The 102,844-nt window shown below is 49.0% G+C and carries 99 protein-coding genes and 2 tRNA genes (1 of these 101 only partly in view); 44 read left to right on the forward strand and 57 right to left on the reverse strand.

What is annotated here, in order from left to right:
• From ubiU to M979_RS14995, 3 genes are all read left to right on the forward strand, one after another.
• Nucleotides 1-689, forward strand: the 3' portion of a protein-coding gene (gene ubiU, locus M979_RS14985; RefSeq protein ID WP_034459665.1) for a ubiquinone anaerobic biosynthesis protein UbiU. 307 nt of this gene lie to the left of the window's left edge; 689 of the gene's 996 nt are visible here — the last part of the coding sequence; its start codon lies off the left edge, out of view; the stop codon is at nucleotides 687-689.
• A gap of 8 nt (nucleotides 690-697) precedes the next feature.
• Nucleotides 698-1,582 carry a U32 family peptidase gene (locus M979_RS14990; protein WP_034460127.1) on the forward strand — a complete coding sequence of 295 codons (885 nt, stop codon included), beginning with the start codon at nucleotides 698-700 and terminating at the stop codon, nucleotides 1,580-1,582.
• Between the two features lie 82 nt (nucleotides 1,583-1,664).
• Nucleotides 1,665-2,660, forward strand: coding sequence for a luciferase-like monooxygenase (locus M979_RS14995; RefSeq protein ID WP_034459668.1), 996 nt, complete (start codon nucleotides 1,665-1,667; stop codon nucleotides 2,658-2,660).
• Between the two features lie 33 nt (nucleotides 2,661-2,693).
• Here M979_RS14995 and mtr read toward each other — a convergent pair whose 3' ends face one another.
• The 18 genes from mtr to rlmE all read right to left on the reverse strand — a co-directional run bounded on the left by mtr (nucleotide 2,694) and on the right by rlmE (nucleotide 22,203).
• Complete coding sequence (mtr, locus tag M979_RS15000) at nucleotides 2,694-3,938, reverse strand: tryptophan permease (protein ID WP_034459671.1); 1,245 nt, start codon at nucleotides 3,936-3,938, stop codon at nucleotides 2,694-2,696.
• A 159-nt stretch (nucleotides 3,939-4,097) separates the two neighbouring features.
• A complete protein-coding gene (locus tag M979_RS15005) occupies nucleotides 4,098-6,080 on the reverse strand; it encodes a DEAD/DEAH family ATP-dependent RNA helicase (RefSeq protein ID WP_064555426.1) in 1,983 nt (660 codons plus the stop codon).
• Complete coding sequence (yrbN, locus tag M979_RS23385; protein WP_110510645.1) at nucleotides 6,073-6,150, reverse strand: protein YrbN; 78 nt, start codon at nucleotides 6,148-6,150, stop codon at nucleotides 6,073-6,075. The genes M979_RS15005 and yrbN overlap by 8 nt, the downstream gene beginning before the upstream one ends.
• 110 nt (nucleotides 6,151-6,260) lie before the next feature.
• Nucleotides 6,261-7,145, reverse strand: coding sequence for a lipoprotein NlpI (nlpI, locus tag M979_RS15010; RefSeq protein ID WP_034459675.1), 885 nt, complete (start codon nucleotides 7,143-7,145; stop codon nucleotides 6,261-6,263).
• A gap of 117 nt (nucleotides 7,146-7,262) precedes the next feature.
• The gene (gene pnp / locus M979_RS15015; RefSeq protein WP_034459677.1) at nucleotides 7,263-9,392 is read right to left on the reverse strand and encodes a polyribonucleotide nucleotidyltransferase; all 2,130 of its coding nucleotides are present in this window, start codon (nucleotides 9,390-9,392) and stop codon (nucleotides 7,263-7,265) included.
• Nucleotides 9,393-9,637: 245 nt separating this feature from the next.
• Nucleotides 9,638-9,907, reverse strand: a complete 270-nt coding sequence (gene rpsO, locus M979_RS15025) for a 30S ribosomal protein S15 (protein WP_064514052.1) — start codon at nucleotides 9,905-9,907, stop codon at nucleotides 9,638-9,640.
• Between the two features lie 153 nt (nucleotides 9,908-10,060).
• Nucleotides 10,061-11,005 carry a tRNA pseudouridine(55) synthase TruB gene (gene truB / locus M979_RS15030; protein WP_034459682.1) on the reverse strand — a complete coding sequence of 315 codons (945 nt, stop codon included), beginning with the start codon at nucleotides 11,003-11,005 and terminating at the stop codon, nucleotides 10,061-10,063.
• Nucleotides 11,005-11,409: a 30S ribosome-binding factor RbfA gene (gene rbfA, locus M979_RS15035; RefSeq protein WP_034459684.1), complete on the reverse strand. Its 405-nt coding sequence runs from the start codon at nucleotides 11,407-11,409 to the stop codon at nucleotides 11,005-11,007. Before rbfA ends, truB begins: the two co-directional genes overlap by 1 nt.
• 68 nt (nucleotides 11,410-11,477) lie before the next feature.
• Nucleotides 11,478-14,159, reverse strand: coding sequence for a translation initiation factor IF-2 (infB, locus tag M979_RS15040; RefSeq protein WP_034459686.1), 2,682 nt, complete (start codon nucleotides 14,157-14,159; stop codon nucleotides 11,478-11,480).
• A 24-nt stretch (nucleotides 14,160-14,183) separates the two neighbouring features.
• Nucleotides 14,184-15,671, reverse strand: a complete 1,488-nt coding sequence (nusA, locus tag M979_RS15045) for a transcription termination factor NusA (RefSeq protein WP_064555429.1) — start codon at nucleotides 15,669-15,671, stop codon at nucleotides 14,184-14,186.
• Nucleotides 15,672-15,698: 27 nt separating this feature from the next.
• A complete protein-coding gene (gene rimP, locus M979_RS15050) occupies nucleotides 15,699-16,151 on the reverse strand; it encodes a ribosome maturation factor RimP (RefSeq protein WP_072009469.1) in 453 nt (150 codons plus the stop codon).
• A 210-nt stretch (nucleotides 16,152-16,361) separates the two neighbouring features.
• Nucleotides 16,362-16,438: transfer RNA gene (locus M979_RS15055), tRNA-Met, on the reverse strand.
• Nucleotides 16,439-16,498: 60 nt separating this feature from the next.
• Nucleotides 16,499-16,585, reverse strand: a tRNA-Leu gene (locus tag M979_RS15060).
• Nucleotides 16,586-16,630: 45 nt separating this feature from the next.
• Nucleotides 16,631-16,960, reverse strand: coding sequence for a preprotein translocase subunit SecG (gene secG, locus M979_RS15065; protein WP_034459692.1), 330 nt, complete (start codon nucleotides 16,958-16,960; stop codon nucleotides 16,631-16,633).
• A 232-nt stretch (nucleotides 16,961-17,192) separates the two neighbouring features.
• Nucleotides 17,193-18,530 (reverse strand): phosphoglucosamine mutase, encoded by a 1,338-nt coding sequence (glmM, locus tag M979_RS15070; protein ID WP_034459694.1) that lies wholly within the window; start codon nucleotides 18,528-18,530, stop codon nucleotides 17,193-17,195.
• Nucleotides 18,523-19,371: a dihydropteroate synthase gene (gene folP, locus M979_RS15075; RefSeq protein WP_064555431.1), complete on the reverse strand. Its 849-nt coding sequence runs from the start codon at nucleotides 19,369-19,371 to the stop codon at nucleotides 18,523-18,525. Before folP ends, glmM begins: the two co-directional genes overlap by 8 nt.
• 208 nt (nucleotides 19,372-19,579) lie before the next feature.
• Nucleotides 19,580-21,517: an ATP-dependent zinc metalloprotease FtsH gene (ftsH, locus tag M979_RS15080; RefSeq protein ID WP_034459698.1), complete on the reverse strand. Its 1,938-nt coding sequence runs from the start codon at nucleotides 21,515-21,517 to the stop codon at nucleotides 19,580-19,582.
• A gap of 56 nt (nucleotides 21,518-21,573) precedes the next feature.
• Nucleotides 21,574-22,203, reverse strand: coding sequence for a 23S rRNA (uridine(2552)-2'-O)-methyltransferase RlmE (gene rlmE / locus M979_RS15085; RefSeq protein WP_034459701.1), 630 nt, complete (start codon nucleotides 22,201-22,203; stop codon nucleotides 21,574-21,576).
• Nucleotides 22,204-22,329: 126 nt separating this feature from the next.
• Here rlmE and yhbY point away from each other — a divergent pair, with 126 nt between their 5' ends.
• On the forward strand, nucleotides 22,330-22,623 hold the full coding sequence (gene yhbY / locus M979_RS15090; RefSeq protein WP_034459704.1) for a ribosome assembly RNA-binding protein YhbY: 294 nt from the start codon (nucleotides 22,330-22,332) through the stop codon (nucleotides 22,621-22,623).
• A gap of 106 nt (nucleotides 22,624-22,729) precedes the next feature.
• On the opposite strand, the gene greA is transcribed toward yhbY, so the two are convergent.
• Entirely contained in the window at nucleotides 22,730-23,206 is a 477-nt protein-coding gene (gene greA, locus M979_RS15095) for a transcription elongation factor GreA (protein ID WP_034459707.1), read from the reverse strand.
• Nucleotides 23,207-23,460: 254 nt separating this feature from the next.
• Here greA and dacB point away from each other — a divergent pair, with 254 nt between their 5' ends.
• From dacB to pmrB, 3 genes are read left to right on the forward strand one after another with little or no spacing between them, the layout of a single operon-like run.
• Entirely contained in the window at nucleotides 23,461-24,894 is a 1,434-nt protein-coding gene (gene dacB, locus M979_RS15100; protein WP_034459709.1) for a serine-type D-Ala-D-Ala carboxypeptidase, read from the forward strand.
• Nucleotides 24,895-24,897: 3 nt separating this feature from the next.
• Nucleotides 24,898-25,560 (forward strand): two-component system response regulator PmrA, encoded by a 663-nt coding sequence (gene pmrA / locus M979_RS15105; RefSeq protein WP_064555433.1) that lies wholly within the window; start codon nucleotides 24,898-24,900, stop codon nucleotides 25,558-25,560.
• The gene (gene pmrB / locus M979_RS15110) at nucleotides 25,557-26,615 is read left to right on the forward strand and encodes a two-component system sensor histidine kinase PmrB (RefSeq protein WP_064555434.1); all 1,059 of its coding nucleotides are present in this window, start codon (nucleotides 25,557-25,559) and stop codon (nucleotides 26,613-26,615) included. The genes pmrA and pmrB overlap by 4 nt, the downstream gene beginning before the upstream one ends.
• 39 nt (nucleotides 26,616-26,654) lie before the next feature.
• Here pmrB and cgtA read toward each other — a convergent pair whose 3' ends face one another.
• The 4 genes from cgtA to rplU form a co-directional block, all read right to left on the reverse strand.
• Nucleotides 26,655-27,827 (reverse strand): Obg family GTPase CgtA, encoded by a 1,173-nt coding sequence (gene cgtA / locus M979_RS15115; RefSeq protein WP_034459715.1) that lies wholly within the window; start codon nucleotides 27,825-27,827, stop codon nucleotides 26,655-26,657.
• A gap of 16 nt (nucleotides 27,828-27,843) precedes the next feature.
• Nucleotides 27,844-28,809, reverse strand: coding sequence for a DMT family transporter (locus tag M979_RS15120; RefSeq protein WP_034459718.1), 966 nt, complete (start codon nucleotides 28,807-28,809; stop codon nucleotides 27,844-27,846).
• 158 nt (nucleotides 28,810-28,967) lie between these two features.
• Nucleotides 28,968-29,225, reverse strand: coding sequence for a 50S ribosomal protein L27 (gene rpmA, locus M979_RS15125; protein ID WP_024549632.1), 258 nt, complete (start codon nucleotides 29,223-29,225; stop codon nucleotides 28,968-28,970).
• Nucleotides 29,226-29,243: 18 nt separating this feature from the next.
• Nucleotides 29,244-29,555, reverse strand: a complete 312-nt coding sequence (gene rplU, locus M979_RS15130; protein WP_034459723.1) for a 50S ribosomal protein L21 — start codon at nucleotides 29,553-29,555, stop codon at nucleotides 29,244-29,246.
• Nucleotides 29,556-29,816: 261 nt separating this feature from the next.
• Between rplU and ispB the strand changes: the two genes are divergently transcribed.
• Nucleotides 29,817-30,788 carry an octaprenyl diphosphate synthase gene (ispB, locus tag M979_RS15135; protein ID WP_034459725.1) on the forward strand — a complete coding sequence of 324 codons (972 nt, stop codon included), beginning with the start codon at nucleotides 29,817-29,819 and terminating at the stop codon, nucleotides 30,786-30,788.
• 224 nt (nucleotides 30,789-31,012) lie between these two features.
• On the forward strand, nucleotides 31,013-31,276 hold the full coding sequence (sfsB, locus tag M979_RS15140) for a DNA-binding transcriptional regulator SfsB (RefSeq protein WP_034459727.1): 264 nt from the start codon (nucleotides 31,013-31,015) through the stop codon (nucleotides 31,274-31,276).
• A gap of 39 nt (nucleotides 31,277-31,315) precedes the next feature.
• Here the strand turns inward: sfsB and murA are convergent, their stop codons facing one another.
• The 7 genes from murA to mlaF form a co-directional block, all read right to left on the reverse strand.
• Complete coding sequence (murA, locus tag M979_RS15145) at nucleotides 31,316-32,584, reverse strand: UDP-N-acetylglucosamine 1-carboxyvinyltransferase (RefSeq protein ID WP_034459732.1); 1,269 nt, start codon at nucleotides 32,582-32,584, stop codon at nucleotides 31,316-31,318.
• 53 nt (nucleotides 32,585-32,637) lie between these two features.
• Nucleotides 32,638-32,892, reverse strand: coding sequence for a BolA family iron metabolism protein IbaG (ibaG, locus tag M979_RS15150; protein WP_034459734.1), 255 nt, complete (start codon nucleotides 32,890-32,892; stop codon nucleotides 32,638-32,640).
• A gap of 125 nt (nucleotides 32,893-33,017) precedes the next feature.
• Entirely contained in the window at nucleotides 33,018-33,320 is a 303-nt protein-coding gene (gene mlaB / locus M979_RS15155) for a lipid asymmetry maintenance protein MlaB (protein WP_034459737.1), read from the reverse strand.
• Nucleotides 33,320-33,949, reverse strand: coding sequence for a phospholipid-binding protein MlaC (mlaC, locus tag M979_RS15160; protein ID WP_034459740.1), 630 nt, complete (start codon nucleotides 33,947-33,949; stop codon nucleotides 33,320-33,322). Before mlaC ends, mlaB begins: the two co-directional genes overlap by 1 nt.
• An 18-nt stretch (nucleotides 33,950-33,967) precedes the next feature.
• Nucleotides 33,968-34,519: an outer membrane lipid asymmetry maintenance protein MlaD gene (gene mlaD / locus M979_RS15165; RefSeq protein WP_034459743.1), complete on the reverse strand. Its 552-nt coding sequence runs from the start codon at nucleotides 34,517-34,519 to the stop codon at nucleotides 33,968-33,970.
• 4 nt (nucleotides 34,520-34,523) lie between these two features.
• The gene (gene mlaE, locus M979_RS15170) at nucleotides 34,524-35,306 is read right to left on the reverse strand and encodes a lipid asymmetry maintenance ABC transporter permease subunit MlaE (RefSeq protein ID WP_034460130.1); all 783 of its coding nucleotides are present in this window, start codon (nucleotides 35,304-35,306) and stop codon (nucleotides 34,524-34,526) included.
• 7 nt (nucleotides 35,307-35,313) lie between these two features.
• Entirely contained in the window at nucleotides 35,314-36,129 is an 816-nt protein-coding gene (gene mlaF / locus M979_RS15175) for a phospholipid ABC transporter ATP-binding protein MlaF (RefSeq protein WP_034459745.1), read from the reverse strand.
• Nucleotides 36,130-36,360: 231 nt separating this feature from the next.
• Between mlaF and M979_RS15180 the strand changes: the two genes are divergently transcribed.
• From M979_RS15180 to npr, 11 genes are all read left to right on the forward strand, one after another.
• Nucleotides 36,361-37,338, forward strand: coding sequence for a calcium/sodium antiporter (locus M979_RS15180; protein WP_064555436.1), 978 nt, complete (start codon nucleotides 36,361-36,363; stop codon nucleotides 37,336-37,338).
• A 15-nt stretch (nucleotides 37,339-37,353) separates the two neighbouring features.
• The gene (kdsD, locus tag M979_RS15185) at nucleotides 37,354-38,340 is read left to right on the forward strand and encodes an arabinose-5-phosphate isomerase KdsD (RefSeq protein WP_034459749.1); all 987 of its coding nucleotides are present in this window, start codon (nucleotides 37,354-37,356) and stop codon (nucleotides 38,338-38,340) included.
• A 16-nt stretch (nucleotides 38,341-38,356) separates the two neighbouring features.
• Nucleotides 38,357-38,923 (forward strand): 3-deoxy-manno-octulosonate-8-phosphatase KdsC, encoded by a 567-nt coding sequence (gene kdsC, locus M979_RS15190; protein ID WP_064555439.1) that lies wholly within the window; start codon nucleotides 38,357-38,359, stop codon nucleotides 38,921-38,923.
• Entirely contained in the window at nucleotides 38,920-39,495 is a 576-nt protein-coding gene (gene lptC, locus M979_RS15195; RefSeq protein ID WP_034459753.1) for an LPS export ABC transporter periplasmic protein LptC, read from the forward strand. Before kdsC ends, lptC begins: the two co-directional genes overlap by 4 nt.
• Nucleotides 39,464-40,021, forward strand: a complete 558-nt coding sequence (gene lptA / locus M979_RS15200) for a lipopolysaccharide ABC transporter substrate-binding protein LptA (RefSeq protein WP_064555441.1) — start codon at nucleotides 39,464-39,466, stop codon at nucleotides 40,019-40,021. The genes lptC and lptA overlap by 32 nt, the downstream gene beginning before the upstream one ends.
• Nucleotides 40,022-40,027: 6 nt before the next feature.
• Entirely contained in the window at nucleotides 40,028-40,753 is a 726-nt protein-coding gene (gene lptB / locus M979_RS15205) for an LPS export ABC transporter ATP-binding protein (RefSeq protein ID WP_034459758.1), read from the forward strand.
• 104 nt (nucleotides 40,754-40,857) lie between these two features.
• The gene (rpoN, locus tag M979_RS15210; RefSeq protein WP_034459760.1) at nucleotides 40,858-42,291 is read left to right on the forward strand and encodes an RNA polymerase factor sigma-54; all 1,434 of its coding nucleotides are present in this window, start codon (nucleotides 40,858-40,860) and stop codon (nucleotides 42,289-42,291) included.
• Nucleotides 42,292-42,313: 22 nt separating this feature from the next.
• Nucleotides 42,314-42,601, forward strand: coding sequence for a ribosome hibernation promoting factor (gene hpf, locus M979_RS15215; protein ID WP_034459762.1), 288 nt, complete (start codon nucleotides 42,314-42,316; stop codon nucleotides 42,599-42,601).
• Between the two features lie 203 nt (nucleotides 42,602-42,804).
• Entirely contained in the window at nucleotides 42,805-43,296 is a 492-nt protein-coding gene (ptsN, locus tag M979_RS15220) for a PTS IIA-like nitrogen regulatory protein PtsN (protein WP_034459764.1), read from the forward strand.
• Between the two features lie 54 nt (nucleotides 43,297-43,350).
• The gene (gene rapZ / locus M979_RS15225; RefSeq protein WP_034459766.1) at nucleotides 43,351-44,205 is read left to right on the forward strand and encodes an RNase adapter RapZ; all 855 of its coding nucleotides are present in this window, start codon (nucleotides 43,351-43,353) and stop codon (nucleotides 44,203-44,205) included.
• Complete coding sequence (gene npr / locus M979_RS15230; RefSeq protein WP_034459769.1) at nucleotides 44,202-44,474, forward strand: PTS phosphocarrier protein NPr; 273 nt, start codon at nucleotides 44,202-44,204, stop codon at nucleotides 44,472-44,474. Before rapZ ends, npr begins: the two co-directional genes overlap by 4 nt.
• Nucleotide 44,475: 1 nt before the next feature.
• Here npr and mtgA read toward each other — a convergent pair whose 3' ends face one another.
• The 4 genes from mtgA to mnmL all read right to left on the reverse strand — a co-directional run bounded on the left by mtgA (nucleotide 44,476) and on the right by mnmL (nucleotide 49,420).
• Nucleotides 44,476-45,204, reverse strand: a complete 729-nt coding sequence (gene mtgA / locus M979_RS15235; RefSeq protein WP_064555443.1) for a monofunctional biosynthetic peptidoglycan transglycosylase — start codon at nucleotides 45,202-45,204, stop codon at nucleotides 44,476-44,478.
• A complete protein-coding gene (elbB, locus tag M979_RS15240; protein WP_064555445.1) occupies nucleotides 45,201-45,854 on the reverse strand; it encodes an isoprenoid biosynthesis glyoxalase ElbB in 654 nt (217 codons plus the stop codon). Before elbB ends, mtgA begins: the two co-directional genes overlap by 4 nt.
• A 234-nt stretch (nucleotides 45,855-46,088) precedes the next feature.
• Nucleotides 46,089-48,437, reverse strand: coding sequence for an aerobic respiration two-component sensor histidine kinase ArcB (gene arcB / locus M979_RS15245; protein WP_064555447.1), 2,349 nt, complete (start codon nucleotides 48,435-48,437; stop codon nucleotides 46,089-46,091).
• A 50-nt stretch (nucleotides 48,438-48,487) separates the two neighbouring features.
• A complete protein-coding gene (gene mnmL, locus M979_RS15250; RefSeq protein ID WP_064555449.1) occupies nucleotides 48,488-49,420 on the reverse strand; it encodes a tRNA modification radical SAM protein MnmL/YtqA in 933 nt (310 codons plus the stop codon).
• 680 nt (nucleotides 49,421-50,100) lie between these two features.
• Here mnmL and gltB point away from each other — a divergent pair.
• Nucleotides 50,101-54,558, forward strand: coding sequence for a glutamate synthase large subunit (gene gltB / locus M979_RS15255; RefSeq protein ID WP_074388669.1), 4,458 nt, complete (start codon nucleotides 50,101-50,103; stop codon nucleotides 54,556-54,558).
• Nucleotides 54,559-54,567: 9 nt separating this feature from the next.
• Nucleotides 54,568-55,986 (forward strand): glutamate synthase small subunit, encoded by a 1,419-nt coding sequence (locus M979_RS15260; protein WP_034459782.1) that lies wholly within the window; start codon nucleotides 54,568-54,570, stop codon nucleotides 55,984-55,986.
• A 97-nt stretch (nucleotides 55,987-56,083) separates the two neighbouring features.
• Here M979_RS15260 and M979_RS15265 read toward each other — a convergent pair whose 3' ends face one another.
• The 8 genes from M979_RS15265 to zapE form a co-directional block, all read right to left on the reverse strand.
• Entirely contained in the window at nucleotides 56,084-57,583 is a 1,500-nt protein-coding gene (locus M979_RS15265; RefSeq protein ID WP_034459785.1) for an MFS transporter, read from the reverse strand.
• Between the two features lie 90 nt (nucleotides 57,584-57,673).
• A complete protein-coding gene (nanA, locus tag M979_RS15270) occupies nucleotides 57,674-58,573 on the reverse strand; it encodes an N-acetylneuraminate lyase (RefSeq protein WP_064555491.1) in 900 nt (299 codons plus the stop codon).
• A gap of 180 nt (nucleotides 58,574-58,753) precedes the next feature.
• Entirely contained in the window at nucleotides 58,754-59,536 is a 783-nt protein-coding gene (locus M979_RS15275) for a transcriptional regulator NanR (RefSeq protein ID WP_064555451.1), read from the reverse strand.
• Nucleotides 59,537-59,708: 172 nt separating this feature from the next.
• Nucleotides 59,709-60,206 carry a ClpXP protease specificity-enhancing factor gene (gene sspB / locus M979_RS15280; protein ID WP_034459794.1) on the reverse strand — a complete coding sequence of 166 codons (498 nt, stop codon included), beginning with the start codon at nucleotides 60,204-60,206 and terminating at the stop codon, nucleotides 59,709-59,711.
• Nucleotides 60,207-60,209: 3 nt separating this feature from the next.
• On the reverse strand, nucleotides 60,210-60,851 hold the full coding sequence (sspA, locus tag M979_RS15285) for a stringent starvation protein SspA (protein ID WP_034498882.1): 642 nt from the start codon (nucleotides 60,849-60,851) through the stop codon (nucleotides 60,210-60,212).
• Between the two features lie 320 nt (nucleotides 60,852-61,171).
• Complete coding sequence (gene rpsI, locus M979_RS15290; protein ID WP_034459799.1) at nucleotides 61,172-61,564, reverse strand: 30S ribosomal protein S9; 393 nt, start codon at nucleotides 61,562-61,564, stop codon at nucleotides 61,172-61,174.
• A gap of 14 nt (nucleotides 61,565-61,578) precedes the next feature.
• A complete protein-coding gene (gene rplM / locus M979_RS15295; RefSeq protein WP_034459800.1) occupies nucleotides 61,579-62,007 on the reverse strand; it encodes a 50S ribosomal protein L13 in 429 nt (142 codons plus the stop codon).
• Nucleotides 62,008-62,255: 248 nt separating this feature from the next.
• A complete protein-coding gene (zapE, locus tag M979_RS15300) occupies nucleotides 62,256-63,374 on the reverse strand; it encodes a cell division protein ZapE (RefSeq protein WP_064555454.1) in 1,119 nt (372 codons plus the stop codon).
• Between the two features lie 180 nt (nucleotides 63,375-63,554).
• On the opposite strand from zapE, the gene zapG reads away from it, so the two are divergent.
• From zapG to degS, 3 genes are all read left to right on the forward strand, one after another.
• Nucleotides 63,555-63,956, forward strand: a complete 402-nt coding sequence (zapG, locus tag M979_RS15305; RefSeq protein WP_034459804.1) for a Z-ring associated protein ZapG — start codon at nucleotides 63,555-63,557, stop codon at nucleotides 63,954-63,956.
• Between the two features lie 208 nt (nucleotides 63,957-64,164).
• Nucleotides 64,165-65,535, forward strand: coding sequence for a serine endoprotease DegQ (degQ, locus tag M979_RS15310; RefSeq protein WP_064555456.1), 1,371 nt, complete (start codon nucleotides 64,165-64,167; stop codon nucleotides 65,533-65,535).
• An 86-nt stretch (nucleotides 65,536-65,621) separates the two neighbouring features.
• Nucleotides 65,622-66,689, forward strand: coding sequence for an outer membrane-stress sensor serine endopeptidase DegS (gene degS, locus M979_RS15315; protein WP_034459808.1), 1,068 nt, complete (start codon nucleotides 65,622-65,624; stop codon nucleotides 66,687-66,689).
• Nucleotides 66,690-66,759: 70 nt separating this feature from the next.
• On the opposite strand, the gene mdh is transcribed toward degS, so the two are convergent.
• Nucleotides 66,760-67,698 carry a malate dehydrogenase gene (gene mdh / locus M979_RS15320; protein WP_034459810.1) on the reverse strand — a complete coding sequence of 313 codons (939 nt, stop codon included), beginning with the start codon at nucleotides 67,696-67,698 and terminating at the stop codon, nucleotides 66,760-66,762.
• Between the two features lie 562 nt (nucleotides 67,699-68,260).
• Between mdh and argR the strand changes: the two genes are divergently transcribed.
• From argR to yhcN (M979_RS15335), 3 genes are all read left to right on the forward strand, one after another.
• Nucleotides 68,261-68,731, forward strand: a complete 471-nt coding sequence (gene argR / locus M979_RS15325; protein WP_034459812.1) for a transcriptional regulator ArgR — start codon at nucleotides 68,261-68,263, stop codon at nucleotides 68,729-68,731.
• A 385-nt stretch (nucleotides 68,732-69,116) separates the two neighbouring features.
• Complete coding sequence (gene yhcN, locus M979_RS15330; RefSeq protein WP_034459813.1) at nucleotides 69,117-69,380, forward strand: peroxide/acid stress response protein YhcN; 264 nt, start codon at nucleotides 69,117-69,119, stop codon at nucleotides 69,378-69,380.
• Between the two features lie 107 nt (nucleotides 69,381-69,487).
• Nucleotides 69,488-69,754 (forward strand): peroxide/acid stress response protein YhcN, encoded by a 267-nt coding sequence (yhcN, locus tag M979_RS15335; protein ID WP_064555458.1) that lies wholly within the window; start codon nucleotides 69,488-69,490, stop codon nucleotides 69,752-69,754.
• Nucleotides 69,755-69,822: 68 nt separating this feature from the next.
• Here the strand turns inward: yhcN (M979_RS15335) and M979_RS15340 are convergent, their stop codons facing one another.
• From M979_RS15340 to aaeX, 5 genes are all read right to left on the reverse strand, one after another.
• Nucleotides 69,823-70,095: a barstar family protein gene (locus M979_RS15340; RefSeq protein ID WP_064555460.1), complete on the reverse strand. Its 273-nt coding sequence runs from the start codon at nucleotides 70,093-70,095 to the stop codon at nucleotides 69,823-69,825.
• Nucleotides 70,096-70,125: 30 nt separating this feature from the next.
• Nucleotides 70,126-71,580 carry an NAD-dependent succinate-semialdehyde dehydrogenase gene (locus M979_RS15345; protein WP_064555462.1) on the reverse strand — a complete coding sequence of 485 codons (1,455 nt, stop codon included), beginning with the start codon at nucleotides 71,578-71,580 and terminating at the stop codon, nucleotides 70,126-70,128.
• A 93-nt stretch (nucleotides 71,581-71,673) separates the two neighbouring features.
• Nucleotides 71,674-73,635, reverse strand: a complete 1,962-nt coding sequence (aaeB, locus tag M979_RS15350) for a p-hydroxybenzoic acid efflux pump subunit AaeB (protein WP_064555464.1) — start codon at nucleotides 73,633-73,635, stop codon at nucleotides 71,674-71,676.
• Nucleotides 73,636-73,647: 12 nt separating this feature from the next.
• A complete protein-coding gene (gene aaeA, locus M979_RS15355; RefSeq protein ID WP_064555466.1) occupies nucleotides 73,648-74,580 on the reverse strand; it encodes a p-hydroxybenzoic acid efflux pump subunit AaeA in 933 nt (310 codons plus the stop codon).
• 7 nt (nucleotides 74,581-74,587) lie between these two features.
• Nucleotides 74,588-74,791: a p-hydroxybenzoic acid efflux pump operon protein AaeX gene (gene aaeX / locus M979_RS15360; RefSeq protein ID WP_034459825.1), complete on the reverse strand. Its 204-nt coding sequence runs from the start codon at nucleotides 74,789-74,791 to the stop codon at nucleotides 74,588-74,590.
• 159 nt (nucleotides 74,792-74,950) lie between these two features.
• Between aaeX and aaeR the strand changes: the two genes are divergently transcribed.
• On the forward strand, nucleotides 74,951-75,883 hold the full coding sequence (gene aaeR, locus M979_RS15365; protein ID WP_034459827.1) for an HTH-type transcriptional activator AaeR: 933 nt from the start codon (nucleotides 74,951-74,953) through the stop codon (nucleotides 75,881-75,883).
• 33 nt (nucleotides 75,884-75,916) lie between these two features.
• Here the strand turns inward: aaeR and tldD are convergent, their stop codons facing one another.
• The 8 genes from tldD to csrD form a co-directional block, all read right to left on the reverse strand.
• A complete protein-coding gene (gene tldD, locus M979_RS15370) occupies nucleotides 75,917-77,362 on the reverse strand; it encodes a metalloprotease TldD (RefSeq protein WP_034459830.1) in 1,446 nt (481 codons plus the stop codon).
• A 74-nt stretch (nucleotides 77,363-77,436) separates the two neighbouring features.
• Nucleotides 77,437-81,237 (reverse strand): AsmA2 domain-containing protein YhdP, encoded by a 3,801-nt coding sequence (gene yhdP / locus M979_RS15375; protein ID WP_064555468.1) that lies wholly within the window; start codon nucleotides 81,235-81,237, stop codon nucleotides 77,437-77,439.
• 59 nt (nucleotides 81,238-81,296) lie between these two features.
• Entirely contained in the window at nucleotides 81,297-82,766 is a 1,470-nt protein-coding gene (gene rng, locus M979_RS15380) for a ribonuclease G (protein ID WP_034459834.1), read from the reverse strand.
• Complete coding sequence (locus tag M979_RS15385) at nucleotides 82,756-83,349, reverse strand: Maf family protein (RefSeq protein ID WP_034459836.1); 594 nt, start codon at nucleotides 83,347-83,349, stop codon at nucleotides 82,756-82,758. The genes rng and M979_RS15385 overlap by 11 nt, the downstream gene beginning before the upstream one ends.
• Nucleotides 83,350-83,357: 8 nt before the next feature.
• Nucleotides 83,358-83,846, reverse strand: a complete 489-nt coding sequence (mreD, locus tag M979_RS15390) for a rod shape-determining protein MreD (RefSeq protein WP_034459838.1) — start codon at nucleotides 83,844-83,846, stop codon at nucleotides 83,358-83,360.
• Nucleotides 83,846-84,871 carry a rod shape-determining protein MreC gene (gene mreC / locus M979_RS15395; protein ID WP_064555470.1) on the reverse strand — a complete coding sequence of 342 codons (1,026 nt, stop codon included), beginning with the start codon at nucleotides 84,869-84,871 and terminating at the stop codon, nucleotides 83,846-83,848. The genes mreD and mreC overlap by 1 nt, the downstream gene beginning before the upstream one ends.
• Before the next feature lie 68 nt (nucleotides 84,872-84,939).
• Nucleotides 84,940-85,983, reverse strand: a complete 1,044-nt coding sequence (gene mreB, locus M979_RS15400; RefSeq protein ID WP_000913396.1) for a rod shape-determining protein MreB — start codon at nucleotides 85,981-85,983, stop codon at nucleotides 84,940-84,942.
• 307 nt (nucleotides 85,984-86,290) lie between these two features.
• The gene (gene csrD, locus M979_RS15405) at nucleotides 86,291-88,231 is read right to left on the reverse strand and encodes an RNase E specificity factor CsrD (RefSeq protein WP_034459846.1); all 1,941 of its coding nucleotides are present in this window, start codon (nucleotides 88,229-88,231) and stop codon (nucleotides 86,291-86,293) included.
• 285 nt (nucleotides 88,232-88,516) lie between these two features.
• Between csrD and msrP the strand changes: the two genes are divergently transcribed.
• The 10 genes from msrP (at nucleotide 88,517) to fis (ending at nucleotide 97,045) form a co-directional block, all read left to right on the forward strand.
• Nucleotides 88,517-89,521, forward strand: coding sequence for a protein-methionine-sulfoxide reductase catalytic subunit MsrP (msrP, locus tag M979_RS15410; RefSeq protein ID WP_064555473.1), 1,005 nt, complete (start codon nucleotides 88,517-88,519; stop codon nucleotides 89,519-89,521).
• 1 nt (nucleotide 89,522) lies between these two features.
• Nucleotides 89,523-90,122 carry a protein-methionine-sulfoxide reductase heme-binding subunit MsrQ gene (gene msrQ, locus M979_RS15415; RefSeq protein ID WP_064555475.1) on the forward strand — a complete coding sequence of 200 codons (600 nt, stop codon included), beginning with the start codon at nucleotides 89,523-89,525 and terminating at the stop codon, nucleotides 90,120-90,122.
• Between the two features lie 232 nt (nucleotides 90,123-90,354).
• A complete protein-coding gene (gene aroQ, locus M979_RS15420) occupies nucleotides 90,355-90,807 on the forward strand; it encodes a type II 3-dehydroquinate dehydratase (protein ID WP_034459855.1) in 453 nt (150 codons plus the stop codon).
• A 21-nt stretch (nucleotides 90,808-90,828) separates the two neighbouring features.
• Nucleotides 90,829-91,302, forward strand: a complete 474-nt coding sequence (gene accB, locus M979_RS15425; protein ID WP_034459857.1) for an acetyl-CoA carboxylase biotin carboxyl carrier protein — start codon at nucleotides 90,829-90,831, stop codon at nucleotides 91,300-91,302.
• 10 nt (nucleotides 91,303-91,312) lie between these two features.
• Nucleotides 91,313-92,659 carry an acetyl-CoA carboxylase biotin carboxylase subunit gene (gene accC, locus M979_RS15430; protein ID WP_034459860.1) on the forward strand — a complete coding sequence of 449 codons (1,347 nt, stop codon included), beginning with the start codon at nucleotides 91,313-91,315 and terminating at the stop codon, nucleotides 92,657-92,659.
• A gap of 116 nt (nucleotides 92,660-92,775) precedes the next feature.
• Nucleotides 92,776-93,018 (forward strand): YhdT family protein, encoded by a 243-nt coding sequence (locus M979_RS15435; RefSeq protein ID WP_034459862.1) that lies wholly within the window; start codon nucleotides 92,776-92,778, stop codon nucleotides 93,016-93,018.
• The gene (gene panF, locus M979_RS15440) at nucleotides 93,008-94,462 is read left to right on the forward strand and encodes a sodium/pantothenate symporter (RefSeq protein ID WP_034459865.1); all 1,455 of its coding nucleotides are present in this window, start codon (nucleotides 93,008-93,010) and stop codon (nucleotides 94,460-94,462) included. Before M979_RS15435 ends, panF begins: the two co-directional genes overlap by 11 nt.
• Before the next feature lie 11 nt (nucleotides 94,463-94,473).
• Nucleotides 94,474-95,355, forward strand: coding sequence for a 50S ribosomal protein L11 methyltransferase (gene prmA, locus M979_RS15445; protein WP_034459867.1), 882 nt, complete (start codon nucleotides 94,474-94,476; stop codon nucleotides 95,353-95,355).
• Between the two features lie 402 nt (nucleotides 95,356-95,757).
• The gene (gene dusB / locus M979_RS15450; RefSeq protein ID WP_034459869.1) at nucleotides 95,758-96,723 is read left to right on the forward strand and encodes a tRNA dihydrouridine synthase DusB; all 966 of its coding nucleotides are present in this window, start codon (nucleotides 95,758-95,760) and stop codon (nucleotides 96,721-96,723) included.
• Between the two features lie 25 nt (nucleotides 96,724-96,748).
• Nucleotides 96,749-97,045: a DNA-binding transcriptional regulator Fis gene (gene fis, locus M979_RS15455; RefSeq protein WP_000462905.1), complete on the forward strand. Its 297-nt coding sequence runs from the start codon at nucleotides 96,749-96,751 to the stop codon at nucleotides 97,043-97,045.
• A 127-nt stretch (nucleotides 97,046-97,172) separates the two neighbouring features.
• Here fis and M979_RS15460 read toward each other — a convergent pair whose 3' ends face one another.
• Nucleotides 97,173-97,520 carry a DUF1889 family protein gene (locus M979_RS15460; RefSeq protein WP_074388670.1) on the reverse strand — a complete coding sequence of 116 codons (348 nt, stop codon included), beginning with the start codon at nucleotides 97,518-97,520 and terminating at the stop codon, nucleotides 97,173-97,175.
• A gap of 332 nt (nucleotides 97,521-97,852) precedes the next feature.
• Here M979_RS15460 and M979_RS15465 point away from each other — a divergent pair, with 332 nt between their 5' ends.
• The 5 genes from M979_RS15465 to M979_RS15485 all read left to right on the forward strand — a co-directional run bounded on the left by M979_RS15465 (nucleotide 97,853) and on the right by M979_RS15485 (nucleotide 102,755).
• Entirely contained in the window at nucleotides 97,853-98,074 is a 222-nt protein-coding gene (locus M979_RS15465; RefSeq protein ID WP_034459881.1) for a hypothetical protein, read from the forward strand.
• A 524-nt stretch (nucleotides 98,075-98,598) separates the two neighbouring features.
• Entirely contained in the window at nucleotides 98,599-99,624 is a 1,026-nt protein-coding gene (locus M979_RS15470) for an amino acid ABC transporter substrate-binding protein (RefSeq protein ID WP_034459884.1), read from the forward strand.
• Nucleotides 99,625-99,694: 70 nt separating this feature from the next.
• Nucleotides 99,695-100,876, forward strand: coding sequence for an amino acid ABC transporter permease (locus M979_RS15475; protein WP_064555479.1), 1,182 nt, complete (start codon nucleotides 99,695-99,697; stop codon nucleotides 100,874-100,876).
• A 9-nt stretch (nucleotides 100,877-100,885) separates the two neighbouring features.
• On the forward strand, nucleotides 100,886-101,986 hold the full coding sequence (locus M979_RS15480) for an amino acid ABC transporter permease (RefSeq protein ID WP_064555481.1): 1,101 nt from the start codon (nucleotides 100,886-100,888) through the stop codon (nucleotides 101,984-101,986).
• A 10-nt stretch (nucleotides 101,987-101,996) separates the two neighbouring features.
• Nucleotides 101,997-102,755 carry an amino acid ABC transporter ATP-binding protein gene (locus M979_RS15485; protein ID WP_034459891.1) on the forward strand — a complete coding sequence of 253 codons (759 nt, stop codon included), beginning with the start codon at nucleotides 101,997-101,999 and terminating at the stop codon, nucleotides 102,753-102,755.
• Nucleotides 102,756-102,844: the final 89 nt, after the last annotated feature.

Here is a 102,844-nt window from a genome sequence, read left to right on the forward strand (position 1 = left end):
CGGCTGAACGTTACCCGCATATTGAGCGCCACGTATCGGTACAAGCCTCCGCCACCAATGAAGAAGCTGTCCGCTTTTATCATCGCAACTTCGACGTTGCGCGCGTTGTTTTACCGCGCGTGTTATCCATTCATCAGGTAAAACAGTTGGCTCGAGTGACCCCCGTGCCGCTGGAAGTTTTTGCGTTTGGTAGCTTGTGCATCATGGCCGAAGGGCGTTGCTATCTTTCTTCCTACCTGACCGGCGAATCACCAAATACCGTAGGTGCATGTTCTCCTGCGCGTTTCGTGCGTTGGCAACAAACTCCACAAGGCCTCGAATCACGCCTCAACGATGTTCTTATCGACAGGTATCAGGATGGTGAAAATGCAGGTTACCCAACGCTGTGTAAAGGCCGCTATCTGGTTGACGATCAGAAATATCACGCTCTCGAAGAACCAACTAGCCTGAACACACTTGAGCTGCTGCCTGAATTATTAGCCGCGAATATTGCATCAGTGAAAATCGAAGGCCGCCAGCGTAGCCCGGCCTATGTCAGTCAAGTGGCGAAAGTCTGGCGTCAGGCAATCGATCTGTGTATGGCTGATCCGGAAAACTACCGTGCGAAACCTGCGTGGATGGAAGATCTGGGGGCAATGGCCGAAGGTACGCAAACTACTCTCGGTGCCTATCACCGTAAATGGCAGTAGGGATGACCATGAAATATTCATTAGGGCCAGTTCTGTACTACTGGCCAAAAGAGACGTTGGAAAAATTTTACCAGGCTGCGGCAAACAGCAGTGCCGAGACGATTTATCTTGGTGAATCGGTATGTAGCAAACGTCGTGCAACCAAAACCGGCGACTGGCTGGATATGGCGAAGAGCCTTGCAGGCCAGGGCAAGCAAGTTGTGCTTTCAACTTTGGCGTTGGTTCAGGCTCCTTCCGAGTTAAACGAGCTCAAGCGCTATGTTGAAAACGGTGATTTCCTGATTGAAGCCAATGACCTCGGTGCTGTGAATATGGCGGCAGAACGCAAACTGCCGTTTGTCGCAGGCCATGCGCTCAACTGCTATAACGCGGTGACGCTACGGTTGCTGCACAAACAAGGCATGGTTCGTTGGTGTATGCCCGTTGAGCTTTCGCGTGACTGGTTGGCTAACATGCTCACTCAGTGTGATGAGTTGGGTATTCGCAATAAGTTTGAAGTCGAAGTGCTCAGCTATGGTCATTTGCCTTTGGCGTATTCCGCACGCTGTTTCACCGCGCGTTCCGAAGACAAGCCAAAAGATGAATGCGAAACCTGCTGCATTAAATATCCTGTCGGCCGCAATATGTTGTCTCAGGAAAACCAGCAAGTGTTTGTGCTAAACGGTATTCAGACCATGAGCGGTTATGTGTACAACCTCGGAAATGAACTGGCGTCGATGAAAGGCTTAGTCGATATGGTGCGTTTATCACCGATGGGCATGGAAACACTTCGTGTTCTGGAAGCCTTCCGCAAAAATGAGAACGGTAATGCGCCGTTGTCTCTGGCACAGCAAAACGATTGTAATGGTTACTGGCGACGCGTCGCTGGCTTAGAACTGGTTACTCATAGCTGAGAAAAGGCTCACTTTGTTACTTAATTGTTGATGGTTTTCGGCAATACTGAAAGGCAATCATCAATAAACAGAGTGAGCCGCTATGTCTCAGACTCCTTTCTCATTACTCGATCTGGCCCCAATCCCACAAGGCTCTCAGCCGCGTGACGCGTTTCATCGCTCTCTGGATTTAGCTCGCCTTGCCGAAAAGCGTGGCTATCACCGCTACTGGCTGGCTGAGCACCACAATATGACCGGTATCGCCAGTGCGGCAACATCCGTGCTGATTGGTTATCTGGCGGCAAATACTGAAACTTTGCGCCTCGGTTCCGGTGGCGTAATGTTGCCGAATCACTCACCTTTAGTGATTGCCGAGCAGTTTGGTACGCTGGAAACGCTTTATCCTGGGCGTATTGACCTGGGATTAGGGCGCGCGCCAGGCAGCGATCAGCGCACAATGATGGCATTACGCCGCCATATGAGTGGCGATATCGATAACTTCCCGCGGGATGTCAGTGAGCTGGTTTCGTGGTTTGACGCAACCGATCCAAACCCGGCAGTGCGCCCGGTTCCTGGCTACAACACTAAAATTCCTGTCTGGCTGCTGGGTTCAAGCTTGTATAGCGCTCAACTGGCGGCACAACTTGGGCTGCCGTTTGCCTTTGCTTCACACTTTGCACCCGACATGTTGTTCCAGGCGCTGCAACTTTATCGTGCCCAGTTCAAACCATCTGCCCGACTGGAAAAACCGTACGCCATGGTGTGTATTAACATTATTGCCGCTGACAGCAACCGCGATGCTGAATTCCTGTTCACTTCGATGCAGCAAGCTTTCGCTAAATTACGTCGTGGTGAAACTGGCCAGTTGCCACCGCCGATTGAAAACATGGATAGCTTCTGGAGCCCGGCTGAGAAATATGGCGTGCAGCAGGCATTGAGCATGTCTCTGGTGGGAGATATTGCGAAAGTACGCCACGGTCTGATCTCATTGCTGCGTGAAACGCAGGCTGATGAAATTATGGTTAACGGCCAAATTTTTGATACCGAAGCTCGTCTGCATTCCTTTGACCTGGCGATGGATGTGTACGAAAGCCTGTAAAGTTTTCGCCCCTCACAGATGAGGGGCGAAATTTTAGTGATAAACCGGCAGTAAATCGAAGCTTGAAAGGATATGGATGGCGGCGTTAGTCACACCGAAGATAAGAATCAGCACAATCATTTTATTGCCGCCCCATACCCGGTAAATAGGGCTGCCGAATTTCTTGCGAGAAGCTTTTGCCAGAAGAGCAGGAACAATTGCCGCCCAGATAGTTGCCGCCAACCCCGCAAATCCAATCGCGTAGATAAACCCGTCAGGCCAGATAACACCGCCTAGCATTGGCGGAATAAAGGTCACCAGTGCGGTTTTCAAACGTCCCATTGGCGAGTCGTCGAATTTAAACAGGTCGGCCAGATAATCAAATAAGCCCAGGGTCACGCCCAGGAAGGAGCTGGCTACGGCGAAGTTAGAAAATACGATCAGCAGCAAATCCAACGCACGACTTTTCAGGACGCCACTCAATGCCCCGACCAGCACATCAATGTTCCCGCCTTTGTCAGCAATGGCAATGAAATCACTGCGCGGAATATTTCCCATGCTACCCACCAACCAAATAATGTACAGCACCAGCGCCATCAGCGTTCCCCAGACAAGGCAGCGCTTAATAGTCTGTGGATCTTTGCCGTAATACTTCATCAGGCTAGGCACATTACCGTGGTAGCCAAATGAGGCGAGGCAAAATGGCAGCGTCATCAGCAGATAGGGGAAGTAGCTCGGATTTATCGCTTTGCTATCCAGCAGCGTTGCAGGTTCGACATGCCACATCAGGCCGCCAAACGTCATAAAGAAAGTCAGGATTTTCGCGCCAAGCACGATGGTTGTCATACGGCTAACAGCGCGCGTACTGAGCCATACAATAAACGCCACAATCAAAGCAAAAATCAGCCCGGCGAATCGCGCGGGGAAATCGACAGACATTTTACCAAGCGTATGGTGAATCACCGAGCCGCTTGCCGAAATGTAGGCATAGGTCAGGATATACAACACAAATGCGATGGAAAGACCATTGATCAGGTTCCACCCCTTACCCAGCAAATCTTTGGTGACGGTGTCAAAACTTGAACCTACGCGGTAATTCAAGTTGGCTTCCAGAATCATCAAACCGGAATGCAGCATACAAAACCAGGTTACGACCAGTGCAGCTAAAGACCAGAAGAACCACGCCCCGGACATCACCACCGGCAGAGAAAACATGCCTGCACCAATTATTGTGCCGCCAATAATCATGATACCGCCGAAGATAGACGGCGAGGCCTGGGTGGTCGATAAGGTTGCCATACGAATTCCTGAAACGATGAACGGCTGTCGAAGCGACAGGTTTACTGCGCAACATTGTACCAGTACATGAGTACAATTTGGATAAAAAAAATCCCGGTTGCATTAACCAGGATTTTTATCACTGCCTGCTGATGAACAGCAGGCATAAACTTCTGTCAATTAAGCTTCAGTTGTACGACGACGAGCTGGCGCTGCGCCATCTTCACGACGAGGGCCACGACCACCTTCACGGCGTTCGCCGCTGAAGCTGCGTGGTGCACCAGCACCTGCTGGGCCATCACGACGTGGACCGCGACCGCCTTCACGACGCTCACCGCCACCGAAACCACGGCCAGCACCTGCACCAGCACCGCCGCCACGACGTTCGCCGCCACGGTCAGAACGCGGTTGTGCATCACCCATCAACTGCATATTCATTGGTTTGTTCAGAATACGAGTACGGGTAAAGTGCTGCAGGATTTCGCCCGGCATGCCTTTTGGCAGTTCGATAGTAGAGTGAGTACCGAACAGCTTGATGTTACCGATGTAACGGCTGCTGATATCACCTTCGTTAGCGATAGCGCCAACGATATGACGAACTTCAACACCATCATCACGGCCAACTTCAATACGGTACAGTTCCATATCGCCAACATCACGACGTTCGCGACGTGGTGCATCGCCATCACGCTGTGGACGATCGCCACGCTCTGGACGGTCACCGCGTGGGGCACGATCGCCACGTGGAGCACGATCTGAACGTTCGAAACGCTCATCACGTTCACGGAATTCACGACGTGGACGCATTGGTGCATCTGGTGGCAGGATCAGAGGACGTTCGCCCTGTGCCATTTTCAGCAGTGCTGCAGCCAATGTCTCCATATCCAGCGCTTCTTCAGATTCAGCAGAAGGTTGGATTTTTGCCAGCAGACCACGGTACAGATCCAAATCGCTGCTTTCCAGTTGCTGCTGAACTTTAGCTGCGAACTTAGCCAGACGACGCTCACTCAGCAGATCACGGTTTGGCAGTTCAACTTCAGGAATAGTCAGCTTCATGGTGCGTTCGATGTTACGCAGCAGACGACGCTCACGGTTCTCAACGAACAGCAGAGCACGGCCAGCACGACCCGCACGACCAGTACGACCGATACGGTGAACGTAAGACTCGGAGTCCATCGGGATGTCGTAGTTAACAACCAGGCTGATACGCTCAACGTCCAGACCACGAGCAGCAACGTCGGTTGCAATCAGGATGTCCAGACGACCGTCTTTCAGACGCTCCAGAGTTTGCTCACGCAGCGCCTGGTTCATGTCGCCGTTCAGTGCAGCGCTGTTATAACCGCTTTGTTCCAGCGCTTCTGCCACTTCCAGAGTTGCGTTTTTGGTACGTACGAAAATGATCGCCGCGTCAAAATCTTCAGACTCAAGGAAACGAACCAGTGCTTCGTTCTTACGCATACCGTGCACAGTCCAGTAGCTCTGGCTGATGTCCGGGCGAGTAGTCACGCTAGATTGAATGCGTACTTCCTGCGGATCTTTCATGAAACGACGGGTAATACGACGAATCGCTTCTGGCATAGTTGCAGAGAACAGAGCGGTCTGATGACCTTCCGGGATCTGCGCCATGATAGTTTCAACGTCTTCAATGAAGCCCATACGCAACATTTCATCAGCTTCGTCCAGTACCAGACCTTTCAGGTTGGACAAATTCAGCGTACCGCGTTTTAAGTGGTCAAGCAGACGACCTGGGGTACCAACAACAATTTGTGGTCCCTGACGCAGGGCGCGCAGTTGCACGTCATAACGCTGGCCACCGTAAAGGGCTACAACGTTTACGCCGTGCATATGTTTAGAGAAATCCGTCATGGCTTCAGCAACCTGAACCGCCAGTTCGCGGGTCGGTGCCAGCACCAGGATTTGTGGTGCTTTCAGCTCTGGATCAAGGTTGTGCAGCAGCGGCAAAGAGAACGCTGCAGTTTTGCCGCTACCAGTCTGGGCCATACCCAGTACATCGCGGCCAGCCAGCAGCTGTGGAATACACTCTGCCTGGATTGGAGAAGGTTTTTCATAACCCAGATCGTTCAGGGCTTTAAGAATGGAGTCGTTAAGACCCAGATCAGAAAAAGTAGTTTCGATAGTAGTAGTCTCGATGATATCAGTCATGTAGTACACGTGCCTCGTAGATGGCGGCCAGTCTACATAACTCATCGTGAAATTGACCTGCAATTTTCATTGAAAAGTGTGAACCGGCTCAAATTTGGTTGATTAACGAACAAAAACGCCCTCACCCGTTAAGGTGATGACTTTAATAAAAAAGTTTATGGGCTGATCGATGTTCGTCAGCTATTGCTGGTCCGATTCTGCCAGGTCATCTTGCTCCTGGCCCAAGAGCGCTAATTCCAACAATGCATAACGATGCTCAACGTAATTGTGTACGTTGTTAGCGACCGCTAACTTGAACAGTGCCGTGGCGCTGTCCTTTTCCCCCAGACTTAGGTAGTACTTACCTAAATAGAAGTTGGTTTCACTGAGATGCTCAGCGAGCGAGGTGTTATCCGTTGCGTCCGCCTCGAGGCGTTCCATTAACGTTTTTTCGTTAATGTTCCCCAGGTAGAACTCGACAATGTTCCATCCCCATTGCTCTTTATCCGATTTATCGAGGCGCTGTTGTAACGCCACTTTAGCCTGCTTTGCATCTAAATTGCTTTCAACAACGTAGAGCCACAGACTACGGAAAGGATCATTGGGATCGTCTTGATAAAACGCTAGCAGATCATCTTGCGCTAAACGATAACGACCACCGTAGTAGAGGGCGATACCGCGATTTAAATGCGCATAGTTGTAAGTTGGATCAAGCTCAAGTACAGAATCAAACGCTTCATAGGCAGCATCAAAATTGCCTGCCTGCGTTAAATATATACCTAAGTAATTGAATACTTCAGGCATATCGGGGCGGATTGCCAACGCTTGTGAAAAATCATTTCGCGCCAGAGCCCGCAAGCCGAGGCTATCATACAACACTCCGCGCTCATATAAAAGCTGCGCGCGCTCATCATCGGTTAAAGCCCGGCTGGCAAGTATCTGCTCCATGCGTGCAAGAATAACTTCTTGCTGCAAAGTCGGCTGCAATGGCACCGCCAGGACTTCACGTTCACGCCAGGAGGAGTTGCTGCATCCTGCCAGCGCGAGAGCTGTCGCAACGAAACACCAGCGCAAAAAAGGCTTCATTTCCCACTCCCGAAGACAACATATGGATGACGTCCTGTCCGCCGGCTCTAAAACGAGACTCCCTGCCCCGTAATAAATAGCTCTCCATGTCACCATGGAGAGCTTAATTGGTATAGCTTACTCAGCTTCTGGTGCAGCTGGTGCTGCGCTTTCTGCTGGGGACTGCTCAGTTGCTTCTTTGATGCTCAGACGAACACGGCCCTGGCGGTCAACTTCCAGTACTTTAACTGGAACTTCTTGACCCATTTGCAGGTAGTCAGTCACTTTCTCTACGCGCTTGTCAGCGATTTGAGAAATGTGTACCAGACCTTCTTTGCCGCCGCCGATCGCAACGAATGCACCGAAATCTACGATACGAGTAACTTTACCGTTGTAGATACGGCCAACTTCGATTTCAGCAGTGATCTCTTCGATACGACGAATAGCGAATTTCGCTTTGTCGCCATCGGTAGCAGCGATTTTCACTGTGCCGTCATCTTCGATTTCAATAGTAGTGCCGGTTTCTTCGGTCAGCGCACGAATCACAGAACCACCCTTACCGATCACATCTTTGATCTTGTCTGGGTTGATTTTGATTGTGTGAATACGTGGAGCGAACTCAGAGATGTCGCCACGCGGTGCATTAATAGCCTGTTCCATTACGCCAAGGATATGCAGACGCGCACCTTTAGCCTGGTTCAAAGCAACCTGCATGATTTCGCGGGTGATACCTTCGATTTTGATATCCATCTGCAGCGCAGAGATACCTTCACGACTACCAGCAACTTTAAAGTCCATGTCGCCCAGGTGGTCTTCATCACCCAGAATGTCAGACAGAACAACAAAGTTATCGCCTTCTTTAACCAGACCCATCGCAATACCGGCTACAGCGGCTTTGATTGGCACGCCTGCATCCATCAGTGCCAGAGAAGCACCACACACGGAAGCCATGGAAGAAGAACCGTTAGATTCAGTAATTTCAGACACTACGCGCACGGTGTACGGGAAGCGGTCAGCTTCTGGCATAACAGCCAGTACGCCACGCTTAGCCAGACGACCATGACCAATCTCACGACGCTTCGGTGAACCGACCATACCGGTTTCACCTACGGAGTACGGAGGGAAGTTGTAGTGGAACAGGAAGTTGTCGGTACGTTCGCCCATCAACTCATCCAGGTTCTGTGCATCACGAGCGGTACCCAGAGTTGCTGTAACCAGCGCCTGAGTTTCACCACGGGTGAACAGTGCAGAACCGTGAGTACGTGGCAGGACGCCAGTACGCACATCCAGACCACGGATCATATCTTTTTCGCGGCCATCGATACGCAGTTCGCCAGCCAGAATGCGGCTACGAACAACATTTTTCTCGATAGCGTGCAGGATGTCGCTGACTTCGCCAGCATCAATTGAATCGTCTTCAGCTGACAGTGCAGCGATAACGTCAGATTTAATGATGTCGACTTGCGCGTAGCGCTCTTGCTTATCAGTAATACGGTAAGCATCGCTCAGGCGAGATTCAGCAAGTGCAGCAACACGCGCATTCAACGCTTCGTTAGCTGCTTCTGGCTGCCAATCCCAACGTGGTTTGCCAGCTTCAGCAACCAGAGAGTTGATGTTCTGGATAACAACTTGCTGCTGTTCATGGCCAAATACTACTGCGCCCAGCATCTGATCTTCGCTCAGCAGCTCAGCTTCGGACTCAACCATCAGCACAGCACCTTCGGTACCGGCAACAACCAGGTCCAGTTTGCTGGTTTTCAGTTCATCAGCAGTTGGGTTCAGAACATACTGGTCATTGATATAACCAACACGTGCAGAGCCAATTGGGCCGTTGAATGGAATACCAGACAGGCTCAGCGCTGCAGAAGCACCGATCATCGCAACGATGTCCGGGTGAACTTGTGGGTTCACGGAAACAACGGTCGCAATTACCTGAACTTCGTTAACGAAACCTTCCGGGAACAGTGGGCGCACTGGACGGTCAATCAGACGCGCGATCAGTGTTTCGCCTTCGCTTGGACGGCCTTCACGACGGAAGAAGCTACCTGGGATACGACCAGCAGCGTAAGTACGCTCCTGATAGTTAACAGTCAGTGGGAAGAAGTCCTGGCCTGCTTTCGCTTTTTTCTGACCGACTACGGTCACGAATACAGCGGTGTCGTCCATGCTTACCATTACTGCTGCGGTAGCCTGGCGAGCCATCATACCGGTCTCTATTGTGACCGTATGCTGACCGTATTGAAATTTACGGACAATCGGAGTTAGCAAAATAATATCCTTAATAATCTTTGGTAGCAGGTGATTGCACTTGCTCCGTTTAACCCGATCTCTATCGCATCCTCGCGACTAATGACAACCCTAACCCGCCCATGCGGATAAAGCCTCTCATTAGCCGCGCGAACCTCTGCAATAAAGATCACACTCTGCAACAATACATTAGTTTCCATAGAATTGCTGCCATCTGGTTGAAAAAAGGGGCCTTAAAAGGCCCCTTTTTCTGAAACTCGCAAGACTTAGCGACGCAGACCCAGACGCTCGATCAGGCTGGTGTAACGTGCTACATCTTTACGCTTCAGGTAGTCGAGCAGTTTACGACGCTGAGAAACCATACGCAGCAGACCACGACGGCTGTGGTGATCTTTTTTGTGCTCAGAGAAGTGACCCTGCAGGTGGTTGATCTGAGCAGTCAGCAGTGCAACCTGAACTTCGGTAGAACCGCTGTCGTTAGAACCACGACCAAACTCGGAAACGATTTTTGCTTTAGCTTCAACGCTTAGAGACATTTTAAACTCCAGAATTATAGATAAAAAGATAGAGTGCCGATCTCTAATTCAGCAACTCCAGTGCACTTTCACAACAATGTTAAACAAAGGTATGAAAGTTAAGCCTCGCCATTTTACCTGTAGCCACCTCTTATCGCAAGGCAACTCCAGGCGTCAGAGCGGATACTCAACAACCAGACGACGAGGCGCTACGCGTCCATCATCATCAATTTCGGCCATGCCGATAAATTTGCCTTCATCACCTTCGGTGACTCGGACTAGCCCTTCTGCTGGCGCGCCAGACACTTGCACCGGTTGCCCATTCTTGAAGTAACCCGCAACAGCAGGTAATAAATTCACGATTGGGAAGTCTGAAGCCGGACTGTCCATTGGCATCAATAGTGGATCTAACAACACCGATGGTTCAATTTCTTGCGCTTGTGCTTGCTCAAGCAATGCTTGCAATTGCTCAAGCGTCACCATTCGTTCAACAGGATACTTGCTCACCGCAAGACGGCGCAGGAAAGTCACATGAGCACCACAACCGAGCTTTTCACCTAAATCATCAGTGATGGTTCGGATGTATGTTCCCTTAGAACAGTGAATTTCCAACTCAAGTTCATTGCCTTCATGGCGAATAAACAGAAGTTCGTAAACCGTGATTGACCGTGCTTCACGCGGCACTTCGATACCCTGACGCGCATACTCATAGAGCGGTTTGCCTTGATATTTCAGTGCTGAGTACATCGATGGAACTTGCTGTGTTTCACCACGAAAGCTATCTAGCGCTTGCGCTAACTCTTGCTCAGTAAAAGTTACCGGGCGCTCCTGAACGATTGTGCCATCAGCATCAGAAGTATCAGTGCGCTGCCCAAGGCGGGCAATAACACGGTAGCGCTTATCGGAATCGAGTAAGTAACGCGAGAACTTTGTCGCTTCACCGAGGCAAATCGGCAGCATGCCAGTTGCAAGTGGGTCAAGCGCTCCGGTATGGCCGGCACGATTAGCATTATAAATACGCTTAACTTTCTGCAATGCATCGTTCGAAGATAGACCCTGAGGTTTATCTAACAACAGCACTCCGTGAATATCACGACCACGACGACGAGGACGACTCATTAATCCTCCTTGCTGTCATCCGTATCGTTTACACGACGCTCATCATCGTTTCTGATGACGTTAGATACCAGATTCGACATGCGCATACCTTCAACCAACGAGTTATCGTAGAAGAAAGTCAGTTCAGGCACGATACGCAGGCGCATTGCTTTGCCCAGTAAAGAACGAATGTAGCCAGAAGCATCCTGTAAAACCTTGATGCCTTCTTTTACTGCTTGTTCGTCTTTATCGTTCAGGAAGGTAACAAACACTTTGGCATAAGCCAGATCGCGTGACACTTCAACACCAGAAACGGTAGTCATCATGCCCAGACGCGGGTCTTTGATTTCGCGCTGCAGGATGATTGCGATCTCTTTCTGCAATTCCTGGGAAACACGCTGTGGGCGACCAAATTCTTTCGCCATAATAAATTCTCCATAAAATCAGGGGGCGCTCGGCCCCCTAAAGATATTAGCTATGTACCCGGCTGATATCAGGCGATGGTACGTTGGATTTCGATGATTTCGAATACTTCGATCACATCACCAACACGCACATCGTTGTAGTTCTTCACGCCGATACCACATTCCATACCGTTACGAACTTCGTTAGCGTCATCTTTGAAGCGGCGCAGGGATTCCAGTTCGCCTTCATAGATAACAACGTTGTCGCGCAGTACACGAATTGGATTGTGACGTTTGACCACACCTTCGGTAACCATACAACCTGCGATTGCGCCAAATTTCGGTGATTTGAACACATCGCGAACTTCGGCCAGGCCGAGGATCTGTTGTTTCAGTTCCGGAGACAGCATGCCGCTCATTGCCGCTTTAACTTCGTCAATCAGATGATAGATGACGGAGTAGTAACGCAGATCCAGGCTTTCTGATTCGATAACGCGACGTGCAGATGCATCAGCACGAACGTTGAAGCCAACCAGAATCGCGTTAGAAGCTGCAGCAAGCGTTGCGTCAGTCTCAGTGATACCACCAACACCGGAACCGATGATTTTAACTTTAACTTCATCAGTAGACAGTTTCAGCAGGGAATCGCTGATCGCTTCAACAGAACCCTGAACGTCCGCTTTCAGCACAACGTTCACTTCGGACACTTCGCCTTCGGTCATGTTGGCGAACATGTTTTCCAGTTTAGATTTCTGCTGGCGAGCCAGTTTAACTTCGCGGAATTTACCCTGACGATACAGAGCAACTTCGCGAGCTTTTTTCTCGTCACGAACAACTGTTACTTCATCACCAGCTGCCGGCACACCGGACAGACCAAGGATTTCAACAGGAATAGACGGACCAGCTTCAGTAACTTCACGACCCATTTCGTCACGCATTGCACGAACACGGCCATATTCGAAGCCACAAAGAACGATGTCGCCTTTGTTCAGGGAACCTTCACGAACCAGAACAGTTGCTACCGGACCACGACCTTTATCAAGGAAGGACTCGATAACCACACCGCTTGCCATACCATCACGCATCGCTTTCAGTTCAAGAACTTCTGCTTGCAGCAGGATTGCGTCCAGCAGTTCGTCAATACCTGTACCTGCTTTAGCAGATACATGGATGAACTGGCTTTCGCCGCCCCACTCTTCAGGCATGATGCCGTATTGAGACAGTTCCTGCTTAACGCGGTCTGGATCAGCTTCTGGCTTATCGATTTTGTTCACCGCAACGACTACCGGCACCTGCGCCGCTTTCGCGTGCTGGATAGCTTCGATAGTTTGTGGCATTACGCCATCGTCTGCAGCAACAACCAGAACAACGATATCCGTTGCCTGAGCACCACGAGCACGCATAGAAGTAAACGCTGCGTGTCCCGGGGTATCCAGGAAGGTAACCATACCGTTTTCAGTTTCTACGTGGTATGCACCGATGTGCTGGGTAATACCACCCGCTTCACCAGATGCCACTTTAGTAGAACGAATGTAATCGAGCAGAGAAGTTTTACCGTGGTCAACGTGACCCATGATGGTAACAACTGGAGCACGTGACTCAGCAACTGCATCAGTGTCACGATCGCTCATCAGCGCTTCTTCCAGCTCGTTTTCACGACGCAGGATAACTTTGTGGCCCATCTCTTCGGCAACCAGCTGTGCGGTTTCCTGATCGATGACCTGGTTAATGGTCGCCATAGCGCCCAGTTTCATCATTGCTTTGATGACCTGAGAGCCTTTAACAGCCATTTTGTTAGCCAGTTCTGCAACAGTAACTGTTTCGCCGATTACAACGTCACGGTTAACTGCTTGCGCAGGCTTGTTGAAGCCTTGCTGCAGAGAACTTGGTTTACGCTTGCCTTTACCGCCACGAACTGCAGCACGCGCTTCTTCACGGTCAGCTTTAGACTCGCCGTGTTTGCCGCCTTTTTTCTGGCGTGGTGCTTTAGTTGTCGCAGTACGAGCACGAGTACGGCCAGCTTCAACTTCGCGGTCGTTTTCGTCTTCAGCCTGGCGAGCGTGTTGAGAAGTGGTTACATGGTAATCAGATTTGTCGTCTTCCACTTTCTCTTCTTCCGTCCATACACCAGCGTTAGCTTCAGCCATTTTACGGGCCTCTTCAGCTACACGACGGGCGTCTTCTTCTAATTTGCGACGGGCTTCTTCTTCAGCTTTGCGCTTAAGCTCAGCAGCTTCAGCTTCGCGACGGGCTTTATCGGCCTGGGCGCTTTTCGTCATATCGTCTTGATTGCTCACTTTGTCTTTTTCCGCAGCTTCACGTTTCGCTTTATCAGCGGCTTCACGCTTAGCTTTATCTTCAGCTTCACGTTTAGCTTTTTCTTGCGCCTGACGATTGGCAGCTTCCTGCGCCTCACGTTGGGCTTGCTCTTCCGCTTCACGCTGCGCCTGTTCTTCCGCGGCAAGACGTTCTGTCTCTTGCGGATCACGTTTCACAAAGGTGCGCTTCTTGCGGACTTCGATTTGTACCGATTTACTTTTCCCACCGGTACCTGGAATGTTTAAAGTACTGCGCGTTTTGCGCTGTAATGTCAACTTATCTGGCGCAGAACCGTGTTCACGATTCAGGTGCGCCAGTAATGTCTGTTTTTCCTGGGCCGAGACAGAATCATCAGCAGCCTTAGGGATCCCTGCATCAGCAAATTGCTGTACCAGGCGGTCCACGGAGGTCTGAATCTCTGCGGCCAGCGCTTTTACGGTTACATCTGTCATGCTGTTCCTTCCTGCTACAGTTTATTACGCTTCGCCGCCAAACCAGCAGATATTGCGAGCAGCCATAATCAATTCCCCGGCTTTCTCGTTGGTCAAACCTTCAATATCTGACAGATCGTCGACACCTTGCTCAGCCAAATCTTCCAGCGAGCTCACACCGCGCGAAGCGAGTTTAAAGGCCAGGTTGCGATCCATACCTTCGAGGTTCAGCAGATCCTCTTGAGGTTTGTTATCACCCAGGCTTTCTTCCTGCGCCAATGCCAGTGTGGTGAGGGCGTTTTTGGCGCGATCACGTAATGCTTCCACTGTATCTTCATCAAGGCCGTCAATTTCCAGCAGCTCTTTCATCGGCACGTATGCCAACTCTTCGAGGGTGGAGAAGCCTTCTTCTACCAATACAGTGGCAAAATCCTCGTCGATCTCGAGGTATTTGGTAAAGGTATCAATGGCAGCATGTGCTTCAGCCTGATGCTTGGCTTGCAGGTCATCAACAGTCATAACGTTGAGTTCCCAGCCGCTCAGCTGTGCAGCCAGACGAACGTTTTGCCCGTTACGACCGATTGCTTGTGCCAGGTTGCCTGCCTCTACCGCGATATCCATTGTATGTTTGTCTTCATCAACAACAATGGAAGCCACGTCAGCCGGAGCCATAGCATTGATAACGAATTGTGCCGGGTTATCGTCCCACAGCACGATATCAATACGCTCACCACCCAGTTCAGTAGAAACTGCCTGAACACGCGCACCGCGCATGCCAACACAAGCACCTACTGGGTCGATACGCTTGTCGTTGGTTTTCACGGCGATTTTCGCACGAGAACCAGGATCACGAGCAGCGGCTTTGATTTCAATAACTTCTTCGCCAATTTCCGGCACTTCAATGCGGAACAATTCGATCAGCATTTCAGGTTTGGAACGGCTAACAAACAGTTGAGCACCGCGAGCTTCCGGACGCACAGCATAAAGCACACCGCGAATACGGTCACCTGGGCGGAAGTTTTCACGTGGCAACATATCTTCGCGAAGAATTACAGCTTCAGCGTTGCTACCCAGATCAAGAGAGATGTTGTCACGGTTAACTTTCTTCACCACACCGGTGATGATTTCACCTTCGTGCTCGCGGAACTGATCAACCACCATTGCACGTTCAGCTTCACGTACTTTTTGTACGATAACCTGTTTTGCAGTTTGAGTAGTGATACGGTCAAAGGTTACAGATTCAATCTGGTCTTCAACATATCCGCCAACATTCAGCTCTGGATCTTCGAATTGAGCTGCATCAAGAGTGATTTCACGCGTAGGTTGAGTAACTTCTTCTACAATGACCCAACGGCGGAAAGTATCAAAGTCACCACTTTTACGATCGATGCTAACGCGCACATCAATCTCTTGTTCGTATTTTTTCTTGGTCGCTGTTGCCAGTGCACTTTCCAGCGCTTCGAAAATCTTCTCACGCGGCAATGATTTTTCGTTGGAAACTGCTTCTACAACAGCCAAAATTTCTTTGTTCATCCTGGGTTTTCACCTCAATCCAAACTATTAAAAGTGGGGTACCAGGTTCGCTTTCTGGATGTTGCTCAGCGCGAACACTTCATCTTTGCCTTCCACCGTAACCGTGATCATCTCACCTTCTACGGCTTTAATGATACCCTGCCATTTACGACGGTTTTGCACGGCCATTCGCAACACAATGCTCACTTCTTCACCGGTAAAACGAACGTAATGCTCGGCGGTAAACATTGGACGATCAAGGCCTGGTGAGGAAACTTCCAGGTTGTAAGCCACAGTGATAGGGTCTTCGACATCCAGTACTGCACTTACCTGGTGACTGACATCAGCACAATCATCAACATTGATGCCATCTTCACTATCAATATAGATGCGCAGCGTGGATTGGCGACCTCGAACAAATTCGATTCCTACCAATTCATAGCCCAGCGCCTCGACCGGTGCTGAAATCATCTCTGTTAATTTTTGCTCTAATGTGGACAAGCCCACCCCCAAGAAATAAAAAAAGGGCATATAGCCCAGTTATTCTAAAGTCAGATAACAAAAAACCCCGATAAATCGAGGCTTTATATAACTGAACCCTGTACACCGCGAATGCGGTTCGGACAATATCCAGGAGAATTTTTTTCTAAATTCTTCGCGAGGCACCATCTGGTGTTCACAGTATATTTGAAAAAGAACTCTCAGGGAAAGTGGTTGCGGGGGCCAGATTTGAACTGACGACCTTCGGGTTATGAGCCCGACGAGCTACCAGGCTGCTCCACCCCGCGTCCGAAAACGTGGCAAATATTACGCCGATATTGCATAAAATGCAAGAAATGCAGATATTTTGGTACCGAGGACGGGACTTGAACCCGTAAGCCCTATCGGGCACTACCACCTCAAGGTAGCGTGTCTACCAATTCCACCACCTCGGCACTTTGAACACGGTAATCACTTCTTACCGTATTGAAGCTTACTACTTACTGCGGGATATCGCTGCTCGGCTTGGTAGGTGCCGCTGGCTGTGACTCAGTTTTTGTTGGCTGAGTTAAATTATCCCACACACTTCCTTTATCGGTTTTGTTGGTATTGAGGTTACCCAGTACCAAGCTGATAATAAAGAACAGCGTTGCTAACACAGCGGTCATGCGGGTCATGAAATTACCAGAACCACTTGAACCGAACAGCGTAGCGGAAGCGCCTGCTCCGAAGGAGGCTCCCATATCAGCGCCTTTACCTTGTTGCAGCATGATAAGACCTACAAGGCCCAAGGCTACAATAAGGAAAACAACTAAAAGAGCTTCGTACATAATCAACCTGTTCCTTGCGGTATTACCGCATACCAAAGCTTCAAACCAGTCAAGCGGATACGTTTAAGTTTACCCACTGAAGCGGGTGAGAATACTAACCAAAGCCGACGTTACGCGCAAGGGCAATTTATTCACATTTCGCTGACTGCAGAAAAAAGCAGCAATACATTAGTATTTGATTATAAAAAAGGCGGCAAACGCCGCCTTTTTGCACAAGTTATACAACTGTGAATTAAACCGCTTTTACCGCATCAGCAATACGGTTGGCATATTCAATAACCAGTGCTTCATCTTCACCTTCTACCATCACGCGGATTAAAGGCTCAGTGCCCGATTTACGCAACAGCACACGTCCACGGTTACCCAGAGCTTCTTCCACTTCAGCGGTCACTTTTTTCACGGTGTCATGCTCAAGCGGATCGCCGCTACCCGCAGTAAAGCGCACGTTAACCAAAACCTGCGGGAATAATTTCATTCCGCTACATAAGTCATGCAGGCTCATATGGTTACGTACCATAGCGGTAAGTACTTGCAAACCTGCAACGATACCGTCACCAGTGGTGGTTTTATCTAGCAAGATCACATGGCCTGAGTTTTCAGCACCAATTCTCCAGCCTTTTTCTTGCAATTTTTCCAGCACATAGCGGTCACCTACTTTTGCACGTGCAAACGGAATACCTAATTGCTTCAAAGCCAACTCCAGGCCCATGTTGCTCATCAGCGTACCGACGGCACCACCGCGCAGCTGTCCTTGACGAAGCCCTTCGCGAGCAATGATGTAAAGGATCTGGTCACCATCAACTTTATGGCCCAGATTGTCCACCATGATGACACGGTCACCATCACCATCCAGTGCGATACCAATGTCAGCTTTTTCAGCCAACACGCGCTCCTGGAGCATACGCACGTCAGTGGCGCCACATTTTTCGTTGATATTGACGCCGTTCGGTTCACAACCCACGGTAATGACCGTTGCACCGAGTTCACGCAGAACATTTGGCGCAATGTGATAAGTCGCACCATTTGCACAGTCGACGACAATTTTCAGGCTGCTGAGGCTTAATTCGTTCGGGAATGTACCTTTGCAGAACTCGATATAGCGGCCAGCTGCATCCACAATACGGCTGGCTTTGCCCAGTTCCGCAGAATCGACACAGGTGATCTCTTTTTCCATTTCCGCTTCAATGGCTTCTTCAACTTCGTCTGGCAGTTTTGTGCCGTCGATTGAGAAGAATTTGATCCCGTTATCATAGAACGGGTTATGAGATGCAGAGATAACGATCCCTGCTTCTGCACGGAATGCACGCGTCAGATAAGCAACCGCAGGCGTTGGCATCGGACCGGTGAATGAAGCAGACAAACCCGCAGCGGCGAGACCCGCTTCGAGAGCAGATTCCAGCATGTAACCAGAGATTCGGGTATCTTTACCGATAATAATTTTACGCGAGCCGTGGCGTGCTAAGACTTTACCCGCAGCCCAGCCGAGCTTCAGCACAAAGTCAGGAGTAATTGGGGAATCGCCTACACGACCGCGGATGCCATCTGTGCCAAAATATTTACGGTTACTCATAGCGTTTTTTTTCCTTCGCTGAAAGTGTGGCTTCCACCACGCGCATCGCTTCGACTGACTCTTTTACATCGTGAACTCGAATGATGTTCGCCCCTTGCATCGCAGAAATGACTGCACACGCAATACTGCCACTCAGGCGTTGATCCGGCCCGACATTCAGCAGTTGGCCAACCATTGATTTACGCGACATCCCCACCAATAGCGGTAAGCCAAAATGATGGAATTCGGAAAGTCGGGCTAAAAGTTGATAATTGTGGGTCAGATTTTTACCGAAACCGAAGCCGGGGTCGAGCAACAATTTTTCTTTTGCGATGCCTGCCGCTTCACAGCGGGCTATTTGGTCGATAAAAAAGCGATTCACATCTGCAAAAACATCATCGTAACGCGGAGCCTGCTGCATATTCTTAGGTTCGCCCTGCATATGCATCAGGCAAACGGGCAAACCAGTTTCAGCGGCGGCTTCAAGCGCGCCTGGTTCCTGCAACGAGCGAATATCGTTGATGATATGTGCCCCAACCCGTGCCGCTTCACGAATCACGTCAGGTTTGGACGTATCAACAGAAATCCATACTTCAAAGCGTTGGGCGATAGCTTCGACCACTGGAATCACGCGGGACAACTCTTCTTCAACACTCACCTCTGCCGCACCCGGACGTGTCGACTCACCACCAATATCAATAATCGTCGCACCCGCATTGATCATCCCGTTAGCGTGTTTTAAAGCTTCCACTAGCGAATTGTGTTTTCCACCATCGGAAAAAGAGTCTGGCGTGACGTTCAATATACCCATGATATGAGGATGAGAAAGATCGAGCGTAGTGCCCTGAGCAGTGAGTTTCATTGAGTTTCCCTTGGATTAATTGAAGCAATACCCAAAATAATTCCAGTTGCAAAAAGATGAATCCCGATGCGCTTACTCGGTAAGTAATTAGAGTAAATGTGTGCAACCAACGCACCTGCAGCTTGAAGTATGACGGGTATAAAAACAAAAACCCCGGGACAAGCCCAGGGTTTTATAGATTACTGCAGTAACATCCGGCAGAGACGACTTATTTGTCGCCCAACTGTTCCGACATAGTATTACCAGGATTTGGCGTACGCGGTTCATCGACCGGACGCGGTGCTCGTGGTGTACCATTGTTATCAGAATTGTTGTTGCCGTTATTTGATTCTTCCCAGCCCGCTGGCGGACGCACATCACGACGATTCATCAGATCATCAATCTGTGGAGCATCGATGGTTTCATACTTCATCAATGCGTCTTTCATGGTGTGAAGAATATCCATATTTTCATTCAGGAGCTGACGAGCACGAGCGTAGTTACGCTCAATCAACAGCTTCACTTCCTGATCGATGATACGTGCAGTTTCATCGGACATATGTTTTGCTTTAGCCACAGAACGACCCAGGAATACTTCACCTTCCTCTTCCGCATACAACAACGGACCGAGTTTTTCAGAGAAGCCCCATTGGGTGACCATGTTACGGGCAATAGACGTTGCTACTTTAATGTCGTTAGACGCGCCGGTAGAAACGTGCTCAGCACCGTAGATAATCTCTTCAGCAAGACGGCCACCGTACAGCGTAGAGATCTGGCTTTCCAGTTTCTGACGGCTGGCACTAATTGCATCGCCTTCTGGCAGGAAGAACGTCACACCCAGCGCACGACCGCGCGGAATGATAGTTACTTTATGCACAGGATCATGCTCTGGAACCAAACGACCAATAATTGCGTGACCCGCTTCGTGGTATGCGGTGGATTCTTTCTGCGCTTCAGTCATCACCATGGAGCGACGTTCCGCACCCATCATGATTTTGTCTTTCGCTTTTTCGAATTCAACCATGGAAACCACACGCTTGTTGCCACGGGCAGCAAACAGAGCAGCTTCGTTCACCAGGTTTGCAAGATCCGCACCGGAGAAGCCTGGAGTTCCACGTGCAATGATTGCCGCATCGATATCTGGAGACAACGGTACACGGCGCATATGCACTTTCAGGATCTGCTCACGACCACGTACATCTGGCAGACCAACAACAACCTGACGGTCAAAACGACCTGGACGCAGCAACGCTGGGTCAAGTACATCTGGACGGTTTGTTGCAGCGATAACGATGATACCTTCGTTGCCTTCAAAGCCATCCATTTCAACCAGCATCTGGTTCAGTGTTTGTTCACGTTCATCGTGACCACCACCCAGACCTGCCCCACGCTGACGGCCGACTGCGTCGATTTCATCGATAAAGATGATGCATGGTGCAGCTTTCTTAGCCTGTTCAAACATGTCACGAACACGGGATGCACCCACGCCCACGAACATTTCAACAAAGTCAGAACCGGAAATAGTAAAGAACGGTACTTTCGCTTCACCCGCAATGGCTTTCGCCAGCAAGGTTTTACCAGTACCCGGAGGGCCGACCATCAGTACGCCTTTCGGGATTTTACCGCCCAGTTTCTGGAAACGGCTTGGCTCACGAAGGTACTCAACCAGCTCAGCAACCTCTTCTTTTGCTTCGTCACAACCAGCAACGTCAGCAAAAGTGGTCTTAATTTGGTCTTCGGTGAGCATACGCGCCTTGCTCTTACCAAACGACATGGCACCTTTGCCACCGCCGCCCTGCATTTGACGCATAAAGAAGATCCAGACCCCAATTAGCAATAGCATTGGGAACCAGGAGATGAAAATAGAAGCCAGCAAGCTTGGCTCTTCAGGCGGTTCGCCTACTACTTTCACATTTTTGGTCAGCAGGTTATCAAGCAGCTTAGGATCGTTAACGGGGATGTAAGTCGTGTATCGGTTACTATCTTTCTTGGTAACTTTGATTTCACGTCCATTGATACTCGCTTCACGAACCTGGTCTTGATTTACTTCAGACAGGAAAGTGGAGTAATCCACCCTACGGCCGTTTGACTCGCTGGGCCCAAAGCTCTGGAACACAGACATCAGCACAACCGCGATGACCAGCCAGAGTATTAGGTTTTTCGCCATGTCACTCAAGGGATTAACCTCATATTACAACTGTGTTAACAAACAGCGTCAGGGTACTATAGTTTTCGCCCAGTCGCTACAATGTACACTTCACGTGAGCGGGCACGAGAAGAGTCCGGCTTACGAACTTTTACGGTCGTAAACAGGGAGCGAATTTCTCGTAGATATTCATCGAAACCTTCGCCCTGAAACACTTTCACTAAAAAACTACCGCCCGGTGCCAGAACATCGCGACACATTTCAAGTGCCAGTTCTACTAAATACATTGCCCGGGGAATATCAACTGCCGGTGTCCCGCTCATATTTGGAGCCATATCTGACATGACAACCTGAACTTTACTGTCACCAACACGATCCAGCAGAGCTTTCACGACTAATTCATCACGAAAATCGCCCTGAAGGAAGTCGACACCAACGATAGGATCCATTGGTAAAAGATCGCAAGCAATGATTCGCCCCTGATTCCCGATTTGAGTCACAACATATTGTGACCAACCTCCGGGAGCAGCACCAAGATCAACAATTGTCATTCCTGGCTTAAAAAGTTTGTCACTTTGCTGTATTTCATCAAGTTTAAACCAGGCACGGGAACGTAACCCTTTTTTCTGCGCCTGAATTACATATTTATCGCTAAAGTGTTCCTGCAGCCAGCGACTAGAGCTGGCAGAACGCTTTTTACCTGTCATCTCAATTTCCAACTTTGTTCATCGTGAGTAGCAGGCTGTAAGAGTTATCAGCACAGCCGATTGGCGATACGAGAGATATGGCGGTAGAATGAACCGTTTTCAATCCCAACGTAAGCAAAAAATACGATGAATCTGAGTACTAAACAAAAACAGCACCTGAAAGGTCTTGCACATCCGCTCAAGCCTGTAGTCATGCTTGGCAATAACGGTTTGACCGAAGGGGTACTGGCCGAGATTGAACAAGCGCTTGAACATCATGAGTTAATCAAGGTGAAAATCGCAACAGAAGATCGCGAAACTAAAACCTTGATTGCGGATGCCATCGTGCGTGAAACCGGCGCCTGTAATGTACAGGTTATCGGCAAAACGCTGGTGCTCTATCGCCCGTCTAAAGAGCGCAAAATTTCTCTGCCAAAATAAGCAGAGAGTGTGCAAAATGCCACGCTCTGTTAGTTGATAAAAGGCCGCGGTGCGGCCTTTTTCCTTTCTTTACAATACGCCACGCTGTAAAAAAGCGTAGCAGATATTATAAATATTCCACTTTTAGTATTTCGAACTCTACATCACCACCCGGTGTGCGGATAACAACAACATCCTCCTGCTCTTTGCCTACGAGGCCACGAGCAATCGGTGAGTTCACAGAAATAAGATTCTGTTTAAAATCAGCTTCATCATCACCCACAATGCGATAAGTCTGCTCTTCGTCGTTATCCAGATTCAAAACTGTAACGCTCGCGCCAAAAATGACACGACCATTATTTGGCATTTTGGTGATATCGATAATCTGAGCGTTGGACAGCTTCGCTTCGATATCCTGGATACGGCCTTCACAAAAACCCTGTTGCTCACGCGCGGCGTGGTACTCAGCATTTTCTTTCAGATCGCCATGTTCACGAGCATCAGCAATCGCAGCAATAATTTGTGGGCGGCGCACAGACTTCAGGAAATCCAGCTCTTCACGTAATCTTTCTGCGCCACGTAGGGTCATCGGAATAGGTTGCATTGTTATACCTCTTCAAAACTTTCCTGTTCAGAACTACCAAATGGCATTCCTGAATCCAGAGCCTGGTTTGCTTTAAATAAGCCAAACCCCTGGCACTAAGCAAAATAAAACTGACCCGGAGCAAAGCACCAGGCCAGGAACGGTTTCCAAATTGACCTGTATTTTACCCTGGAGTTCACTGAGGGTCATCGTTTACTTTGCACTGCGATGCACCGTAGTATGGCGCTACGTTTCCAGGTTGTTACCGCGAGATTATGCGATTTTTTAGATTTGTCATTGGATTGACCAGTGCTGTGGTGTTTACCGTCCAGGCCGCCAACGTTGAAGACTATACTTCCCAGTTGCCAGCTGGCGCGAACCTGGCTTTGATGGTGCAAAAAATTGGTGCGCCTGCCCCATTGATTGACTATCACAGTCAACAGATGGCTCTGCCCGCAAGTACCCAAAAAGTCATCACGGCTCTGGCAGCATTATTACAATTGGGCCCAGATTTCAGGTTTAACACCACGCTTGAAAGTAATGCGCAAGTCAGTAATGGCGTATTGCAAGGTGACCTTATTGCCCGATTTGGTGGTGATCCTACGCTAAAACGTCAGGATATTCGTAATATGGTCGCAGTCCTGAAAAAATCAGGCGTGCAACAAATTCAGGGAAATGTACTGGTCGACACCTCCATATTTGCCAGTCACGACAAAGCGCCTGGCTGGCCGTGGAATGACATGACTCAGTGTTTTAGCGCCCCTCCAGCCGCTGCAATTGTCGACCGAAACTGTTTCTCTGTTTCGCTCTATAGTGCCCCAAAAGCTGATGATTTAGCCTTTATCCGCATCGCTTCCTACTATCCTGTGGTTATGTTCAGCCAGGTTAGAACTCTCGCCAAAGGCTCACCAGATGCACAATATTGTGAACTGGATGTGGTGCCAGGCGACCTGAATCGCTTCACACTTACCGGTTGCATGACGCAACGTGCAGACCCCCTCCCCCTCGCCTTCGCGATACAAGATGGAGCCAGTTATGCGGGAGCGATTTTGAAGGCCGAGCTGAAAGAGGCAGGGATCAGCTATAGCGGAACCTTATTGCGTCAGACGCAATCCAATACCCCTGGAACGGTAATTGCCAGCAAGCAATCTGCACCACTGCACGATTTGCTAAAGGTAATGCTGAAGAAATCAGACAACATGATCGCCGATACTGTTTTTCGAACCATAGGACATAACCGTTTTGGCGTACCAGGGACATGGCGTTCAGGTGCCGACGCAGTACGACAAATCCTGCGACAAAAGGCGGGTGTCGATTTAGGTAATAGTATCGTTGTAGATGGTTCGGGGTTGTCTCGGCATAATCTGATTTCACCCGCTACGATGATGCAGGTGCTGCAATACATCGCCCAGAATGATACTGAGCTTAACTTTATCTCAATGTTACCGCTGGCCGGCTATGACGGCTCACTGCAGTATCGTGCAGGCTTACATCAGGCGGGCGTTGACGGCAAAGTTTCGGCTAAGACAGGCTCACTGCAAGGTGTATATAACCTTGCCGGATTTATCACCACTGCCAGCGGCCAACGTATGGCCTTTGTGCAATATTTGTCAGGCTATGCCGTAGAGCCTGCCGATCAACGTAACCGTCGTATCCCATTAGTGCGCTTTGAAAGTCGTCTCTATAAGGATATCTACCAGAATAATTGAGTTATGAAACTGCTGATTGTTGAAGACGATTTACTGTTACGGGAAGGCCTGGTGCTGGCACTGAACAGCGAGGGTTACGCTCTTGATTGCGCAACGACTGCTGCCGAAGCCGATGCGCTAATAGACAGTGGTGAATACAGCATGATCATCCTCGATCTTGGCCTGCCGGATAAAGACGGCGCGACGCTATTAAGGCAATGGCGTCGCCGCAATATCAGCACGCCAGTGCTAATACTGACCGCACGTGATGCGCTGGAAGACAGAGTTAACGGGCTGGATTCGGGCGCCGATGACTACCTGGTAAAACCTTTTGCGCTCGCCGAGTTACAAGCCCGCACGCGGGCATTGATTCGCCGTTATCAGGGACATAGCGATAACCTTCTTCAGCATGATGATCTGACACTCAACCTGCAAACTCAGCAAGTGCTGCTACAAGACCTGCCTGTTGAAATCACGCCAAAAGAGTTCGCGTTACTCACACGCTTGATGATGCGAATCGGGCAGACGGTTCATCGTGAAACATTACAGCAAGATATCTACAGTTGGCAGGATGACCCAGGCTCAAATACGTTAGAAGTGCATATCCACAATCTTCGACGCAAGCTAGGCAAGGACAGAATAAAAACCGTGCGTGGTGTTGGCTATCGACTGGAGAGCCGAACATGAATAGTATGCGCCAGCGATTAATGATTCTTCTTGCTCTTATTCTTTTGTTTTTCCAGTTAATTAGTGTCATTTGGTTATGGCATGAAAGCCGCGAGCAAATCAGTTTCCTCGTCAGTGAAACGCTTTCTGCCAAGGCACGAAATCAGCATGTAGAGAAAGAGATCCGCGAAGCTATTGCTTCATTGCTGGTTCCTTCTCTGGTGATGATTGGTTTCACATTGTTCTTCTCTTTCTGGGCGATCACCTGGATTACACGTCCATTGAATCGCCTGCGCACCAGCCTTGCTAATCGTTCAGCTGATAACCTTACACCTCTGCCAATGTATTCCGATATGGAGGAGATGGTTGCCGTCACCAATTCACTGAATCAATTGCTGGCAAGGCTTGCTCATACTATTCAGCAGGAACGCTTATTTACAGCAGATGCTGCCCATGAGCTTCGTACGCCGCTTGCCGGCATCCGGTTGCATCTTGAATTGATGGCAAATTCAGGCGTTCAGCAAGCTCCTATGCTGCTGGAGCGAATAGATCAGCTGATGCATACCATAGAACAGTTGCTAATGCTCGCGCGCGCGGGGCAAGCTCTGGCGAGTGGGCATTACGATACCTTGAACTGGCAACGTGACATTATTTCACCGCTCAAAATGGAAATGGATGAAATGGTTGCCTTGCGCGAGCAAACCATTATCTGGGCAAAAGAAAGTGAAAATATGGTGCAAGGAGATGCAGTGCTGCTGCGTCTGATGCTACGTAATCTGCTGGAAAATGCATCCCGTTACAGCCCGACGAAAAGTATTATAACGGTTTCGTTAGACGCTCAGGGGGCTGGCGCAACACTGATGGTTGCTGATCAGGGACCGGGGATAAATGAACAGCACCGCAAGACGATTACCGACCCGTTCCGTCGTATGGATGAACGTTATGGTGGAAGTGGTCTTGGTCTGAATATTGTCCAACGTATTGTGCAGTTACACCATGGAAGGTTAGATTTGGAAAACGGCCCAGAGGGCACTGGTCTGCTGGCACGTTGCTGGATACCTTCGCAAAGCCAATAAAAAAGGCCGGAAAATTCCGGCCCTTCATTAGATAACGTCTTATTTCTGATAGATGATTTCGACACCTTCGTCGTCATCTTCATCCCAGTCGTCATCCCAGTCATCATCTTCTTCTGCTTCTACTGCATCGAGTTGCTGCTGATGATAATCATCCCACATAAACTCGACTTTCTCAGGAGCAACAGGCTGAAGCTCAGCGATTTTCGGGTTAGCAATGATGAAGTCCATTACATCCCAGCACAGCGCATTCACACCTTCGCGATTAACCGCAGAGATGAGGTAGTATTTCTCTTCCCAGCCCATTGCGGTCGCAATTTCTTTTGCACGCGCTTCGGCGTCTTCTTTACTCATCAAATCGCATTTGTTGAAGACCAACCAACGTGGCTTCTCAGCAAGTTTCTCGCTGTATTTCTCCAACTCACCAATGATTACCCGGCCATTTTCAACCGGATCGGATTCGTCAATTGGTGCGATATCGATGAGATGCAACAGCACACGGCAACGCTCAAGGTGTTTCAGGAAGCGGATACCAAGGCCTGCGCCTTCAGCCGCACCTTCAATCAACCCTGGAATATCGGCAACAACAAAGCTCTTCTCGTTATCCATACGGACAACACCAAGGCTTGGGATCAGGGTAGTAAACGGATAATCTGCTACTTTTGGTTTTGCTGCAGAGACAGAACGAATAAAGGTAGATTTGCCCGCATTCGGCAAGCCAAGCATACCAACGTCAGCCAGCAGTAACAGTTCAAGTTGAATATCACGCTTCTCACCTGGGGTACCCATGGTTTTCTGGCGTGGTGTACGGTTTACAGATGACTTGAAACGGGTGTTACCCAAACCGTGCCAGCCGCCTTTAGCAACCATCAGTCGCTGACCATGCTGGGTCATGTCACCCATAGTCTCGCCAGTGCCCTGATCGATAACACGCGTCCCTACAGGTACCTTAACGGTAATGTCTTTACCACGTTTACCGGTACAGTCACGGCTCTGGCCATTTTGACCACGTTCAGCGCGGAAAGATTTCTCAAAGCGATAGTCGATAAGAGTATTGAGGTTTTCGTCAGCCTCAAGCCACACATCACCGCCATCACCGCCGTCACCACCGTCCGGGCCACCTCTGGGAATATATTTTTCACGACGGAAGCTAACGCAGCCGTTACCGCCATCACCTGCTACGACCAGGATCGTTGCTTCATCAACAAACTTCATTTCACTTCTCCGTAAATCATTCGCCCGAACGTTGTACTGGAAGAACAGCTTCGGTTTTGCGCCAGCGTCCCCAAAGACGGTGACCAATGGCTGAATACATCGCACCTGCTACCACGACAAACGCACCGCTATAACCGACAAGGTTAAGTAACGGCATGGCGAAGAAATCGGGCCAGGCTAACGCTAATAAATCTGAAAATAGCAAAGTAAACAGCGGAGTTAGCGTAATAATGGCGCTAACCTGTGCCGCCTGCCACCTTGCCATGGCTTCTGCCAGTGCCCCATACCCAACCAGTGTATTCAGGCCACAGAAAACTAAACACGCCAGTTGCCAATTACTGAGTTGGAAGATTTTATCCAACTGAGCTAATGGAAAAAGCGCAAGAGTACATAAAGTGTACAATAAAAAGAGGATCTGTTGCGAGGCCAGCCGGCGTAATAACACCTTCTGCGCCACACCATAGGTGACCCACACTGTCGCCGCCAGAACACCGAAAATCACCCCCAGGGTGTAATCTGTCAGGCGGGTAAAAATTTCTATCAGGCTGGTATTAAAAAACATCACCAACCCGCAAAGTAACATTATGGCCCCGATGACCTGCGTGCCGCGCATTTTCTCTTTTAGCACCACCACACTTGCCACCATCATTCCCACCGGGGAAAGCTGGCCAATGACCTGTGATGCCGTCGGGCTTAAATACTGTAGTGATGAACTAAACAGCAAAAAGTTGCCGAACAAGCCACCCGTTGCAATTGCGAGCAGGCCTAACCAACGAGGCTTTCTGAACAACGCCAACGGAGGCAATTTTCCGCGTATTGCGAGAATGCAACCCAAACCCAGACTTGCCATCAGGAAGCGATAAAAAACAACTGTTGGCGGTTCCATTACCGTCAGCACCTGTTTCATCGCTATTGGCAATGCACCCCAGCAAATTGCTGTTGTAAGCGCCAGGAGAATGCCAATGCCAGCCTGCTGTTTCATGCTTCATTCCCTGCGACTATACCCATAATCCTTCAAGCTGCAGGGGCATTGAGTGCAACTCGAATACTAACGGGTATACCTGACTTTACCGGCCGCAGAATGTAAAAAGCCCCGCAACGTGTTGCGGGGCTTCTATCCGTTACCGGGACGCGAAAAACTTATTCAGCAACGATGCTGATGAACTTACGGTTTTTCGGACCTTTAACTTCGAACTTAACTTTACCGTCAGTCAAAGCGAACAGAGTATGATCTTTGCCGCAACCTACGTTAGTACCAGCGTGGAATTTAGTACCACGTTGACGAACGATAATGCTGCCTGCCAGAACTGCTTCACCGCCGAAACGTTTTACGCCCAGACGTTTAGCTTCGGAATCGCGACCGTTACGAGTAGAGCCGCCAGCCTTTTTATGTGCCATTTAATATGCTCCCCTGTATTAAGCGCTGATGCCGGTGATTTTCACATCAGTGAACCACTGACGATGACCCTGCTGCTTACGGTAGTGTTTACGACGACGAAACTTAACAATCTTAATTTTCTCGCCACGACCATGAGCAACAACTTCAGCTTTGATTACGCCGCCATCGACGAAAGGAACGCCGATTTTGATTTCTTCACCATTAGCGATCATCAGAACTTCTGCGAACTCAACTGCTTCGCCAGTTGCGATGTCCAGCTTTTCCAGGCGAATGGTTTGACCTTCGCTTACTCGGTGTTGTTTACCACCACTTTGGAAAACCGCGTACATATAAAACTCCGCTTTCCGCACGCACCTTACGTATGTTTCAGGTGGCGCTATAAATATTCACAATAGGGCGCGAATATTACGCAAAACGAGAGCCTTTGACAAGCCCTGTCATGAAACAGAGTAGAAAAAAAACGCAACATCACACCAGCCGTTTATCTGCCTCGTTTTTTCAGTACAATCTGTACTACATTATTACTCCTCTACCCTCACGTGATTCCATAAAGACATGTGGTAAACAGGACTTTAAGCCAGACTTTTGCGATGAATTTAGAAAAAATTAACGAGTTAACCGCGCAAGATATGGCGGGAGTCAATGCGGTCATCCTTGAACAGTTGAATTCAGATGTCCAATTGATCAATCAGTTAGGGTACTACATCGTCAGTGGCGGTGGTAAACGTATCCGCCCAATGATTGCTGTTCTTGCGGCTCGCACGCTTGGTTATCAGGGAAGCGCACATATCAATATTGCGGCTCTCATTGAATTTATCCACACCGCGACACTGCTTCATGATGATGTCGTTGATGAGTCAGATATGCGTCGCGGGAAGGCAACTGCTAACGCTGCATTTGGCAATGCCGCTAGTGTATTGGTTGGTGATTTTATTTATACCCGCGCCTTCCAGATGATGACTCAACTAGGCTCGCTCAAGGTTCTGGAAGTGATGTCCGAAGCGGTGAATGTAATTGCCGAGGGTGAAGTTCTGCAATTGATGAATTGTAATGACCCTGATATTACCGAAGAAAGCTATATGCGGGTGATTTACAGCAAAACAGCGCGTTTGTTCGAAGCTGCAGCGCAATGCTCAGGTATTTTAGCTGATGCAACTGCAGAACAAGAACAGGCACTTCAGGATTATGGTCGTTATCTCGGGACTGCTTTCCAGCTTATCGACGATCTTCTTGACTATAGTGCTGACGGCCAAACGCTTGGTAAAAATGTGGGTGATGACTTGAACGAAGGCAAGCCTACTCTCCCTTTACTGCACGCAATGCGTAATGGTAGCGCTGAGCAAGCAAAAATGATTCGTGAAGCTATTGAACAAGGCAACGGGCGTCATTTACTGCAGCCAGTATTAGATGCTATGGCTGCCTGTGGCTCACTGGAATGGACTCAATTACGAGCAGAACAAGAAGCTGACAAAGCTATTTCAGCTCTGAATGTTCTTCCTGAAAGCGAGTACAAAGAAGCTTTAATTGCTCTGGCTCGTATGGCTGTTCAACGCGATCGTTAATCTCTATTTAGTGCGCCCTTCAAAGGCGCACTAAGTTTCCAATAAATTTATTCAATCCCTCAAAATCACTCCCCGCATACCCCTGCATTCATTGGTTTCATTCACTTTGTGCGTGTTAACACAAATTTGAATTTTTACGCCATTTATTGGAGCCTTTTGGATACATGCTGTGCTATAACCGCAATTGAGTAAACCGGTAAATAGAAGCGGTTACAGGGAGAAACATGGAAAGTAACAATACTGACTGGCACCCAGCAGATATCATTGCAGGGCTGCGCAAACGCGGAACATCACTTGCGGCTGAATCACGGAAAGCAGGTTTAAGCTCTTCTACTTTGGCTAATACGTTGACACGACCCTGGCCAAAAGGTGAATTAATCATCGCGCAGGCACTGGAAACTTCACCTTGGGTGATTTGGCCTTCACGCTACTACGATCCGCAAACTCATCAGTTCATTGACCGAACGAGCTTGATGCGGAAAAGATAAAAAAAACCGGGCAAGCCCGGTTTTTTTTCACAACGAATGTTATTCGCCGCTATTACCTTTCACACGTTCAATCTTCGCACCTAACGCCTGAAGTTTATCTTCAATGCGCTCGTAGCCACGATCGATGTGGTAAATACGATCAACCACGGTGGTCCCTTCTGCGATACAACCCGCCAGAACGAGGCTTGCAGAGGCGCGTAAGTCAGTTGCCATCACTTGTGCACCAGACAGCTTCTCAACGCCGTGGCAAATCACTGTATTGCTCTCAATCTCTGCGTGTGCGCCCATACGGATGAGTTCCGGAACGTGCATGAAGCGATTTTCAAAAATCGTTTCAGTGATTACGCCTGTACCTTCCGCCACGAGGTTCAACAAAGTGAACTGAGCTTGCATGTCGGTAGGGAAACCTGGGTGCGGCGCAGTACGGATTGTCACGCCTTTAGGACGTTTACCGTGCATATCGAGGCTCACCCAATCTTCACCGACTTCAACATCGGCACCCGCTTCACGCAGTTTCGCCAGCACCGCATCAAGCGTGTCTGGTTGGGCATTACGGCAAACAATTTTCCCACCAGAAATCGCAGCTGCCACCAGGAAAGTACCGGTTTCGATACGATCTGGCACCACACGATAAACACCACCACCCAGGCGTTCAACACCCTGGATAGTAATGCGATCGGTGCCTGCACCAGTGATTTTCGCACCCAGCGTGTTGAGGAAGTTCGCTGTATCAACGATCTCCGGCTCACGGGCAGCGTTTTCAATGATAGTTGTACCTTCTGCAAGGGTTGCAGCACTCATGATGGTGACAGTGGCGCCTACGCTCACTTTATCCATCACAATATGCGCGCCCTTCAGGCGGCCCTGAACAGAAGCTTTAACGTAGCCTTCTTCCAGTTTGATTTCCGCGCCAAGCTGTTCAAGACCCGTAATGTGTAAATCAACAGGACGTGCGCCAATTGCACAGCCACCAGGTAAAGAGACCTGACCCTGGCCGAAACGTGCGACCAACGGCCCCAGCGCCCAGATAGAAGCACGCATGGTTTTAACCAGATCATAAGGCGCACAAAAGATATTTACTTCACTGGCATCGATCCACACTGAACCGTTACGTTCAACTTTGGTACCCAACTGGCTTAACAGCTTCATTGTGGTATCAATGTCTTTCAGTTTTGGAACGTTTTGAATCTCAACTGGCTCTTCGGCCAACAGCGCTGCGAAGAGGATCGGCAGCGCGGCGTTTTTCGCCCCGGAGATCGTCACTTCACCACTCAGTCGGGTTGGCCCCTGAACTCGAAATTTATCCATTGCAACTGCTCTCTATTAAATTCAAATCGTTACAACCCGCCGTGGCGAATTGCTCAAAAACCATTAAGTTTACGATCGCGATCCCACTCTTGCGGAGTATAGGTCTTGATGGAAACCGCATGGATACGGTTATCAGCAATCAGCTCCATCAATGGCGCATAAACTGTTTGTTGCTTCTTCACGCGACTTAACTCGGCGAATAACTCACCCACCGCAATCACTTGAAAATGGCTGCCATCGCCTGAGACGTGGACTTCCTGGAGGGGCAGTGCGTTCATCAGCACTGTCTGAATTTCATGATTTTCCATGGGATATAATTCGTCGGTTAAGGAAACAAGCCACACATCTTAGAGGAAAGTGGCGTTGGCTTAAATAAGCAAAAAGCCCCTGATCCAATAAGATCAGGGGCAATGATAGTAACGCTATGAAAACATTAGCCTGCAAAAGCAGGAAGGATGTCTTCTGGCAGATTATAAAGTTTGGTCAGCGTCTGTAAGTTCTCACTGGCGCCCTGGAGTTCTATCTCAACATTTTGACGTCTTGCGAAATCCACAAGATGAATCAAAAGCGCTACACCTGAAGTGTCAACGCGCGATAAACCCGAAAGGTTTAACACCTTGATACCTGCCATGATTTGCTCACGCTGGAGCCAGACTGGCCCCACCGTATCGCTATCTAACTCACCCGTGAGGTGCAATGTTGCTGCTTCACGCTGCCAGTTAAGTTCACCAGCCATTACTTTTTGTTTTCCAGTGTAATTGGCAGCTTAGAGATTGATTGCAGTTGAGCCGTCAAACCATCAATCCCTTTGGTACGCAGGATATCGCTCCACTCGTTTTGTTTAGTGGTAATCATGCTTACCCCTTCAGCAATCATGTCGTAAGCCTGCCAGTTACCGGTCTGCGTATTTTTGCGCCACTGGAAATCAAGACGCACAGGTGGACGGCCATTTGGATCAACAATAGTTACGCGAATCGCTATGATAGTGGCATCACCCAGAGGCTGCTCAGGTGCGATTTGATAGGATTGCCCGTTATACATCGCAAGCGCCTGGCCATAGGCCTGTTTCAGATACGCTTCGAACGCTTTGAAGTAGGCATCACGCTGTGCAGGCGTTGCATCTTTATAGTAACGGCCCAGTACCAGCGCACCCGCATATTTTACCTGCACATATGGCAGAAGTTCCTGCCCAACTACATCACGCAAATAGTCCGGATTCTGACGAATCTTAGGCTGCTCGTTTTTCAAGCGATCAAATGTTTTTTGTGCCGCTTCGCCCATCAGTTTGTATGGATTACTTTGATCCGCAGCATTAGCCAAAGGTGCAATAACCAACATTGCAATCATAATAAGTCGTTTAAACATAGAACGTTTCCTCTTAGATTAGTGCGTCGTGCCAGGCTGTGGCGCTGCACTATTATTCTCTGAATCCTGCGCTGAGGAATCCCCTGAGTTCTGATTATCGCTATTACCGCTTTTATACAAGAATTGGCCAATCAGGTCTTCTAGCACCAGAGCTGATTTAGTGTCCTGAATCGTGCCGCCCTCTTTAAGGATAGATGAACCGAGTTCAGGGTCATCAAAACCGAGATTCAGCGCAAGGTACTGCTCACCCAATAAACCTGAAGTACGGATCGCCAACGAACTGGTATCCGGAATATGGTTATAGCGTTCTTCGATATCCAGGGTGACGCGTGGTAAGTAAGTTTTTGGATCAAGAGTAATGTCATCAACACGTCCAATCACTACACCGCCAAGGCGCAGTGGAGAACCCGTTTTCAGGCTGCCGATATTGTCAAAGGTCGCGTAAACCCGGTAAGTTGGTTCACTGCGCAGCGAAGTGACGTTTGCCACTTTAAGACACAAAAAGACAATGGCAGCCAACGCGATAATCAAAAACGCCCCAACCCCAGTTTCAAATTTCTTAGTTTGCATGAACTTAATTCCCAAACATCAGTGCAGTGAGCACAAAATCCAGCCCTAAAACGGCCAATGAAGCGTGCACAACGGTTCGTGTTGTTGCCCGGCTAATCCCTGCGGACGTAGGAATAGCATCGTAGCCATTGAATAACGCAATCCAGGTCACGGTTATCGCAAACACGACGCTCTTGATAACACAGTAAATCAGATCGGTACGCCAGTTAACGGCATCTTGCATGGCTGACCAGAAGAATCCAGAGTCGATTCCCTTCCAGTTCACACCAACCAATGCTCCTCCCCATACCCCTACTGCGACAAAGATAAGCGTCAGTAATGGCAAGGAAATTACACCAGCCCAAAAACGAGGAGAAACGACACGGCGCAAAGGGTCAACCGCCATCATCTCCATACTGGAGAGCTGTTCTGTTGCCTTCATCAGGCCAATTTCTGCAGTCAAAGCCGAACCAGCGCGTCCTGCAAACAGCAGCGCTGCCACTACAGGTCCAAGCTCACGCAATAGCGACAAGGCAACGAGCATCCCCAGGCTTGATTCCGCACTATAAGTCGTCAGAACTAAGTAGCCCTGCAAACCAAGAACCATGCCGATAAACAGACCAGAAACGATGATAATCAGCAGCGACAATACGCCGACGTTATACAGCTGGCGAATCAGTAATGGCGCATGTTTGCGGAATTCCGGTTTACCCACCAGCGCATTAAAAAGCATTATCCCGGCCCGGCCAAATGACGCGCAGGTTTTCAAACCCCGCTCTCCGAACGATGCCAGTGCATTAAAGAGCATGAGTAACTTAACTCCCTGTTTCTGATAATAAGTCATTCCGATAATCCGTTGCCGGATAGCGGAACGGTACTGGTCCATCGGCAATCCCGTCGAGGAATTGACGAACCCGCGGATCACTATTTTCACGCAAGGCCGTTGGAGTTCCTTCAGCGACGATATGCTGATCTGCTGCAATATAGGCGTAATCTGCAATGCTCAGCACTTCAGGCACATCGTGCGAAACCACGATACAGGTAACACCCAATGCGCTGTTTAATTCTGAAATCAGTTTGACCAACACACCCATAGTAATAGGGTCCTGACCAACGAATGGCTCATCAAACATAATCAGGTCGGGTTCGAGTGCGATGGCGCGTGCAAGGGCAGCCCGTCGAGCCATACCGCCAGAGAGTTCATTTGGCATCAGTTTAGCTGCTCCGCGTAATCCCACCGCCTCAAGCTTCATCATTACTGTGCTATGCAGCAACTCCTCCGGCAAACGGCGGTGCTCCCGAAGCGGATATGCCACATTTTCAAAGACATTGAGGTCAGTAAATAACGCACCGGATTGAAACAGCATACTCATACGCTTACGTACATTATAGAGACGCGAGCGCGACATGGCCGGCACGTTTTCACCGTCGAACAGGATTTCACCATTGTCAGGCTGAATCTGACCACCAATCAGGCGCAATAATGTCGTTTTACCAATTCCTGAAGGCCCCATGATGGCAGTAATTTTGCCACGAGGCACGTTCAGGGAAATATTGTCAAAGATGCGCCGACTGCCGCGAGTAAAGCTAACATCGCGAATTTCGACCAGATTCGTCTGCGTCTGGCTCATCATCTTTCCTTTTATCAAGTTCACGCACGAAGTATTGGATAGCAACTCAGTTCCAACCCAACATTTTCACAGAATATTCTCTGCCCTGATTAGCGAAAATTGGCATTTGTTTTACTTTTCTGCCACATAAAGTCAGAATTAAGAATTCATATCATAACCTACAGATCTGTATGCTCTGCCGGTACTTTCACAACACGAGACCGGCGATTATACCTGAATAAAGGATTTTGCATGCTGTTAGCTACAGCTCTGTTAATTATCGGTTTGCTTTTGGTTGTCTACGGGGCAGATCGTTTGGTGTTTGCCGCATCAATACTTTGCCGCAGTTTCGGAGTTCCCCCGCTTCTTATCGGTTTAACCGTAGTCAGCATCGGGACATCATTACCTGAACTTCTCGTGGCAAGCTCTGCTGCTCTAAATGGCCAATTAAATTTAGCGGTGGGAACAGCATTAGGTTCGAATATTACCAATATCTTACTCATTCTCGGCCTCGCGGCACTTTTACATCCATTTACCGTGAATTCCGATATTCTACGCCGTGAATTACCCCTAATGTTAGTCGTCAGTGGCGTGATCGGATGGCTTCTTTTCGACAACCAACTTAGCCGTATTGATGGCGTAATACTGATTACTGTCGCAGTAGCTTATCTGCTGTTTACGATTAAAATAGCTCGCCTTGCTGGACATGAAGGGGCTGACAACCTGACCCGCGAACAGCTGGCAGAGCTTCCTCGTGAAGGGAGCCGTCCTGTTGCATTTTTATGGCTCGCCGTGGCTTTAATCATTATGCCGATGGCCACACGTATGGTTATCGATAACGCCAGCGTACTGGCGCATTACTTTGGCGTAAGCGAGTTAGTGATTGGCCTGACGATTATTGCGGTTGGCACGAGTCTGCCTGAACTTGCAACGACCATTGCAGGTGCGCGTAAAGGCGAAGACGATATTGCGATTGGGAATATTATCGGCTCGAACATTTTCAATATTGTATTGGTATTGGGAATTCCTGCTTTGATTGCACCGGGTGAAATTGACCCGCATGCCTTTGCCCGTGACTATTGGGTCATGTTGGTAGTCAGTACCATTTTTGCATTACTTTGCTGGCGTAAATCACGCTCTATCGGCAAGGCAGCAGGTGCTCTGTTAACATGTAGTTTCTTCGTATGGATTGTGGTGCTGTGGTTTATTGCATCACCTGTCGTAGGGTAAAGCGGAACGGAAATTATGTCACAGATAGAATTACAACCGGGTTTTGACTTTCAGCAAGCAGGTAAAGAAGTACTGAAGATCGAACGTGAAGGCCTGGATCAGCTCGAGCAATACATCAACACAGACTTTTCTGCGGCCTGTGAAAAAATGTTTTATTGCCAGGGCAAAGTCGTTGTCATGGGTATGGGCAAATCTGGTCACATCGGTAAAAAGATGGCGGCAACTTTTGCAAGTACCGGTACGCCTTCGTTTTTCGTTCACCCAGGTGAAGCAAGCCATGGCGACCTCGGCATGGTTAGCACGCAAGATATTGTTATCGCTATTTCTAACTCTGGCGAATCGAACGAAATTCTGGCGCTAATTCCAGTTCTCAAACGATTGCAGGTGCCACTGATTTGTATCACCAGTCGCCCGGAAAGCTCAATGGGCAAAGCGGCCGACGTGCATCTATGTGTCAAGGTTCCCCAGGAGGCTTGCCCTCTGGGACTGGCTCCAACGTCCAGCACCACGGCAACACTTGTGATGGGTGACGCGCTTGCTGTTGCTCTGCTGAAAGCTCGTGGCTTTACTGCAGAAGATTTTGCTCTTTCTCACCCAGGCGGTGCATTGGGACGTAAACTGTTATTACGTGTCAGCGATATTATGCACACTGGTGATGAGATCCCGCATGTCAGTAAAGATGCGTCATTGCGCGATGCATTACTGGAAATAACGCGCAAAAATATGGGTATGACCGTAATCTGTGACTCCCTGATGAAAATTGAAGGGATCTTTACCGATGGTGACTTGCGTCGAGTCTTTGATATGGGCGTTGATCTCCACTCCCTGAATATTGCAGATGTCATGACCGTCGGCGGAATTCGTGTTCGCCCAACGTTATTGGCGGTTGATGCACTGAACTTGATGCAGTCTCGCCATATAACCTCAGTGCTGGTTGCAGATGGCGAGCAACTACTGGGTGTGGTACATATGCATGACATGCTACGCGCAGGCGTGGTTTAACAAAGGATTAGCCTTAATGAGTAACCATGAAGCGTCTCTTGCCACTTGTTATGGGCCGGTAAGCACGCGCGTGATGGAGCAGGCAGCAAATGTGCGCCTGCTTATTTTAGATGTTGACGGAGTAATGTCTGACGGCCTGATTTATATGGGTAATAGCGGCGAAGAGCTGAAAGCATTCAACGTGCGTGATGGCTATGGGATTCGCTGTGTGCTGACTTCTGATATCGAAGTGGCGATTATTACTGGCCGAAAAGCAAAACTTCTTGAAGACAGGTGTGAAACACTTGGCATTACCCATCTTTATCAAGGGCAATCTGACAAGCTGCTGGCTTTTGAGGATCTATTAGATAAGCTCGCCATTCCCGCTGAGCAAGTGGCTTATGTCGGGGATGATTTAATCGACTGGCCTGTAATGGCTAAAGTAGGTTTGAGTGTCGCGGTAGCGGATGCTCATCCTTTACTTATTCCTCGTGCCGACTACGTTACACGTATTGCTGGCGGGCGAGGAGCAGTACGCGAAGTCTGCGATCTCCTTTTACTGGCCCAAGGAAAGCTTGATGAGGCCAAAGGGCTATCTATATGAGTAAGACCAGACGTTGGGTTATCATCCTGCTTTCATTGCTGGCACTGGTATTGATTGGTGTAAATCTGGTCGATAAAGACACTGTTGCGCCACAAACAGTAAACAGTAACGAGCCGACCTATAAAAGTGAACATTCTACGACTCTCGCCTACAGTCCTGAAGGGGCTTTGAATTACCGCCTGGTCGCAGAACATGTTGAATATTTTTCCGATACCGCTATTTCGTGGTTCACCAATCCGGTGATGACACAGTATGACGAAAACAAAGTAGCAACCTGGTCATTACGGGCAGATCGCGCCAAACTGACTAACGATCGGATGCTGTATTTGTACGGGAATGTGGTACTGACAGCTCTGACACCAGATTCACAGCTACGCAAAATTACCACGGACAATGCGCAGGTTAATTTAGTCACTCAGGATGTTGCGTCTGATGACCAGGTAACCTTGTACGGAACCAGCTTTAACTCTACCGGCCTCAAAATGCGTGGAAACTTACGCAGTAAAAATGCCGAGCTGATTGAAAAGGTTAGAACATCCTATGAAATCCAGAATAAACAAACTCAGCCGTAATTTAGTACTGACCAGTACGCTTTTAGCCGCCAGTTTTTCGGCATTTGCGCTGACCGGTGATACCGATCAGCCGATTCATATTGAATCTGACCAACAGTCGCTGGATATGCAAGGCAACGTCGTCACCTTCACCGGCAATGTGATCGTGACACAAGGCAGTATCAAAATTAACGCCGATAAAGTGGTTGTGACCCGCCCTGGCGGTGAGCAAGGTAAAGAAGTGATTGATGGTTATGGTAATCCTGCCACTTTCTATCAGATGCAAGATAGCGGTAAACCCGTTAGCGGCCACTCAGCGACCATGCACTATGAGTTGCAAAACGACTTTGTCGTTCTGACCGGTAACGCTTATCTCGAGCAGGTCGACAGTAATATCAAAGGCGACAAAATTACCTACCTCGTTAAAGAGCAGAAAATGCAGGCCTTTAGCGAAAAAGGTAAACGAGTCACCACGGTTCTGGTCCCTTCTCAATTGCAGAAAAAAGACGGCAAGGCTCCGGTGCCAGCCCCGAAAAAGAGTAACTAATTCGTTATGGCTACTTTAATTGCAAAACACCTCGCCAAAGCCTACAAAGGCCGCCGCGTTGTTGAAGACGTCAGCCTGACCGTTAAATCAGGTGAAATTGTTGGTTTGCTTGGCCCTAACGGTGCAGGCAAAACCACGACTTTTTACATGGTTGTTGGCATTGTTCCGCGTGATGCAGGCAACATCATTATTGATGACGAAGACATCAGTCTGCTGCCGCTTCATGCGCGTGCCCGTCGTGGCATCGGCTATTTACCGCAAGAAGCGTCAATTTTCCGTCGCTTAAGTGTGTTCGATAACTTGATGGCAGTCCTGCAAATTCGTGATGATCTCAGCGCTGAGCAGCGTGAAGACCGCGCGAATGAGTTGATGGAAGAGTTTCACATTGAGCATTTGCGCAACAACCTCGGGCAGTCGCTGTCGGGTGGTGAACGCCGTCGTGTCGAAATTGCCCGAGCTCTGGCCGCAAACCCGAAATTTATTCTGTTGGACGAACCTTTTGCGGGTGTTGACCCAATCTCCGTCATCGACATCAAGCGAATCATCGAACATTTGCGCGACAGCGGGCTTGGTGTGCTGATTACTGACCATAACGTACGCGAAACGTTGGCCGTGTGTGAACGAGCCTATATCGTAAGCCAGGGCCAGTTAATTGCCCATGGCACGCCTGCGGAAATCCTGGAAGATGAGCATGTTAAGCGCGTCTATCTGGGCGAAGAGTTCAGACTCTGATAGGGTAGGAAGTATAATTATTAATACTCAGGGTAATTCGAGTTGCCCACGTTCCTGCAACTCGAAGTATGCTGGGTATATACCTGAGGAAGCTCGCTCTGAATATGAAGCAAGGTTTGCAATTACGGCTTAGCCAACAACTTGCTATGACTCCACAGTTACAGCAGGCAATTCGTCTGTTGCAGCTGTCAACGTTAGAGCTTCAGCAAGAACTCCAGCAAGCACTGGAAAGTAACCCACTGCTTGAGCAAACCGATCTGCATGAAGAAATTGAAACTCAGGAAGTTCGTGAAAACGAAGCGTTAGATACTCGTGAAGCTCTCGAACAAAAAGAGATGCCTGACGAATTGCCGTTAGATACCAGTTGGGATGAAATCTACACCGCAGGTACACCATCAGGAACCGGCACAGATTACATTGACGACGAGTTACCGGTTTATCAGGGGGAAACTACCCAGTCGCTTCAGGATTATCTGATGTGGCAGGTCGATCTTACTCCGTTTTCTGATACCGACACCGCCATTGCGACATCAATCGTTGATGCTGTTGATGAGATGGGCTATCTGACAGTTTCGCTTGATGAAATTCTCGAAAGCATGGGTGATGACGAAATCACCATCGATGAAATAGAAGCGGTACTTAAACGCGTTCAACGATTCGACCCCGTTGGGGTTGCTGCACGCGATCTACGCGATTGCTTGCTGATCCAGCTTTCGCAATTTTCCCGTGAAACACCGTGGCTGACCGAGGCACGACTGATTGTCAGCGATCATCTGGATCTGCTCGCCAATCATGATTTCCGTAGCCTGATGCGCGTCACTCGCTTAAAAGAAGAGGTGCTGAAAGAGGCTATGTGCCTGATTCAGTCTCTTGATCCACGCCCAGGTCAATCGATTCAAACCAGTGAACCCGAATATGTCATTCCCGATATTCTGGTCAAAAAGATTCAGGGGCGCTGGACGGTTGAACTAAATGCCGACAGCATTCCACGCCTTAAAATAAATCAGCAGTACGCTGCGATGGGCACCAATGCCCGTAACGACAGCGACTCGCAATTTATTCGCAGTAACCTGCAAGAAGCGAAGTGGTTGATTAAAAGTCTTGAGAGTCGCAACGATACGCTGCTGCGTGTCAGTCGCTGTATCGTTGAGCAGCAACAAGGTTTTTTTGAACACGGCGAAGAGCATATGAAACCGATGGTTCTTGCTGATATCGCCCAGGTAGTCGAAATGCATGAATCGACTATTTCCCGAGTGACCACGCAAAAATATTTGCACAGTCCACGCGGCATTTTTGAATTGAAGTATTTCTTCTCAAGCCATGTGAATACCGAAGGCGGAGGTGAAGCCTCGTCAACGGCGATTCGGGCACTAGTGAAGAAATTAATTGCGGCAGAAAACCCTGCGAAACCTCTAAGTGATAGCAAGTTAACGACTATGCTATCCGATCAGGGGATCATGGTGGCACGCCGCACTGTTGCGAAGTACCGAGAGTCTTTATCCATACCACCGTCAAATCAGCGTAAACAGCTGGTATGACTTAACCGATAAGGAAGACACTATGCAGCTCAACATTACAGGACATAACGTCGAAATCACTGACGCACTGCGCGATTTTGTGAGTACGAAGTTTGCCAAACTGGAGCAGTACTTCGAAAGAATTAACCAAGTCTACATTGTGTTAAAAGTGGAAAAAGTCACGCATATTGCCGATGCGACGCTTCATGTGAATGGTGGTGAAATCCATGCAAGCTCTGATGGCCAGGATATGTATGCGGCAATTGATGGCTTAATTGATAAACTGGCGCGCCAGTTAACCAAACATAAAGATAAACTAAAACAACACTGATAATCCGGGCAACTGTTTTGGCATATACCCGTTAGCATTCGAGTTGCAGGTAGGCGGCAAGGGAGCTAATCCCCAGGGGCTTACTTTAGTAAGTGACTGGCGTTAGTGAGTGAAGCCAACACCCCTGCTGGTTGAAGGATGATGGGTATAGACGGCTCGTTACTTAACGGGCCGTTAGCATAACAGGAGGCTTAGGTGAACTTATGATGAACAACGATTCTGCTCTACAACTAAGTAATGTCCTGAACAAGGAATGTACTCGTACCAACGTACATTGCCAAAGTAAAAAACGTGCACTGGAAATCATCAGTGAGCTGGCCGCAAAGCAACTCGGCCTGCCGCCACAAGTGGTTTTTGAAGCCGTGCTAACGCGCGAACGTATGGGGAGTACAGGTATCGGTAACGGTATCGCGATTCCTCATGGGAAACTGGAAGAAGATACCACTCGCGCGGTTGGGGTGTTTATTAAACTGGAAACCCCTATTGCATTCGATGCGATTGATAACCAGCCAGTGGACTTGATGTTTGCGCTCCTTGTACCGGCCGATCAAACAAAAACGCATTTGCACACTTTATCTCTGGTAGCAAAGCGTCTGGCAGACAAAACAATTTGTCGACGCCTGCGTTCTGCGCAAAGCGATGAAGAGCTTTATCAGATCATTACCGACACAGAAAATGGTAGTGAAAGTGAATAATCTGGCTGTGGATATGTTGACGCCACAGCAAGAGAAGTTGGGGGGAGTGAAAAAATGGTGCTGATGATCGTCAGCGGCCGCTCTGGTTCAGGGAAGTCTGTAGCCTTGCGTGCACTAGAAGATATGGGATTCTACTGCGTAGATAATTTACCAGTGGTGTTGTTACCTGATCTTGCCAAAACTCTCGCAGAGCGAAAAATTTCTGCGGCAGTGAGCATCGACGTGCGTAACATGCCGGAAAACCCGGAAATTTTTGAACAGGCGATGAGTAATCTGCCTGACTCATTCTCGCCACAATTGTTATTCCTCGATGCCGATCGTAACACGCTGATCCGTCGATACAGCGACACGCGTCGATTGCATCCACTTTCTAGCAAAAACCTTTCGCTAGAAAGTGCTATTGATGAAGAAAGTGACCTGCTTGAGCCACTGAAATCCAGAGCTGATCTGATTATCGACACCTCTGAAATGTCAGTGCATGAACTTGCGGAAATGTTGCGTACTCGCCTGCTCGGCAAGCGTGAGCGCGAATTGACTATGGTGTTCGAGTCCTTCGGCTTTAAACACGGTATTCCAATCGATGCTGACTACGTGTTCGACGTGCGCTTCCTGCCAAATCCGCACTGGGATCCTAAGCTCCGTCCTATGACCGGTCTCGACAGACCCGTCGCTGCGTTCCTTGACCGTCACACCGAAGTGCACAACTTTATCTACCAGACGCGCAGCTATCTTGAGCAATGGTTACCAATGCTGGAAACCAACAACCGCAGCTATTTGACTGTGGCAATTGGTTGTACAGGCGGTAAACACCGTTCAGTTTATATTGCTGAACAGCTGGCAGACTATTTCCGTTCGCGCGGCAAAAATGTGCAATCCCGTCACCGTACGTTGGAAAAACGCAAAACATGACCGTAAAACAGACCGTTGAGATCACTAACAAACTGGGCATGCATGCGCGCCCAGCAATGAAGCTGTTCGAGCTGGTACAAAGCTTTGATGCCGAGGTGATGCTGCGTAACGAGGCAGGCACGGAGGCGGAAGCCAACAGCGTGATTGCATTGCTGATGCTGGATTCCGCTAAAGGTGGACACATCGAAATTGAAGTTACTGGGCCTGAAGAAGAGCAAGCCTTGAATGCGGTTATCGCCCTTTTTAATTCGGGTTTTGACGAAGACTAATTCACTTCAGCTCATTTTGCGCCATGAATGACTCACCGCCCAGCTGGCGCATTTGGCGCAGTATCCATTGCTGCCGTTGGCGTACATAGCCAGAAGGTGCATTCGCTTTAAAGCGAATCGGATTGGGCAATACAGCAGCCAGCAACGCCGCTTCTGATGCCGTCAGACGGCTTGCCGGTTTGTGAAAATAGCGCTGTGAAGCAGTTTCCACGCCAAAAATCCCTTCGCCAAATTCCGCGACATTTAGATAAACCGTGAGAATGCGGCGTTTAGTCCAGACGACTTCCATCCCCAACGTTAACCCAGCCTCAAGACCTTTGCGGACATAGCTACGTCCATCCCACAAAAACAAATTCTTGGCAGTTTGCTGAGAAAGTGTCGATGCGCCGCGAACGCGATTTTCATTACGTTCATTATGGGCAATGGCCTTTTCGATAGCCGTAACGTCAAATCCCCAGTGGTCCGGGAATTTCTGGTCTTCTGCAGCAATAACTGCAAGCCCCATCAGCGGTGAAATCTCATCCATACTCACCCAATCCGAGTGAGCAACGTAACCAAAATCACCACTAAACCAGGCACTGAGTTGCCTCTCTGCCATGACGGCTGAAAACGGCACGGGTAAAAAACTAAACAGAAGAATCCCTGCCAACCAGATTCCGGCTAAAGCAAATACTCCGCGCAACAGCCAGCGCTTCAAGGTACCCAAGAGCGCAACTCGCCCTTTCTTCATGCAGTCATATCCACAACGCGAGCGACCAGTTTTTCGATGCCCAATGCGGCTTCATCAATACGTGTCGCCAACATATAAGCTGGCGTGGTCACCACTTTTTGCTCTTCATCAACCACGATATCATCGACCGGGCAAGGGACATGCTCTGCCCCCATCTCTTCAACTATTTCTGCGGTGTCGATATCCGTACCAATGGTCAAACGCACTGGTACATCAAGAATCTTTGGCAACATCACAGGAGCAATACAGATAAAACCAAGAGGCTTACCCTGCGCATGGCAATCCCTGGCAAGGCGGCGTAAATCGCCGTCAATCTGACACTCACTGCCTTTACTGGCAAAATCACACAAATTCTTTGCCGCACCAAAGCCACCAGGCACAATCAGCGCATCCAGTTCGTTAGCATCGGCCTGTGCCAGGGGAGTAATGGCTCCACGCGTAATTCGAGCTGCTTCGACCAGTACATTACGATGCTCAATAGACTTATTATTAGTCAGGTGATTAATAACATCTGCTTGAGGTTTATCAGGTGCAAAACAAACGGCTTCAGCACCAGCGCGAGCAATTGCCAACAGCGTAATAACAGCCTCTTGAATCTCGCTGCCGTCGTAAACCCCACTGCCACTAAGCACTACACCAATCTTCTTCATTCGGCCATTCCTATTGATCATGCGATAATTATCATCAGTGATTATGATTTGATCGCTATGCTTCACACATTTTACTGATTCACGTAACAAATCATTTAAGATTTGCTATCTTAATGCCTGAGCAGCATACGAGATTATCGGCTGCGCCGACTGGATAAAAACTTATAACTTACGGCGCAACCGGGCTTTTCCCTGGTGTTGGCGCAGAATTCGCGCACCCCGGTTTATCCGGGGTCATTTTTTGGGGGCGTTCGCAACCCAAGCCTTCAGAACCTCAACATCGTGTTGCCATTCCTGCTTCAATTCTTCAATCCACTCACCAACATTTTCTGACCAGGCAGGTAAGTCCGGCGACTGAATTTGCTGAGCAACTTGCTGCAAATGGCGCAACCCAATAGAACCCGCAGCCCCCTTAATTTTATGGCCCTCTTCCACCACACCTTTCTGGTCGCGGGCAGTCATATTGGAATCCAGCACACTCAGATAACCCGGCATCATTTTTTCAAACATCGCCAATCCATCAGTAATCAGCTTTGGTCCTACTAAGTCCATGTACTGCTCAAGCATCGGAATATCGAGCAAGGCTTGTTGCTTTTCACTGTTAACTTGAGACATTGGAGACTCCTTTTCAGACTCTGACTTTTGGTTGTCCCAGAATTTTTGGATCATCGCCATCAACGCCGGGACTGCGAGTGGTTTGCTGAGCACATCATCCATGCCAGCATCCAGATACTCTTTTTTATCTTTCAATACGTTGGCCGTCAATGCTACTAAAGGCGGTAAATCTTCGCGGGCATAATTCGTCGTCAATTGTCGAGAGATATCCAGCCCGGTCATATCCGGTAACTGGATGTCCAGTAACACCAGGTCGTATTCTCCCGGAGTGAATTTCTCCAGCGCCTCTTTACCAGTCATCGCAACATCTACGCTGTTGCCGAGCTTCTCAAGCACCGAGCGTGCGACAATTACATTGAGCTCAATGTCTTCCACCAGCAAAACGTGCAACGCTGGCAACGGCATTTCGTCATCTTCGAGGGTATCTTCAACTTCATCCGCCACACGCGGCGCCTGAATCGTCAGGGTAAACAGAGAGCCTTCACCTGGCTTACTGCTAACGGTAATATCGCCTCCCATGCTCTTAGCCAGACGACGCGATACCGCCAGACCAATCCCCGTACCGGTTGCTGGTTTACCACCGTGGATATCCTTCACCTGATAATACATGGCGAAGATTTTGTCCTGCTCATCCTGCGGGATGCCAATCCCGGAATCCTGCACTTCAAAGCGCAGCGTATTTTCTTCGTCATAACGCACACGAACCGCCACCAGCCCACCTTTCGGCGTGAACTTCACCGCATTGCTAATCAGGTTCCAGAGAATCTGGCGCAAACGCGTACCGTCCGTCACCACTTTATGTGGTAACGGCAAGGTTGGGTTCATTTCGAGCGTCAACCCTTTTTGCTGTGCCTGTAAGCCCGAAAGATTTTCCAGATCAGCAAGGAAACTGGTGAAATCAATCGGTTGGTTATCAAGCTGAACCTTACGGCGCTCGAGTTTATCCATATCAATGATATCGTTGAAAATATTTCCAAGAGTAATCGCCGAAACATGAATAGTCTTGAGATAATTTGTTTGTTCAGGATTCAGCTCGGTATCAAGCAGAATACGGCTTAAACCGACTATACCGTTCAATGGTGTACGTAGTTCATGGCTGATAGTAGAAATGAAGGTAGTTTTGTCACGGCTGGCGCGCTCGAGCGCATCCTGATAACGCTTACGCTCGGTAATATCGCGACCAAAGCCCATCAAGCCATGGCGTTTACCGACGCGGTCGTAATAAGGCACTTTACGGATTTCAAAGCAGGCTTTACGCCCATCAGGGTAATCCAGCCATTGTTCGTAGGTGAGGGAAACATTATGACGGAATACTTTCTCGTCGGTTTCAATAACCTTCTGCGCCGCCTCTGGCGAGTAGACATCTTCTGGTTTCAGGCTGATCAGTTGCTTTTCACTTTTACCCGTCAGCAGTTCCATCGCGCGGTTACAACCGGAAAACTCTTTGTCTTCGTTACGATAAAAAACAAGGTCAGGAGATGCATCGAGGAATGAGCGTAAGAACGACGATTGCTGTTCGAGCTGTAGCTGCGTCTCTTCACGCTCCTGCATCTCGACTTTAAGCTGCTCCAGCATCGTCTGGCGTTCATCTTCTGCTTTAACGCGATCGGCTATTTCCTGATTCAATTGAGCAATATTGTCTTTGAGCTGCACATTGAGTTTTAAATCTCTTTCGCGCATCTCCTCGAGTTTTTGCACAAGCTTTGAAAGCCGCTGGCGCGACTCCTCAAGTTGCTCAACCACCACAGAAAGGAAATAGACGGCCCAGGGGGTAATTAACAGGCCAAAAAAGATGGAACGGACAACATCAATACTTTCAACCTGGCCGCGTAATAACATCGTCACGGCCATTTGCACCATGATAGCCAACACCACCAGGGCTGAGGCCAATAACAAAGAGAAGCGCACTAATCCGAGCTTCACCATCAAATCAACGTAATATTGCGCCAGTAACCGGATTTGCTTCATGGAACGTTTCCCTCGTCATCAATCAGCTAAATATACCGCACGCTTAGGGATTACAACAGAATTGCCGGGCTCCATGGAGTACCTATCGCCGAACCTTGTGTGCCATGTTCAGTCAGATATTTATCGATAGCCCCCATCCCGGCCCAACGATTCTCACACCACAATGGTGCCAGTAGGGTTGGCCGCCGCGCGTTGGCAGAAATTCGGTGGAATACGATATCAAGAGGAGTGTGGCGAATCATCTCCCCGGCAGTTGTCGCATACTCTTCTAATTCAATAGCCTGCAAGCGCCCCGCCAGCCAACTTTTGGCCATCGTGCTACCGCTAACGATATGCAACGGGTGGAGTTTGATGCCGTCCACGCCTGTCTCAACGACTTTTTCCAGCGTTTCTATGGAGTGTGACTTCGTTTCACCAGGCAAGCCGACAATAAGATGACTGCAAACTTTCAACCCACGTGCTCGTGCTCGACGTGTAGTTTCCTGATAACAGGCAAAATCATGCCCACGATTAATACGATGCAATGTTTTGTCATGAGCCGTCTGCAAACCTAACTCCAGCCAAACTTCGTAGCCTTTATCGTGATATTCACTTAACAGATCCAGCACACTGTCTGGCACACAATCTGGGCGCGTCCCAACGCATAATCCAACGATGCTAGCCTGACTCACCGCTTGCTGATACATCGAACGCAATACCTGCACTTCCGCCCATGTACTGGTGTAAGCCTGGAAATACGCGAGATAGTGCTGCGCGCGGTTCACTAACTGTGATTGGCGTTCGAGTTGATCGGCGATGGAGTGACTTTGTTGGGTTTCATCAGCAAAAGAGGCAACATTGCAAAAAGTACACCCCCCACGCCCGATGGTGCCGTCACGGTTTGGGCAACTGAAACCGCCATGTAGCACGAGTTTATGGACCTTATGGCCATAACGTCGCTGAAGATCGCCACCAAACATATTGACTAATTTTTGTAACTGCATAATCTGATGGGCCGCCCTGTAAAAGGGACGTAGCCTGCCACTATCTGCCCAATTTAGCGATGACCTGGATCAATCGCTTTGGCGCAGCTTTACCTTCTGCATAACAATGCAAAATTAGTGCAAGTTTACGCACGCAAAAGATGATTACTTTTCCTTATACTGACCTCCTATTTTTAAAGAATATGTGACCTTGCGAAAAACAGTGTCATACAACACGCCAGCGCGCATTGATAGCACAAGATCCTGCCAACTTAGACATTGCCAGCACGGTCTGGAATTTTGCAGCCCGCCAGATAGTGAGAGAGATCACAATACCCAAGCGATTCCCCTGCCGCTTAAATACGATAAAAATGATAATAAAATGTTTATATTCATGATGTTAAATGACATTTAGCACATAATCGTATAAATAAGAATGCCATTTGACCTGTGTGCGCTTTCCCGATAACTTGGAAATCCGCTGGAAGCTTTCTGGGTGGGTTCTGTGCCCATCATATTTATGCAGTAATTTAGATTCCCTCTAAAGCAAGTCCTCAATACTTGTGAAACCGGATGCGTCAGACATCAAGAGGGCGACACACGCGGTAAGCGTAGATTCGCAAACCCCGTCGCCATGCCCTTGCTGCGTCTGGACGCAAACGGTATCGGGAATCACGTAGAGCCTGGGGAGGTTCACTGATATGTTGTACGATAAATCCCTTGAGAAGGATAACTGTGGTTTCGGCCTGATCGCCCACATAGAAGGCGAACCTAGCCACAAGGTAGTGCGTACTGCTATTCACGCACTGGCCCGAATGCAGCACCGTGGAGCAATCCTCGCCGATGGTAAAACCGGTGATGGTTGTGGACTGCTGTTGCAAAAACCTGACCGTTTCTTCCGAATCGTTGCGGAAGAACGTGGTTGGCGTTTGGCAAAAAATTATGCGGTAGGCATGATTTTCTTAAACAAAGACGACGCGCTGGCAAGTGCAAGCCGCCGCATCGTTGAAGAAGAGTTGCAAAACGAGACCCTGTCGATTGTAGGATGGCGCGAAGTGCCAACCAATGAAGACGTACTCGGTGAAATCGCCCTCTCCTCAAAACCTCGCATCGAACAAATTTTTGTTAATGCTCCGGCTGGCTGGCGCCCACGTGATATGGAACGTCGCCTGTTTATCGCCCGTCGCCGCATTGAGAAACGCATCCAGGATAAAGACTTTTACGTTTGTAGTCTCTCCAACCTGGTTAACATCTATAAAGGTCTATGTATGCCGGCAGACTTGCCGCGCTTTTACCTGGACCTGGCGGACTTGCGCCTGGAATCAGCTATTTGCCTGTTCCACCAGCGTTTCTCCACCAACACCGTGCCACGCTGGCCGCTGGCTCAGCCATTCCGCTACCTGGCGCACAACGGTGAAATCAACACCATCACCGGTAACCGCCAATGGGCTCGCGCCCGTACCTACAAGTTCCAGACTCCGTTGATCCCGGACTTGCATGATGCTGCGCCATTCGTGAACGAAACCGGTTCCGACTCAAGCTCCATGGATAACATGCTTGAACTGCTGTTAGCTGGCGGGATGGATATTGTTCGCGCCATGCGTTTGCTGGTTCCACCAGCCTGGCAGAACAACCCGAACATGGACCCAGAGCTGCGTGCCTTCTTCGACTTTAACTCCATGCATATGGAGCCATGGGATGGTCCAGCAGGAATCGTGATGTCCGACGGGCGTTACGCTGCCTGTAATCTCGACCGTAACGGTCTGCGCCCGGCGCGCTACGTCATCACTAAAGATAAGCTGATCACTTGTGCTTCTGAAGTTGGGATCTGGGATTACCAGCCTGACGAAGTCATCGAGAAAGGACGTGTCGGCCCTGGCGAGCTGATGGTTATCGATACACGTATTGGCCGAATTCTGCATTCAGCTGAAACCGATGCCGATTTGAAGAGCCGCCACCCGTATAAAGAGTGGATGGAAAACAACGTCCGTCGCCTGGTGCCGTTTGAAGATTTACCAGACGAAGAAGTTGGCTCCCGTGAAATGGATGACGATACCCTCGCAAGCTTCCAGAAACAGTTTAACTACAGCGTAGAAGAGCTGGATTCTGTGATTCGTGTGCTGGGTGAAAATGGCCAGGAAGCGGTCGGTTCAATGGGTGACGATACCCCGTTTGCCGTGCTCTCCAGCCAGCCACGCATCATTTACGATTACTTCCGCCAGCAATTTGCGCAGGTAACTAACCCGCCAATCGACCCGCTGCGTGAAGCGCACGTAATGTCTCTGGCAACCAGCATTGGCCGTGAAATGAACGTCTTCTGTGAAGCAGAAGGCCAGGCGCACCGCCTGAGCTTCAAATCGCCAATTTTGCTGTGGTCTGATTTCCAGCAGCTCACTTCACTTGAAGAACAGCATTACCGTGCCGATACGCTGGACATCACCTACGATGCCTCCGCTCAGTCGCTGCACGAAACTGTAAATGCTCTGTGCGACGAAGCGGAACGTATGGTTCGCAACGGCACAGTGCTGTTGGTACTGTCTGACCGTAACATTGCGAAAGATCGCCTTCCGGTTCCGGCTCCAATGGCGGTTGGTGCGATACAGACTCGACTGGTCGAGAAAAATCTGCGTTGCGATGCGAACATTATTGTCGAAACAGCAAGTGCGCGTGACCCACACCACTTCGCAGTTCTGCTCGGTTTTGGTGCGACGGCAATCTATCCATACCTCGCTTACGAAACTCTGGCGAAGCTGGTCGACAACAGTGCTATCGAAAAACCGTACCGTGAAGTGATGCAGAATTACCGCAACGGCATCAACAAGGGTCTGTACAAGATCATGTCCAAAATGGGCATCTCGACTATTGCCTCTTACCGTTGCTCGAAACTGTTTGAAGCAGTTGGCCTGCATAAAGAAGTTTCTGAGCTGTGCTTCCAGGGCGTTGTCAGCCGTATTGGTGGTGCAGGATTTAACGATTTCCAACAAGACTTGTTGAACCTGTCTAAGCGCGCATGGCTCGCTCGCAAGCCGCTAGACCAGGGTGGGCAATTGAAATACGTTCACGGTGGCGAATATCACGCTTACAACCCTGACGTGGTTCAGACGCTGCAAAAAGCCGTCAACAGTGGCGAATACAAAGATTATCAAGAGTACGCGAAGCTTGTAAACGAGCGTCCGGTGGCAACACTGCGCGATATGCTTGCTCTGAACCCGCAAGATGAAACAGTCAAGATTGAAGATGTTGAGCCTGCCACTGAGCTGTATAAACGTTTCGATACTGCTGCGATGTCTATCGGTGCATTAAGCCCGGAAGCACACGAATCGCTGGCAGAAGCGATGAACAGCATCGGTGGGAACTCCAACTCTGGTGAAGGTGGCGAAGACCCTGCACGTTACGGCACCAATAAAGTGTCCCGTATCAAACAGGTGGCTTCCGGCCGTTTCGGCGTGACGCCAGCTTACCTGGTGAACGCTGATGTTATCCAGATTAAAGTTGCTCAGGGCGCGAAACCTGGTGAAGGCGGTCAGTTGCCAGGTGATAAGGTCACGCCATATATCGCAAAACTGCGTTATTCCGTACCTGGTGTGACGCTGATTTCACCACCACCGCACCACGATATTTACTCTATCGAAGATTTGGCGCAGCTGATTTTCGACCTGAAACAGGTCAATCCTAAAGCGATGATCTCCGTCAAACTGGTTTCCGAACCAGGTGTTGGCACCATCGCAACGGGTGTGGCAAAAGCTTATGCCGATCTGATTACTATCGCCGGATACGACGGTGGTACAGGTGCAAGCCCATTGTCATCAGTGAAATATGCTGGCTGCCCATGGGAACTGGGTCTGGTAGAAACACAACAGGCACTGGTTGCCAACGGCCTGCGTCATAAAATTCGTCTGCAAGTTGATGGCGGTCTGAAAACAGGCTTAGACATCATTAAAGCGGCAATTCTTGGCGCAGAAAGCTTTGGTTTCGGCACAGGTCCAATGGTTGCATTAGGTTGTAAATACCTGCGTATTTGCCACCTGAATAACTGCGCAACCGGTGTTGCAACTCAGGATGAAAAACTGCGTAAAAACCACTATCACGGCCTGCCATTCAAAGTGACAAACTACTTTGAATTCATTGCCCGTGAAACGCGTGAGTTGATGGCACAGTTGGGCGTGAAGCGCCTGGTTGACTTGATTGGTCGTACTGACTTGCTCAAAGAGCTGGACGGTTTCACTGCCAAACAACAAAACCTCGATCTGTCGAATCTGCTGAAAACAGCCGAGCCAATGCCGGGCAAAGCGGTCTACTGGACAGAAACAAACCCACCATTTGATAAAGGTGATCTGAACGCTCAACTGCTCGCTCAGGCGAAGCAGTATGTGGATGACAAGCAGAGCAAAACGTTCTGGTTTGATATCCGCAACACTGACCGTTCAGTGGGTGCCACATTGTCTGGTTATATTGCACAGCACAATGGTGACCAGGGGCTTGCAGCCGATCCGATTAAAGCGCATTTCAGCGGTACTGCCGGGCAAAGCTTTGGGGTATGGAACGCCGGTGGCGTAGAGTTACACCTCACTGGCGATGCCAACGACTATGTCGGCAAAGGTATGGCTGGCGGTTTGATTTCGTTGCGTCCTCCGGTAGGTTCATTCTTCCGTAGCCACGAAGCAACCATCATAGGCAACACCTGCTTGTACGGTGCAACAGGCGGCAAACTTTATGCTGCAGGCCGTGCGGGTGAACGTTTCGCTGTGCGTAACTCCGGTGCAATTACCGTTGTAGAAGGCATTGGCGATAACGGTTGTGAATACATGACTGGCGGTATTGTCTGTGTCATCGGCAAGACGGGCGTGAACTTTGGTGCAGGTATGACCGGTGGTTTCGCTTACGTGCTTGATGAAGATGGTGATTTCCGTAAACGCGTTAACCCTGAGTTGGTTGAACTACTCAACGTTGATGAGCTGGCCATTCATGAAGAACACCTGCGCGGGATGATTACCGAGCATGTGCAACTGACGGGTTCCCAGCGCGGCGAAGAAATTCTGGCAAATTGGCCGGAATTTGCCTCGAAATTCACGTTGGTTAAACCGAAGTCCAGTGATGTTAAAGCATTGTTGGGTCACCGCAGTCGTTCCGCAGCTGAGCTGCGGGTGCAGGCGCAGTAAGAGGTCACGATGAGTCAAAACGTTTATCAATTTATCGACTTACAGCGCGTTGATCCGCCAAAGAAACCGCTCAAGATCCGTAAAATTGAATTTGTGGAAATTTACGAGCCGTTCTCAGAAGGCCAGGCCAAAGCACAGGCAGACCGCTGCCTGTCTTGCGGCAACCCATACTGCGAATGGAAATGCCCGGTTCATAACTACATTCCAAACTGGTTGAAGCTGGCCAACGAAGGGCGAATTATCGAAGCGGCTGAATTGTCTCACCAGACGAACAGCCTGCCGGAAGTGTGCGGCCGCGTTTGCCCACAGGATCGTCTGTGTGAAGGTTCTTGTACCCTCAATGACGAGTTTGGTGCCGTCACCATCGGTAACATCGAGCGCTATATCAACGATAAAGCGATTGAGATGGGCTGGAAACCTGACCTGACCGGCGTGAAGCAAACCGGCAAACGCGTGGCGATTATCGGTGCTGGCCCTGCGGGGCTGGCGTGTGCTGATGTGCTGGCGCGTAACGGCGTTAAAGCGGTGGTTTATGACCGTCATCCAGAAATCGGCGGCCTGCTGACCTTCGGTATTCCAGCGTTCAAACTGGAAAAAGAAGTGATGACTAAACGCCGCGAAATCTTCAGCGGTATGGGTATCGAGTTCAAACTGAACACCGAAGTGGGCCGCGATGTACACATCGACGACCTGCTCAAAGAGTTCGATTCCGTCTTCCTGGGCGTGGGCACTTACCAGTCCATGCGCGGTGGTTTAGAAAATGAAGATGCCACAGGCGTGTTCGACGCCCTGCCGTTCCTCATTGCTAACACCAAAAAGATTATGGGCTTTGATGATTCGCCAGAAGAGCCATATGTGAACATGGAAGGCAAACGTGTTGTGGTACTTGGCGGTGGTGATACCGCGATGGACTGCGTGCGTTCATCGATTCGTCAGGGCGCAACACACGTAATCTGTGCTTATCGTCGTGACGAAGAGAACATGCCGGGCTCTAAGCGCGAAGTGAAAAATGCGCGCGAAGAGGGTGTGGAGTTCCAGTTCAACGTGCAGCCGCTGGGCGTAGAAGTGAATGGTAATGGCCGCGTGTCGGGTGTGAAAGTGGCTCGTACTGAGCTGGGCGCACCGGATGCCAATGGCCGTCGTCGTCCAGAAATCGTTGCCGGTTCCGAGCATGTTGTCCCTGCCGATGCGGTGATTATGGCGTTTGGTTTCCGTCCACATGCTATGCAGTGGCTGGAAAAACACAGCGTTGAGTTGGACAGCCAGGGGCGCATTCTGGCTCCGGAAGGCAGCGATAATCCGTTCCAGACCAGCAACCCGAAAATCTTTGCTGGCGGTGACGCCGTTCGTGGTTCTGATCTGGTGGTCACAGCAATTGCTGAAGGCCGTAAAGCGGCTGACGGGATCCTGAACTTCCTCGAAGTTTAATTTGTCTGTCAGGGAGCAATTCGCTTACCTGACTTATCAATACGAAAAGCCCGGTGATTTTCATATCACCGGGCTTTTTTTGTTTTATCAGACTGCTTTATTTCGCTGCTTTATGCATCATCGGTCCCTTAATAGCCCCTTTTTTAACAGCACCAGCCCCACTAAGCGGCTTACCATCTATAGCATCGTGAGTCCGTACTGCTTCAGGGTGAATCCAGCGCTGAATCCGTGATGGCATATCCAGGCCAATCAGCAGAATGACTACAAAGGTTAGGCTAAACGAAAGCGAAGCAAGTGCAGTACCTAAATCAAGACGCTGAGCGATAGTCGCACCAATGATCGGAGCCAATGCACCACCCAGCGCACCGACGTTATAGGTAAAGCCCAGACCCGCAGCACGTTGTTCCGTATCGAAATAACCGCCAATCAATTTTGGTAAAATCCCTGCGATCCCTTGCCCCAACATCTGCTGTAAGAACAACAGCAGACCCAGCCCCCAAATGTTACCGCCACCGATGGCAAATACCGGGATAATCAATAATTGCGAGGCCAGGAGACTGCAGACATAAGCTTTGCGCGTACCTAACCAATCACCGAGGAAACCACCTACACAGCAACCAACTGCAGCACCAAAACCGCTAAAGAACAGGATATGTGCAACGGTTTTTGGGTCGTAGGCCAGCTCAGTTTTCAGATATGTTGGTAACAGTGCCTGAATAGGCCATGAATAAAGGAAGGCAAAGAACACCACGACCATCAGGGTGACACCCGTTGGCCAGCGCTTACCACTGCTTTGCACCATAAAGCTGATGAACACCGCCGCACATATCAAACCCAGCGCAGCAATAATTACCGCATTGCCAAGGTTACCGGCAAAACAGAAATAAAGCGCCGTTGCGACGACAACCGTGAGACCAATATTGATAAAACGATGTTCTCCACGATACAAAATATCCACCATGGTTTTGGTTGGTTTTGTATCAGCAAACTTCTCTTTCCAGTCTTCTGCTTCCGGAATATTTTTACGCAGCCAGAGCGCAAAAATAATAGGCAAAATGCCGATGAAGAACAGCGCACGCCAGCCCCATGCCGGCACTACAACGCTATATACTTGAGCTGCAATCACCGCTCCTACAGAGAAGCCAGAAATAAGAAAACCACTCGCCTTATTACGCATATGTTTAGGCCAGCTTTCGATGACATAGGTCGCACTAGACCCATATTCACCAGCCATGCCCATACCAATCAGCAGACGAGCAAGAAACATCGTCGTAAAGCCCGGAGCAAAACCGCATGCCAGAGTACCGAAAGAAAACAACACGATGCTGGTTATCATCGCAAGCTTGCGACCATAACGATCGCCCATTGCCCCCAGAACCAGACCGCCAAACCAGCGCGAGATAAAGGCCGCAGAGATCAAACTCGCCGCCTGAACAGTTGTCAGGCCAAATTCACTTTGAATTTCAGTTAGTACTAACGCTATCAAGACAAAATCAAAGCCATCTAATAAGTAGCCAATCCAGGCGGCTGAAAATGCTTTCCATTGCGGCTTAGTCAAATGGCGATACCACGGGATCCGTTGGGCAGTGTTATTCATAAAGCACTCCCGGTACGAGTTCTTAAAAACTCGCCCTTTTGTTGGGTCTGATTAGGTATGGTTTACAGCACCATGGTTTATTTATGTTATTCAGAACGCTGCACGTTCTTCCTGAAGCTGGACTGCGAGTGCTTTAAGCTCTGGCAGATAATGCTCTTCCACTGGCGAAAATGGTTTGCGACATAGCGGTACAGCAACAACATCCATGTAATGGAGTAAAGTTTTCAGTCCACGGAAAACACCCACTTTAATCAGCACATCAATAACTTTATTACATTCACTTTGAAGTTGGCTGGCGCGTCGCATATCACCGCTCTGAACCGCTTGCTTGATTGCCTGGTAGCGCCATCCCATTACGTTGTAAGTACTACCAATCCCGCCATCTGCGCCTGCAACCAGACCAGATGCAAAGATCTCGTCATAGCCGTTGTAGAGCACCAGATCTGGATGGGCACGGCGGATCTGTTCCATTTGGTAGAGATCGCCCGAAGTCTGTTTTAATGCGCCAACGCCAGGTAAGTTGATTAATGTATCAATCTGCTCGAGAGTGAGTTTCACGCCACTTAATGCCGGGATGTTGTAGACCACCATTGGCAATCCTTCAGATGCATCAATTACTGCGCGGTAGTGATCACAATGTTCATCGAAACTAAACGGGTAGTAGAAAGGTGTTACGGCAGAGACAGCATCAAAACCGTAACGGTGTGCGGCACTCGCCAGCAGCTGGCTCTCATGAGTACTAATACTGCCTACATGCGCAATCAGAGTTACTTTCCCTTTGGCTTCTTCAGCAACGATTTCCAGCACTTGCTCACGTTCCTGTGCACTCTGTAAAAAGGCCTCTCCGGTCGACCCCCCAACGTAGATACCATCAATACCCTGTTCAATATTGAAACGAACCAGACGGCGCAAGCTGTCGGTATCCACCTGTTGCTGCTGATTGAATGGAGTAAGCAGTGCGGGCATCACACCGCGAAGATTCTGTGTCATATACGCCTCAATTGTTGTCTGGTTTCTTAACATAACGATATACCTTTATACCTGTTATACCAGATCAAAAAGTAAACACCATATTACTAAGCGCTCAGGATGCGATCTTGCTCATATGAAATTATGATGGCTAATGAGACATACTAAAAAAGTGTGCGAGGGATCTCAGATTAAAGTTAGCTACTTTTTGGAATTGCGTTTGCGCGGAGTGGGATAGTAGGAAGCGAACACACTTTTCAAATGAGCTTTTAATGCCGCGTCAGCAGCATCAGGATCACGAGCCTGAATCGCGTTATAAATCTCAATATGCTGTTGATAGCTAATATTATTGTGGGCGTGAAGAACGTCCTGAGAAACTGTTGGTCGTGCCGCAATCAACCAGTCCAGCAATGCGACATGCACCGCCATAAAGATCGGATTATCAGGGATCTCAGCCAATTCCCGGTGGAATTCGATATCGGATCGAATAAACAGATCGTTATCATCAAGGGCCTGGTTATTCATCTCCAGCGCTTTTCCAAGACGAGCGATTTGATCGTCTGTGGCAAACTCAGCGGCATAGCGAACCAGGCTGGATTCAAAGAACATACGCAGTTGTTCAAAGTGCGCAATCCCGCCAGGGCGAGAAAGGAAATCCTTAGCTACACCTGACAGCTCACCAATGATGGTATCTGCAGAAGGACGAGAAACGCGAGCGCGCTCTCCGTTACTAATTTGTACCAGACCTTTTCTTTTAAGCGCCGCCAGTGCTTCACGTACTGAAGGGCGACCAACATTGAAAAAAGCCATAAGTTCGCGCTCGGAAGGCAATTGTTCGCCTTCAGCAAACTCACGTCTGCGAATCATTTGCTCAAGCTCTTCTTCCACCATTTCAGAGAGTTTTTTACGCGCAAGCGGGCGACGGCGCATCGTATGTCCGATGGTTTCAGTCGTCTCAGATGGTTGCTCGTCAAATGTACTCATAGCGTCAGAATAGGCCGTTTATGGAAGAAGCATCGCAAATAATATTGCCGAATCATAACACAGCAAATCATGTCTTACGTAAAGATGCAGCCTGTAGACTTGTTTAAGGCAGTAAAAAGCCAGTCATAAGACTGGCTTCGGATTTGCACTTTGACGAGCATGAATTCGCGAGTTACTTCACTACGCGTAATGCCGGACGGCCACCACGTGGAGGAGGCTCATCATCCGGACCGTCTTCATCTTCATCGTGATCCGGGCGATCACCATCGATCACCTGCATCACCATTTCTGAATCCGATGGTTGCTGCTCAATATCGTTATGACTTTCACCATCTTCGTCATAGCTAGCTTCCGGCTCGAACATGGTGCCAGCACCATTTTCACGCGCATAAATAGCCAGAACCGCAGCCATAGGAACAAACACCTGACGTGGCACACCACCGAAACGCGCATTGAAACGCACATCACCGTTGGCTAACTCCAGGTTTCCTACTGCACGCGGAGCGATATTCAGGACAATTTGCCCGTCACGTGCATATTCCATAGGCACATGCACGCCTGGCAATGTCACATCCACAACCAAGTGCGGTGTGAGCTGGTTATCCAGTAGCCACTCGTAGAAAGCACGAAGCAGATAAGGACGACGTGGTGACAATTGCGACATTTCCATCAATTAGCCCCGGGTCTGAAGACGCATTTCGCGCTCAGGTTCGGTCAAAGAAGCGAGGAATGAATCACGCTCAAACACGCGAGTCATATAACCTTTCATCTCTTTAGAACCCGCGCCTGTCAACTCAATACCCATCTGCGGCAAACGCCACAGCAGCGGTGCCAGGTAGCAATCTACCAGGCTGAATTCATCACTCAGGAAGAAAGGTTTCTGAGTGAATACAGGTGCGATGGCCAGCAGTTCTTCACGTAATTGCTTGCGTGCAGCATCAGCTTCTTGAGCAGAACCGTTCATCACGATATGCATCAGGGAATACCAGTCTTTCTGGATACGATGCATGTACAGGCGACTTTCACCACGTGCAACCGGGTAAACCGGCATTAATGGTGGGTGCGGGAAACGCTCATCAAGATATTCCATTATGATGCGGGATTCCCACAGGGTAAGTTCGCGGTCAACCAAGGTCGGTACGCTGTGATTTGGGTTGAGGTCAATCAGATCCTGAGGCAGGTTATCCGTTTCCACATGCTCAATTTCAACGCTAACACCTTTTTCAGCCAGTACGATACGCACCTGGTGGCTATAGATGTCAGTAGGACCGGAAAACAGCGTCATCACCGAACGTTTGTTGGCAGCGACAGCCATGAAAACCTCCAAGTTTATCAGAAAATTACTGCTAATAGCCGCAAGCGGCAACTAACCTGACCGTTTGATACCCAACAACGCCGGAACACCACCAGTTGCCAGAAAACGAGGCGAAAACAAACTGATGCCGACATGCGGGCAGAAAATTGGTTGATAGTTTACCAGATTTTACGGGTTTTGTGGGGGACGGATCTGGAATTTGACTGAAAATCCAGTTTTATCATAGCGTTAGTAACACTAAATATAATTTTCAGGCATAAAAAAACCCGGTACAGGACCGGGTTTTTTCGTAAATTGTATTCTGCAAAAGCAGAGGACAATTAACGTTTGGAGAACTGAGGACGACGACGTGCTTTACGCAGACCGACTTTCTTACGTTCAACTTCACGAGCATCACGAGTAACGAAACCAGCTTTACGCAGTTCGCCACGCAGGGACTCGTCGTACTCCATCAGAGCGCGGGTGATACCGTGACGGATCGCACCAGCCTGACCAGAAGTACCACCACCTTTAACAGTGATGTACAGATCGAATTTCTCAACCATATCAACCAATTCCAGCGGCTGACGAACTACCATGCGGGCAGTTTCACGACCGAAGTACTGTTCCAGAGAACGTTGGTTGATGATGATTTTGCCGCTGCCCGGTTTGATAAACACGCGAGCTGCGGAACTTTTGCGGCGACCAGTGCCGTAGTATTGATTTTCAGCCATTGCCATAATCCCGATTAAATGTCCAGAACTTGCGGTTGCTGTGCCGCGTGGTTGTGCTCGGTGCCCGCGTAAACTTTCAGTTTACGGAACATAGCACGGCCCAGCGGGCCCTTTGGCAGCATGCCTTTAACCGCGATTTCAATCACACGCTCAGGACGGCGGGCAATCATCTCTTCAAAGGTCGCTTGTTTGATACCACCGATGTGGCCGGTGTGATGGTAATACACTTTGTCAGTACGCTTGTTGCCGGTTACAGCAACTTTTTCTGCGTTCAGAACGATGATGTAATCACCAGTATCAACGTGCGGAGTGTATTCCGCTTTGTGCTTACCGCGCAGACGGCGAGCCAGTTCAGTAGCCAGGCGACCTAAGGTCTTACCGTCAGCGTCAACAACGAACCAGTCGCGCTGTACGGTTTCTGGTTTAGCTGTAAAAGTTTTCATTAAAAGCTTACCCAATATATAGTTACACGTAGGTGTTCACCCAAACGTTTAAAATCAGTTCAAGGTTCACACGACAAAGTCCGGCAAACCTACCCCTTCGAATAGCCAATGCCAGCACGACCAAGTTTTGGGAAAAAAACTTTGGTTGTAACGTGGGGTCGCAAGATTATAGGGAAGTCGCCCCTAAAGGTCGAACCTTTTTGTCGTTTTTGTCTCACTTTGTAGTTAGCCCCGGCCTCAATTGCGGTTTAAGGCATATGCGACAAACGCAAATACTCCTCACTTTGCATTTCCTGCAAGCGCGACAGGCAGCGCTGGAACTCAAAGCGCAATCTTTCTCCCTGATAAATCTCGAATAGAGAAACTTGCGCTGATACCACCAGCTTGACGTGACGTTCGTAGAACTCATCTACCAGAGCGATGAAGCGACGTGCTTCATTTTCATTACGCGTATTCATAACCGGTACATTAAACAACATCACGGTATGGAACAGACGCGACAATGCGATGTAGTCATGCTGGCTGCGAGCATCGACACACAATGTATTGAAATCAACCGCAAGCGTCTGATTGGCAAGGCCTAAAGTAGCTAATGGACGATGGTTAATTTCCAACACCGGCTCTCCTTCCCGCACTGCGCCGGCCAGAGCTGTGTAGAGTTTTTCCATTTGCCCTGCAGTTTCGTCATTAAGCGGAGAAAGCCATAAATGGGCCTGAGTCAGCGTTCTCAAACGGTAATCGATACCCGCATCAACGTTCATGATTGCACAGTGGCGTTTTATCGCGTCAATCGCAGGGATAAATCGCGACCTCTGTAGACCGTTACGATATAGATCATCTGGCGGAATATTAGATGTAGCCACAAGCGTAATTCCGCGCGCAAACAGAGCCTGCATCAACGTGCCAAGCAGCATTGCATCAGTGATATCCGAGACAAAAAATTCGTCAAAACAGAGAATGTCCGTCTGTGCTTTAAAGCGGTCTGCAATCAATTCCAGCGGATCGGTTTGCCCTTGCAGCTCGGCCAGTTCTTCATGCACACGCAACATGAACCGATGAAAGTGCAGCCGCAGCTTGCGTTCGCCAGGTAGACTCTGAAAAAACATGTCCATTAACCACGTTTTCCCTCGCCCCACTCCCCCCCACATATAGAGCCCATGGACAGGCTCCTGATTTGCCGAAGCGCTACGTTTACCAAAGAGCTTGCCAAAGAAACTACCGCTTGCTGCCACAGTTGGCGTTTGGCTGGTTAATGCCTGCCAAATGGCGTCCAGTCTGGCAACAGCTTCACGCTGCACATCATCCGGTTGATAGCTGCCCTCGGTCAGGGCTTGTTGGTAGCGCAATGCGGGAGAGATATTTTGCATGGTATTATGGTATTCCCTTAAAAATCGGATTGCCGTTTACTTAATGCTCAAAAAAGGACGGTTGTCGAAAAAAAGGCCGTTCTACCCTAAGCGATGCTGCGTCAGGATTCCACTTCTCTTAGGTTAACGGTTATAGTGGCTACATTACCCTACGGAAACACAATACAACGGGAGAAGTTCATGACCTGGGAATATGCGCTAATTGGGTTAGTTGTTGGCATCATCGTTGGTGCAGTTGCTATGCGTTTCGGCAACCGCAAGCTGCGTCAGCAGCAAGCAATGCAGTACGAAATTGAGAAAAACAAAGCAGAACTTGAAGAGTATCGTGAAGAGTTAGTCAGTCATTTTGCACGTAGTGCCGAATTGCTCGACAACATGGCTCATGATTACCGCCAGCTTTATCAACACATGGCAAAAAGCTCCAGCAGCTTGTTGCCAGAAATGTCAGCAGAAGCGAATCCATTCCGAAACCGCCTCGCTGAGTCTGAAGCCAGCAACGATCAGGCACCGGTTCAAATGCCGCGTGACTATTCCGATGGCGCATCCGGTTTGCTGCGTACTGAACGCGCAAAACGCGATTAATCACAATTCTGTATTTTTTTCCTGGGGTACGGTTTTCGTACCCCAATCTCTCTCACGCACAGCTATCATTTACTAGTATCTCATCACTCTATAACAACATTGTTACCCGGTTGATATTTCAATAACATCGGAGTGTCATCCCCTGTATCCTGGTAGATGACAAGTCGGTCGGGTTTTCCTTTTTCCAGGTCACGAGAGCAAGCAACCAATGAAGAAACAAACACTGTTGTTGAGTGCATTAGCGATAAGTGTCGGGCTAACGTTCGGTATTGCATCGCAGGTAAATGCGGCGTTGCCAGCACAAGTTCCGGGCCAGGCAGCAATACCAAGCCTTGCACCAATGCTGGAAAAAGTCTTACCCGCGGTAGTCAGCGTGCAGGTAGAAGGCACAGCGGCTGCACCGAGCCAGAAAGTCCCGGAAGAGTTTAAAAAGTTCTTTGGCGATGACATGCCACCTTCGGAAGCTCAGCCATTTGAAGGTCTGGGCTCTGGCGTCATCATCAATGCAGAAAAAGGCTATGTGTTAACCAATAATCACGTCATCAACCACGCAGAGAAAATCAGCGTGCAGTTAAATGATGGACGTGAGTTTGATGCCAAATTAATTGGTGGCGATGATCAAAGTGATATCGCACTGATTCAAATCCAGAATCCCAGTGGCCTGACGCAAATCGCCGTGGCTGATTCAGACAAGTTGCGCGTTGGTGATTTCGCGGTCGCTGTGGGTAACCCATTCGGCCTTGGGCAAACAGCCACATCAGGTATAGTTTCAGCACTAGGCCGTAGTGGTCTTAACCTTGAAGGGTTAGAAAACTTTATCCAGACAGATGCTTCCATTAACCGTGGTAACTCCGGTGGCGCGTTGCTGAACCTGAACGGAGAGCTTATCGGCATTAATACCGCGATTCTCGCACCCAGTGGCGGCAGCGTCGGAATCGGCTTTGCCATCCCTAGCAATATGGCGCAAACCCTGGCTAAACAGTTGATGGAGTTTGGCGAGATCAAACGTGGTTTGCTGGGCATTAAAGGCACAGAGATGAGTGCTGATATTGCAAAAGCCTTTAACCTGACAACCCAACGCGGTGCATTCGTCAGCGAAGTCTTGCGGCAATCAGGTTCAGCAAAAGCAGGCGTCAAAGCCGGTGATGTGATTACCAGTTTGAATGGCAAAGCCATCAACAGTTTTGCTGAGCTGCGCGCAAAAATCGCCACAACTGAACCCGGAACTGTAGTGAAACTGGGCTTGCTGCGCGATGGGAAACCGTTGGAAGTGAGCGTGACGCTGGATAAAAGTACGGCATCATCAGCCAACGCAGAACTGATTATGCCAGCCTTGCAAGGCGCAACCCTGAGTGACGGCCAGTTAAAAGATGGCACTAAGGGCATTAAACTCGACAGCGTTGAAAAAGGTACGCCTGCGGCACAAGCCGGCTTACATAAAGATGATTTCATCATTGGCGTGAACCGCGAACGGGTCGCAAGCATCGCGGAAATGCGTAAGGTTCTGGAAAGCAAACCAGACGTTATTGCGTTGCATGTGGCGCGCGGTGAAGAGAGCATATATCTGTTAGTACGTTAATCTGCTCAGTAATCGGACATCTGTGTACGATGTCCGATTAACTCATGCTATTCTGCTTCCGGCTTATTATTAACTAATTCAAATCCATGTTTCTAAAGATATTACGCTCGGTGGTAATTGGCCTGATTGTGGCTGGATTGTTGTTGGTTGCATTACCAACTCTACGCCAGAAAATCGTCCCTTTAGCCCCCTCAAAGTTTGACAGTGCTGATGAAACTCCGCTGAGCTATAACTCTGCGGTGCGACGTGCTGCGCCTGCTGTGGTGAACGTATACAACCGCAGCATCGGTAACAACTCGCAAAATCAGCTAGAAATTAAAACTCTTGGTTCAGGCGTGATCATGGACGAGCGTGGTTACATCATTACCAATAAACATGTCATTAATGATGCCGAACAAATCATCGTTGCACTGCAAGATGGCCGTGTTTTTGAAGCACTACTGGTTGGCTCCGACAGCCTTACCGACCTGGCTGTATTGAAAATCAATGCCACCAGCCTTCCTGTTATTCCTATTAACAATAAGCGAGTGCCGCATATTGGTGATGTCGTCATGGCGATTGGTAACCCATATAACCTTGGGCAGACCATTACACAGGGGATAATCAGCGCGACGGGTCGTATTGGCCTTAGCCCTTCAGGTCGCCAGTCATTCCTGCAAACTGACGCCTCGATTAACCACGGCAACTCGGGTGGCGCACTGGTTAACTCGCTGGGCGAGTTAATGGGTATTAACACATTGTCTTTTGATAAAAGTAATGATGGCGAAACACCAGAAGGTATTGGCTTTGCAATCCCTACTCAGCTTTCCACCAAAATCATGGATAAGCTTATTCGCGATGGCCGCGTGATTCGTGGTTACATTGGTATTGGCGGGCGTGAGATAACACCATTGCATGGTCCGGCTACCGGCATCGATCAGATTCAAGGGATCATCGTTAACGAAGTTTCACCTGGTGGCCCTGCAGCGAAAGCAGGTCTTCTGGTTAACGACGTGATTATTTCGGTGAACAATAAGCCAGCCATTTCAGCATTAGGCACTATGGATCAGGTGGCAGAAATTCGCCCAGGTTCAGTCATTCCGGTTGAAGTGATGCGCGATGATAAGAAGCTGACGTTACAAGTGACGATTCAGGAATATCCCGCCACTAACTGATAAATGTTGAATCTCAGGCAATAAAAAACCGGAACTCAGTTCCGGTTTTTTTATCTCTGAAGTCTGGTGTTTACTTGTTAACGAACTCTTCACCAAGAGTAATATCTTTCTTCAGGGTATCGAGCATCCCTTCCAGCGCCTGGTGCTCAAACGCACTCAGTTTGCCGTAAGATTTGAGCTCTGCAATACCGTTTTTACCCAGCAGCAGCGGCTGAGAGAAGAAACGAGCGTGCTCGCCATTGCCTTCAACATACGCACATTCAACAACATTGCTTTCGCCTTGCAGCGCGCGAACCAGAGACAGACCAAAACGTGCAGCAGCCTGGCCCATTGACAGAGTTGCAGACCCGCCACCAGCCTTCGCTTCTACAACTTCAGTACCCGCATTCTGAATACGCTTAGTTAAATCAGCAACTTCCTGCTCAGAGAAGCTTACGCCTGGGATCTGAGACAGCAGTGGCAGAATAGTCACACCAGAGTGTCCGCCAATAACAGGGACTTCGATATCCGTCGGCAGTTTGCCTTTCAATTCCGCAACAAAGGTGTTGGAGCGGATGATGTCCAGCGTAGTAACGCCAAATAATTTGTTTTTATCGTAAACACCTGCTTTTTTCAGCACTTCCGCGGCAATAGCAACGGTGGTATTCACAGGGTTTGTGATAATACCGATACATGCCTTAGGGCAAGTTTTGGCAATCTGTTGAACCAGATTCTTCACAATTCCCGCATTGACGTTAAACAGGTCAGAACGGTCCATACCTGGTTTACGTGCTACACCGGCAGAGATAAGCACCACATCCGCACCAACCAGTGCAGGAGTTGCATCTTCACCACAGAAACCTTTGATTTTTACATCGGTCGGGATATGACTCAGATCGACTGCAACACCTGGGGTTACAGGTGCAATATCATACAGAGAGAGTTCTGAACCTGAAGGCAGTTGGGTCTTGAGTAGAAGGGCAAGCGCCTGGCCGATTCCGCCGGCTGCGCCGAGGACTGCAACTTTCATCCTAAACTCCTTATTATGGTTAGCAAATAGGTGCCGTAACTCCATGCGGTGGCGACCATAATCCAGAGAAGGGGTAATTACAATATTCCCGCTTAAGGTTTGCGACGTTACGCAATCCTGAAACGTTACTGCTGCATTTACTCGCCGGGTGGAAACGACGCCTTAGCGCCCGGTCACAACCTGATGTTGTCACATCAACAGGCGGTTACATTACCCCTCCCTACGCAGCAAAACAACATCATTTTGATAACATTTAATTTACCTAACGACTTATTTTCGAGTCGTGACGAAGGCATGTTTCTCGATAACAAAATTTGATAAAATCAGCCCCTTTCATAACATTAATTCAGGCTTACACCCTATTAATTATGCCCTTTAGCATTCGAGTTGCAGGTAGGCGGCAAGGGAGTGAGTTCCCAGGAGCTTACTTCAGTAAGTGACTGGGGCGAGGGAGTGCAGCCAACACCCCTGCGGCTCGAAGGATATGGGCATATTGCATAAAAATTCATTTAAATGCATAATCATGTTATCTCTGTTGACCTGTCTATTCTATGGGTGACCTATGCGTATTTCCTCAAAACAAGAAGAATTAGTCAAAGCATTCAAAGCATTATTAAAAGAAGAGAAATTTAGTTCTCAAGGCGAGATCGTCCATGCTTTGCAAAACGAAGGTTTCGAAAACATTAACCAGTCCAAAGTATCCCGCATGCTAACCAAATTTGGCGCGGTACGTACTCGCAACGCAAAAATGGAAATGGTGTATTGCCTGCCTGCTGAATTGGGCGTTCCTACCACATCCAGTCCATTAAAAAATCTGGTACTGGATATTGATTACAACGATGCCGTTGTTGTGATCCACACAAGCCCGGGTGCTGCACAGTTGATTGCACGCCTACTGGATTCTTTAGGTAAAGCAGAAGGGATTCTGGGTACGATTGCCGGTGACGACACTATCTTTACTACGCCAGCCAAAGACTTCACGGTTAAAGAGCTTTATGAGGCGATTCTGGTGCTCTTCGAACAAGAGCTTTAAGTCTTAAAACGGCTGTTCCCGCTGTTATTGAATGGCGGGAGCAACGTGCTGATACATCCTTCTATTTCCTTATGCCTGCCTGCAAATCTTATTTTTCACCTCTCCTCATGCTTTAAAAACCGAACCCATCAGCAAGTTATGTGATGAACAGCACAAAAAGTCAAAGTTTGATATCTCATTGTTTTTACTTATATTTAACATAAATAAAGCAATAAAAGATCATTTTTAATAACTTTACGTAATAAAGAAAACCTCTATTATTGTAAAGTTTCATAGAGAATAATTAGCGTGGTATTAATTTTCTAGGTTATTAGTGTATACTTGATTTTGTGATGAGGGTCACGGAATGAGGACCCCAATAAAAGAATACGACGAGGTAAAAATTATGAATATGAAATCAACAGTAGTAGCCGCCAGCCTGCTTTCAATGCTGTCATTTGGTGCTTTCGCAGCGACATCTGTTAACGCAGAACAGGCACAGAATCTTCAGCCGATGGGCACAGTTTCTGTAAGCCAGATAGGTAGTGCACCAATGGATATGCACCAAATGCTGAATGAGAAAGCTGAAGCGAAAGGCGCATCTTCTTATCGCATCGTAGAAGCACGTTCTGGCGATGCGTGGCATGCCACAGCTGAGCTGTATAAATAAGCCTGGCAAGTATAAGTAACACCGATTCATCAAGACGACGGCCTCAAGAACAATAAATGCAGTTAAGCCCTTCCGGTCGTTGATAAAAAACTTTAGGAGTAGACATCATGAAAACCAAATTAACCATCGCAGCACTGAGCCTTTTCTCTGTTATCTCTTTCGGCGCTAACGCAGCCGCGCATCAGGTAAACAGCGAACAAGCACAAAACATGCAGTCTATGGGTAGCATTTCTGTCAGTCAGACTGGCAGTGCACCAATGGATATGCGTCAGGAATTATCACAGAAAGCGACCAAAGAAGGTGCATCGGCTTATCGTATAACCGAAGCGCGTACCGGAGATACCTGGCACGCCACCGCTGAACTGTATAAATAAACCCTCGTCGTCAAATTCTGACGACTTTGCCCCCGCTTGCGGGGGCTTTTTTATATCTAAAATAGAGTTTAGCCGCGCACGTTAAAGCGCAACTGCCCTTCCAGCTCTTCCTCTGCTTCGTCAAAAAGCAAAACCAAAGCCCCATAACGCCGCCTTTGCATCTCAGGTAAATGAACAAACTCGATCTCCGCCGGGAGAGGTAAAGTGCCCCCGATGACCACATCCCATAAACTATCGAGATCGTGGACCTGCTTTTTCTCAAGTTGAAATGCCTGGGTAAAGTGACGATAGAATCCAGGCTGGTCTTCTATCTGACTAAAATCAAAGGTGTATTTTTTCATTGCTTGCCACCTTAACCAGAACGAATCGTTCTACAACCCACCAATATGCAAGGTTTTGACTTCCAGAAACTCATCCAGACCCAATACTGAACCCTCACGGCCAAGACCAGACTCTTTCACGCCGCCAAATGGTCCCAATTCAGTCGAAACTGCGCATTCGTTAATACCTATCATGCCGCTTTCAAGTGCCTGAGAGACACGGAATACACGCGATAGATTCTGAGTATAGAAGTAGGCAGCTAAACCAAATGGCGTATTATTTGCCCGCTCAATGACTTCCTCTTCCGTTTTGAAACGGAAACAGGCAGCCACAGGGCCAAATGTCTCTTCCTGTGCCAGTTTCATATCGTCATTCGCACCAATAATCACAGTGGGCTGCCAGAAGTTGCCACCCAATTCATGGATCTTGCCACCCACCAGCACTTTGCCACCCTTCGCTTGCGCATCTTCCACGTGTTCACGGACCTTATCGACTGCGGATTTCTCAATTAATGGTCCGACAACGACGCCCTCTTCCAGACCATTCCCGACTTTGAGAGCTTTGACCGCCTCCGCCAGTTTGTTGACGAACTGGTCGTAAACCTTTTCTTGAATGAAGAAACGGTTAACGCTGACACACACCTGGCCTGCGTTGCGGAATTTGTTGGCAATAGCTCCTTTCACGGCTTCATCGATATCAGCATCATCAAAGACGATATATGGTGCGTTACCGCCTAATTCCATTGAGACTTTTTTCATCGTTTCAGCGGCATTACGCACCAGCGTTTTGCCAACGGCGGTGGAACCGGTGAATGAAATTTTCCGGACTTCGTGGCTCGCCATAATGGCGTCGCTGATTTCTTGCGTATTACCGGCTACAGCATTTAACACACCATCAGGTACGCCCGCTTTTTTCGCCAGCGCGAGTAAAGCAAATGCTGATAAAGGCGTGTTATTGGCAGGCTTGATAACGCCGGTACATCCCGCAGCAAGTGCCGGTCCGAGTTTGCGTGTCAGCATTGCCATTGGGAAATTCCACGGCGTAATAGCGGCGACAACGCCAATCGGTTCACGGGTTGCCAGGATGCGTGAACCCGGTTTGATAGCTGGAATAATTTCACCATTTGCTCGTTTAGCCTGCTCCGCAAACCACTGAATAAAACTCGCGGCGTACTCGACTTCCCCTTCCGCCTCTTTCAACGGCTTGCCTTGTTCGGTGGTCATCAAGCGGCCGAGCCAACTCTTGTTCTCAATAATCAATTGGAACCAGCGGTAGAGAATGGTGGAGCGTTCTTTGGCCGTTTTTGCACGCCATGCGGGAAAGGCTTTAGCCGCAGCGGCAATAGCCTCTTCAGCCTCTTTTTTACCAGCCTCTGCGACTTTAGCGACGACTTCACCTGTGGCGGGATTGAGAACATCGAAAGTTTGACTGAGTTTCCGCCATTCACCATTTACGAGATAGCCAGTGTTGAATAATTCACTGTCCTGGAGTGCCTGATTTGTCATAATTTTCTCCTGTTATGAATTACGCATCTGCAACTTGCAGTCTGACGGGTATAAGTATAGATACAAAAAAGCCGACGTAAGCGTCGGCTATGGTTAAGCATCTATCAGGGCATGCTGGTATTTATGGAGCACATGCGCCAGGCGCTTCACAGGTTCGGTAACCTGTAGCGGCGCCTCCCAGACACGCAATTTCTCCTGGTAGATATCTAATTCCTCCAGCAACTGCTGGAAGTAACGCCGCCTTTTGTCGTCGCTGGATGCTGAAATCACGCGGTCTGCCGTTTTACGCAGTTGTCGATGGAAAGCAGAAAGATCGTCATTCACCGGAATCGGCGCATCGCGCAATCTCTGGTGAGCAATAATCAAAATCAGCGCTAAACGGTAGCGGTCGATATCGCCAGGAAACGTATTAAGCAGTAAGAAAAGTTGCTGATAAAGCGCAGGAAGATGGTTCTCTTTACGGCGATTGTTGTTGGTCGTCAGTGCTGAAACTGCGGCCGAGACAAACTGGTTCAACAGCGTGCGGCCGGTGCGCTCTTTCGAGTTATCACGAATCAGCAATATCACCATCAATGCCAGGAAACAGCCAACGATCTGCCCCAATGCGCCGTCCAGGAAAGTGTTGAGGTGAAACGTCATCGGGTTATCGAGAACAATGACATTAATTGTCCCAGCCAATGCCCCCATAGAGCCCAGACGTCGTTTCTGCACTTCAATCCCAATGAAGAAACCAAGCAAACCGAGGCTAATACACAGCAGTAGAATACTTTGTTGCGTAGAAGGAATGACAACCAAGAAGTAGAAAGCACCTAGCGGCAGCGCTACCAGCATTCCGTATAAGAAGTCGATCGCTACCATGCGCGGATTGGGTAAGCGCATCGCCAGTGATGTGACAACGGCGATCATAACCATAGCGCCGCTTCCTGATGTCCAGCCTGTCCATAGCCAGAACAAGCTACCAAGCAGACAAGAAACGGTGGTGCGCCAAAAGTTGATCATTGCGTGATGGCCTTCGGCAGACTGCACTTTGACCACCACTTCCTGGGTCAATACTTCCTCTTCCACCACGCTAATACGCGTATTGCTGGCCACACCCCGTTTTAGCAAAAGGAAGCGGGTGATTGCGCCAGTCCAACTGCTGATAGTAACGGGAGTATTTTTCTCGCCAGCGTAGGAGATGAATTTGCGGATAACCTTCACCTGCTTATGGACATCAGCAGCCGTTTCCACGGGCGCCTCAAACAGCGCGCGGAATTCGGGCGTGACGAATTCGGGGCGCGTGTTTTGAATCAGATAGGTTTCACAGGCCTGCGTGATGAGCGTAAGCGAAATAGTATTGATTGCCTTCAGGCGGCGGTTTGCCCGGCCCCAGCGAGCAGATTCAATATTGAGATTGGTACGCATCCCTTCGAGAGCCGTGGTGCGGCGCACAAGACCTGCCCACGCTTTATCAACCACCTCTTTATCGCCATGCGCAATACACAGCTGCATCAGTCGATATTGGTCCACCAGCAAATTATCTAACTCGCGATCAATTTCCTGTTTGATAGAACGCGGGGAAAAGAGCAAGTCAGCGAGAATCGCGCAAACAATACCGATTACGATTTCACTGCAGCGCTCCACCGCAAACTGTGGTGTCAAAAGTGGATGAGCCTGAATAGTGACGACAATAATTAGCGCCGTGTAGCCGGAAAGCCCCCACGCGTAAGAGTTTTCGACTTTAACCAGAGAGGAAATCCAGGTACAAAAACCAGCCCAGATACAGCACACCAGCAGCATCACTACCGGTGCACGAATCAGTAAAGTGATAATAAACAGGGCAGCAAAACAGCCGATAAATGTGCCAACAATACGCAGCATGCCGCGATAGCGAATTGCGCCAGAATAGGGTTCACCACCTGCGGCAAACGCCGGACCTGCCGCAACGATAGCCGCTGTCAGCACCGCCCAACGAGGGGTTTCAAGCTGGAAATGGAACCCGACAAACATTGCCAATACGATGGCAAAAGCCAGCTTAATGGCAAAGCGCAGATGTAACCGCGAGATAAAATACATATCAACCTACGCTTAGCCGAACTCACGCAGGCGATGCATGAATTTGATAAATACCGAATCGTGGTCGGTATCGCGATCTTTATCTCCAGTCACCACGACAGTTGCCGTTGTCCCGGCGGGATAAAGGTTAGCCTGTTGTTCATCAAGATGAATTCTCACCGGCACACGCTGCGCCAGACGCACCCATTCCAGGTTGGAATCAACTGTCGCCATCCCTTTGGTATCTCGGGTACTGCTGGCGTTGGTTACCCCAGCAGAAATACTGTCTACAGTTCCGCGTAATACACGATTGCTGCCAAGTGGCGTGATTTGCACACGATAACCAGGGCGAATGCCATCGAGTTTGGTTTCTTCCATATAGGCCAGAATGTAGAAAGTGCCGCGTTTGACCAGTGCAACAGCGGTGGAACCTCGGGTAATAAATTCACCGGTATAAACATTCAGGTTTGTTATCCAACCTTCGGCTGGCGCACGAATGATAGTGCGTTGCATATCCAACTGTGCCAAATCACGGGTCGCTTCAGCCTTCGCTAACTGATGCAAAACGGTCTGCAGCACGTTATTAGATTGCTCAATCTCCTCACGCGACATCGCCTGAGTCCCTAATGAATTACGACGCCCTGCTTCACGGCGTTTTTCCCCGGCCAGCGCCTGGTAGTAGGCAACATCGGCCTGTGCCTGCTCGAGCGCTTTCTGATAACGCGGCTGGTCGATGGTGAATAGAATTTGATCCTTCTTCACCAGTTGGTTGTCATGAACCTTCACATCGGTAATTAAGCCCGATACGTCTGGCGCAATAGCGACAACGTCTGCGGTAAAGCGAGCATCACGCGTCCATGGAGATTCGGTATAGAACACCCATGCACGGAAGATAGCGATGAAAGCCAGCAGCACCAGAATCAGTGTGATGGCAGTGCGGGTTATTTTTCTTGTTAGTGCTTTCACATCAACCTCAAACAAACAGACGAGAGATCAGATAAAACAGGCAGCAATAAAGCGCTGTATTAAATAATGCCGGGTGCCAGACAAAATCATAAATTCCCGTCGGTGTAAGCAGACGGCGAACCAACCAGAACAACGCCAGCGAAAGAATTAGCTCGAAGAATATCGGCGGAAAAGAAAGACCGAATATCACGACAACGGGAAATAGACTCATGTTAACCTTGCAGAAAATACGGAAGACACAAACCCTGGGACAGCCAGGAATACTGAGCTAACGAGTGATACGGGTCGTGTTGTTAATAATATATTACCGCAATAGTTAGCCCGTTATCTATAATCTGTGATCTAAATCACTTTTAACTCAGAGTGAACAATGGAAAGACTTAAACGCATGTCGGTATTTGCCAAAGTTGTCGAACTTGGCTCTTTTACCGCCGCGGCCAGGCAGTTGGAAATGAGCGTATCATCAATTAGCCAAACCGTTTCCAAATTAGAAGATGAGCTACAGGTCAAGCTGTTAAACCGCAGCACGCGCAGTATTGGGCTTACTGAAGCCGGTAAAATCTACTACCTCGGCTGTCGTAAAATGCTGCATGAAGCGCAGGCAGTTCATGAACAACTTTATGCATTTAACAACACACCGATTGGCACGCTGCGCATTGGCAGTTCTTCAACTATGGCACAAAATGTACTCGCGTCCATGACCGCCGATATGCTCAAAGAGTACCCGGAGTTGACAGTAAATCTTGTCACGGGCATTCCAGCACCTGATCTGATTGCTGATGGCCTGGATGTAGTTATTCGTGTGGGTGCATTGCAAGATTCAAGCTTGTTCTCGACCAAACTCGGATCAATGCCGATGGTGATTTGCGCCGCCAAAAGTTACCTTCAGCAAAATGGCACACCTGAAAAACCAGCCGATCTGACAAGCCATTCCTGGTTGGAATACAGCATTCGCCCCCATAATGAATTCGAGTTGATCGCACCAGAAGGACTGACAATTCGTATGCTGCCGCAAGGGCGGTTTGTCACCAATGATCCTATGACACTGAGTCGTTGGCTAAAATTAGGGGCTGGGATCGCTTATGTGCCGCTGATGTGGGTGATCGATGAGATCAATGACGGGACGCTTGAGATCTTGTTGCCGGGCTATCAGTCGGATCCACGCCCGGTGTATGCCCTATATACCGAAAAAGATAAATTGCCGTTAAAAGTACAGGTGTGTATTAACTACCTGACTGAGTATTTCGTGAAGGTTTCGCACCTTTATCAAGGTGTTCGCGGGATAAAAAGCAGCCGGGATTAACCCGGCTGTTTTTTTACTTTGGAAAGAGAAGTTTTACGCTGTGCCACCAACCGTTAAGTTGTCGACTTTAAGCGTTGGCTGGCCAACACCGACTGGCAGGCTCTGCCCTTCTTTACCACAAACGCCGACGCCGTTATCAAGCGCCAGGTCGTTACCCACCATTGAAATCTGCTGCATAGTTTCGATACCGGAACCAATCAGCGTTGCGCCTTTTACCGGCGTCGTCACTTTACCGTTTTCGATGAGATAGGCTTCTGAAGTCGAGAACACAAACTTACCGGAAGTGATATCCACCTGACCGCCGCCAAAGTTCGGAGCATAGATACCGTACTCAACAGATTCGATGATCTCTTGCGGAGTAGACTTACCGGCGAGCATATAAGTGTTGGTCATACGTGGCATTGGCAGGTGCGCATAAGATTCGCGGCGACCATTACCTGTTGGCGCAACACCCATCAAGCGGGCATTCAGCTTGTCCTGCATGTAGCCTTTCAGCACACCGTTTTCAATCAATACGTTGTACTGACCCGGAACACCTTCATCATCAATAGCAATGGAGCCACGGCGGTTTGCCATGGTGCCGTCATCAACAACGGTGCACAGCTCAGAAGCGACTAATTGGCCCATCTGACCACTGAATACGGAAGTTCCACGACGGTTGAAATCGCCTTCCAGACCATGACCAACGGCTTCATGCAACAGCACGCCCGGCCAACCTGCGCCAAGCACTACCGGGAACATACCGGCAGGTGCTGCTACGGCAGAAAGGGTAACAAGTGCCATGCGTACAGCTTCTTTCGCCCACGCGTCGGCACGAACTTCGCCATCAACGTTTTCGAGGAAATAGTCATAACCGAAACGACCACCACCACCGCTGGAGCCACGCTCACGTTTACCGTTATCTTCAACCTGTACGCTAACAGACAGGCGCACTAATGGGCGAACGTCAGCTGCCAGTGTGCCGTCGGTTGCTGCCACAAGAATCAGTTCGTAAACACCAGTCAGGCTGGCTGTTACTTCCTGAACGCGAGCGTCTGCCGCACGGGCTACGCTATCAACACGTTTCAGGATGTCGAGTTTTTCTTCGCGCGTCATGCTTTGCAGCGGATCTGCGCTGGTATAAAGCGCACTATGCTGCACTGCGCCTAATGTCTGTACGCGGCCATTTCCTTTATCTTGCACGATGCTTCGGGCCGCATGAGCACTTTGTTCTAGTGCCAGCAAGCTGACCTGGTCGGCATAAGCAAAACCGGTTTTCTCACCGCTGACCGCACGCACGCCAACACCTTGATCGATGTTATAAGAGCCATCTTTAATGATGCGGTCTTCCAGCACCCAGGATTCGTGATAACTGGACTGGAAATAGAGATCGCCATAGTCGAGTCGGCGCTCGGACAATTGTCCCAAAATGGAAAAAAGATCTTGATGGGTTAAGCCATTCGCAGACAGCAACTGCTCACTTACCAGGTTCAGACTCATCGTTTCGCTACTCTTATTTGTCTATCGATTGGAGATATCTATTGAGCTTGCGGCAATTAGCCGTCCGCGTCAAATCACTTAGCGTCGTTAACTCTTGGCTGACGGAGCACTTCATTAATTTGCGGTTGGTCGACCGAACCAGTGATGTGGTAGCGCAACACGGAGATTTTACTCCACAAAGGCCCTAACACTTTACTAGCGGCAAACACTGCGGCACCTATTATCGGGTTAACCACAAAAGCAGTCGCCACGCCGACGGTCGCAGAGATTTCAGGTGCGACAACGGCTTCAAGATCAAGTCGGCGCCGAACCAGATCAACGGAGCCTTTCATGCCGATATCAGCTTCCAGACCATCAACCAACGTATCGTCAGTATGCAACACGCCATCTTTGATCCAGGCCGTACTACGGATGGAATCAAAATAGAAACCATCACCGAAGGTATCGCTGAAATCGAAACGCAACTTACGCATTAACGCATCGACACTCACCAACCGCAGCAACTGCCCGGCGTGACCTGTGCCCAGATCGGCAATCTGGCCTTTACCCAATTTGATATGAAGGATTCCGTTTAGTGAAGCAAAGTCAGGCTGCCAGGGTTTATCACGCCAATGCAGATCATAATCCGCATCAAATGATGAACCCTGAATTGGCGTTTTAACGCCAAAGAAATTGGTTGCAGCATCAAGCTTACCGCCATGAAGTTTACCTTTTATGGAGGTGCGCTCTTCTGCTGGACTGTTAACCCATTGACCACTGCCGGTTAGCCTTGCAAATCCTGAATCGACTAAACCATTTTCTAATTCCAGCGTGTTCCCTTTAACAGCGAGATCACCTTCAATGCGGCCATATTTTTGCCCCCACAACCAACATTCGGCGCAACGCAGTTGCAGATCAGGCCAGTTGCGGAAATCAATTGAAGTATTGTCTCCCAGTGGAGAACTGCTGGTCGTTTTGGCTGTGCTATTGCCCCAATTAGGGTTGAAATAGAGGTATTTGATTGCTGCGCGCCACGGTGCATTATCTTGCATCGTCAACGAGCCATTCACTTCACGCCCCTGTGCTTCAACACGCGTACCGCCAGGTATCGCGTGGGAAACCAGACTCAGGTTATTCCACTGCTGCCCAGCGAAAGTCAGCGAAGGCGTACGTAACGTAACATCCGATGGGAATGATGCAGAGTTACCGACACTTTCTGCCGCCCCCTGGCTAAACAGCGCTAACCATTGCGCACCGTCCATCGCAGGGAGATCAAGCTCAACACCTGGATTGTCAGGTAACGGTGGAATGGTGTGGCTGTTCGCTGCCCAAATAGCCCGATCCAGTGTCAGTTTCTTATTCAGTAGCCAGCGGCTGGAGAAGTGATTTGTCGGCCCCGCATTACCCGTCAAATTAAAGCTATTCAGGTCGCCTTTCACTGCAACTTTCAATGGCAATGCCTGACCCGCTGATTTATTAACTGGCGCAGGTAAGTGACTACTCACATTTTTCAGATCTGCATCCACATTGACCTGATAATTCGCCTCTCCATGGTAAGGAAGCGTAATCGCCACATCCCCTTTCCACGGGACATTTCCGCTCAACTCTTTATTAACCGGCTCAGGCAAAACACCCATTTTTGTTGGCTGCCAGTCGCCCAGCAAATTGACGCCAATCTTGTAATCTTTCTCACCAGTTTTAGTATTAAAATCAATACCTACTGCCTGGTTAAACCAGGTGGCTTTTAACGGTTCGCTTTTCAAATCGCCGTTCACAAAGCTGAATTTACCCGTCAGGTTGCTCAGCGTGCTGGAGAGCGGTTTTATCAACAGCGTATTGTTGTGAAGTTGGACGTCGCCTGAAGCGGTGGTCATATCGCCATTAAATGGGATATCCAGATGTAAGCGAGCATTCACATCCCCACCAATCTGGAGTTCATCGAGAGCAGCAGACAGTGAATCTTTTAGAGGTGTTTCTTTGAAATACGGGCCAACTGCACTTCCAGGGCCGCTGATATCAGAATCAATCAACAGTTTTTCTTTCGAGTAATCCGGGATAATAGCCGTAAGGTTGCGCCCAGTAACTCCCCCGAGTTTCACTTCATTAGACTTCATCCATAAACCATCATTGATGAAATCAAGCGTGATATTCAGATTCTCTAATGCCGGCCAGTCAGGCTGGAAAGCAAATTTTGCATTGCGTAGCGGAACGTAGACCTCAAATTGCCCTTCGTTATGCAGATAAGGGAAAAGATGGGGGTTGCCGCCATAGACCAACGTCGCGTTATCGGCTTCACCACCCTGAATAGCGCCACTGAGGTAATCAACCAGCTCTTTGCCCATCAGGTTTTCAGGGAAATAGCGCCAGGCATCCGCACCGTTATTGGTACTGATTCCGGCTAAAATACCTAACCATGGGTCACCCCCCTCAGGCTGGTAATAACGGAAGTCGCCTGCCGCCCATACCGAGCGAGCTTTTACATCAAGATTTTTGCCATCAAGCTGGAAACCAGAAGCATTTTTCCGCCACTCAAGCGTTGCGGCGCCATGTTCAATCTCCAGCGGTGCGCGGAAGACACCTTCATAAGGCATTTTAGCATCAAGGACCTGTGCATTAAGCTGCCCGTGGGCAAGGCTACCGGTAATTGAACCTGCGAAGTGTTCAACACCGGGAAGCATTTTCCATTGGTTCCAACTCACATCTTTCCAGCGCCCTTGCATGCGGGTGCTTTCCGTTTGCTGGAGCGGGATATCCAGTGCCAGCACATCAATGTGCCCTCGAGGTTGCAAGGAGGTCCAAATATCGCCTAAATCAGGGGAAATTTTTGCGGCTATTGGCAGTAAACCAGTGAAGCTTTCTAGCTCCATGTTTGTGGCGCGGACGCGCAATTCTTCACCGCGCGTATTCTCTTTCCCGCCCACATCCTGCGGAGCAATCCACGCTAAAGATAGCGAACCTTTTGGCCAGGTTTTGCCATCAAGGGTGATATTCGTTGAGGGAATAGCAAGATTCCAGCCCGCTTGTGAACGATCAACATGGGCCATTAAATTATCAACGGATAACTGGTGTGCGGAGCTTTTCCCCGCCCAGCTTGCACCGCCTTGCTTCAGCCAGATATTGCCACCAGCAATATCGCCCTCTTTGATATCCATCCATGCTTCGAGGGTGAATTTGGCAGTCTGTAAATTAACATTGTCCTTCATCCAGCGGCCAAGCCACGGTTTTACGTCAACGTTGTCAGCCTGTAGCCAGACTTTGCCGATATTGAGCAGGCCATTTTCGTCCCGTAAATCCATCCGCACTTTTGCCAGACCGTGTTGCCCGGTAAAGCTCGACAGACTGACCAGCCCTTCAGCACGGTGACGGTTTTTGGTGTTAAGCCAGGTAAGTTGTGGGATCGTGAGTTCAGCACGTTGGCCAGATAGAGTCAGGAAACTAAGGGAGCTGTCGCGCAAATCAAAGTGATCGAACTGGCGTAAAAAGAGATCGCTGATTTTACCCGGCTCAAACTTACCGTCCCCCTGATTCTGGCTCAGTGGAGTATTGGTGCGCATCTGTAGCTGGTAAAAAGTGAGGTCGCGGAATTGCCAACGCGCATGCAAAATACTTTGCCAAAGGTCGAGCGCCAGCGTCACGCGCTTAACGCTCAACTCACCGCCGTCTTTCAGACCGGCTTTAACATCGCGCACATCCAGAGTTGGGCCAAAGTTTTCCCAACTTGCCTTTATCTGGCTGGCATCGACAGGCGTGCCAGTCATCGCTTCAATTTTATCTAACAAAGCCGGGCGCCAGGCATCGAGATGCGGCAAAACCAGCCGCAAACCACTCACCAGCAGTGCGACGATAACGATAAGCGTTGCGCCAGTGAGTAGCAGAATGCCGGGCAGTCGCCTCACGTATATCTCCTTGTTAGCCGCCGGAGCGGAACTCGAACCTGCGCCAACCGCACAGAGAGCTACATCATAACGACGTCAAACTGCTCCTGATTATAGAGCGGCTCGATCTGTACTTTGACTTGCTTGCCGACGAAAATTTCAACTTCGGCCAGTGAATGGGACTCTTCACTTTTTAGCGCTTCGCCCACAGCAGGTGATGCGTAAACCAGGAAACGGTCGGAATCATAAGCATGATGCACGCGGACAATTTCACGCATGATTTCATAACAGACTGTTTCAACGGTTTTCACCGTACCGCGTCCGTGGCAAGTTGGACAATCGTTACACAGCACATGTTCAACGCTTTCGCGCGTGCGTTTACGTGTCATCTCAACCAGGCCAAGCTGCGAGAAACCATTGATACTGGTTTTTACCCGGTCTTTGCTTAACGCTTGCTCAAGAGAATGCAACACACGACGGCGATGATCTTCATTACTCATATCAATGAAATCGATAATGATAATGCCGCCCAGATTACGTAAACGTAACTGGCGGGCAATCGCCTGCGTCGCTTCAATATTAGTATTGAAAATAGTATCGTCGAGATTGCGATGACCGACAAATGCCCCCGTGTTGATGTCCACGGTGGTCATGGCTTCAGTCTGATCGATGACCAAATAGCCACCCGACTTCAATTCAACTTTTCGTTCCAGCGCCCGCTGAATTTCATTTTCAACATCAAAAAGGTCAAAAATTGGCTGGCGACCGCTGTAGTGTTCGATCTTGTTGTGTATTTCCGGCATGTATTCTGCGGTGAACTCCAGCAGCATGTCGAATGTCAGGCGTGAGTCGACACGAATTCGGTCGAGTGCCTCATCAGCAAAATCACGCAGTACACGTTGTGCTAACGCGAGTTCACCATAAAGCTGGCAACGAGTTTTGTTACGCTTTTTGCGTTCGCTGACTTTTGTCCAGACGCGCTTCAGGTAAGCGGCATCTGCAGATAAATCGTCTTCACATACACCTTCTGCCGCAGTACGGATGATGAATCCGCCTTGCTCGTCGCAATATGCGTTAACCACACGTTTAAGGCGTTCACGTTCAGCTTCACTTTCAATGCGTTGCGAAACACCAACATGTGATGCTCCTGGCATAAAGACCAGGTAACGGGACGGCAGTGTGATATCCGTAGTCAGGCGCGCACCTTTAGTACCCAGCGGATCTTTCACCACTTGAACCATGAGGTCTTGCCCCTGGCGCACCAGTTCGGAGATATCACGTACTGTGAAGTTTTTTCGCTCTTCACCAGCCACACATTCGGTATGTGGCATGATGTCAGAAGCGTGAAGAAACGCTGCCTTATCAAGGCCAATATCTACAAATGCCGCCTGCATTCCCGGAAGTACCCGGCTTACACGACCTTTGTAGATATTCCCTACGATCCCGCGACGTGCTTCGCGTTCAATATGGATCTCTTGCAGTATTCCACCATCAATGTAAGCCACCCGAGTTTCCGATGGGGTCACGTTGACTAATAATTCAGCCGTCATGTTTTCCTCGTCCATCACGCAAAGCGTGAAAATTACTCAGCAATTCATAGGTTTCAACTAGCGGTAAGCCGACTACAGCATGGTAGCTGCCATTAATCTTCCTGACAAAACAACCACCAAGCCCTTGAATACCGTATGCACCTGCTTTATCCATGGGTTCACCGCAGGCCACATAACCGGCGATATCCTGTTCTGATAATGCACGAAATGTCACTTCAGTCGTCACCAGGCAATCCAGTAACGATTCGCGATCGGCTAACGCAACTGCCGTCATCACTTGATGCTGATTTCCGGACAACATGCGCAGCATTTCGGCGGCATGTTGTTCATCTTTAGGTTTTTCCAACACGTTGCCATTGTAGATAACAATAGTATCTGCACCTAAAACCGGTAAGTCATGTTGAGCTAATGCAACACCTGCTCGAGCTTTATCTCGCGCCAGGCGCACAACATATTGTTGCGCACTTTCACCGCTCAGACGCTGTTCCTCTACATCGGTAATGATGCGCTCAAATGACACACCCAACTGAGTCAGAAGTTCCTGACGACGTGGAGAACCGGATGCCAGATACAAAGATGTCATGTTAAATCCTATTGCACAGCAAATTGTTGGCGAATTTTACGCATCAGCAAAAATATCCATGGCCACAGCACGCCGTTAACCACACTACTCCAGAAAATTTCCGGACGGAAAGATACGTTGATGACTAGAAATTCAGACCAGAACACAATGACATCTGTCATCAATGACAACAGCATAACCACTAAAGCCTGTTGCCAAAGCGCGAGATTGCGGAATAGCTGGTACTTCAACGCCACCAGGTAAGCAACGATACTCAAAGATAATGCTCGCACGCCTAGGGTGGAACCGCTGATCAGATCCAGTATGGCACCCACCACAAAACCTGTGCCAACATTTACGCGGTGGGGCAACGCCAGAATCCAGTACAGCAGAATAAGTAAAACCCAGTCCGGACGATAGATTTTCAAATCGTCAGGCCAGGGCATTACTTGTAACAGCAAGGCGACAAGGAAAGAGAGCCAGATTACCCAACGACCCTGACTACGGTAACTCCCCACTACTGCCCTCCCTGGGTAGCAGATGCAGGAGAAGCAGAGTTCCCTGCAGGAGCCTGAGCCATTCCCGTTGCCGGAGGTGGAATCGGAGCTGGGGCTGGTGGACCAACAGAATCAGCTGGAGGCAATACCTGCGGCATCATTTGCATCAAACGCTCATTCGCTACGCGATGAACCTCTTCCGGTGGCATAGGAGTTTTGCCTTCGCGATCCGCCCCCCACAACAGCAACAAATAACGCAGACGTTGTAAGCCAGCGGTTGGGCGAGCCTGAATAACGGTGTACGCACGTTGAGTATCAAGTTTCACAGAGGAAACGACACCCACCGGATAACCTTCAGGGAAGCGACCACCCAGTCCAGACGTCACCAATACATCGCCTACGCGAATATCGGTATTTGCCGGTAAATGTTCTAGTTGCAGATCGTCAGTACAGCCGTTGCCCGCCGCAATAACGCGAATGTCATTGCGCAGCACCTGAATCGGTAGCGCATGGGTCGCATCACAGATCAGCAAAACACGGCTGGTGAGTTTAGCCACCGCAATGACCTGACCTACGACACCTTTATCACTGATGACTGGCTGACCTTCATAGACCCCATTCACGCTCCCTTTATCAATGACAACCTGGTCACTGTAAGGATCGTTAACGGTAGAGATAACCTGAGTCACCATTTTTTGCTCGTCCTGACGCAACGGTGAGCCAAGCAATTCGCGCAGACGTGCGTTTTCCTGACGATATTGACCCATCATCAGTAATTCACTATTTTTCAGGATCAGTTCCTGACGCAGTGCACGATTTTCGAGCTCTAGTTGATCGCGTGATGCCAGTGTTTGCGAGACGCTGTCGAGCAATTCACGGGGACCATTTGAGACAAAATAGAAAGGGCTGACGGCAGTATCCATATACGTTCGGATCTGACTAAACGTACCCAGACGGCTATCGGCAATAATGACACCAATCGCCACCAGCACCGCCAGAATTAGGCGAAACTGCAACGAAGGGCCACGGCTAAAAATTGGCTTCATAGGCTATGCGTATTCCAGGGCCAGCAAGGAAAAGGCAGTGATAGTCACTGCCTTTTACGTGTGGCTGATTACTCTTCGCTGAACAAGTCGCCGCCGTGCATGTCGATCATTTCCAGTGCCTTGCCACCGCCACGGGCTACGCAAGTCAATGGATCTTCTGCAACTACTACCGGAATGCCAGTTTCTTCCATCAGCAGACGGTCGAGGTTACGCAGCAATGCGCCACCACCTGTCAGAACCATACCGCGCTCAGAAATATCGGAAGCCAATTCTGGTGGGCACTGTTCCAGCGCAACCATTACTGCGCTCACGATGCCGGTTAAAGGCTCTTGCAAGGCTTCGAGGATTTCATTGGAATTCAGAGTAAAGCCGCGTGGAACACCTTCAGCCAGGTTACGACCACGAACTTCAATTTCACGCACTTCATCGCCTGGGTAAGCAGAACCGATTTCGTGTTTGATACGTTCAGCGGTTGCTTCACCGATCAGTGAACCGTAGTTACGGCGCACATAATTAATGATGGCTTCATCAAAGCGGTCACCACCAATACGGACGGAAGAGGAGTAAACCACACCGTTCAGAGAGATAACGGCAACTTCAGTAGTACCACCACCGATATCCACAACCATAGAACCGGTTGCTTCAGAAACTGGCAGGCCAGCACCGATAGCGGCAGCCATTGGCTCTTCAATCAGGAACACTTCACGAGCGCCTGCACCTTGCGCAGATTCACGGATAGCACGGCGTTCAACCTGAGTTGCACCGACTGGCACACACACCAGAACACGCGGGCTCGGGCGCATAAAGCTGTTGCTATGCACTTGTTTGATGAAGTGTTGCAGCATTTTTTCGGTCACGAAGAAATCGGCAATAACGCCATCTTTCATCGGACGGATAGCCGCGATGTTGCCAGGGGTACGACCCAGCATCTGTTTAGCGTCATGGCCTACGGCCGCAACACTTTTAGGTGAACCGGCACGATCCTGGCGAATGGCCACGACAGACGGCTCATTCAGTACGATGCCTTGTCCTTTTACATAAATCAGGGTATTCGCGGTACCCAGGTCAATGGACAGGTCATTGGAAAACATGCCACGAAATTTTTTCAACATACTAAGGGATAATCCTGAAAGCTGGGGCGGAAACAAAATCCGCTTACTTTACCAACCACTCATTGCAGCGACAAGGCGCATAAATGTTCTGCAATGGTGAAAAATTGTGCAGTTTACTACGACCGTTACACTTTCGGCACGTTTATCCTCGAACAGCAGAGGAATTAAACAAACGCTGTAGGTTAAACGAACAGTGTAAGGAAGCAAACTGGGTTCATTCGTGCTTTAACAATCTGGTCAGCAGGCGTATCCGCCCCCTTGAGATGCAGCGCGCGTTATTCTACGTGAAATATTTATAAACGGCAGGTTAAACCGAGTATCTTTGCGAATATTTTTTCACGTTGCTATCGAGCGGTTCAGAGGCCGCAAAAAAATCCCCCTGAGCACCCGCCACGCCTTTCTCTACCAGTGTCTGCCATTCACTTCGCGTTCTTACACCGACCGCAAAAACTCGTGTCTGAGTCCCGTTACAAGCCTCAACCAGACTCTGTACAAACAGCTGATTTTCGGTTCGTTTCTCAATGTTACGCACAAGCCCTGGATGCAGTTTTATCAATTCCACATCCAATTCTTTAATATAAGACGCACTCACAACGGTCAAACCCGCCTGGGAAACTGCAATACGTACGCCCAATGCTTTGATCAAACGAATCACAGGTTGCAAACGGCTGATGTGTTGACAAACATCTGCCTCTGCAAGTTCAAAAAGAATACGTCGTCGAAGTGATTTTTCAGATTGCATTAATGCATCACGCAACCAACGCTGGAAAGGTGCCCGAATCAATGATTCAACCGACACTTGAACGGCTAGCGTTTCTTCAGGCCAGAATCCTGCTAGTGGCAATAGCCGAGCGATGATTTGTCGGTCATATTGCTCCGATAAACCAAACTGCTTAACCATCGGCAAATACTCTGCCGCCAATACTTCTTGTTCACCATCGAAAATCCGACACATAATTTCCCGATGATGCACGAAGCCGTCGCGCTTCACGGACGGCTTTTGGTAGAAGCGTGGACCGCCGCGTTGCAACACCTGCTCAATGAGCGTACGCCATTTAACGTTACCACGCCCTTTTTCCGGCAAACTATCGTCATAAACCGACCAGCCGTTGGTTCCTTGCAGGGAAGCATTACGCGTCGCCACCTCTGCATTTTCCATAACTTGCTCTTTGCTTTGCCCGCTCCGCCATGCACAAATACCGATATGCATCATGTCATTACGATCCAACATCCGCGTTGGAGGCAGCGAATCGACGGCTTTCAGTAATTGATTAGCAATGCTATCGGCTTCTTTCAATGTGCGGTGCGGCAACAAAACGGCAAAATCACTACGGAAATAGCGTGCCAGTAAAGCCCCAGGATAGCGCATCACAAAAGTCGACAACATATTAATAATCGTAAATAGATACTCTTCTACCGCGTTGCGTCCCCACGTTTCGTGTAGCGTTTCAAAATCCGGTAAACGGATAATCATCACCACACCATGCGCGCCGACTTTCTCCTGCTCATCGAGTAAAGTTGCCAGTTGGTTATCAAAGAACAGGCGATTATTCAGACCCGTTTTCGCATCTTGCGCGGCGAAAGCACGAATTAGCGTATCCATTCTGCTACGTTGTTCGCTGGCGTTTTGCAGATCTGAAAGCAACACATCAAGCGCACTACTGGCCTGTGGTGGCCATTCCAACACTGAGCCACGCACTTCAACACCTCTTTCGCCATTCAGAATTCGTCGCGCACGGCTTTCCAGTAATTCTTGCCCTGCGAGCTGTTTTTTCATCCAGCGGATAGCAAAGAACAGCACGATAAGCATGAATCCAATCGTGATAGAAAGAGGTACTGTCGCGAAAAGAGAGTTGTAGTAATTCGCTATCGGATCGCGATAGGTCAGACTGAGAAACATGCCGGGATGTTTCATTAATTCAACAGTCACGGTGCGCAGACTGTAGCTGTTTCCCAGCAAGTGATAGGTTTGGGTCAATTGGTGTTGATAAACGGTGTTATCGCCAAGCTTGAAATCGACCTCGGTGATATCAATCGGAACCATCACTTCATTGAGGCGCTTTATCAGAGCTTCTGGTGAGCTCGAAACTAAATCGTTATCAATGATGGCGGCAACAGATACCACACGCTGATGCACTTTATAATGCATCGCATTAAAGAAGCTTAATGAACAACCAACGAGCGTCACAAAAATAGCGAGCCCCGTTAGCAATGTCATAAAAGCAGAAAGCTTCGTCGTTAATCGCATCCTTGTGTTAACTCCGTGTGGTGAAGATATACCAAGCCTGACCTGATGCGGCATTACATAGTAAAAGAGGTGCCCTGGCAAACACAGTGAACATATTCTCACCCTTTGTTGCAAAGCGAGTGTTTTGCACACTGAAACTCAAGTATAGCCGCTGACAACCCTCCATTCATTAACAAATATTCAACAAAAATAGCAGTATGTTTAAGTTTCAATTTTTTGTGACAAATTCGCAGGGTTTAGCGTTCTCCGTCATGCTTAGGGAATAAAGCCACGCTGGAGTATAAGATGAAGAAGATCGCCCGCTTCACCGAAGCTGATGTCACAGCTGAATCCGTATTTATGATGAAACGCCGCCAGGTACTCAAGGCACTAGGTATCAGTGCGGCTGCCCTTTCGCTTCCTCAGACTGCACATGCAGATATTCTTTCCTGGTTTAAAGGTAATGACCGGCCGCCAGCGCCTTCAGGAAAACCTTTGCAATTTAGCAAACCCGAACAATGGCAGGCTAAGCTCGCCATGACACCGGAAGATAAAGTTACTGGCTACAATAACTTCTACGAGTTTGGTCTGGATAAAGCCGACCCTGCGGCAAACGCCGGGAGTCTGAGAACCGATCCGTGGAAACTCACCATTAGCGGCGAAGTAGCAAAACCGCTGACACTGGATTACGACGATCTCTATAAAAAATTCCCGCTTGAAGAGCGGATTTATCGCATGCGGTGTGTTGAAGCCTGGTCAATGGTTGTGCCGTGGATTGGCTTCCCGCTCAGCAAGTTGCTGGCTTTAGTTGAACCCACCAGCAATGCGAAATATGTCGCCTTTGAAACAATCTACGACCCGGAGCAAATGCCTGGACAGAAAGATCGATTTATTGGCGGCGGTTTGAAGTATCCCTACGTTGAAGGACTGCGACTTGATGAAGCGATGCATCCGCTTACTTTGCTGACTGTGGGTGTTTATGGCAAAGCGCTACCGCCACAAAACGGCGCTCCGATACGACTCACCGTGCCATGGAAATATGGATTTAAAGGGATTAAATCGATCGTCAGTATCAAGCTGGTTAGCGAACTGCCACCCACCACCTGGAATATGGCAGCCCCAAATGAATATGGATTTTATGCCAACGTAAACCCAAATGTTGATCACCCACGCTGGTCGCAGGCGAGTGAGCGATTCATTGGTTCAGGTGGCGTGCTGGATGTGAAACGCCAGCCTACATTGCTGTTTAATGGTTATGCCGATGAGGTTGCTTCGCTGTACCGCGGTTTAAATCTGAAGGAGAATTTCTAAAGTGAGATTAACTGCGAAGCAAATCACGTGGCTTAAAGTGGTGCTGCACCTCGCGGCATTCTTACCCTTTGTCTGGCTATTTTATGCCGCAAACCAAGGTTTTTTGAGTGCTGATCCGGCAAAGGATATCCAACATTTTACCGGCAGGATGGCGCTCAAGTTACTTCTTGCAACTCTCCTGATCACACCTTTAGCGAGATACGGTAAACAGCCATTGCTGATTCGTACCCGTCGTCTGCTGGGATTGTGGTGTTTTGCCTGGGCCACTCTTCATTTAACCAGCTACGCCATGCTGGAACTGGGAATCAGCAATCTGGCACTGCTTGGCCAGGAGTTGGTGACGCGCCCCTATTTGACTTTAGGAATAATCAGCTGGCTGGTGCTGCTATCATTGGCGGCAACATCGACCCAATCTTTACAACGAAAATTGGGGTCACGCTGGCAAAAGCTACATAACTTCGTCTATCTGGTCGCAATCCTCGCCCCCATACATTATTTATGGTCAGTAAAGGTTATTTCCCCGCAACCGTTACTGTATGCTCTGGGCGCATTCATCCTTTTGGCCTTGCGCTATAAGAAATTCCGGATGTGGCTGCGTTAACGGAAGAATTGTGTTCTTCTGCGCAAAAAAGTGATCAACCGTGCCCCTAAAAAGGATATGAGTTGATCATCTTCCCTGATAAGACCAGTATTTAGCTGCCAAATGCTACGAAATCGTTATAATGTGCGACTTTGGTTTTTCTGACAGGCCATTTTCTGGCTCTGAAGGTGACAACCGAGCAACTTAGGTATATTTTGTAAAATACCTACAAATTGCAGGAGATGGCAGCACGATGTCGGCTAATTTTCACATTTTGCTTTTGAACGGTCCGAATCTTAACATGCTGGGAACACGCGAGCCCGAGAAGTACGGCACGCTAACTTTGGCGCAAATTGTTAACTCGCTCGAAGAAGAAGCAAAAACGCTAAATGTCTCGTTCAGTCACCTGCAATCTAATGCTGAATATGAGTTGATCGACCGAATTCATCAGGCTAAAGACACTGTCGATTTTATTCTGATTAATCCGGCCGCGTTTACGCATACGAGCGTTGCGCTGCGTGATGCCTTGTTAGCGGTGGATATTCCGTTTATCGAGATCCATCTGAGCAATGTGCATGCGCGCGAACCGTTCCGCCATCATTCATATCTTTCTGATAAAGCGGTTGGTGTCATCTGCGGATTAGGCGCTGACGGCTATTCATATGCACTACAGACGGCGGTAAAACGCTTGTCAAAATCCATCTAAACAAGAGTACGGAACCCACTCATGGATATTCGTAAGATTAAAAAACTGATCGAGCTGGTTGAAGAATCAGGCATTTCTGAACTGGAAATTTCTGAGGGCGAAGAATCTGTACGTATCAGTCGTGCACCGGCAAACACCGGTTACCCGATGATGCAACAGGCTTATGCTGCGCCAATGTACCAGCCACAGCCGCAGGCTGGCCTGTCTAACGTTGTTGCACCTGCCGCTCCGGCAGAAGCACCGGCGGCTGCTGAAATCAGTGGTCACATCGTGCGTTCCCCAATGGTAGGTACTTTCTACCGCACCCCAAGCCCGGATGCTAAATCATTTGTTGAAGTTGGCCAGAAGGTTAACGTTGGCGACACTCTGTGTATCGTTGAAGCAATGAAAATGATGAACCAGATCGAAGCTGACAAAGCCGGTGTGGTGAAAGCCATCCTGGTTGAAAATGGTCAACCGGTTGAATTTGACGAGCCGCTGGTCGTCATCGAGTAACGAGGCGAACATGCTGGATAAAATTGTCATCGCTAACCGTGGTGAGATTGCATTGCGTATTCTTCGTGCCTGTAAAGAGCTGGGCATCAAGACTGTCGCTGTGCACTCAACTGCCGATCGCGATTTAAAACACGTATTGCTAGCGGATGAGACTGTTTGTATCGGTCCTGCTCCGTCTGTAAAAAGCTATCTGAATATCCCGGCAATCATCTCTGCGGCAGAAATTACTGGCGCCGTTGCGATTCACCCGGGTTATGGCTTCCTGTCTGAAAATGCCAACTTTGCTGAGCAGGTTGAGCGTTCAGGCTTTATCTTCATTGGCCCGCGAGCTGAAACTATTCGTCTGATGGGCGATAAAGTTTCTGCAATCAACGCAATGAAGAAAGCTGGCGTACCTTGCGTACCTGGTTCTGACGGCCCTCTTGACGGCGATATGGATAAAAACCGCGCCCATGCTAAACGCATCGGTTACCCGGTAATTATCAAAGCGTCCGGTGGCGGCGGCGGTCGTGGTATGCGTGTAGTACGTAACGATGCTGACCTGGAACAATCCATTAATATGACCCGTGCGGAAGCAAAAGCTGCTTTCAACAACGATATGGTCTATATGGAGAAGTACCTGGAAAACCCACGCCACATCGAGATTCAAGTTCTTGCTGATGGCCAGGGTAAAGCTATCTATCTGGCTGAACGTGACTGCTCTATGCAGCGTCGTCACCAGAAAGTTGTGGAAGAAGCGCCAGCACCAGGCATCACGCCTGAGCTGCGTAAATTCATCGGTGAGCGCTGTTCTAAAGCGTGTATCGATATCAACTATCGCGGTGCAGGTACATTCGAGTTCCTGTTCGAAAACGGTGAGTTCTACTTTATCGAGATGAACACCCGTATTCAGGTTGAACACCCGGTAACAGAAATGATTACCGGTGTTGATCTGATTAAAGAACAGCTTCGTATTGCTGCGGGACAGCCACTGTCTATCAAGCAAGAAGATGTTCAGGTTCGTGGCCATGCGGTTGAATGCCGTATTAACGCCGAAGACCCGAATACCTTCCTGCCAAGCCCAGGCAAAATTACTCGCTGCCATGTGCCGGGTGGTTTTGGTGTACGTTGGGAATCACATATCTATTCCGGCTACACTGTTCCTCCATACTACGATTCAATGATCGCAAAACTTATCTGTTACGGTGAAACCCGTGAAGTGGCGATTGCGCGTATGAAGAACGCCCTGGCTGAGCTGATCATCGATGGCATCAAAACCAACGTTGATTTGCAGACTCGCATCATGAACGATGAAAACTTCCAGCACGGTGGGACTAACATCCACTATCTGGAGAAGAAACTGGGTCTTCAGGACTAAGTTTTCTCATGTAGTTACATCGTTAAAAGGCCGGATTTCCGGCCTTTTTCTTTTTTGATCCTCAATTTGCCGCTATGCGTTACAATCGCCGCTTTCCGCCAACTCAAGGGACAATAATGGACGCGCGTTTTGTTCAGGCCCATAAAGAAGCCCGCTGGGCGCTTTGGCTAACCCTTCTCTACCTCGCAGCATGGTTAGTGGCTGCTTACTTACCAGGTAACGATATCGGCCCAACAGGTCTCCCACACTGGTTTGAAATGGCATGCCTGCTGGTACCTTTGCTATTCATTTTGCTGTGCTGGGCCATGGTGAAGTTCATCTTCCGCGATATCCCACTGGAGGATGATCATGCAGCTTGAAGTCATTTTGCCGCTAGTGGCGTATTTACTGGTGGTTTTTGGCATTTCTATGTACGCCATGAAACGCCGCACTACGGGTAATTTCCTCAACGAATATTTCCTCGGCAGTCGTTCGATGGGTGGCTTCGTATTAGCGATGACGCTCACCGCGACCTATATCAGCGCCAGTTCATTTATTGGTGGGCCTGGTGCTGCTTATAAATATGGGCTGGGCTGGGTTTTACTGGCAATGATCCAACTTCCTGCGGTGTGGTTATCACTGGGGATTCTGGGTAAAAAGTTTGCCATTCTGGCGCGTCGCTATAACGCTGTTACCCTGAACGACATGCTGTTTGCGCGCTACCAAAGCCGCCTGCTGGTGTGGCTGGCAAGTATTAGCCTGTTGGTGGCATTTATCGGTGCCATGACTGTGCAGTTCATTGGCGGGGCACGCTTACTGGAAACCGCGGCGGGTATTCCTTACGAAACTGGCTTGCTGATTTTTGGTATCAGCATCGCACTCTACACTGCATTCGGTGGCTTCCGTGCCAGCGTTCTCAACGATGCTATGCAGGGAATGGTGATGCTAGTTGGAACGATACTGCTGTTAGTGGGCATCGTTCACGCTGCGGGTGGCTTACACAACGCGGTCGATACGCTACAGCATATTGATCCTAAACTTGTTTCACCGCAGGGTGCCGATGACATTCTTTCTCCAACATTCATGACCTCGTTCTGGGTGCTGGTCTGTTTCGGCGTGATTGGTTTGCCTCACACAGCGGTGCGCTGCATCTCTTATAAAGACAGCAAAGCCGTGCACCGTGGAATTATCCTCGGCACGATTGTGGTGGCGATTTTAATGTTTGGTATGCATCTGGCAGGGGCGTTAGGCCGGGCGGTAATACCGGACTTAAAAGTGCCTGATTTGGTTATTCCAACGCTAATGGTCACCGTTCTACCTCCGTTCGCGGCGGGGATCTTCCTCGCGGCACCAATGGCGGCAATCATGTCGACAATTAATGCCCAACTGCTTCAATCGTCAGCTACGATCGTCAAAGATCTTTATCTGAATATGAGACCGGATCAGATCACTAACGAAAGGCGTCTGAAAAGAATGTCATCGGTGATCACTCTGATTTTAGGTGCGTTACTGCTACTTGCAGCCTGGCGCCCACCTGAAATGATCATCTGGCTGAATTTGCTGGCGTTTGGTGGGTTAGAAGCTGTGTTCCTGTGGCCGCTGGTGTTGGGCCTGTATTGGGAACGCGCCAATGCCACGGGTGCGCTGAGCGCAATGATTGTCGGTGGCGGGTTGTATGCAGTGCTGGCGAGCTTCAAAATCCAGTTCCTGGGCTTCCACCCAATTGTGCCATCCTTGTTATTAAGTTTGCTGGCGTTCCTGGTAGGCAACCGTTTTGGTCAGTCTCTACCTGTTCCGGCACTCGTTTCAACTACTGATAAATAAAGAGTTTCGCTATGCCATGGATTCAACTGAAAATTAATACCTCAGGTTCAAATGCTGAAGAGCTCGGCGATGCGCTGATCGAAAGCGGTGCGGTTTCCGTCACCTTTCAGGATACCCACGACACACCGGTATTCGAGCCATTGCCTGGCGAAACCCGTTTATGGGGCGATACCGATGTCATTGGCCTGTACGATGCAGAAACTGACATGGAAGAAGTGGTTGCAATTCTTGAGAACTGCCCACTACTGAGCATCGGTTTCCCACATAAAATCGAACAGCTTGAAGACAAAGACTGGGAGCGTGAGTGGATGGATAACTTCCACCCGATGCGCTTTGGTCAACGCCTGTGGATTTGCCCAAGCTGGCGCGATGTGCCAGACGCTAGCGCGGTGAACGTGATGCTGGACCCTGGTCTTGCGTTTGGTACCGGCACTCACCCAACGACCTCTTTGTGTCTTGAGTGGCTGGATGGTTTAGATTTGGCGGGCAAAACCGTTATCGATTTCGGCTGCGGCTCCGGTATTCTCGCCATTGCCGCATTGAAACTGGGTGCAGTGAAAGCAATTGGTATTGATATCGACCCTCAGGCGATTCAGGCCAGCCGCGATAACGCAGAGCGCAATGGTGTTTCTGATCGCCTGGAACTGTATCTGCCAAAAGACCAACCAGAAGTCATGAGCGCCGATGTAGTGGTTGCTAACATCCTGGCAGGCCCTTTACGTGAGTTAGCTCCGTTAATCAGCGTGCTGCCTGTTCAGGGCGGTTTCCTGGGGCTTTCTGGCGTTCTGGCAAGCCAGGCCGAAGGTGTTTGCGAAGCCTATCAGGATAAATTCACGCTCGATCCAGTTGCAGAAAAAGAAGAGTGGTGCCGAATTACCGGTATCAAACGCTAAATCCCCTCCCCTCAGTAACGTGGTATCAAGCCACGTTACTGACCTCCAGACTCTCCGAGCAACACTCCGTTTACAACAATTCATCCCAGTGATAACTCGCACCAAAATGAGATGCCGATCGCAGAAAAACACTAAGTTTGGTGATTTAAGCAGCACTTTATCTCGTGTCTTATACGTAAAAAATAATGAATTACCCCTGAATGTGGCGAAAATCTAAAAGCACACAAATCAACCAACGAAACATAACTAACTGAAAAATATAATTAATTTATTTTTTTCACTGTACGAGATAAGGATTCATTGATCTACGACAGCTGATTGTTCAAAGTTTGGCCTTTCATCTCAGGCTAAAAATGCGTAATATACGCCGCCTTGCAGGCAAGTATGGTCATTTCTTAACTCATGCGCATTGGACAACACCAGCTCAGAAATCGACTGATAGCAGCACCTATGGCTGGCATCACTGACAGACCATTCAGGACACTGTGTTACGAGATGGGAGCCGGACTGACTGTTTCCGAGATGATGTCCTCCAACCCTGAAGTTTGGGCGAGTGATAAATCACGTTTACGGATGGTGCACGTGAATGAACCAGGTATTCGCACCGTGCAAATTGCCGGTAGTGATCCTGATGAGATGGCAGAGGCCGCACGCATTAACGTGGCTAATGGCGCCCAGATTATTGATATCAATATGGGATGCCCTGCTAAGAAAGTGAATCGTAAACTCGCAGGTTCTGCGCTGCTGCAATACCCAAGTCTTGTGAAGTCTATCCTGACGACGGTAATTAACGCAGTTGACGTACCTGTAACGTTGAAAATTCGCACTGGCTGGGATACGGCGCACCGTAACTGTGAAGAGATTGCCCAACTGGCTGAAGACTGTGGCATTCAGGCTCTGACAATTCATGGACGCACACGCGCCTGTTTATTTCAGGGAGATGCTGAATACGACAGCATTCGGGCAGTTAAGCAGAAAGTTTCCATTCCGGTAATCGCGAATGGTGACATTACTGACCCGCTTAAAGCCAGAGCTGTGCTCGACTACACAGGGGCTGATGCTCTTATGATAGGACGTGCGGCTCAGGGAAGACCCTGGATCTTTCGGGAAATCCAGTATTATCTGGACACTGGAGAGTTGCTTCCTCCACTGCCTCTGGCAGAGGTGAAGCGCTTACTTTGTGGGCATATTGGTGAACTTCATGACTTTTATGGTCATGCTAAGGGATACCGAATTGCTCGCAAACACGTCTCCTGGTACTTACAGGAACACGCTCCAAATGACCAGTTTCGGCGCACATTCAACGCCATTGAGGATGCAAGCGAACAGCTTGAGGCGTTGGAGGCATACTTCGAAAATCTTGCGTAATTAGAAATAAAGAGCTGACAGAACTATGTTCGAACAACGCGTAAATTCTGACGTACTAACCGTTTCTACCGTTAACTCACAGGATCAGGTTACCCAAAAACCTCTTCGTGACTCCGTGAAACAAGCACTGAAGAACTATTTTGCTCAACTGAATGGTCAAGATGTTAACGATCTGTATGAGCTGGTATTGGCTGAAGTAGAGCAGCCATTGTTGGACATGGTGATGCAATACACCCGTGGCAACCAAACCCGCGCTGCCCTGATGATGGGCATCAACCGTGGTACGCTGCGTAAAAAATTGAAAAAATACGGCATGAACTGATATTAATCAGTTAAGTTGTTGTTTAAAAAGGCGCTACTCGGCATGGGGAAGCGCCTTTTTTAATGTTTGTAATACGCCTGGTGAAAGGCGAGTTCACGAACAAAAGCAACGAATGCGTTCAGAAAACCTACTCAGTTGGTAAATGTTCGGCTTGTACTAGCGCCCCAAGTTGCTCTTGCATATATGAAGAAAAGTATTCAGGATTTTTAATAAGAACACGGTCGCCAGACTCAATTTTAGCAGCCCACCCTGCCACTTTTTTCGTGAACTCAGTGTTCCATCCCTCCTGATTAGCTCTTGCCGTAACATCAGCTGCACTAACCGGTACCCCCAGCTCTTTCAGATACTTAAATATCCCCTTAGCTGTACTCTCATCCATAGAATGTGGCGTTGATGCGGATGTATTCATACCGCCAATGTAGTCCAATGCTTTTTCAATGACAGCTGGCATATTCTTATCCTTAATATTAACCATGTATTAAACGAGCCATAACACGCACTGACAACTACCAGTTAACCATATGATTTAAATGGTTACTACCCTTGGTAATGCAGCCTTTTTAATAGTTGTGACACGGACTGGTTATCTGAAAATGTTTAACTTCACTTTTTCTCCACACTTTCTTGCCTTTGCCCGCTTTTCTCCACTTTGTTTACACAGCACATGAATTGCAATTATTCCTCCCTGCTCTTCATGCCTACGACGGTGATAAAATCACCACATTCACACCGGTTCAGGTTATTAGATAATCGTAGCCTTAACGCACGAGTTATCCCTGTTCGGGGTTTGGTTTAATGAGGTTCCATATGAAAAAGCTAATTGCCGCTGCGTTGCTTTCTACACTTCTGGCAGGTTGTGCAACCAACTCACCTTGCGTGCCAGTCTATGATGATCAGGGCCGCCTGGTGCACACTAATACCTGTATGAAAGGGACAACTCAGGATAACTGGGAAACTGCAGGTGCAATTGCCGGTGGTGCCGCAGCGATTGCTGGCCTAACGCTGGGTATCGTCGCATTAACTAAATAAAGCACATCCCATATTTGCAAAGCGCGTCTCTACAGGGCGCGCTTTTTTATTAAAAAATCCGCACTCATTTTCCTTTGCATTATTTAAGTGCATCCATTACCAACATTTCATTTTTTTAGCTTTGCTCGCTTGTATCCTCAATCTTCTTTGGCGTGAAACAAATCACTCACGTCCTTCAAATTTTGTTTTATTGCAGCAGCAGATGTGACTCCCTCCACAAACCACTACTTATGCTATTCACGCTAATGTTAACGCCTGAAATTACTTCTTTTCATATGATCAAAAACTGAAACTTTTTTGCTCTGAAATGTGGCGTAGGTTTCAATTTTGCCCCGTTGTGGGGCGCTGCAAGTGATTTTTCCTGTCTACACTCAGCTTACTGCGACGGGAGGCACACGCATGCCGTCTCTCGCAACCTTGGCACTCCCTTTGCTTTAACCACATTGGCAGATGCCACAGACAGGAAAATGGCGTCATCCGGATGCCAACACTTATAACGATAATTTCCCCACACAGGATGCATTATGAAAAAGACACTGATCTCCACTCTGGTCGCTGCCGGTGCATTATTCGCGGTAATCAATCAGGCTCATGCTGGCACCACGTTTGACGCGGTAAAAAAGAAAGGCTTTGTGCAATGCGGGATAAGTGATGGCTTGCCTGGTTTTTCATACGCCGATGCAAACGGTAAGTTTACCGGCATTGATGTGGACGTTTGCCGTGGCGTTGCCGCTGCGGTATTTGGGGATGCCTCAAAAGTTAAATATACCCCTCTGACAGCAAAAGAGCGTTTCACCGCCCTCCAGTCCGGCGAAGTGGACATTCTGTCGCGTAATACCACCTGGACGTCATCACGCGATGCTGGAATGGGCATGATGTTTACCGGCGTCACTTATTACGATGGCATCGGTTTCCTGACACACAACAAAGCAGGCCTGAAAAGTGCTAAAGAGCTCGATGGTGCGACTGTTTGTATTCAGGCGGGTACTGATACTGAATTGAACGTGGCTGATTACTTTAAAGCAAACAACATGAAGTACACCCCAGTGACGTTCGATCGTTCCGATGAATCAGCTAAAGCACTGGAATCAGGTCGCTGCGATACTCTGGCTTCCGACCAGTCACAACTCTATGCACTTCGCATCAAACTAAGTACACCGGGTGAATGGATTGTTCTGCCTGAAGTCATTTCAAAAGAACCTTTAGGCCCAGTAGTGCGCCGTGGTGATGAAGACTGGTTCTCTATCGTGCGTTGGACGTTGTTCGCCATGCTGAATGCTGAAGAGATGGGGATTGACTCTAAAAACGTTGACCAGATGGCTGCCAATCCAACAACACCGGATATGGCGCACCTGTTAGGTAAAGAAGGCGATTTCGGTAAAGACCTGAAGCTTGATAATAAATGGGCCTATAACATCGTTAAACAAGTCGGTAACTACGCCGAAATCTTCGAACATAACGTTGGTTCTGATAGCCCACTGAAGATTAAGCGTGGGCAAAACAACCTATGGAATAAAGGTGGTATTCAATACGCACCGCCGGTTCGCTAAGCGATACGTCAGAAATGGGCATTACTGCGGTAGTGCCCAAAGTTTGAGTTTATGTTACTGAGGTTCGTTTATGTCCCATCGCCGCCCAATCGTAAAAGGTGATATTTCCTTTTCTAACCCCGCGGTTCGTGCCTGGCTGTTTCAGATTATTGCGGTCGCCATTGTGGTTGGCATTGCCGTTTACCTGATACATAACACCGTCACTAACCTTAGCAATCGTGGCATTACCTCAGGTTTTGCATTCCTTGACCGTAGCGCGGGCTTCGGTATTGTTCAGCACCTTATTGATTATGAGCAGGGTGATACTTATGGCCGCGTGTTCGTCGTCGGCCTGCTGAACACCTTACTCGTTTCCGCATTGTGCATTGTATTTGCATCATTTATCGGCTTCTTTCTAGGGCTTGCCCGACTTTCTGACAACTGGTTGCTACGTAAGCTTTCCACTTTCTACATTGAGACATTCCGTAATATCCCTCCTTTATTACAGATCTTCTTTTGGTATTTTGCCGTACTTCGCAACCTGCCCGGGCCTAGACAGGCAGTTAACGCATTCGACCTTCTCTTTTTAAGCAACCGCGGGCTCTATATTCCCTCCCCGCAGCTTGGCGAAGGTGTACTGGCATTTATCGGAGCTCTTTTGCTAGCACTGATAATCTCGGCAGGCTTGTATCGTTATAACAAGATGCATCAGATCAAAACGGGGCAATTGCGTCGCACCTGGCCGTATGCTCTAGGTTTGCTGTTCTTGTTACCGCTATTGGCACATTGGCTATTTGGTGCAGCATTGCACTGGGATGTTCCCGCTTTGCGTGGTTTTAACTTCCGTGGGGGGATGGTTCTCATTCCTGAACTTGCGGCATTAACTTTAGCATTGTCGGTCTATACATCTGCTTTTATTGCCGAAATTATCCGTGCCGGTATTCAGTCTGTACCTTACGGCCAACACGAAGCAGCGCGTTCACTGGGGATACCGAACCCTGTTACATTGCGCCAGGTGATCATTCCTCAGGCAATGCGCGTCATCATCCCACCACTCACGAGCCAGTATCTCAATATCGTCAAAAATTCATCACTGGCAGCCGCTATTGGTTATCCGGATATGGTTTCACTGTTCGCAGGAACGGTACTCAACCAGACTGGTCAAGCTATTGAAACTATTGCCATAACAATGTCGGTCTACCTGATTATCAGCCTGACTATTTCATTGCTGATGAATATCTATAACCGGCGAATTGCCCTGGTTGAGCGCTAAGGAATCATGATGACAAAAGCATTAGTGTCACATCACGCGCGCCCAAAAGCTGTTCGCTCAGGTGCCGTGCAATGGGCTCGTAAGAATCTCTTCTCCAGTTGGTCTAATAGTTTACTGACTATTTTCTGTTTTTGGATGATGTGGGAACTGATTCCACCGTTGTTAAATTGGGCGATTTTCAAGGCTAACTGGGTGGGTGAAAGTCGTGCGGACTGCACAAAAGAAGGGGCTTGCTGGGTGTTTATCCATGCACGCTTCGGACAATTTATGTATGGGCTCTACCCGCATGATCAACGGTGGAGAATTAACCTTGCTCTGTTCATTGGTCTGGCTTCCATCATTCCAATGTTCTGGAATGCAATGCCGCGTCGTGGGCGTTATATCGCCTCCTGGGCAATCATCTACCCTCTGGTTGTTTGGGGTCTGCTATATGGTGGATTTTTAGGGCTGGATCGCGTCGAAACACGCCAGTGGGGTGGGTTAACATTAACGCTAATCATCGCATCAGTAGGGATCGCCGGAGCGTTGCCATTAGGGATCTTACTGGCCCTGGGCCGACGTTCGACAATGCCCGTAGTCAGAATTTTGTCTGTGATCTTTATCGAATTCTGGCGTGGCGTGCCGTTAATCACCGTGTTGTTTATGTCATCCGTCATGCTGCCGCTGTTTCTTTCTGAAGGAACAAGCATCGATAAACTTATCCGCGCATTGGTCGGCGTAATCCTTTTCCAGTCTGCATATGTCGCGGAAGTGGTTCGTGGCGGTTTGCAGGCGCTACCAAAAGGACAGTACGAAGCCGCAGAATCTCTGGCGTTGGGATACTGGAAAACCCAGGGATTAGTAATCTTGCCGCAAGCACTAAAGATGGTCATTCCAGGCCTGGTTAACACCATCATTGCTCTCTTTAAAGACACCAGTCTGGTGATCATTATTGGTTTGTTTGATCTGTTTAGCAGCGTACAGCAAGCCACAGTTGATCCTGCATGGCTCGGAATGTCGACCGAAGGCTACGTCTTTGCAGCCCTCATCTACTGGATTTTCTGTTTCAGCATGTCGCGCTACAGCCAGCATCTTGAAAAACGTTTTAACACCGGAAGAACACCGCACTGAGGATGAATAAATGAGTCAGATTACTATGCAACCCGCTGATGCGATGATCATGCTGGAGAACGTTAATAAATGGTACGGGCAATTTCACGTACTCAAGGATATCAATCTGAAGGTTAAGCAAGGAGAACGTATTGTCCTATGCGGCCCTTCTGGTTCAGGAAAATCCACAACTATTCGCTGTATTAACCATCTGGAAGAACATCAGCAAGGGCGTATTGTTGTTGATGGTACTGAGCTTAACGATGATTTACGTAATATAGAGAAGGTCAGGACTGAGGTCGGGATGGTGTTTCAGCACTTCAACCTATTCCCACATCTTACCGTTTTGCAAAACTGCACGCTCGCGCCAATTTGGGTACGTAAAATGCCTAAGAAAGAAGCGGAAGCGCTAGCTATGCATTACCTGGAAAGGGTTCGTATTGCCGAACACGCACATAAGTTCCCGGGGCAAATATCGGGTGGTCAGCAGCAACGAGTGGCAATTGCGCGCTCTCTATGCATGAAACCTAAGATTATGTTGTTTGATGAGCCAACCTCTGCACTTGATCCAGAGATGGTTAAAGAGGTGCTGGATACCATGATTGGCCTGGCAGAATCGGGCATGACGATGTTGTGTGTAACGCATGAAATGGGCTTTGCGCGGACGGTTGCTGATAGAGTGATCTTTATGGATAGAGGCGAAATTGTGGAGCAAGCGTCACCAAATGAGTTCTTTGCTAATCCAAAGTCAGAACGTACTCGCGCATTTCTTTCTCAGGTTATTCATTGATATTTAATGACAAATGTCACGAAAGTGACTTTTGTTTTCGCTGAAAATACAAAACAAAAAGGCCATCCTTGCGGATGGCCTTTTTGTTT

Source organism: Buttiauxella noackiae ATCC 51607, assembly GCF_001654865.1.
GTDB lineage: Bacteria > Pseudomonadota > Gammaproteobacteria > Enterobacterales > Enterobacteriaceae > Buttiauxella > Buttiauxella noackiae.

Bases quoted from the DNA above. Each gene is read 5' to 3' on its own strand.
- M979_RS14990 (WP_034460127.1), top strand. From the start codon at position 698: ATGAAATATTCATTAGGGCCAGTTCTGTACTACTGGCCAAAAGAGACG.
- M979_RS14995 (WP_034459668.1), top strand. From the start codon at position 1,665: ATGTCTCAGACTCCTTTCTCATTACTCGATCTGGCCCCAATCCCACAA.
- mtr (WP_034459671.1), bottom strand. From the start codon at position 3,938: ATGGCAACCTTATCGACCACCCAGGCCTCGCCGTCTATCTTCGGCGGT.
- M979_RS15005 (WP_064555426.1), bottom strand. From the start codon at position 6,080: ATGACTGATATCATCGAGACTACTACTATCGAAACTACTTTTTCTGAT.
- yrbN (WP_110510645.1), bottom strand. From the start codon at position 6,150: ATGAAAATTGCAGGTCAATTTCACGATGAGTTATGTAGACTGGCCGCC.
- nlpI (WP_034459675.1), bottom strand. From the start codon at position 7,145: ATGAAGCCTTTTTTGCGCTGGTGTTTCGTTGCGACAGCTCTCGCGCTG.
- rpsO (WP_064514052.1), bottom strand. From the start codon at position 9,907: ATGTCTCTAAGCGTTGAAGCTAAAGCAAAAATCGTTTCCGAGTTTGGT.
- truB (WP_034459682.1), bottom strand. From the start codon at position 11,005: ATGAGTCGTCCTCGTCGTCGTGGTCGTGATATTCACGGAGTGCTGTTG.
- rbfA (WP_034459684.1), bottom strand. From the start codon at position 11,409: ATGGCGAAAGAATTTGGTCGCCCACAGCGTGTTTCCCAGGAATTGCAG.
- infB (WP_034459686.1), bottom strand. From the start codon at position 14,159: ATGACAGATGTAACCGTAAAAGCGCTGGCCGCAGAGATTCAGACCTCC.
- nusA (WP_064555429.1), bottom strand. From the start codon at position 15,671: ATGAACAAAGAAATTTTGGCTGTTGTAGAAGCAGTTTCCAACGAAAAA.
- secG (WP_034459692.1), bottom strand. From the start codon at position 16,960: ATGTACGAAGCTCTTTTAGTTGTTTTCCTTATTGTAGCCTTGGGCCTT.
- glmM (WP_034459694.1), bottom strand. From the start codon at position 18,530: ATGAGTAACCGTAAATATTTTGGCACAGATGGCATCCGCGGTCGTGTA.
- folP (WP_064555431.1), bottom strand. From the start codon at position 19,371: ATGAAACTCACTGCTCAGGGCACTACGCTCGATCTTTCTCATCCTCAT.
- ftsH (WP_034459698.1), bottom strand. From the start codon at position 21,517: ATGGCGAAAAACCTAATACTCTGGCTGGTCATCGCGGTTGTGCTGATG.
- rlmE (WP_034459701.1), bottom strand. From the start codon at position 22,203: ATGACAGGTAAAAAGCGTTCTGCCAGCTCTAGTCGCTGGCTGCAGGAA.
- yhbY (WP_034459704.1), top strand. From the start codon at position 22,330: ATGAATCTGAGTACTAAACAAAAACAGCACCTGAAAGGTCTTGCACAT.
- greA (WP_034459707.1), bottom strand. From the start codon at position 23,206: ATGCAACCTATTCCGATGACCCTACGTGGCGCAGAAAGATTACGTGAA.
- dacB (WP_034459709.1), top strand. From the start codon at position 23,461: ATGCGATTTTTTAGATTTGTCATTGGATTGACCAGTGCTGTGGTGTTT.
- pmrA (WP_064555433.1), top strand. From the start codon at position 24,898: ATGAAACTGCTGATTGTTGAAGACGATTTACTGTTACGGGAAGGCCTG.
- pmrB (WP_064555434.1), top strand. From the start codon at position 25,557: ATGAATAGTATGCGCCAGCGATTAATGATTCTTCTTGCTCTTATTCTT.
- cgtA (WP_034459715.1), bottom strand. From the start codon at position 27,827: ATGAAGTTTGTTGATGAAGCAACGATCCTGGTCGTAGCAGGTGATGGC.
- M979_RS15120 (WP_034459718.1), bottom strand. From the start codon at position 28,809: ATGAAACAGCAGGCTGGCATTGGCATTCTCCTGGCGCTTACAACAGCA.
- rpmA (WP_024549632.1), bottom strand. From the start codon at position 29,225: ATGGCACATAAAAAGGCTGGCGGCTCTACTCGTAACGGTCGCGATTCC.
- rplU (WP_034459723.1), bottom strand. From the start codon at position 29,555: ATGTACGCGGTTTTCCAAAGTGGTGGTAAACAACACCGAGTAAGCGAA.
- ispB (WP_034459725.1), top strand. From the start codon at position 29,817: ATGAATTTAGAAAAAATTAACGAGTTAACCGCGCAAGATATGGCGGGA.
- sfsB (WP_034459727.1), top strand. From the start codon at position 31,013: ATGGAAAGTAACAATACTGACTGGCACCCAGCAGATATCATTGCAGGG.
- murA (WP_034459732.1), bottom strand. From the start codon at position 32,584: ATGGATAAATTTCGAGTTCAGGGGCCAACCCGACTGAGTGGTGAAGTG.
- ibaG (WP_034459734.1), bottom strand. From the start codon at position 32,892: ATGGAAAATCATGAAATTCAGACAGTGCTGATGAACGCACTGCCCCTC.
- mlaB (WP_034459737.1), bottom strand. From the start codon at position 33,320: ATGGCTGGTGAACTTAACTGGCAGCGTGAAGCAGCAACATTGCACCTC.
- mlaC (WP_034459740.1), bottom strand. From the start codon at position 33,949: ATGTTTAAACGACTTATTATGATTGCAATGTTGGTTATTGCACCTTTG.
- mlaD (WP_034459743.1), bottom strand. From the start codon at position 34,519: ATGCAAACTAAGAAATTTGAAACTGGGGTTGGGGCGTTTTTGATTATC.
- mlaE (WP_034460130.1), bottom strand. From the start codon at position 35,306: ATGCTCTTTAATGCACTGGCATCGTTCGGAGAGCGGGGTTTGAAAACC.
- mlaF (WP_034459745.1), bottom strand. From the start codon at position 36,129: ATGAGCCAGACGCAGACGAATCTGGTCGAAATTCGCGATGTTAGCTTT.
- M979_RS15180 (WP_064555436.1), top strand. From the start codon at position 36,361: ATGCTGTTAGCTACAGCTCTGTTAATTATCGGTTTGCTTTTGGTTGTC.
- kdsD (WP_034459749.1), top strand. From the start codon at position 37,354: ATGTCACAGATAGAATTACAACCGGGTTTTGACTTTCAGCAAGCAGGT.
- kdsC (WP_064555439.1), top strand. From the start codon at position 38,357: ATGAGTAACCATGAAGCGTCTCTTGCCACTTGTTATGGGCCGGTAAGC.
- lptC (WP_034459753.1), top strand. From the start codon at position 38,920: ATGAGTAAGACCAGACGTTGGGTTATCATCCTGCTTTCATTGCTGGCA.
- lptA (WP_064555441.1), top strand. From the start codon at position 39,464: ATGAAATCCAGAATAAACAAACTCAGCCGTAATTTAGTACTGACCAGT.
- lptB (WP_034459758.1), top strand. From the start codon at position 40,028: ATGGCTACTTTAATTGCAAAACACCTCGCCAAAGCCTACAAAGGCCGC.
- rpoN (WP_034459760.1), top strand. From the start codon at position 40,858: ATGAAGCAAGGTTTGCAATTACGGCTTAGCCAACAACTTGCTATGACT.
- hpf (WP_034459762.1), top strand. From the start codon at position 42,314: ATGCAGCTCAACATTACAGGACATAACGTCGAAATCACTGACGCACTG.
- ptsN (WP_034459764.1), top strand. From the start codon at position 42,805: ATGATGAACAACGATTCTGCTCTACAACTAAGTAATGTCCTGAACAAG.
- rapZ (WP_034459766.1), top strand. From the start codon at position 43,351: ATGGTGCTGATGATCGTCAGCGGCCGCTCTGGTTCAGGGAAGTCTGTA.
- npr (WP_034459769.1), top strand. From the start codon at position 44,202: ATGACCGTAAAACAGACCGTTGAGATCACTAACAAACTGGGCATGCAT.
- mtgA (WP_064555443.1), bottom strand. From the start codon at position 45,204: ATGAAGAAAGGGCGAGTTGCGCTCTTGGGTACCTTGAAGCGCTGGCTG.
- elbB (WP_064555445.1), bottom strand. From the start codon at position 45,854: ATGAAGAAGATTGGTGTAGTGCTTAGTGGCAGTGGGGTTTACGACGGC.
- arcB (WP_064555447.1), bottom strand. From the start codon at position 48,437: ATGAAGCAAATCCGGTTACTGGCGCAATATTACGTTGATTTGATGGTG.
- mnmL (WP_064555449.1), bottom strand. From the start codon at position 49,420: ATGCAGTTACAAAAATTAGTCAATATGTTTGGTGGCGATCTTCAGCGA.
- gltB (WP_074388669.1), top strand. From the start codon at position 50,101: ATGTTGTACGATAAATCCCTTGAGAAGGATAACTGTGGTTTCGGCCTG.
- M979_RS15260 (WP_034459782.1), top strand. From the start codon at position 54,568: ATGAGTCAAAACGTTTATCAATTTATCGACTTACAGCGCGTTGATCCG.
- M979_RS15265 (WP_034459785.1), bottom strand. From the start codon at position 57,583: ATGAATAACACTGCCCAACGGATCCCGTGGTATCGCCATTTGACTAAG.
- nanA (WP_064555491.1), bottom strand. From the start codon at position 58,573: ATGACACAGAATCTTCGCGGTGTGATGCCCGCACTGCTTACTCCATTC.
- M979_RS15275 (WP_064555451.1), bottom strand. From the start codon at position 59,536: ATGAGTACATTTGACGAGCAACCATCTGAGACGACTGAAACCATCGGA.
- sspB (WP_034459794.1), bottom strand. From the start codon at position 60,206: ATGGAAATGTCGCAATTGTCACCACGTCGTCCTTATCTGCTTCGTGCT.
- sspA (WP_034498882.1), bottom strand. From the start codon at position 60,851: ATGGCTGTCGCTGCCAACAAACGTTCGGTGATGACGCTGTTTTCCGGT.
- rpsI (WP_034459799.1), bottom strand. From the start codon at position 61,564: ATGGCTGAAAATCAATACTACGGCACTGGTCGCCGCAAAAGTTCCGCA.
- rplM (WP_034459800.1), bottom strand. From the start codon at position 62,007: ATGAAAACTTTTACAGCTAAACCAGAAACCGTACAGCGCGACTGGTTC.
- zapE (WP_064555454.1), bottom strand. From the start codon at position 63,374: ATGCAAAATATCTCTCCCGCATTGCGCTACCAACAAGCCCTGACCGAG.
- zapG (WP_034459804.1), top strand. From the start codon at position 63,555: ATGACCTGGGAATATGCGCTAATTGGGTTAGTTGTTGGCATCATCGTT.
- degQ (WP_064555456.1), top strand. From the start codon at position 64,165: ATGAAGAAACAAACACTGTTGTTGAGTGCATTAGCGATAAGTGTCGGG.
- degS (WP_034459808.1), top strand. From the start codon at position 65,622: ATGTTTCTAAAGATATTACGCTCGGTGGTAATTGGCCTGATTGTGGCT.
- mdh (WP_034459810.1), bottom strand. From the start codon at position 67,698: ATGAAAGTTGCAGTCCTCGGCGCAGCCGGCGGAATCGGCCAGGCGCTT.
- argR (WP_034459812.1), top strand. From the start codon at position 68,261: ATGCGTATTTCCTCAAAACAAGAAGAATTAGTCAAAGCATTCAAAGCA.
- yhcN (WP_034459813.1), top strand. From the start codon at position 69,117: ATGAATATGAAATCAACAGTAGTAGCCGCCAGCCTGCTTTCAATGCTG.
- yhcN (WP_064555458.1), top strand. From the start codon at position 69,488: ATGAAAACCAAATTAACCATCGCAGCACTGAGCCTTTTCTCTGTTATC.
- M979_RS15340 (WP_064555460.1), bottom strand. From the start codon at position 70,095: ATGAAAAAATACACCTTTGATTTTAGTCAGATAGAAGACCAGCCTGGA.
- M979_RS15345 (WP_064555462.1), bottom strand. From the start codon at position 71,580: ATGACAAATCAGGCACTCCAGGACAGTGAATTATTCAACACTGGCTAT.
- aaeB (WP_064555464.1), bottom strand. From the start codon at position 73,635: ATGTATTTTATCTCGCGGTTACATCTGCGCTTTGCCATTAAGCTGGCT.
- aaeX (WP_034459825.1), bottom strand. From the start codon at position 74,791: ATGAGTCTATTTCCCGTTGTCGTGATATTCGGTCTTTCTTTTCCGCCG.
- aaeR (WP_034459827.1), top strand. From the start codon at position 74,951: ATGGAAAGACTTAAACGCATGTCGGTATTTGCCAAAGTTGTCGAACTT.
- tldD (WP_034459830.1), bottom strand. From the start codon at position 77,362: ATGAGTCTGAACCTGGTAAGTGAGCAGTTGCTGTCTGCGAATGGCTTA.
- rng (WP_034459834.1), bottom strand. From the start codon at position 82,766: ATGACGGCTGAATTATTAGTCAACGTGACCCCATCGGAAACTCGGGTG.
- M979_RS15385 (WP_034459836.1), bottom strand. From the start codon at position 83,349: ATGACATCTTTGTATCTGGCATCCGGTTCTCCACGTCGTCAGGAACTT.
- mreC (WP_064555470.1), bottom strand. From the start codon at position 84,871: ATGAAGCCAATTTTTAGCCGTGGCCCTTCGTTGCAGTTTCGCCTAATT.
- mreB (WP_000913396.1), bottom strand. From the start codon at position 85,983: ATGTTGAAAAAATTTCGTGGCATGTTTTCCAATGACCTGTCCATTGAC.
- csrD (WP_034459846.1), bottom strand. From the start codon at position 88,231: ATGCGATTAACGACGAAGCTTTCTGCTTTTATGACATTGCTAACGGGG.
- msrP (WP_064555473.1), top strand. From the start codon at position 88,517: ATGAAGAAGATCGCCCGCTTCACCGAAGCTGATGTCACAGCTGAATCC.
- aroQ (WP_034459855.1), top strand. From the start codon at position 90,355: ATGTCGGCTAATTTTCACATTTTGCTTTTGAACGGTCCGAATCTTAAC.
- accB (WP_034459857.1), top strand. From the start codon at position 90,829: ATGGATATTCGTAAGATTAAAAAACTGATCGAGCTGGTTGAAGAATCA.
- accC (WP_034459860.1), top strand. From the start codon at position 91,313: ATGCTGGATAAAATTGTCATCGCTAACCGTGGTGAGATTGCATTGCGT.
- M979_RS15435 (WP_034459862.1), top strand. From the start codon at position 92,776: ATGGACGCGCGTTTTGTTCAGGCCCATAAAGAAGCCCGCTGGGCGCTT.
- panF (WP_034459865.1), top strand. From the start codon at position 93,008: ATGCAGCTTGAAGTCATTTTGCCGCTAGTGGCGTATTTACTGGTGGTT.
- prmA (WP_034459867.1), top strand. From the start codon at position 94,474: ATGCCATGGATTCAACTGAAAATTAATACCTCAGGTTCAAATGCTGAA.
- dusB (WP_034459869.1), top strand. From the start codon at position 95,758: ATGCGCATTGGACAACACCAGCTCAGAAATCGACTGATAGCAGCACCT.
- fis (WP_000462905.1), top strand. From the start codon at position 96,749: ATGTTCGAACAACGCGTAAATTCTGACGTACTAACCGTTTCTACCGTT.
- M979_RS15460 (WP_074388670.1), bottom strand. From the start codon at position 97,520: ATGGTTAATATTAAGGATAAGAATATGCCAGCTGTCATTGAAAAAGCA.
- M979_RS15465 (WP_034459881.1), top strand. From the start codon at position 97,853: ATGAAAAAGCTAATTGCCGCTGCGTTGCTTTCTACACTTCTGGCAGGT.
- M979_RS15470 (WP_034459884.1), top strand. From the start codon at position 98,599: ATGAAAAAGACACTGATCTCCACTCTGGTCGCTGCCGGTGCATTATTC.
- M979_RS15475 (WP_064555479.1), top strand. From the start codon at position 99,695: ATGTCCCATCGCCGCCCAATCGTAAAAGGTGATATTTCCTTTTCTAAC.
- M979_RS15480 (WP_064555481.1), top strand. From the start codon at position 100,886: ATGACAAAAGCATTAGTGTCACATCACGCGCGCCCAAAAGCTGTTCGC.
- M979_RS15485 (WP_034459891.1), top strand. From the start codon at position 101,997: ATGAGTCAGATTACTATGCAACCCGCTGATGCGATGATCATGCTGGAG.